A 115,343-nucleotide genomic window follows, 5' to 3' on the forward strand; every position below is an offset into this window, starting at 1 on the left:
GACACGCCGCGAAGCCGCGCTAAAATACCACGCACAACAACTCGGCGAATGGCAAGCCGACCTGCCCGGCCGGTCCATATCGCTGATCCTGCCGGTGGCCGAACTGACCGGGCATATCCATATTGGAGACAACAACGCATGAGATGCATCGCACTGATCCTCGCGGCCTGCGCAGCAAGCGCCAGCGCCGCCGAATGCGGCCCGGACAAGCTGGGCACCGAACGCACCATCGTCCTCCAGCGTGAAGGCGCACAGTACGGCGCACAGCAGCACACCGCCCTGCCGCTGGAAAAAGGCGAAGTGGTCCTGACCTTCGACGACGGCCCCTCCGCCGACAACACGCCGCTGGTACTGAAAGCCCTGTCCGATCAATGCGCCCGGGCCACCTTCTTCATGCTGGGCCAGGGGCTGCGCAAAGATCCCGACCTGGCGCGCGAGACGGTGCGCGAAGGCCACTCGGCCGGCATCCACAGCGACACCCATCCGCACATGGCCACGCTCACGCCGGCGCAGCAACTGGACGATCTGGCCCTCAGCCGCGCCGCCTAGCAAGCCACCTTCGGCGTCGAAACGCCGGCCTACCGCTTTCCCTATCTCGAAGAGACGCCAACGCTGCTCGACGCCCTCAAGCGCGACAACATCACCGTCGCCTCGATCGACATGGGCATCAACGACTGGATACCTGAAGACACCAACGAAGTCCTGGCCGGCCGCCTGACCGAAAGCCTGGACAAAAGCGGCAAAGGCATCATCCTGATGCACGACGCCAACGGCCCGACCGCCAAAGCGCTGCCGACGCTGCTCAAGGTGTTGAAGGACAAAGGCTACAAAATCGTCCACCTGGAGTGGGAGGCCGCGAAATGAGCGCGAAATGGCGGGAGGAATTCGACGCCCTGCGCGCCATCATTGACGGCAGCGGCCTGAAGGAAGAAGTCAAATGGGGTCAGCCCTGCTTCACGCTGGACGGCCGCAACGTCGTGCTGATACACGGCTTCAAGGAATACTGCGCGCTGCTGTTCTTCAAGGGCGCGTTGATGAAAGATCCGAAGAAGCTGCTGATCCAGCAAACCGAAAACGTCCAGGCCGCGCGCCAGATCCGCTTTACCGGACTAGCGGAAATCAGCCGCCAGGAAAAGACGCTGAAAGCCTACATCAAGGACGCCATCGCGCTCGAACAATCCGGCGCCAAGGTCGAAAAGAAAACCACCGCCGAATTTCCCTTTCCCGAGGAACTGGAACGCAGGATGGACGACCTGCCCGCCCTGCGCAGCGCCTTCGAATCATTGACGCCAGGCCGCCAGCGCGCCTACCTGCTGCACTTCTCCAGCGCCAAGCAGGCCAGGACGCGCGAATCACGCATCGAAAAAGTCGTCCAGCGCATCCTTGACGGCAAAGGGCTGGACGACTGATTTAAAACGTCACCCACTCCTCGGCCGGCTGCGACTTGCCGCCGGCCGCCGGCACCAGGGTCAACGCCGGCCGTCGGGCGGGCGGTGCGGCAGGCGCGCGTGGCGCGGCTTTCGCCAGCCGCGCCGGCGGCAAGGATGGCGACGGCGGCAGCGCATCGAGCTTGAACACGTTCACCACCTCATTCAGCTTCACCGTCTGATCCTGCAAGGCCTTGGCCGCAGCGGCGGCTTCCTCGACCAGGGCGGCGTTCTGCTGCGTCGCCGTGTCCATCGCCACCACCGCCTCGTTGACCTGCCCGATGCCGGCCAGCTGTTCATTGCTGGCGGAGCTGATCTCGGCCACGATGTCATGCACGCGGTTGATGCCGACCACGACTTCGCTCATGGTGGCTCCCGCCTCGTCCACCAGCCGGCTGCCGGCCGCCACCTTGCTGACCGAATCGTCGATCAGCAGCTTGATCTCCTTGGCCGCAGCCGCCGAGCGATGCGCCAGATTGCGCACCTCGGTGGCAACCACGGCGAAACCACGTCCCTGCTCGCCGGCCCGCGCCGCCTCCACCGCGGCATTCAGCGCCAGGATATTGGTCTGGAACGCGATACTGTCGATGGTGCCGATAATCCTGGCGATCTCCCGCGACGAGGCGTTGATGCCGCTCATGGTCTCCACCACCTGCGACACCACCTCGCCGCCCTTGATGGCCAGCGCGGAAGCCGACTGCGCCAGCTGGTTGGCCTGGCGGGCGTTGTCGTTGCTGTGCTTGACGGTCGAATACAGCTCCTCCATCGACGCCGCCGTTTCTTCCAGCGAGCTGGCCTGCGATTCGGTGCGCGCCGACAGATCCATATTGCCTTCCGCGATTTCGGCCGTGGCGCTGGTGATGGTCTCCGTGCCCTGGCGCACCTGGCCAACGATGCGCACCAGGCCATCATTCATGTTCTTCAGCGCTTGCAGCAGCTTGCCGATTTCGTCGCGCGAGGTGACCTCGATGTGCACGCGCAGATCGCCCGCCGCCACCGTTTCCGCAATCGTCCCCGCTTCCAGCAGCGACTTGACCAGGCGGCGCGTGGTCAGCAGGCCTTGCGCGGCCACCACCACGATCACCAGCAGCGCGATGAACATGGCCTCCCAGCGGGCGCGCGCCAGCAGGCGGGTGGCTTCGTCCGCGCTGCGGCTGGCGATATCGACGTTGTACTGGTTGTGGGACTGTAGCGCCGCCACCAGGTCGACCACAACCTGGCGGCTGGCCAGCATGGAGGCCCCGGCTTCCTCCTCCTTGCCCTGCAGCGCCAGCCCGACGATCTTGTCGCTCAAGACCTTGTAGGCATCGACCGCGCGGCGGTCAGCCTGCAATTGCTGGCGATCCTTGTCGTCGCTGACGTATTTCGTTTCGTAGCGCTGCATCTCGTCGACAGCCTTGCGGTAGCTTGCTTCCCTGGCCTTGTCCAGATCATTGCGGACGGCGGGGTCGCGCACCGCCAGCAGCTGCCAGGTCGCGGCGCGCACATTGCCGAAGTCCGTGATCACTTTATTGAGCGAGATAATACTGGGCACCACATTGACGCTGACATAGTCGGCGGCGGTGAATACCCGCTGCATCTGGAAGGCGGCGAGCAGCGCCAGCCCCACCAATCCCACGAAGGCGGAAAAGATCAGGGCATACATGCGTTGAGCGATCGTCATTTATGCCACCTCTGCGTCAGGAACAATATCTTCGCCCAGCATCAGCCGGGCGACATCGAGCAGCACCAGCAGGCGATTCCCGGTGGCGCCGATGCCGGAGATATAGGCGTCGGCCTGCGTCGAGGCGATCTCCGGCGGCGGCCGGATGTCCGCCGGCGCCAGCGCCACCACATCCAGCACGCTGTCGACCACCATGCCGACCACGTGCCCGTCGTGATTGACCACGATCACAGAGGTGAACTGGTCGTAAATCGGCGTGCCTGTACCCAGCTTGATGCGCAGGTCGACGACCGGCACGATCACGCCGCGCAGATTGATGACACCCTTGACGTAGTCCGGCAGATTGAGCAACTGCGTCACGCGCTCATAGCTGCGCAGCTCCTGGATACTGGTCAGGCTCAGTCCATATTGTTCGCTGCCCAAGGTGAAGGTCAGGAATTCTTCAGTGGTGGTTGATAACGTAGTCATGTTGTCATCCTTTGTAATTAAGTGCTGGGATAACAATCAGCATAAAACCGCCGACAGGCCGCGCACGGGCACAGTTCATGAGAAATGCGGAGAGCACAGCGCGCACGCCAAGTGTGCTCCGGCAGAAACCGCAAAACTGTGCTGCAAGCCGTGCGGTCCCTGGCGATATGCTCTGGCTATTCAAGCCGATCAACCGCACCAATATTCAATCGAGGTGGCAACGTGAAAAACCTGACCGTCAAAGCGAGCCTGCTGGGCGTGCTCCTGCTGTTCACCGCCATGCTGCTGCTCGGCGCGGGACTGGGAACGTTTGAGCTGCGCCACTCCAACCAGACGCTGGCCGATGTGTACCAGATCACGTCGCAGGTCATCACCGTCAACGACGCCTACAAGGACACAACGCGTACCCGCTCCGCGCTCACCCGCGCCTACGCCACGCTCAAGGAGGGCCAGGGCAGGACGGACAACAGCGCGGCGCTGGCCAGCGCGGGAAAATCCCACCAGCGCACGCTGGACACACTGGTCAAGTTCGAGCGGGCGCCGGCTTATCCCGGCGAAGACGTGGAACTGAAACGCAATCTGATCGACTCCGGACGCACGCTGTCCAAAGCGCTGGAACGGGCCATCGCAGCGCTGACGCGCAATGACACCGCCGCCTACATCGCCATCAACGCCGGCGACGTGACCTCCGGCGGCGCCGCCTTCTCCACCCAGCTGGAGAAATTCCAGCAGTTGAGCGACACGCGGATCAATGACATGATGGCCCAGGGCGCCAGCAACTACAGCATGATCATGTGGATGGTCGCCGTCGGTGTGGCGGTGGCGCTATGCCTGGTGCTGCTGGCCTACAAGACGCTGAAGCTGGTGGTGTTGCGCCCCCTGGAAGGCGCGGTGTCGCTGCTGGACCAGGTGGCGCGCGGCGACCTGACCGCCGCCATCCGCCACGCCGGCGACAACGAAATCCAGCGCTTGCTGGCGGCCATCCAGCGCATGCAGCAGGAATTGCTGGCCATCGTGGCGCAGGTGCGGCGTGGTGCGGAACTGATCCACACCGGCTCGCAGGAACTGGCCACCGGCAATATGGAACTGTCGTCGCGCACCGAGACCCAGGCCAGTTCGCTGGAAGAAACCGCCGCGTCGATCGAGGAACTCACCACCACCGTCAAGCAGAATTCGGACAACGCCCAGCATGCGCGCGAGCTGGCGCAAGGCGCCTCGGCCACCGCGCTGGAAGGCGGCGAGGTGATGGAGCAGGTGGTGTCGACGATGACGGGCCTGAATGCGTCGTCGCACAAGATTGTCGACATCACCGGCGTCATCGACGGCATCGCCTTCCAGACCAACCTGCTCGCGCTGAACGCCGCAGTGGAAGCCGCACGCGCCGGCGAACAGGGGCGCGGCTTTGCCGTGGTGGCGTCCGAAGTACGCAACCTGGCGCAGCGCTCGGCGGCCGCAGCCAAGGAAATCAAGCTGCTGATCGACGATTCGGTGGACAAGATCCACCTCGGCACCGACCTGGTGGAGCGCGCCGGCACGACCATGCGCACCCTGGTGGGCAATGTGCAGGGCGTGACGCAGCTGGTGGCCGATATCGCCACCGCCGGCCGCGAGCAAAGCCATGGCATCGAGCAGGTAAACCAGGCGATTGCGCAGATGGACCACGTGACCCAGCAGAATGCGGCGCTGGTGGAAGAAGCGGCGGCGGCCACGCAGTCGCTGCAGGATCAGGCCGGCGAGCTGACGCGGGCCGTCAACGTGTTCAAGATCGCCTGACCGATACCAGCTCCATTTTCTGCAGGCGGATGTGCGGATGGCTTTCCAGCGTTTCCCACTCCGGCAGGAAGGTGAAGCCCAGCCTCCGGTAAAAAGCCGCCGCGCGCCGGTTGTCGGGATCGACGTCGAGCAGAATGCGCGCGTATCCGTGTGCGGTGGCGTGCTGTTTTACAGCGTCGACCAGGCGGCTGGCGGTCGGCGTGCCGCGCTGCGCCGGCGTCACCCACATGGCGATCAGCTCCAGCTCCCGCGCCAGGTTCGGCACATGGGCGACGATGCCGATGGCGGCGTCGCCGTCGAAGGCCAGCAGATAACGCGCCGGTCCGCACCCTGCCGCGCGGTCGCGCCATGCCTGCTCGCTGTAGGCCGCCGCGCTGGCGTGGCTGACGCCAAAGGCCAGCGGCGCGTCCAGCAAGGCGGCGAGCCGTATCCGTTTCAGCTCCGGCCAGTCGTCTTCCGCGGTATATCTGACGGCGATCACCGGCTGTATCCCATTTGCGCGTAGCGTACCTCGATGCCGCTGTATTGCCGGGTCACTTCGCCGGTGATGGCGAAGCCGTTCTGCTCATAGAAGCGGATGGCGCCCAGATTGGAGCGGGCCACATTCAATGCCAGGGCAACGGACGACTTGATCAACACCGCGTCCAGCAACGCCTTGCCTACGCCCCGTCCACGCGCGCTGGCTTGCACGAACAGCGCCCGCAGCTGGCCTTCGAACAGCGCCGCGAAGCCCTGCACGCCGTCGGCGTCGTAAACCAGCACCTTGGATTCCCTGAACGCCCCATCAGGATGCCGTCCTCCTCCAGCGGGGTAAACGTGAACGGTCCTGCTTCAAACTTCAGTTCATCCGGCTTGGCCTCCAGGTAGATGCGGCAAACCGCCGGCAAGTCCTCCTCCCGGAAATCGCGGATGGACTCGTGGCGGGCTGCAAGCTCGCGGAAGATCGTCCCGGATTCGGCCAGCTCACGCGGCGGCAGCAATGGCCGTACTTGTGCCATGTCGTTCAGCTCCGGCAGCTTGTACAGCGGGTCGCGGGTATAAGGCTGCGCGAGCGTGTAGTCGCCGGCCGCCACGATGGCCGGCAAGGCGCGCCCCGCCTGTCGTTGCGCATGTTCCGGATCGACGTTCAGCAGCTGCACAAACAACTCATACGTCGCGCGGATCTCACCCAGCATCTCGTTCATGTTGACGATGATGTCGAAACGGGAGCGCGGCCGCTCGGCGCCGACGACGTCGAACGTCAGCGAACCGCCAAGCAGCGCGCTGGCCTGGGCATTGCGCTCGCGCGCCAGCGCTTGGCGCGACGGCGGATGCTGCTCAATCAGCAGCCTCCAGATGAACATGGCCATGAAATGCGTGTTGTCCGCCCGCGCGAACAATTCCAGCACCAGCGACAGCGCCTCGTCGTAGCGTCCCTCGCGCTGCGCCTGCGCGGCCTGATCGACCAGGGCGTCGGGCGTGAACTGCGGCCCGCTCACCGGAACGCCTCGATCACCACCCTGGCGACTTCGCCATGGATCTCGGGCCGCAGCTTGTCGTCCTTGCCCGGCTGCGTCAGGTACACCGCCAGGATGATCGGCGCCCTTCCCGGCGGCCAGAGGACGGCGATGTCGTTGACGCTGCCGTAGTCGCCGGCGCCGGTCTTGTCGGCGACCGTCCAGCCGGACGGCACGCCGGCGCGGATGCGGGTCGCGCCGGTGGTGTTCCCGATCATCCAGTCCTTCAGCAGGCGGCGATGCGGCGCCGGCAGCGCATCGCCCAGCACCAGCTTTTGCAGCGAGCGCGCCATCGACAGCGGCGTGGTGGTGTCGCGCGCATCGCCGGGAAGCGCCGAGTTCAGCTCCGTCTCCCAGCGGTCCAGGCGGAATTCGTTGTCGCCGATGGAGCGCGCATAGGCCGTGACGGCCGCCGGACCGCCGAGCTGCTTCATCAGCAAATTGGCCGCCGCGTTATCGCTGTACTGCAGCGTCGCCTCGCACAGCTCGGCCACCGTCATGCCCTCCGCCACGTGCTTGCCGGTAACCGGCGAATGCGATACCAGGTCGCTCTTCTCGTACTGGATGTGTTTTTTCAGCAGGGACGGATCGCGCGACAGGATCGCGGCGGCCGCCATCATCTTGAAGGTGCTGCACATGGGGAAGCGCTCGTCGGCGCGATGCGCCAACTGCCGCCCATCCGCCGTGTTCAGCGCCGCCACGCCCAGCCGCCCGCCGGACTCCTTCTCCAGCCGCGCCAGCAGCCCGGGCGGCGACATGGGCGTGGTGGTCGGCGCCTGGTCCAGCAGATCGGCGGCGCGCGCCAGCGGCGTGCACGCCAGCGCCAGCAGCAGCGCACGACGGGTTGTGAAATCGCTCATCGGCCCAAGAATAAGAGTTAAATAAAAATAAACATATCACACCCTTGGCAAAAAAGCCAAGCCCAATTGCGCGCACCGCAATTGGCAGCGGCGGTAAACTCCCCGCATGGCTACTCAGGTACTCATCGTCGGCGCCGGTCCCACCGGCTTGGTGCTTGCCATCGCACTGGCAAGGCGCGGCGTTGCTGTCCGCATCATCGACAAGAACAGCGGGCCGGGCCAGGCCTCGCGCGCCATGGCCGTCCATGCGCGCACGCTGGAGTTCTACCGCCAGCTGGGCTTTGCCGACGCGGTGCTCAGCCAGGGCATCAAGATCGACGCCATCCACCTGCGCGAACACGGCGAGGACATCGCGGCGCTGCCGCTCAACGACATCGGCGCCGGCCTCAGTCCCTATCCTTTCGTGCTGGCCTTTCCGCAGGACGACCACGAGCGCTTCCTGGTCGCGCAATTGCAGGCCGAAGGCGTGGCGGTCGAATGGAACACCGAACTGGAGTCCGTCACACAGGACGAATGGGGCGTGCGCGCGGTGCTGGAGTACAACGGCGACCGCATCGCCTGCAGCAGCACCTACCTGTGCGGCTGCGACGGCGCCCGCAGCCGCGTGCGCGAATCGCTGCGGCTGACCTTCAGCGGCGGCACCTACGACCATCTCTACTACGTGGCGGACGTGCAGACCGCCGGCCCGCCGAATCCGGACCTGCTGGCCCACCTCGGCGCCCACACCTTTGCGCTGATGCTGCCGGTGCGTTCGCGCGGCATGCAGCGGCTGATCGGCATCATGCCGCCGGGCGCGCCGGCGGAACCGGACTTCGAATCCGTGCGGCCGGTGCTGGAGCCGCTGCTGGGCATCAAGGTGGACCAGGTGAACTGGTTCTCGACCTACCACGTGCACCACCGCGTGGCCGCGCGCTTCCGCGTCGAGCGCTGCTTCATCGCTGGCGACGCCGCCCACATCCACAGCCCGGCCGGCGGCCAGGGCATGAACACCGGCATCGGCGACGCCATCAACCTCGCGTGGAAACTGGCCCACGTGCTGCAAGGCCGCGCCGATGCGAAACTGCTCGACACCTACGAGGCCGAGCGCATCATCTTCGCGCGCAAGCTGGTCGTCACCACCGACCGCGCCTTCCAGCTCATCGTGTCGCAAGGCGCGGGCGGGCAACTGCTGCGCAGCTGGCTGCTGCCGCACGTGTTCCCGGTGCTGACCGGCTTTGCCGCCGCACGGCGCACGCTGTTCAAGACCCTGTCGCAGGTGCTGATCCATTATCCCGACAGTCCGCTGAGCGGCGGCCGCGCCGGCGATGTCATCGGCGGCGACCGGCTGCCGTGGGTGCCGGATAATTTCGCACCGCTGCAAACCCTGGACTGGCAGCTGCACGTCTACGGCCAAACCGATCCGCTGCTCGCCGCCGCCGCGCAGGCGCTGCGCCTGCCGCTGCACGCCTGGCCATGGAGCGACGCCGCCGCCCACGCCGGCCTGCTGGAGAACGCGGCCTACCTGGTGCGGCCCGACATGCACGTGGCGCTGGCCCTGCCGCGCCAGGAGGTGGACGTGCTGCAGGAACTGGCCGCGCGCTTCGCGCTGCGATTCGCCGGCGATAGCTAAAAGCCATTGACATCCCGCCGGAGGGCAAGCTAAGGTCGGCGTCGCGCTGATTCTTTACCTTACCCAATCAAAGGATGCCATGAGTCTTCAAAACCCTTCCCGCCGCGACCTGCTGCTGGCCGCCCTTTCCGCCACCGCCGTCACCGCCGTTCCTGGTTTCGCCTGGGCCGCCGCCTCGCCGGCCGACGCCAGCTTCGCCAGGCTGCTGGACGATATCGCGGATGAAGTGCTGCGCCTGTCGCCGACCGGCGCCACCGGCCTTGGCCTCGACAAGGACGCGCGCGCCGCGCTGAAATCGCAGCTGGAAGACATCTCCGCCGCCGGCGACGAAGCCTGGGCCAAGGAAGTGAAATCGATCCAGACCCGCCTGCGCGGCGTCAACCGCGCGAACCTGAGCGCCGATGCGCAAACCCGCTACGACACCGTGGCCTACGCCGCCGAATCCGGCGTGCAGGGCCTGCGCTTCCCGTTCGGCGGCGCCGCCAGCGGCTTCAATGGCGGCACCGCACCCTTCCCTGTCACGCAGCAGGACGGCGCGCTGACACGCATTCCGGAATTCCTCGACTCGCAGCACCAGATCGCCAACGCCGCCGATGCGGAAGCCTACCTGGCCCGCCTGGCCGCCATGGCCAGGATGCTGGACCAGGAAACCGCCCGCATCGCCGAGCAGTCGGCCAAAGGCATCGCGCCGCCGGACTTCATCTGCAAGACCGCGCTGGGCCAGTTGCAGGACTTCCGCAAGACCGCGCCGGCCGAGCAAAAGCTGGTGACCTCGATCACCGAGCGCACGCAGAAGCAGAACATCGCCGGCGACTGGCACGCGCGCGCCCTGAAACTGGTGGAAGGTTCGGTCTACCCGGCGCTGGAACGCCAGATCGCCACCTTCAGCAAGGCCGCCGCCAAGGCCACCAACGTCGCCGGCGTGCACCGCCTGCCGGACGGCGCGGCCTATTATGAATGGGCGCTGCGCCTGGGCACCTCGGCCACCCACGGCGCCAGGGAAATCCACGCCATCGGCCTGGAACAGAACAAGCAGCTGCAGGCGCGCATCGACGCCATCCTGAAAAAGCAAGGCATCACCCAGGGCACGGTCGGCCAGCGTTTGCTCGGCCTGTCGAAAGACCCGAGCCGCTTCTACGCCGACGACGACAAGGGCCGCGAACAGCTGATCGCCTACTGCAACGAGCGCGTGGCAGCGGTGCGCAAGCTGATGCCGCAGATCTCGCACCTGGACCTGAAAGTGCCGCTGCAAATCAAGCGCGTGCCGGTCGACATCGAAGCCGGCGCGCCGCTCGGCTACATGAACTTCGCCTCGCTGGACGGTTCGCGTCCGGCCATCTACTACATCAACCTGAAGTCGACCACGCTGTGGCCGAAGTCGGAAATCTCGACGCTGACGGCGCACGAAGGCATTCCGGGCCACGCCTGGCAAGGCGCCTACCTGGCCGAGCACCACGACGAGCTGCCACTGATCTCCTCGCTGATCGGCTTCAACGCCTTTGTCGAAGGCTGGGCGCTGTACGCGGAGCAGCTGGTCGACGAATTCGGCCTGTACGCCAACGATCCGTTCAGCCAGATCGGCTACCTGCAGGCGCAGCAGTTCCGCGCCTGCCGCCTGGTGGTCGACACCGGCATGCACGCGATGAAGTGGACGCGCGAACAGGCGATCCGCTTCCTGGTCGAAAACACCGGCCGTGGCCAGCAGGCCATGACCAGCGAGATCGACCGCTACACGGTATCGCCGGGCCAGGCCTGCGGCTACAAGATGGGCCACAACGAAATCCTGCGCCAGCGCGACCGCGCCAAGCAGGCGCTGGGTGGCAAATTCGACCTGGCCGGCTTCAACGACGCGCTGGTGCAAAGCTGCGGCGTGCCGCTGACGGTGCTGCCGACGGTGATCGATCGTTACATCACGAAACAACAGAAGGCATAAAAAGTCGTTTATAGGCCGATGGTTTTCTTGTAAGCTTGTTATGAAATCATGAAAACCATCGCCATCATCGGCGGCGGCGTCACCGGCGTGACGACCGCCTATGCCCTCGCCAAGCGCGGCTTTGCCGTCACCCTGCTGGAACGTCATCGCTATGCGGCGATGGAAACCTCGTATGCCAACGGCGGCCAGCTGTCCGCCTCCAACGCCGAGGTATGGAACCACCGCGCCAACATCGGCAAGGCGCTGCAATGGATGCTGCGCAGCGATGCACCGCTGCTGGTGCATCCGCATCCCACCTGGCACAAGCTGTCCTGGTTCGCCGAATTCGTCTCGGCCATGCCCAACTACCACCGCAACACCATCGCCCTCGCGCGCATGGCGGTGGCGGCGCGCGACCACCTGTTCCAGTGGGCCGACGACGAAGGCATCGAATTCGACCTGCAACGGCGCGGCATCCTGCACATCCACCGCGACCGCGCCGAGTTCGAGCACGCGGTGGCCGTCACCAAACTGCTGGAACGCGGCGGCGTGCCGCGCCGCGCCGTCACGCCGGAAGAGATGCGCGCCATCGAGCCGGCGCTGCGCGGCGCCTGCTACGCCGGCCATTACACCGAAAGCGACAGCAGCGGCGACATCCACAAATTCACCACCGGCCTGGCGCTGGCCGCGCAGCGCCACGGCGCGCAGCTGCGCTACCAGCAGCAGGTGGTGCAGCTGAACGCCGGCGCCGGCGGCGTCGACGTCACCGTTCTGCACGGCGACAGCGCCGACACCAGCCGCTACGACGCCGTGGTGGTCTGCGCCGGCACCGCCAGTCGCGACCTCGCCGCGCAGCTGGGCGACAGCGTCAACGTCTATCCGGTCAAGGGCTATTCGGTCACCGTGCACCTGGAGGACGCGGCCAGCCGCGCCGCCGCGCCCAGCGTCAGCCTGGTCGACGACACGGTCAAGCTGGTGTGCAGCCGGCTGGGCCAGGACCGCCTGCGCGTGGCCGGCACCGCTGAATTCCACGGCCATAACCGCGACATCCGCGCCGACCGCATCGCGCCGCTGACTGATTGGGTGCAACACAACTTCCCGGACGTCAGCACGCGCAGCATCACGCCATGGGCCGGACTGCGGCCGATGATGCCGGATCTGCTGCCGCGCGTCGGTCCCGGCAAGGCGCCGGGCGTGTTCTACAACACCGGTCACGGCCACCTGGGCTGGACTTTATCGGCCGCCACGGCGGACATGGTGGCCAGCGCGATATCTTCCTCTTGGGAGGCGGTGCGGCAACGCACCGCCAACCCCTTGAAAATGGCGTAAACTGCCATCATCTTAGGCCTGTCTTCACTAGGAGGTATGACATGACGGCGAAATCCATTGCACGTATTACTTTACTGGCCGGCGCCCTGGCGCTGGCCGCCCCCGTATTTGCCGCCGAACCGACCATCCAGGAGGTGTACGCGGCCGCCAACGCCGGCAAGTACGCCGAGGCGCAATCCATGATGGACCAGGTGCTGGCGGCGCATCCGAAAAGCGCCAACGCCCACTTCGTGGAAGCGGAGCTGCTGGCCAAGCAAGGCAAGTTCGCGGCCGCGCAAACGTCGCTGGCCAAGGCCGAGGAGTTGGCGCCCGGCCTGCCCAAGGTCAAGCCCGAAGCCGTGGCCAAACTGCGCGCGCTGCTGGCGGAAGGCCAGAAGGTCGATTATTCGCAGAAACGCAGCAGCACCAACGGCGGCGGCGCGGCCAACTACGGCAGCGGCGGTTATGCCAACGCGCCGCAGAGTAGCGGCATCGGCTGGGGCGGCATCCTGATCATCGGCCTGGGCCTGGCGGGTTTCATCTGGCTGGCGACGCGCTTCATGCAGCGCCGCCAGCAGCAGGGAGCTGCTAACGACGGCTACAGCCCCGGCGCCTACAACCCGGGCGCCGCGCCGGGCTACCCTCCGGGCGCCAACTATCCGCAGCAAGGCGGTTACCCGCCACCGGGGTATGGTCAGCCTGGCTACGGCCAGCCGGCGCAGCCTGGCATGGGTTCGCGCATCATGGGCGGCCTGGCCACCGGCGCGGCGGTGGGCGCGGGGATCGTGGCGGGCGAAGCGATCGCACGCCAGTTCACCGGCGGCCATGATTCGGGCAACGCCAACGCCGCGCCGCGCAACGACATCGTCTACGATGATCCGGCCGCGCGCGACGACCTGCTGCGCCGCGACGACATGGGCGGCAACGACTTCGGCGTCAGCGGCGGCTGGGATGACGGCGGTTCCGGCGGCGGCGACAGCGGCGGCGGTGGCGGCGACTGGGATTAATCCGCCACCGTCACACCGATAGCATCACCTCACGGGGCGCGGCGTTCGCCCGCCCCGGCTGCCTCCATCGCCAGGTCCCAATACGGCGGACTGCCGAAATACTCCTTCAAATGACGTATCAACAGCTGTGCCTTGGCCTGGTTCGAGCGCCCCGGCATGTGCACCGCATGGATCGCCGATTCGCCGGGATCGCGGCGCGGCTCGATCGCGCTGCGTTCGATCGGGTCCATCGGGAACACCGGCACCAGCTGGCCGGCCACGATGGCGTCGCTGGTCAGCCAGTTGGCCAGGTGGACGATGCCGGCGCCGCCGATGGCCGCATGCAGCAGCGAATCGGTATCGTCGCAGCGCAGCTTGCCCTTGACCGCCAGCGGCTGGCCGCCGTTGACGCCGTCGAAACGCCACCAGCCGCGCGGCGGCACGCGCCCGTTGACCGTCAGGCATTGATGATGAAGCAGGTCTTCCGGCCTGGCCGGCCAGCCGTGACGTTGCAGATACGCCGGGCTGGCGCTGACCACCCGGTTCTGTCCCGCGATCCGCGTCGCCACCAGATCGTTGGCCTTCAACACGCCGGCGCGCACCGCCACATCCACGCGCTGCGCCGCCAGGTCCACCACGTCGTCGCTGACGTGCAGATCGACCTCGATCAGCGGGTGGCGCTGCAGAAAGGCGGCGATGGCCGGCGCCACGTGCAGGCGGCCGAAGGCGGCCGGCGCGGTCACCGTCAGCAGGCCGCGCGGTTCGCTGTCCAGCTCCTGCACCGCGCTCTTGCCCTCGGCCAGCTCGGCCAGGATATTGCGGGCGCGCGGCAGGAAACGTTCGCCCGCATCGGTTACAATCACCTGCCGCGAGCTGCGCAACAGCAGTCGCGCGCCCAGTTCCGCTTCCAGCGCATCGATCTTGCGCGAGACCGACGACACCGCCATTTCCAGCTGTACGGCGGCCTTGGACAGGCTCCGCAGTTCGACCACGGTCACAAAGCATTGCAATGCATCGATCATCTACGCTCCATGTTTGCGGATTTCGCAAAGACTATTTGCTTTTTTCCATATTGTGCCATTTTTTGCAAAGATGCATACTTCGTTCATCACTGAACTGTTAAGGATATACATCATGAAATTCACCCCTGTCTTTGCAGCACTGGCCTTTGTCGCCGCACCTGTCTTCGCCGCCGCGCCGCTGGCCGGCACCAACGCACCCGGCTTCCACCGCGTGATGCTGGGCGACTTTGAAGTGACCGCCGTCAGCGACGGCACCGTCGATCTGCCGATGGACAAGCTGCTGCAGGAGCCGGCCGCCGCCACCGTCAAGGCGCTGGCCCGCAATTTCCAATCGGTGCCGACCGAAACCTCGGTCAACGGCTTCCTGATCAACACCGGCGGCAAGCTGATCCTGGTGGACGCCGGCGCCGGCAGCCTGTTCGGCCCGACGCTGGGCAAGCTGGTGGCCAACATCAAGGCCTCCGGCTACCAGCCGGAGCAGATCGATGAAATCTACCTGACCCACCTGCACCCCGACCACGTGGGCGGCCTGGCGGCCAACAGCCAGCTGGTGTTCCCGAACGCCGTGGTGCGCGCCGACAAGCACGACACCGATTTCTGGCTGAGCCAGGCCAACCTGGACAAGGCCCCGACCGACAGCAAGGGCTTCTTCCAGGGCGCGATGGCTTCGCTGTCGCCCTACGCCGCCGCCCAGCACCTCAAGCCGTTCAGCGGCGACACCGAGCTGGCGCCAGGCGTGCACGCCACCGCCAGCTACGGCCACACGCCGGGCCACACCATCTACACCTTCGAAAGCAAGGGCAAAAAACTGGTGCTGGTGGGCGACCTGATCCACGTAGCCGCGGTGCAGCTGGACCATCCGGAAGTGACCATCGGCTTCGACAGCGACGCCAAGTCGGCCGCCGCCTCGCGCGCCAAGGTGTTCCAGGCCTTGTCCAAGGAAGGCGCGCTGGTCGGCGCAGCCCACCTGTCCTTCCCCGGCCTGGGCCATCTGCGCATCGACGGCAAGGGCTACGACTGGTTGCCGGTCAGCTATAGCCAGCTGCGATAATAATTAACGCCGCGTCAGCAGCCCGTCAGTAAATTCTGTAAAATTGGTCTCATGGATATGCGTACTACACCTCACCCGATTTCCGTGCTCGTCGTCGACGATCACCCGCTGCTGCGCGCCGGCCTGGGTGAGGCCATTTCCAGCCAGGAAGATATGCGCGTGGTCGGCGAGGCCTGCAACGGCCGCGAGGCGGTGGATGCCTACACCCAGCTGCGCCCCGACGTCACCATCATGGACATCGCCATGCCGGAGCTGGACGGGGTGGCGGCGCTGCATGAAATCCGCCGCGAGCACAACAACGCCCGCGTCGTCATGCTGACCACCTACAAGGGCGATGCGCAGATCCTGCGCGCGGTCCAGGGCGGCGCCGCCGGTTTCCTGCTGAAGAGCACCCTGCGCAAGGATTTGCTTGATACGGTGCGCGGCGTCCACATGGGACAGCGCCGCATTCCGCCGGAGATCGCGATGGAGCTGGCCCAGCACATGGGCCAGGGTCCGTTAAGCTCGCGGGAAATGGAAGTATTGAATCATGCGGCGAGTGGACATTCCAATCGCCGCATCGCGGAGCGTCTGTCGATTTCCGAGGAAACCGTCAAGGCCCACATGAAGAACGTGCTGGCCAAGCTGGCCGCGAACGATCGCACCCATGCGGTGACGATCGCCCTCAAGCGCGGCATTATTACAATTTAGTCCTTGGCCACGGCGGCCAGCCACACCAGCATCACGCACGGCAGCAACAGGCCGTGGAAGCCGAAGGTCACAAACGCCACGCCGCCGCTCATGCAGCCGGCGGCAAACGCCAGCACCGGCCAGGTCAGCTTCTTGCAGCGGCCGATGGCCTCGGGATCGCCGCGCAGCGAATCGACCAGTTCGATCACCAGCCCGGTCACATTGCCCGTCATCACCGTGGTGGCCGAGGTCTTGCCCAATAGCAGCTTGCCGTAGGCATTCTGGATCGCCATCGCGCCGGCGCACAGCGAGCCGGTCAGCAGCGTCAGCGGCGCCGACGCTTCCACGATCGGCGCCGCCTGCCAGGCGCAGATCACGGTCGCCGCCATCATCGCCAGCTGGAACAGGAAACTGTTGCGCAGCGTTTTGCCGCCGGTGCGGTCCCAGTGCACCGTCGCCAGCCGTGTCAGGGCGACGAACAGGATAAACACCGGGAACACCAGCAGCTTGATGAAGATGCTCTGCGACGGCTCGATCAGCGCGCGGCCGATCAGCACGAAGTTGCCCGTCACGTGGGCCGTGAACAGGCCGAACAGGCCGACGAAGCCCAGCGTGTCGACGTAGCCGGCCAGGAAGCCCAGCGCTGCGCCTTGTTTGATATCACCGCGTTCCATTACTACCTTTCTGAAGATCGAGCCAGGCCACCAGCAGGAAAGCGCCGGTCAGCCCGAGGTGCTCGAAAAAACTATTGGCCGCCATGAAGCGTTCCTGACCGCCCATGTCCCAGAAGCGGTTGGCGACAAAGGTGGCCATCAGCGTGAACACGCCGAGGAAACCCGCGCCCAGCCAGCGGTAATAGCCGGTCAGGATGGCCACCGAGGCGCCCAGCTCCAGCGCGATCACCAGCGCGGCCAGCGGCCCCGCCGGCGACAGGCCGAAATGCTGCATCTCGCCGATGGCCGAGCCGAAATCGGTCAGCTTGTTGATGCCGCCCTGCAGATACGCAGCGCACAGCAGCAACAGGCAGACCCAGCGCACCCACGGCGCGGTTAAAAACAGTCGATTCATTGATGCTCCAGTTGTCGCGTCGCTCCCGCGCAGGCGGGAGCGACGGCCATTTACACTGCCCAGCAGGCGCAGCCCAGCGCGCCCCAGAAGCTCTTCAGGTCCGAGACCGGCGCCTTGCTGCCCCACGAACTGGCGTGCTGGTGACCGTGCACATTGCAGTTGTTGGCGCAGCCGCAGGCGGCGGCCTGCTGCGCGCGTTCCCGCTTCTGCTGCAGCTGGCGCTGCTCCAGTTCCTTCAGCGCGGCGCGGCTGGTGCCCTGCTTCTCGCCCCAGCCGGCGTAGCCGCCGAAACGGCGCACCGGCGACCAGTCCGGCATGGCCGGCGGCGGCGGCGTGTCGTGGCTGGCAAAGGCGCCGGCCGCGTACACGATCTTGCCGCCGACGATGGTCAGGTCCGAGCTCATGTCCCAGATCTCGCTTTCGGCGCAGGCGTAGAAGTCCTTGTCCGGCACGATCATGTCGGCCAGCTGGCCCACTTCGATGCGGCCCTTCTTGCCTTCCTCGTTGGAGAACCAGGTGGTGTTCTCGGTCCACATGCGCAGCGCCGCTTCGCGGTCCAGGCAGTTGGCGCGCGGGTAGAGCTGCGCGCCGCTGACGGTTTTGCCGGTGATCATCCAGGCCAGCGACACCCACGGGTTGTAGGAGGCGACGCGGGTGGCGTCGGTGCCGGCCGAGGTTTTCACGCCGGCGTCGATAATCTTCTTGATCGGCGGCGTGGCTTCGGCGGCGCCGTGGCCATAACGCTCGATGAAGTATTCGCCTTGGTACGCCATGCGGTGCTGCACGGCGATGCCGCCGCCCAGCGCGGCGATGCGGTCGATCGACTGGTCCGAAATGGTTTCGGCGTGGTCGAAGAACCAGTTCAGGCCTTCCAGCGGAATGTCCTGGTTGACGCGCTCGAACACATCCAGCGCGCGGCTGATGGTTTCGTCGTAGGTGGCGTGCATGCGCCATGGCCAGCGGTTCTGCGCCAGCACGCGCACCACGCCTTCCAGGTCGTCCTCCATATTGTCCGGCATGTCCGGACGCGGCTGGCGGAAGTCCTCGAAATCGGCCGCCGAGAAGGTCAGCATCTCGCCGGCGCCGTTGTGGCGGAAGTAGTCGTCGCCTTGCTGGTACTTGACGCTCTGCGTCCAGTTCAGGAAGTCTTCCTTCTCCTGCTTCGGTTTTTGCGTGAACAGGTTGTAGGCCAGGCGCACGGTCAGCTGCTTTTCGTCCGACAGCTGCTGGATCACTTGGTAGTCTTCCGGATAGTTCTGGAAGCCGCCGCCGGCGTCGATCACGCCGGTGACGCCCAAGCGATTCAGTTCGCGCATGAAGTGGCGGGTCGAGTTGACCTGGTATTCCAGCGGCAGTTTCGGGCCCTTGGCCAGCGTCGAATACAGGATGGCCGCATTCGGCTTGGCCAGCAGCAGGCCGTTCGGATTGCCGTTGGCGTCGCGCAGGATCTGGCCGCCCGGCGGTTCCGGCGTGTCCTTGGTGTAGCCGACGGCGCGCAGCGCGGCGCCGTTCAGCAGGGCGCGGTCGTACAGGTGCAGGATGAACACCGGCGTGTCCGGCGCCACCGCATTGAGTTCCTCGATGGTCGGCAGGCGCTTCTCGGCGAACTGGTGTTCGGTGAAGCCGCCCACCACGCGCACCCACTGCGGCGCCGGCGTGATCGCCACTTGCGCCCTCAGCATGGCCATGGCGTCGGCCAGCGAGCGCACGCCGTCCCAGCGCAGCTCCAGGTTGAAATTCAGGCCGCCGCGGATGATGTGGCAGTGGTTGTCGATCAGGCCCGGCAGCACGCGCTTGCCGTGCAGGTCGATGATCCTGGTGGTCGGTCCGGCCAGCGCCATGATCTCGTTGGCGCGGCCGACGTGGGTGAACTTGCCGTCCTTGATGGCGACGGCTTCAGCGTGCGGGTTGCTGCGGTCCAGCGTGGTGAACAGGCCGCGATGCAGGATCAGATCGGGGGTTGGGGATGCTTGCGACATTAAGAGCTCCTGGTTTCATCGGACTTCTGCGCGGATGGCAGCTGGCCGAAACAATGCGGCTTGACGTGGTCTTCGATCCACGACACTTTCGGTGCTTCCTTCTGCCACACCTGGCGCAGCAGCGGCGGCAGCTGTTCGCCGACCAGGATGCCCAGCAGGCCGACCAGCGCGATCACCGGCGGCGCCGGCGAGCGCACGTTGAGGAAACCATAGATGAGGCCGACCAGCAGGCCGACCGCCAACGATACGATATACATTTTCATGATTGAGCGACACTCCGGGTAAGTAAATCGTGTGCATAGTGTAGTGGCGCTTCCTCACTCTGGCATCACCGGTATTGATCGAACTATCCCCCCTCCTTTGGGGGAGCCTGGCTTGCGCATGAATAGGTGCTAAAATATTCGGATTCCCCCTTTCATCCGGATCATGACGACTGCACGCGCTTCCCTGCTCCTGCATGCCGCCGTTGCCGCCTTGTCCGGCCTGCTCTGGTGCACCCCGCCCATGGCGCTGGCCCAGCAACCGTCGCCGCGCCTGCTCGAACAATTCACCCACACCGCCTGGGGCGCGCTGGACAACGCCCCGGTCGACATCCTCAATGTCGCGCAAACCAGCGACGGCTGGCTGTGGCTGGCCGCCGGCACCGGCCTGTACCGCTTCGACGGCAAGCGCTACGAGCGGGTCGACAATGTCGAAGGCCACCCGCTGCTGTCGTCCAGCGTGCGCACGCTGTATGCGCCGCCGGAAGGCGGCCTGTGGGTCGGCTACCGCGTCGGCGGCGGCATCAGCCACTTCCAGCGCGGCCAGGCGCGCCATTTCGCCGCCGGCCAGGGCCTGCCGGGCGGCGCCATCACCAGCATCGCGCGCGGCCCGGACGGCGTGCTGTGGGTGGCGGCGCGCGACGGCCTGGCGCGCCTGGACGGCGACCATTTCGTCACCGTCGGCGCCGCCCAGGGCCTGCCGGCGCGGCGCGCGCGCCAGGTGCTGTTCGACCATGCGGGCCGCCAGTGGGTCGCCATGCAGGGCGGCATCTACAGCCGCGCCGACAGCAGCGCCGCCTTCCGCCAGGCCTGGCCGCACGGCGACCTGAGCGCCATGGCGCTGGCGCCGGACGGCACGCTGTGGGCCTCCGACGTCGACAGCTATTACCGCGTGCTGCCGGCGGCGCCGTCCGGCGAGGCGGCGGCCGGCGCCGTGCTCCAGGGCGCCAATATGTACTTCGACCGCGACGGCAACCAGTGGCTGTTCCACGCCGGCGGCCTGGAACGGCGCAACGCCGGCAGCAGCGACGCCCCGCAGCAGCAGGACCTGAACGGCGGCATGCCGCAGAGCTTTTTCCAGGACCGCGAAGGCAATGTGTGGATCGGCACCTCGGCCGGCCTGAACCGCTTCCGCCGCAACCGCCTGCTGACGTTGCCGCTGCAGACCATCTTCAACCATCCGGCCATCGCGCCGCTGACCGGCGGCGGCATCTGGGCCGGCGACCGCATCGGCGCGCTGCACGCGCTGGGGCCGGAGGGCGAGCGGCGCAATGTGCTGTCGGCCCGCATCTCGGCGCTGTACCGCGATCCGGACGGCGTGCTGTGGGCCGGCAACGACGAGGAGGTGTGGAGCGTGGACGGCGGCCGCATGGAACGCTATCCACTGCCGCCGGAAGCCAGCAGCTACGAAGTGCAGGCGCTGTGCCGCGCCGAGGGCGGCGGCCTGTGGGTGTCGGTCGTGCGCGCCGGCCTGTACCTGCTGAAGGACGGCCGCTGGCGGCGCCAGCCAGCGCCGCCGCTGGCGACGGCGGCCGGCGTGGCCGACCTCGATCTGTTCCCGACCACGCTGACGGCCGGCGCCGACGGCGCGCTGTGGGCCGGCTACGTGCGCAACACCATCGCGCGCATGGCCGGCGGCAAGACCGTCCTGTATGGCGCGGAACAGGGTCTGGAGCTGGGCCAGGTGCTGACCCTCTACCGCCACGGCACGCAGCTGTGGGCCGGCGGCGAGCGCGGCGTGGCCTGGTTCGACGGCCAGCGCTTCAACACCCTGCACGGCCAGCGCGGCGAGGCGTTCCGCGGCGTCTCCGGCATCGTCCGCACGCCGCAGGGCGACCTGTGGCTGTTCGGCACCGAGGGCCTGAGCCGCATCGGCGCGGAACAGGTGACGCTGGCCATGCGCACGCCAGGCCATGAAGTCGACTACGAACGCTTCGACGCCCACGACGGCCTGCTCGGCGCCGCCTCGCAGCTGCGGCCGATGCCGTCGCTGCTGCTGGGCGACGACGGCCTGCTGTGGATGGCCACCGCCAACCGCATCAACTGGATCAATCCGGCGCACATCGCGCGCAATCCGGTGACGCCGCCGGTGATGGTGCAGGACGTGGTGATCGGCGAGCAGCGCTACAGCCCCCTGCCCGGCCTGCAACTGCCGCAGTCCACCAGCAACCTGCGCATCGACTACACGGCGTTGAGCCTGAGCGTGCCGGAGCGGGTGCGCTTCCGCTACCGCCTCGACGGCGTCGACGACGACTGGCAGGACCCCGGCGCGCGCCGCCAGGCGTTCTACACCAACCTCGATCCGGGCCAGTACCGCTTCCGCGTGATGGCGGCCAACGAGGACGGCGTGTGGAATCCGCAGGAAGCGCAGCTGGCGTTCTCGATTCCGCCGACCTTCGCGGAAACCATCTGGTTCAAGCTGGTGTGCTTCATCGGCGTGGCGGCGACGCTGGCGCTGATGTACCGCCTGCGCCTGCGCCACGTGACCCAGCAACTGCGCACACGGCTGGAAGACCGCGCCGACGAGCGCGAACGCATCGCCCGCACCCTGCACGACACCTTCCTGCAAAGCGTGCAGGGCCTGATGCTGCGCGTGCAGACGCTGCTCAAGCGCCTGCCGCCGGACGGCGACGCCTACCAGCTGGTGGAAAAAATCCTCAACCAGGCCGACCAGGTGCTGGCCGAGGGCCGCAACCAGGTCAGCGGCCTGCGCGGCGTGCAGCCGCACCACGACGACCTGCCGCATATGTTCAGTGAGCTGGGCCAGCAGCTGCGCGAGGAGCACGCGGCCGACTTCGCGCTGATCGTCACCGGCCAGCAAACCTCGCTCAACGAGGAAGGCCGCGAGCACCTGTACCACATCGGCCGCGAAGCGCTGCTGAACGCCTTCCGTCACGCGGGCGCCAGCCGGATCGAGCTGGAACTGGGCTACGCCACCGACCACTTCACGCTGCAGGTGCGCGACGACGGCCGCGGCATCGATGAACAGGTGCTGGCGGCCGGCGAGCGGCCCGGCCACTGGGGCCTGATCGGCATGCGCGAACGGGCGGTGAAGATCGATGCGGCGCTGGATTTGTGGTGCCGTCCCGGCATGGGCACGGTGGCGCAGGTGACGGCGCCGGGAAGCGCCGTCTACCAGCGCAAGCCGGGCACGCTGCGGCGCTGGCTGATGCGGGAAGCGGCCTGACGCTTACTGCACCAGGCCGCAGGCGTGCAGGTCAAGGATGCCGCGCTCGATGGCCAGCGTGACCGCGTGGGTGCGGTCGCTGGCGTTCAACTTGGCCAGGATGCTCTTCATGTGCACCTTGACGGTTTCCTCCGAAATCACCAGGTGCATGCCGATGCGCTTGTTGCTCTGGCCACCGGCGACCAGCTGCAGCACTTCCACTTCGCGCTTGCTCAACGCGCCCTCGTGCCAATGCTCGGCGATGCCGCTGGCCACCGCCGCCGGAATGCTGCGGCGGCCTTCGTGCACGCAGCGGATGGTCGCCAGCAGCTCCTTGCGCAGCATGCTCTTCAGCAGATAGCCGGCGGCGCCGGCGGAAATCGCCCGTTGCGCCAGCACGTCGCCCTCGTAGGTGGTCAGGACCACGATGCGGGCGTTGGGGAATTCCTTGCGGATGGCGATGGTGGCGTCGATGCCGTTCATGTCCGGCATCTGGATGTCCATCAGGGTGACGTCGGGACGCAGGCGGCGATACGCCTCGACCGCCTGGACGCCGTTGGTGGCCTCCTCCAGCAGCAGCATGTCGGCCTCGTCGGCGATCACGCTGGCGATGCCCTCGCGGAACATCGGATGGTCGTCCACGCTCAGGATCTTGATAGGCGGCGGAGTCATAGGCATCTCGTGATTAAAGTTCTGGCATCTGGCGCCCAGCATGACACATGCGCAAGTATTTGCCTATACCTCCATATGGGTAGGACCCTCCTCCCGGATTGGGGCGTGGCAAGCGGCCCTGGAAAGTTTATTCTTCTACATTCCAGCTTAACAACTTAGGAGAGTGACATGCGAATGGATACCCGATCCTGGCCACAGTCCGCCGTCGGCGGCGCCGGCAACACCACCGCGATCGCCGCGCAAGGCGATCAGGTCAGCGTACTGATCGCCCATGCCGATCCGATCATCCGCGCCGGCCTCGCCGCGCTGCTGGGCAGCCATGGCGACATGCAGATCGCCGTGACCGACGCCGAAGCGCCGCTGGACAGCCACGCGGGCGCCGACGTCATCATCCTCGATCACCGCAGCGGCCTGGAACACATGCGCCGCGCCGCCAATGCGCACCATGGCGACACCCAGCCACGGGTCTTGATTGTCACGCAGCTGGAACGCGAATGGGAAGTGCGCACCGCCATGATGGCCGGCGTGCACGGCTACCTGCTGCAAAACGCCGACTCGGAACAGCTGCTGACCGCCGTGCGCACGCTGAGCCGCGGCATGCGCTACCTGAGCGCGGAACTGAGCCGCTGCGTAGCCGACAGCTTCACCCGCATCGGCCTGACCAGCCGCGAGACCGACGTGCTGCAACTGCTGGCGCAGGGCCAGTGCAACAAATCGATCGCGCGCGAGCTGGGCATCGGCGTCGGCACGGTCAAGACCCACGTCAAAGGTCTTTTTGACAAGCTTGGCGCAACGGCACGCACGCATGCGGTGGTGCTGGCCACGCGGCGCGGCCTGGTGGGTGAGCCATATGGCAATCAACAACACTAAGCACCTGATTCCGTTGTAGAATCTCGGGCATGCACGCCCCGACCATCAACCTGAGCACACCACATCGCCAGACGCGTTATCAACGCGTCATGATGTTCTTCGTGCTCATGTTCCTGGCGTTGCAACTGATCGGCGCCAGTTCGCACACCCACGCCTACACCGATCATGAACCGGATTGCGCCGCTTGCGCGGTGGTCCACCTGCCTGCCGGCGGCGTGCCGCCGGCCACCCTGCTGGTGGCGCCGACCGGACTGCAGAGCAGCCTGCCGGTGCTGGCGCCGCATACCGTGGTGCGCGCCGCGCAAACCAGCTACCTGACCCCGCCTTCCCACGCGCCGCCCGGCGTTGCTGTTTTCTCCATCTGAATATTAATCGCTGCATCTCCCGCGAGGGAACGATGCATCGTCACGTCTCACCATTCAAGGATTTAACATGCAACACAAGCCACAACTCCGTACCCTGCCCCTGCTGATCGCCGCCGCTTTCTACGCCCAACACGCTTATGCGGAGGATGGCGCTGCCGACGCGGCGCCGGACGCCGCGCCGATGCAGCAGGTGGAAGTGACCGCCGCGCACCTGAAGAGCGCGCGCATCGACCTGTCGCCGAACGTCGGCACCACCATCTACAGCATCGACAAGCACATGGTCGATCAATTGGGCCAGGGCGACAACACGCCGTTCAATGAAGTGCTGCTGCGCCTGCCAGGCGTGAGCCAGGACTCGAAAGGCTCCGGTTCGATCCACGTGCGCGACGACCACGCCAACGTGCAGTACCGCGTCAACGGCGTGCAGCTGCCGGAATCGATCAGCGGCTTCGGCCAGTCGATCGACACCCGTTTCGTCGAATCGACCGACTTCATCACCGGCGCGCTGCCGGCGCAATTCGGCCTGCGCACGGCCGGCATCATCGACATCCAGACCAAGGAAGGCCAGCCGAAATCGGGCGGCCGCATCGGCGTGCTGGCGGGCAGCCATGGCTACGTCGAACCGAGCACGGAATTCTTCGGCACCCAGGGCGCCTTCAATTACTACCTGTCCGGCAGCTATCTGACCAATAAACTGGGCATCGAAAATCCGCTGCCGACCAGCAGCGCGCTGCACGACAAGACCAACCAGACCAAGTCCTTCGGCGCCCTGTCCTACTTCCTGGACGATAACACCCGCCTGGGCCTGATGTTCGGCACCTACAACGGCCGCTTCCAGATTCCGAACAACCCCAACCAGGATGCGGCGTTCACCGTGGCCGGCGCCGCCACGCCCGATTCGGCGCAGCTCGATGAAAACCAGCGCGAGAAGAACCGCTTTGTGGTGCTGTCGCTGCAAAAAAGCGTGGGCGACCTGAATTACCAGGTGTCCGGCTTCCACCAGTATTCGGAACTGCACTACACGCCGGACGCGATCGGCGACCTGGCCTACAACGGCGTGGCCTCCGACACGCTGCGCTCGAACACCTCCAACGGCATGCAGTTCGACGCCAGCTACAAACTGAACGACACGCACACCCTCCGCGCCGGCCTCGCCTATACCCGCCAGACCACGCACAGCGACAACAGCGTCGGCGTCTTCGATATGAACGACGACGGCACGCAAGCCAGCACCACGCCGCGCACCATCATCGACAACAGCAGCAAGACCGGCAAGCAGTCCAGCGTCTACCTGCAGGATGAATGGCACATCAGCGCGCCGCTGACCGTCAACTACGGCGTGCGCTTCGACAAGGTGCAGGCCTTCGTCAGCGAACAGCAATGGAGCCCGCGCATCAACGTGGCCTACCAGCTGGCCAAGGGCACGGCGCTGCACGCCGGCTACTCGCGCTACTTCACGCCGCCGCCACAGGAACTGGCGGCGCAGTCCAGCATCGACAAATACGCCGGCACCTCGAACGCGCCGGAAGTGGGTGTGTCGGACAACGTCAAGTCCGAGCGCACCAACTACTACGATGTCGGCCTCAGCCACCAGTTCAGCGAGGAGCTGACCTTTACCGCCGACGCCTACTACAAGAAGATCCGCAACATGCTGGATGAAGGCCAGTTCGGCCAGGCGCTGATCCTGTCGCCGTTCAACTACGACCGCGGCTATGCCAAGGGCCTGGAACTGTCCGGCGTCTACAGCCGCAAGAACTGGGGCGGCTTCCTCAACGTGACCACGCAGAAGGCCGAAGGCAGCAACATCATCTCCGGCCAGTCGCTGTTCGGCCCGGACGAACTGGCCTACATCGCCAACCACTACATCCACGTGGACCATGACCAGACGGTGTCGGTGTCGGGCGGCGCCCACTACCACTTCGGCGATTCGCAGATCAGCAGCGATGTCCTGTACGGCAGCGGCCTGCGTCTGACGCCGGACAACGGCGCGCCGAACTCCGGCCACCTGCCGCACTACACCACGGTCAACTTCGCGCTGACCCACACCTGGAAGGCCACGCCGGTCGGCACCGTGGAAGGCCGCCTGGCGCTGATCAACGCCTTCGACAAGGTCTACCTGCTGCGCGACGGCTCGGGCGTCGGCGTCGGCGCGCCGCAGTACGGCGAGCGCCGCTCGTTCTACGCCGGCCTGTCGACCAGCTTTTAAGTAGCCCTGGTGGTCATGGCCGGCATCAGTTGCGGCCGGCCATGACGCCACCATCCACATCCCAGTTGGCGCCGGTCACCCAGCCTGCCCTGTCCGACAACAGGAAGGTGACCACCTCGGCGACATCGCGCGGCGTGCCCACGCGGCCGATCGGGTGGAAGCTGTTGAAGCCTTGCAGCGCGTCGTGCACCTCCGCTTTCGGAATGAAGCCTTCGTAGATCGGCGTTTGCACCACCGCCGGCGACACCGTATTGACGCGGATACGCCTGGCCGCCAATTCCATCGCCAGGTGCTGCGTCAGCGCATGCAGTCCCGCCTTGGCCATCGAGTAAGCCGACGACGGCGTCGCCGCAATCGCCTGCTTGCCCCACATTGAACCGATGTTGACGATCGCGCCCGGACGATCCTGCGCGGCCAGATTGGCCGCAACGCGCTGGCTGATGAAGAACAGCGCCTTGTTCAGCTTCATGTACTGGTCATAGTCAGCCTCCTGGTGCTCCAGGAATGGCTTGGGGAAGAACACGCCGGCAGCGTTGACCAGCAGATCGATGTCCGAATGCTGTTCATCCAGCGCCTTGAGCAATGTCGCGAGATCCGACTCGTTCGACAGATCGGCCGTCAACGCCCACGCCTGTCCCAGCGCGGCCAGCTCCTTGCGCGCTTCCTCGGCCTTCCCGGCGCGATTGCCGACAATGACCGCGCTACCGCCCTCCGCCATCACCATGCGCGCGGTTTCCAGACCGATGCCGCTGGTGCCGCCGACGACCAGCAGCTTTTTGCCTTTGAATTGACTGTTCATTTTCAAACCTTTCGATGTTTTAGAAAAACTATGGATACAGCCGTCATGCTCCAGCTTTCCACTCTCGCTGACAAACCAGATAAACTCTCTCGCATCAATAGAAAATCTTTACTGCCATGAAGACTCCCGTACACCTGAACGCCCTGCGCGCCTTCGAAGCCAGCGCCCGCCATCAGAGTTTTTCCGCCGCCGCCGCCGAACTGAATGTCACTCCGGCAGCGGTCGGGCAACTGGTGCGCACGCTGGAAGACTGGCTCGGCGCGCCGCTGTTCCTGCGCGGGACCAGCGGCCGCGCGCGACTGGTCGCCACCGAGGCGGCCCAGCGCGCACTGCCGGAAATCCGCGCCGGCTTCGACCGGCTGGCGCTGGGCGTGGAGCGTCTCAAGGAAGGATCGGTCAGCGGCGTGCTGACGGTCACGGTCAGTCCCGCTTTCGCCGCCAAGTGGCTGCTGCCGCGCATCGACAGATTCCAGAACATCTGCCCGGACACCGACGTGCGCCTGGACACCAGCCTCAAGCCGGTGGACTTCGTCGCCCAGCGCATTGACATCGGCGTCCGCTATGGCACAGGGCACTGGCCCGGACTCGCCGCAGAAAAACTGATGGACGAAGAGGTGTACCCGGTCTGCTCGCCGGAACTGCTGCGCAAGCACGGCGCGTTGCAGCATCCTGACCAGCTGACGAGCTTGACGCTGATCCACGACCTGTCGATGGACGAGCACCAGGGCTTCCCGACCTGGGACGCGTGGATGCGCAAGGCCGACGCCAGCGCCGGCACCGGCGCCAGGCAGCGCGGTTTGAGAATCAACAATTCCGCAGCCGTGCTGCAAGCGGCGATCGAAGGACACGGCGTGGCCCTGGCCCGCAGCGTCATGGCGCGCGACGATCTTGCGGCAGGCCGCCTGGTACGCTTATTCCCCGCCATCAGCTTCATTTCTCCACTGGCCTACTACATCATCTACCGCCCGGAATGCGCCAACCTGCCACGCCTGACCGCATTCCGCGACTGGCTGTCGAGCGAAGCAAAGGGAGTTTGATTAGCGCTTCCAGATTGATTATTTCGTAACGTATAATCAATCGTTATCCTTTATTTAAGGTGGCCGCTCCATGACCGATCTCGCGCTGGCGTTTTATCTGGTTCTTGTCCTCCCTGTCATGCAGCTATGGCGCAGCACGCGCAAGCACGGCAAGATCACGCGCTCCCGCACCCAGCGCTACCTGGGGACCATCCGCACCGTCGCCCTCACACTGATTGCCTTGGTGGCGGTCTGCTGGTGGAACGGGCACACGCCGTCCGACCTGGGCCTGGCTCCGCCGGCCTCCGGCGCCGCCATCTGGTGCCTGCTGCTCCCCCTGGCCGGCCTGCCCTTGATGTACTACGCCAGCAAGTCGCGCGAAGTGAAAATGGCTGCCGACAAGCGCGCCGCCATGCACGCCCAGGTGCGCGCCAGCGACGCCCTACCGCGCACGCCCGCCGAATTCAAACTGTTCCTGATTACCACGCTGTTTATCGGCGCCGGCTGGGAGCTGCTGTACCGCGGCTACCTGACACTGGTGCTGACGCCATGGCTCGGCACCTGGGGCGCGGTGCTGCTGGGCGGCCTGGCCTATGGCGCTGGCCACGGCTACGCCAATCCCAGACAACTCACCACCAGCATCGTCACCGCCATACTTTTCAGTGTCGCGTATGTGGTGACCGGCAACCTGTGGTGGCTGATCCTGGTCCATATCGGTATTCCGCTGTTGAGCGTCATCAGCTGCTACAAAATCCTGAAGCCGCAACCGGCGTGACGCCAGGCCAAGCGGTAGCGCTTGAGTATTTGCCAAGGTTGTTGGCATAATCCCTCCGATGAAAACCCAACGCACCCTCATCGCCGCCGGACTCGCCGCCCTTGTGGCGCCACCGGCATTGGCCGCAGACGATGTTCCGTCGGTGGTCGTCACCGCCCAGTCGCGCAAGCAGTTGCTGCAGGACGTGCCGATGACGATGCAAGTCCTCACCTCGCGCGATATCGACGCCGTCGGCGCCAGGGATCTGGCGGACCTGAACGGCTACATCCCGGGCCTGACGGTGGACGCCATCGAACCGACGCAGCCCTCGGTGGGCATACGCGGCGTGCAGACGGGCGACTTCGGCATCGCCACCGATTCGCCGGTCGGCATTTACGTGGACGGCGTCTACACCGGCAAGACCGGCGGCGCGCTGATGAACTTTGTCGACGTCCAGCGCATCGAAGTGGTCAAGGGACCGCAAGGCACGCTGTTCGGCCGCAACAGCGCGGCCGGCGCCATCGCCATCACCAGCAATGAACCGGGCAAGGAGCTCGATGCGGCCGGCCGCGTCAAGCTGGGCAAGTTCGGCCGCGCCAATGCGGACGTGATGATGAACCTCCCCATCTCCGACACCATGGCCGCCCGCATCGTCGCCGTGCGCGCCGGCAGCGAAGGCTGGGCCGACAACACCGCCACCGGCAAGAAGTCCGGCGGCGACAAGGACTGGGCCACCCGTATCTCGCTGCGCAAGGACTTCGACGCGGCCAAGGTGGTGTTCGCGTGGGAGCACGAGAACATGGAGCAGTACGGCCGCCCCGCGTTCGGCGTGGTCAAGAATCCGGCGCTGCCGCTGGGCGGATACCGTGGCGTCTACGATGCGGCGTACACCGCCAACTTCGTCAATCCGCTTGACGCGCCACTGGCCAACGACCAGCAAGGCAGCGAAGGCCGCCGGTTCGATGGCGCCACGCTGCGTATCGAAGCGCCGCTGACCGGCATGACCTTTAACTCGACCACCGCGTGGCGGCGCTTCCAGACCCACAACCTGACCGACAACGACGGCGGCGCACGCAGCGACCTGAATCTGACCACGCAGGACGCCAAGGGTGCGCGCAGCTTCCAGCAGGAGTTCAAACTGTCCGGCAAGACCGCGCAGCTGGACTGGGTGGGAGGCCTGAGCTTCTACCGCAATAACGAACATCAGGTTGCCGGCGCCTATGTCACCACCGGCACGCTGGATATGCTCAGCAGGTTCGCCGGCGGCGCGCCCAACTTCGCCCGGCTGTTCGGCGGCCTGGCGGCGGCCGGCCTGTCCGGCATTAGCGCGTCCAGCGTATTCCCGTGGGACGAAACGCATTACAGCGACGTGCGCACCAATTCCGCCTCCGCCTACGGCGACACCATCTGGCACCTGGCGCCGCAGACCAACGCCACCTTCGGCCTGCGCTACACCAGGGACGAAAAGCGCATGACCTGGTATGTGCCGGGCCGCGTGTCGCCGCAGCTGGACGACTTCCTGAACCGATTCGGCCCGCTGGCCGGCCTCAATGCGTCGAGCTTCCCGTCGAATGTCATCTTCGCCACCGCCGGCCGGCTGGCGTCGTCGCCGGTGACGCGCGAGAAAGCCTGGACCGACTGGAGTCCGCGCCTGGTGCTGGACCATAAGCTGAACCGGGACACGCTGCTATTCGGCTCCCTGTCGCGCGGCTACCAGGCCGGCGGCTTCAATGTCTTCACGCCGCCGAATCCGGCCTCGCCCACCGCCACCGGCCGCGATCCCAGCTTCGCGCCGGAGCGGATGACCAACGTCGAAGCCGGCGCGAAAATGGCGCTGCCGGCATTGAACGCGACGCTGAACGCATCGCTGTTCGCCTACAAGTTCAGGAACCTGCAGGATATCCAGTTGTACAGCGTGGGCACGCTGCCGACCTATAACGTGGTGTCCAGCGACCAGAAGGCGCACGGCCTGGATGTGGATGGCCGCATCCGCGTCTCGCCGCGTGTGACGCTGTTCGGCGGTTTCGAATATATCGACCAGACCTATACCCGCTACCAGCGGCTGGACGCCGGCGGCACCGTGACGCTGGATCTCGGCGGCCAGCCGGTCGGCACGCCGCGCCTGACCGCCATGGCGGGCGTGAACATGAACTGGGAAGCTGCGTCCGGCCGCGCCAGCGTCAACCTGCAGGGCACGCACGCGACCGCCCAGCGCTGCAACAGCGATACGGCGGCCCTGAGCTGTCTGCGCACCGCCACGCTGAAAACCGGCACCGCTACCAGCAAGTTCGATTTGCGTGTAGGCTGGGACAGTCCCGACGCGCGCTATGGCGTGGCGCTAATCGTCAATAATCTGTTCGACCAGCGATACGTCTTATCGTTGGCGGGTCAAACCGAACAATACGGCGCGCCGTATTCCAACATTACGCCGCCACGCACGATAGGCATCGAATTCAGGGCAAGCATGTAAATGGCATCGAAAATCCTACTGGCTGCTGCGGCAGTGTTGGTGATTGCGGCAGGCGGTGTGGCGACGCTGGCGGTGAAGCCGCCGGACCTGCTGCGGCTCGGCGCCAGCTACGGCGCCAAGATCGTCTGTTCGAATGTATTCATCGCCGGGCGTGACGGCCAGGCGGTGCTGGCCGACGACGTGCAGGCGCCCGGCCATCCGCTGCTGAAGTATCTGAAGGTGGCGGTGGACCAGCAGCGCAAGACGGTGCGCGCGCAGTTCCTCGGTTTTGTCGGCGACGGCATGGCGGTGTACCGTCCCGGCACCGGCTGCGCGGTGGCGCCGGACGGCGATGTGGCGCTGGCCTCGCAATATCAGTTCAATCCGATCAGGATATGGTCGCCCTCGCCCAACGTGCCCTGGCCTACCGGCTCGCAGGCCGAAGCCAACCCCGCGGTGCAGGCCTTGCTGGACCAGGATGCGCTGGCCGGACCGGGCATGCGCGGCATGGCGGTGATTTATCGCGGCCGGCTGATCGCCCAGCGTTATGGCACTGGCTTCAGCGCGGCTTCGCCGTTGCTCGGATGGTCGATGACCAAGACGGTCAATGCGGCGCTGGTGGGCATGCAGATCGCGGACGGCAAGCTGTCCTTGCAGCAGAGCGGTTTCTGGCCGGCCGGCGACGGCCGCGCGCAGATTACGCTGGCGCAGTTGATGTCGATGAGCAGCGGCTTGCGCTGGAACGAAGGCTATGGCGAGGTCTCCGATGCGACGCGCATGCTGTATCTGGAGCCGGACATGGCGGCGTTTTCGGCGGCGCAACCGCTGGAACAGGCGGCGGGCGGCAAATGGAATTATTCGAGCGGCACGGCGGTGCAGTTGTCGCGCATCTGGCAGCGTGCTGCGGCTGGCGGCGATGCGAAGGCCGCCACCTCGGCCGACGTGCTGTCGCTGCCGCATAACCGTTTGTTTGCGCCACTGGGCATGAACAGCGCGGTCATCGAGGCCGACGCGCGCGGCAATCTGGTCGGCTCCAGCTATATGTACGCCACCACGCAGGACTGGGCGCGCTTCGGCCAGTTCCTTCTGCAGGATGGCATCTGGCAGGGCAAGCGCATACTGCCGGAAGGTTTTGTCGGCGGCATGCAGCAGGCGGCGCCGGCATCGGGTGGTCAGTATGGCCAAGGCCAGGTGTGGCGCTGGGGACCGTCCGGCGATACGCCCGAGGGCCAGAATCCTGATACACGCTTCCAGCTCCCGGCCGATACCTACTGGATGGAGGGGCATGATGGACAAAGCATCGCCATCGTGCCATCGCAGCAACTGGTGGTGGTGCGGCTTGGCTTGACGCCGCATCGGCTGTTGTATCAGCCGCAGGCGCTGCTGGCGGCGGTGGTGAAAGCGGTTCAGCAATGACGGGCGTGCCGTATGGCCTGCTGCGTCATCAGGGGCCGATGCTGCTGACCGGCGCGCGGGTGGTCGGCCACACGCTGTTGAACGCGTTGGCGCCTGCGTCGAAGCCGGGTGTCGCGCCGGCGCCGCAGCGTATCGCACCGGTTTCGCGCGTCATCGCTGCGCCGCCGGACGATCTGGTCGCGCAGTATGTCGCCTGGTCCGGCGCAGCGAGTGGCCATGAAGGCGCGCTGCCGCCGCACATGGTGTCGCAATGGAGCCTGCCGCTGGTCGGCGAACTGCTGCTGCGCATGCCCTACAACCTGACCCGCGTCATCAACCAGGGCGTGGGCCTGCGCGTGAACGGTCCGCTGCCGCGCAACACGTCGCTGCTGGTCAGCGCCGCCGTGGAGCAGATCGAGGAAGTATCGGGCCGTATCAAGGTCGTGGTGGCCGTGACGACTGGCACCGCGCAGCAGCCATCGCTGGTGGAAGCCCGCCTGCATATGAGTTTCCTGCTGCCCGGCCCTCGTCCGGCAAGGCGCACGCAGGAGCGCCCGCCGGAGCCGCAATGGACCACCGCCGGCATATGGCATGCCGACCTGCGCGACGGCCTGCGCTTCGCGCTGCTGACCGGCGACTTCAATCCCATCCACTGGTGCGCGCCGCTGGCGCGCCGCTCGGTCTTCCGTGGCATGGTGCTGCACGGCTTCGGCAGCTTTGTGCGCAGCTATGAAGTCCTCCTGCAGCGGGGCATCGCTTTCAGCAAGATCGACGTCCGCTTCGTCAAACCGGTGCCGCTGCCCTGCTCCACGTTGGCGGTACAAGTGGCCCCGGCGGACGACGCGGGCTGGCGCGCCGTCCGCCTTGCCGGCGCCGCTGGCGACATTCATTTGGCGGGAAACTTGCGCTAGCGGCGTTGCGTGCCGCCGCATCCGGGTGTATCGTCACGCCACCACTCAACACAGGAACACGCAATGATTACACTCGTATCGGGCCTGATCATTTTTCTCGGACTGCACTCGATCCGCATTTTCGCCGAAGACTGGCGCAACGCCATGCGCGCGCGTATCGGACTGCTGCCATGGCGGGCGTTTTACTCCATCGTCTCCATCACCGGCCTGCTGCTGATCATCTGGGGCTACAGCCTGGCGCGCCAGCAACCGGTTGTGATCTGGACGCCGCCGCCGTTCACCCGCCATATCGCCGCGCTGCTGGCGGTGATCGCCTTCATCTTCATCACCGCGGCCTACATCCCGCGCAACGGCATCAAGGCCCGGCTGCACCATCCGATGACGCTGGGGATCAAGACCTGGGCGCTGGCGCACCTGATCGCCAACGGCACGCTGCACGACATTCTCTTGTTCGGCAGCTTCCTGGCCTGGGCCATCCTGCTGTTCCGCGCCTCGCGCAAGCGCGACGCGGCGCTGGGCGTGACCTACCCGGCCGGCAGCGGCGGCGCGACCGCACTGACCATCGTCGCCGGTATCGCCAGCGCCATGATCTTCGCCCTGTGGCTGCATGCGCCGCTGATCGGCGTGCGTCCGTTCTAACGCGACTCAACGTGGCGTCGCAACGCCTCATATCCTGCCCTCGGCAGTTTCCGGATTCACCGTCACGAGTGTATAACCACTGAAATACGTGGCATCCGATCGCGGCGCAGAGCGCGTCGCAAACGAAATCTCGCCGCTGTATCTTATGTTTGCGCGCCCCGGCCATAATCGTCGTCGACGTTGATCGTCTCGCGGCTGGGCGACCAGAGGGAATAATCGCATTCCTGGGCGTGGGCGAGCAACGGCAGGGATATGGCAACGACCGCCAGCAGCAGCCTCTCAGCGCTTGCCGAAGGTACGGGTTGCCAGCAAGGTAGCGAGGTTCATCTGCATGGTTTCTCAGGACGGTTCGGCGACACGGACGGCGTTACGGCCGCCCTGCTTGGCAGCATATAGCAATTTATCGGCCTGGGCCAACCACTCGTCCGGGGTGCGCGTCTTGTCCATGAAGGCGAGGCCAATGGAGATCGTGATCGGATGCTGTTCCAGCAGCGGGGCCGACGCCACCGCCGCGCGCAGACCTTCCGCCAGGCTGCCGGCCGCGCTCAATCCCGCGCCGCTGGCGATGATGGCGAATTCCTCGCCGCCGTAGCGGAAGATGCGGTCGGTCGACCGCGTATGCCGCCGCATCACCTCGGCCAGCCGCACCAGCACCTTGTCGCCGGCCGCGTGGCCGTATTCGTCGTTGACCTGCTTGAAGTGATCCAGGTCCAGCAACAGCAGGCACGATTCCGGCTGCGGCCTGCGCTCCTGCGCGTATTCGGCCAGCCGCCGGTCCAGCGCGCGGCGGTTGCCCACGCCGGTGAGAAAATCCAGCTCGGACGCCGTGTGCAGGCGCTGGTTCTGCAAGCCGGTGCGATACGAGAAAATGTAGGCGAACAGGTTGACCAGGCCAATCGTCACGATGATGGTGGCCAGGTTGACCACCTCCACCCGTCCGCTCAAGATCGTCACCAGTACCACCAGCGCCACGCTGTTGATCCCCAGCGCCAGCGACGGCCGCAGCACGAAGTAGGCGGCGATCATGGTCGGATAGACCCAGTACACCAGTCCCACGCCGCGCAGGTAGACGGTGGCCAGCATGCCGGCCGAATAGAAAATCGTGACGCACAAGCCGGCGACCTTGTAGCGGCCGGTGCGCCACACATGGACGATCACCGCCGCCATGGCCGCCACCAGCGCCATGTCGACGGCGGCGGAGGCCCAGTTGCCCTGCAACAGACGGTAGACGCCAAACGGAAGAATGCTCGGGATGCTGAGGGCGCACAGCAGCATCAGGATCACTTCTTCCTGACGCCGCTGGCGCCCTCCCGACAACCAGCGCCAGCGGCCTGCGCCGGCTTTGTCGGTGCTGCTCATGACGAAGCTCAGTGCGCGGGCTGAGGGGCCGGCTCGCCCGGTTCGGCCGGCGGCGCGTCGGCCGGCTTGGTGTGGGCCTTGTGCTCACCGGCCAGCCACATATACATCGCCGGCACCACGAACAGCGTAAACAGCGTGCCGATCGACAGGCCGGTAAAGATCACCAGTCCCATGGCGTGGCGCCCCGCCGCACCGGCGCCCGAGGCGATCACCAGCGGCACCACGCCAAACACCATCGCCGCCGTGGTCATCAGGATCGGACGCAGACGGGTGCCCGCCGCTTCCTCGATCGCCTCGCGCTTGGACTTGCCGGCTTCACGCAGGTGATTGGCCACCTCCACGATCAGAATACCGTGCTTGGAGATGAGACCCATCAGCGTCACCAGGCCCACCTGCGTGTAAATGTTGATCGAGGCGAAGCCGAGGAAGATGAACGTCATCGCCCCGAACAGCGCCATCGGCACCGAGAACAGAATCACGACCGGGTCGCGGAAGCTTTCGAACTGCGCCGCCAGCGCCAGGAACACGATGATGATCGCGAACAGCATGGTCACCAGGAAGCCGCCCGATTCCGCCGCATACTGGCGCGATTCGCCGGAGAAGTCCGCCGTGTAGCCCGATGGCGCCACTTCCTTGAGCGTGTCGCGCAGGTACTGCTGAATCTCGCCCTGCGACGAACCGGTCACGCCCGAGATGGTCGCGGAGTTCAGCTGCTGGAAGCGGGTGATCGATTCCGGCTGCACGCTGTACTTGATGCTGGCCACGGTGCTGGCCGGGATCATGTCGCCGGTTGGCGTCTTGATGTAGAAGTTCAGCACATCATCAGGATTCAGGCGATCGACCTGCTGCACCTGCGGGATCACCTTGTACGAACGGCCGGAGATCGAGAAGTAGTTGACGTAGCCGCCGCCCAGCGCCGCCGCCATGGCGTTGCCGAAGTCCTGCTGCGTCAGGCCCAGCGTGGCCAGCTTGTCGCGGTCCACATCGACGCGCGCCTGCGGCGTGTCGATTTTCAGGTCGACGTCGACGAAGTAGAACTTGTTGTCCTTGTGGGCCTTGTCCAGCACCGCCTGCGCCACCGTGTTCAGGTTCTCGAACGGTTCCGTCGTGGTGATCACGAACTGCACCGGCAAGCCGGAGCTGCCCGGCAACGCCGGGAACTGGAACGCCGCCACGCGGCCGCCGGCGATGTGGTTCCACTTGGCCTGCAACTCCTGCTGGATCTCGTGCGCCGAGCGCGAACGCTTGTCCCACGACTTGAACAGCACACCGCCGATACCGGCGTTGGTGGTCGGTACGCCGGTGATCTGGAACATCTGGTCGTATTCAGGCAGCGACCTGGCGACGTCGAAGATCTGCTTGGCGTAGGTCTGCATCTGGTCCGAGGTGGCGGTAGGCGCGCCCACCACCTGCGACAGCACGATGCCCTGGTCCTCTTCCGGCGCCAGCTCGGACTGCGACATCTTGAACTGGATGATCAGCAGGCCGAACACGATGACGCCGAACACGATCAGCACCACCCAGGTATTGAGCAGGCTATGCAGCACGCGCAGGTAGCCGCCGTGGACCTTGTCGAACACCTTGTCGATGGCCTTGACGAACTTGCCCTCGTCCTGCTTGGGATCGAAGAAGTGACCGCACATCATCGGCGACAGGGTCAGCGCGACGATGCCCGACACCGCCACCGCACCGGCCAGCGTAAACGCGAACTCGGTGAACAGCGCGCCGGTCAGGCCGCCCTGGAAGCCGATCGGCACGTACACCGCGATCAGCACCACGGTCATCGCCAGAATCGGGCTGCCCAATTCGCGCGCGGCCTGGATCGCCGCATCCATCGGCGTCATGCCCTCCTTCATATGGCGGTCGACGTTCTCCACCACGATGATCGCGTCATCGACCACCAGGCCGATGGCCAGCACGATCGCCAGCAGCGTCAGCAGGTTGATCGAGTAGCCGAACATCAGCATCACGAAGAAGGTGCCGACCAGCGACAGCGGCATCGCCACCACCGGCACGATCACCGCGCGCAAGCTGCCGAGGAACAGGTAGATCACGATGGTCACGATGATCAGCGCCTCGATCAGCGTCTTGACCACTTCGTCGATCGAGGTGTTGATGAACTCCGTGGAATCGTAGACGATTTCGCCGGTCAGGCCGGTCGGCAGCTGCGATTTGATGCCGGGGAAGGCTTCGCGCACGCGCTTGGCCACGTCCAGGATGTTGGCGTCCGGCGCCACCTTGATACCGATGAACACCGAGCGCACGCCGCTGAAGGCGACGTTGAAGTCATAGTTCTCGGAACCCAGCGTGACGGTGGCGATGTCCTCCAGGCGGACGATGGCGCCGTCCTGCTGCTTGACCGACAGCGCCTTGAACTCCTCCACCGTGTGCAGGTCGGTGCCGGCGGTCAGCGGCACGGTCACCGCCTGGCCCTTGGTTGAACCGAGGCCGGCCAGGTAGTTGTTGGACGCCAGCGCGGCGCTGACTTCCGCTGCGGTGACGCCGTGCGCCGCCATCTTGCCGGCGTCCAGCCATGCGCGCAGCGCGAACTGGCGCGCGCCGAGCAGCTCGGCGGTCTGCACGCCCTGGATCGAATCCAGCTTCGGCTTGACCACGCGCGCCAGGAAGTCGGTCACGTTATTGGTCGGCAGCGTGTCGCTGTAGAAGCCCATGTACATGGCGTCGGTGGTCTGGCCGGTCTGCACCGTCAGCACCGGTTGCTGCGCCTGTTGCGGCAACTGGTTCTTCACCGAGTTGACCTGGGTGGTGATCTCGGTCAGCGCGCGGTTGGAATCGTAGTTCAGGCGCAGCGTGGCGGTAATGGTCGACACGCCGCTGTTCGACGACGACGACAGGTAGTCGATGCCCTGCGCCTGCGCGATGGCCGATTCCAGCGGCTGGGTGATGAAGCCCGCCACCGTGGCGGCATCCGCGCCGTAGTAGGTGGTGGAGATGGTGACCACCGCGTTCTGCGTCTTCGGATACTGGTTGATCGGAAGACTGAACAGCGAGCGCAGGCCCAGCACCACGATCAGTAAACTGATCACGCTGGCCAGCACCGGCCGTTTGATGAAGATATCGGTAAAGTTCATGGCGCGTTATCCTCAGTGTTCCTGCGGCGTCGGATTCGGGCTGTTGGCCGGTTGCACCTTGTTGTCGATCACGACCGGCGTGCCGTTCTTCAGTTTCAGCTGGCCGCTGGTGACCACGGTCTGGCCTTCCTTCAGGCCGGTGAGGATGGCCACCTGGTCGCCACGGGTCGGCCCGGTGGTGACGAACACCTGCTGCGCCACCAGGTAAGCCTGGCCTTTTTCATCCTTGAGCGCGTCCTTGGAATCGGCCGGCGGCGGCGCCAGCAGGAAGATGGTCGAGCCATACGGGTTGTAGGTAATGGCGGTCTGCGGCAGGGTCAGGTATTTTTTCAGCTCGCCCTGATCCAGGCTGACGTTGGCGAACATGCCCGGCAACAGCTGGCGCTTGGCGTTCGGCACGGTGGCCTGTACCTGCACGTTGCGCGTGGCAGGATCGATTTTCGGGCTGATCGACGTCACCTTGGCGGCAAAGCCGGCGCCTGGATACGCATCGCTGGTCAGGTTCAGCTTCTGGCCGATGGACAGGCTGGCCAGCTGCTTCTGCGGCACGTAGAAGTCCACATAGACGGTATCGATGGTTTGCAGCGTCACCAGCTTGTCGCCAGGGTTCAGGTACTGGCCCGGATTGACGGCGGTGATACCCAGCTTGCCGGCGAACGGCGCGCGGATGGTCTTCTTGTCGACCAGCGCTTTCTGCTGCGCGGTCAGCGCCTGTTTCGATTTCAGGTCCGCCTCGTCGGCATCGACCTGCGCCTGGCTGATGGCCTGCGCCGACAACTGCAGCTTGTCGCGCTTGAGCGTGGTGGCCGCCAGGTCGGCGTTGGCCTGCAAGGCGCGCAACTGGGCGATGTCGGAATCGGCGTTCATCTCGAACAGCACCTGGCCGGCCTTCACTTCGTCGCCAGACTTGAAGCGCACTTCGCGCACCAGGCCGGCGATCTCGGTGGTGACATCGACGCCGCGCACCGGCGACAGCGTGCCCACGGAGGTCAGCTGCGGTTGCCATTCGGCCGTCGCGGCCTTGACCGCGGTGACCACTTGCGCGGCCGGTTTCGGCGCGCTGGCGATCAGCTTTTTAATCTGCAAAAACTTCCCGAAGGCGAGGACGGCGATCAGTAAGATGACACACCCTACCATGATGAGCATGCGCTTGGTCATGTAACAATCTCCTGCAGTATTTGATTATTGATTTTTACCGTAAGGCGCTGCGGCGGAAACCGCCGTGGCGGCCGGAACGCCATTCGCGCGATTCCACCAGCCGCCGCCCAATGCCTGGAACAATGCCGCCGTATCCGCGTACCGCGCCGCCTGCGCCTGCACCAGGCTGACGTGGGTCTGCTGATAGCTGCGCTGCGCATCCAGCAGCACCAGGTAGCTGATGCCACCGAGCTTGTACTGCTGCTGCGCCAGGTCCAGCGTTTCCTTGGCCAGCGCTTCGGCTTCCGCCTGTGATTGCAGCGCGGCGGCATCGGCGTCCAATGCGCGCAGCGTGTCGGCCACGTTCTGGAATGCGTTCAGCACCGTGGCGCGGTACTGCGCGGACGCCGCATCGTAGGCCGCTTCGGCCGCGCGACGCTGGGCGCGCAAGGCGCCGCCGTTGAAGATGGGCTGGGTCAGGCCGGCCGCCAGGTTCCAGGCGGTGGTCTGGGCGTCGAACAGCTTGCCGAAGGTGTCGGCCGACGAGCCGTAGGCGCCGCTCAACGTGATCTGCGGATACTGCGCCGCCGTCGCCACGCCGATGTTGGCGCTGGCCTGGTGCAGCGCCTCTTCGCTGGCGCGGATGTCGGGCCGCTGGCGCACCAGCGCCGACGGCAGCGACACCGGCAGCTGCTCCGGCAAGGTGAGCGTCTCCAGCGAGAACTCCGGCATACCCGCCTCGCCCGGCAGCTTGCCGGCCAGGACCGACAACTGGTGCCGCGCCGAGGCCAGCGCTTTTTCCAGCGGCGCGATGGTGGCGTTGATCTGCGCCACCTGGTTGCGCTGGCTGAGCACCGTGGTGCGCGGTATGGCGCCGTACTCGAACTGCTTCTCGATGACGTTCTGCTGCTGGGTCAGCGCCGCCAGCACTTCGCGCGTGGCCTGCAACTGCGCCCGCAGCGAGGCTTCCTGGATCGCCGTGGTGACCACGTTGGCGCTCAGCGTCAGGTAAGTCGCCTCGACCTGGAAGCGCTGGTAATCGATGGCGGCCTGCGCGCCCTCCAGCGTGCGGCGCGTGGCGCCGAAGACGTCCGGCGTGTAGGCCACGGCGACCGAGGCGTTGTACACGTTGTAGACGCCGGCGGCCGCACCGGCGGTGGCCACGCTGGTCTTCTGCCGCGACACGCCCAGCTGCCCGTTCACCGACGGGTAAAGCAGATTGCCGGCCTGCGCGTTGTAGTTCTCCTGCGCCTGCCGCAGCACCGCTTCGGCCGCCGCCATGTTCGGATTCTGCTCCAGCGCGCTGCGGATCAGCTGATCCAGCGCGGGCGAGCGGAACAGCGACCACCACTGCGCCGGGATCTCCTGCCCGAACGCGAACTGCTGCGGTGCGCCGCCAAGGCCGGGCGCCGAAGCGGTCTGGCTGGGCAACGGTGTGGGCGTGTAGCTGGTGCCGGCGTTGGCCGGGGCGTCTGGTTGTTTGAAGTTCGGCCCGAGCGCACAGCCGCCCAGACCAGCGGCGATCAACGCCGCAACACCGGCCCGCAAGGCCAGTGTATTGAACTGCCTGAAGATTCTTCTTTTCACTACAATCTCCCGCACTTGTTACAGATATTTAAAGATTGCTGCTCACCAAAGGTTAAATGAAAATACATTAAATCTCATGTTCGCATTTTTTACCGCTCAGGTGTATTAAATTGCCGCGCGGAGAATGAAAAAAAACGGGCTTTGCCATCTCTGGCAAAGCCCGTTTCTGATTCGGGAAAAATAAAATAATCAGGCCGCTACCGTGGAACCGGCGGCGCCGTATGCGCTGTTCACTTCCGTCAGCGAGAACGCGGTCGGACCGTTGGTCTGGGCGTCGACCGCATCGGCGTGGGCCAGGCTGCGGTAGGTCAGCGGCGCTTCGTAGCGGATGCGTTCTTCTTCGCTGATCTTGCCGTCGTGATTGGTGTCGGCAGCCATTTCCGATGCGGGCGGTGGCACGCCGAGCACGCCGTCTTCGCCCACGCCTGGCAGCGGCTCAGGCGTCAGCAGAGGGTCCTGCTGCGCTTTCTGGGCGCCGCTCACGCCGACGTCGGCGCCGCCGGCATTGGCGTCAGCGCCAAAGCGGGCCTGGAAGATTTGCGTTTCCGGACGCGAGACCAGTTTTTTCAGGCCTTCGTCGAATTGCTCCAGTGCGCCTTTCAGCGAGTCGTCTTCCGACACGGCCTTGACCAGCGCATTGGCCTGGTCACCGTTGCTGGAGGTATTGGTCGTATCAGTCTGCAGGGAACTGGTGGCATTAAAGCCAGGCAACGACAAATACGCGGCAACCGATGCACTCAGGTCCGCGTTCGTACCACTGTCTGTGGCGCTCTGAACTTTTACAGGCGCGAGTGCCTTGTCAGCAACCAGAGCTGCGGAAAGGGTAGCACCACCAATGTTGTTCACCGTAATCATAATTGACTCCTGCAAGAAGATTCCTCACGACTACATTCTAGCAGCGTTTTGGCAACAGTTACCATTTCGTGCCGGCATCTACTGCAAAAAAGTCCTCTTTTACTTCAAAACAGTTGCTTCCGGGCACTCATCCAATTAAAAAAATCAATGATTGGGAAATTTTGATAGTTTTGCATGCATTTTCATGCAAGAGACACAACAAACCGGCAGCGCATCGCTTTGTAACAGGATCGCTACAATTTATATCCCCATAGATGGTAGCGCACCTCACAGGGTTTGAATACCATGAGGCGACAACATACAACAATGGAGTCGTCGTGCGCTATCTGCTTGCCCTGCCCTTCATCGGCCTTCTGTGGCTGCCTTTCTACAATCAGGAACTCCCCGCGCTGTTTGGCTTCCCCTTCTTCTACTGGTATCAGTTCGCCTGGGTGCCGCTGACGGCGCTGATTATCTGGCTCGTCTACCAGAGCGACAAGAAGAAGGGAGTTGAATAATGCCCGATCAAATCAACTGGACGGCGCTTGGCGTCTTCATCTTCTTCTTTGTACTGGTGACGGTGCTGGGCTTCGGCGCATCGCGCTGGCAGAGCGCCAAGCAGAAAGGCGACCATCTTGAGGAATGGGGTTTGGGCGGCCGCAACTTCGGCGCCTGGATCACCTGGTTCCTGGTCGGCGGCGACTTCTACACCGCGTACACCGTCATCGCCGTGCCGGCGCTGGTGTACGCGGTGGGCGCCTACGGCTTCTTCGCGCTGCCGTACACCATCCTGGTCTACCCGATCGTCTACACCATCATGCCCAAGCTGTGGCACGCGGCGCAAAAGGCCGGCCACGTGACCGCCGCCGATGTGGTGTTCGGCCGCTATCGTTCGCGCCCGCTGGAATTCGCCATCGCGCTGACCGGCGTGGTCGCCACCATGCCTTACATCGCGCTGCAACTGGTGGGCATGGAAGTGGTCATCAAGGCGCTCGGCCTGACCGGCGAACTGCCGCTGGCCGCCGCCTTCGTGATCCTGGCGCTGTACACCTACGCGGCCGGCCTGCGCGCGCCGGCGCTGATCGCCTTCGTCAAGGACCTGATGATCTACATCGTGGTGCTGGTCGCCGTGGTGCTGGTGCCGATGAAGCTGGGCGGTTACAGCGCCGTGTTCTCGGCCGCCGGCGACGCCTTCGCGGCCAAGGGCGGCGCCACCGGCCTGACGCTGAAGTCGGCGCAGATCCTGCCGTTCGCCACGCTGGCGCTGGGTTCGGCCATGGCGGCCTTCATGTATCCGCACACGCTGACCGGCATCTTCGCCGCCAACAGCGCCGACACCATCCGCAAGAACGCCGTGTTCCTGCCGGCCTACACCATCCTGCTTGGCCTGATCGCGCTGCTGGGCTTCATGGCGTATGCGGCGCACATCACCGTCGCCAGCAACAACGACGTGGTGCCGGCGCTGTTCAACGCCCTGTTCCCGAGCTGGTTCAGCGGCTTCGCCTTCGCCGCCATCGCCATCGGCGCGCTGGTGCCGGCGGCCGTGATGTCGATCGGCGCGGCCAATCTGTTCACCCGCAATTTCTGGAAGCCGTATGTGAATCCGTCGGTCACGCCGGCCGGCGAAGCCAAGGTGGCCAAGCTGGTGTCGCTGGTGGTCAAGGTGGGTGCGCTGGTGTTCATCCTGTTCCTGCCGACCAAGTTCGCGCTGGACCTGCAACTGCTGGGCGGCGTCTGGATTTTGCAGACCTTCCCGTCGGTGGTGTTCGGCCTGTTCTTCGGCTGGTTTGGCGCCCGCGCGCTGCTTAGCGGCTGGGCGGTCGGCATCGTCGCCGGCAGCCTGCTGGCGTTCAGCGACGGCATCAAGCCGGTGCACACCTTCATCATCGGCGGCGACGGCTACACCGCCTACACCGGCCTGACGGCGCTGCTGCTGAACATCGTCATCGCCGTCATCGTGCAGGTGGTTGCGGGAGAAAAGCGCAAGGCCTGATCTTGTCATAAAACTGTCACAGGAATAGGATAGTATCCGGCTCGCCCCAGCTATCCTATCCAACCTGACGACACCCTATGACCAAGAATCTGTCCCTGCGTGCGATCACCATCGCAGCATCCTGCCTCGCCCTGTCCCTCGCCCACGCCGCGCCTGCGGCGCCAACCACCGCCTCCACCCTGCCCAAGCTGGTCGTCGTGCTGGTGGTGGACGGCCTGCCGAACGAACAGGTGCAGCGCTACCGCGACCAGTTCGGCCAGGGCGGCCTGCGCCGCATGCTGGACCAGGGTGCGTCGTTCAGCAACGCGCACCAGGCGCACGGCGTGACCGTCACCGCCATCGGCCACAGCGCCGTGCTGACCGGCGCCTATCCCTATGTGCACGGCATCATCGGCAATAACTGGATCGATCCGGTCACCAAGAAATCGGTCTACTGCACCGAAGACACCAACTACACCTACATCGGCGAAGAGACCAAGCCCAGCGACGGCACCGCGCCGACCAAGCTGAAAGTCGACACGCTGGGCGATGAACTGCGCTACGCCACCGGCAGCCGCAGCAAAGTGATCACCGTGTCCGGCAAGGACCGCGGCGCGATCCTGCTGGCGGGTAAAACCGGCACCGCCTATATGTACATGGAAAAGACCGGCAACTTCGCCAGCAGCACCTACTATATGAAGCAGCACCCGGAGTGGGCGCAGAAATACCTGGCCACCAAGCCGCAGGACCGCTACTACGGCAAGACCTGGGCGCCGCTGCTGCCGGAAGCCGCCTACGCCGGCGACGCGCCGGAAGAACTGAATACGCCGAAGCCAGGCTCGCACAACCGCCTGCCCTACACCTACTACAGCGAAAGCGGCGAGATCGACGCCGGCTACTACGCCAGCCTGCGCGTCGGCCCGTTCCTGGACCAGCTGACGCTGGACTTCGCGCGCGCCGCCGTGGAAGGCGAAAACCTCGGCCGCAATCCGGCCGGCGTGCCGGACCTGCTGGGCGTCAGCCTGTCCGCCCACGACTACGTCAACCACGCCTTCGGCCCGGAGAGCAAGCTGTCGCACGACCACCTGCAACGCCTGGACCGCATGGTGGCGGACTTCTTCAGCTACCTCGACAAGCGCATCGGCATGGACAACGTGCTGGTGGTGCTGACCGCCGATCACGGTTTCCCGAACACGCCGGAATTCGCGCAGACGCAGCACCTGGACGCGCAGCGCCTGGACGGCGACAAGCTGATGGCCGCGCTGGACAAGCATCTGGCTGAAAAATTCGGCGTCGCCAAACTGGTGCAAGCCTGGTCGCTGCCGAACATCCACCTGGACTACGCGCTGGCCGACCAGAACAAGCTGAAACACGAAGACGTGGAGAATGCCGCCGCGCGCTACCTGCTGGCGCAGAACGGCATCGTCGACGCCTACACCCGCACCCAGTTCGAAAGCGGCGCGGTGCAAGGCACGCATATCAACACCCTGATGCGCCGCGCCTGGAACCGTGAATCGTCGGGCGACCTGATGGTGATCACCAAGCCGTTCTGGTACTTCGGCACGGGCACCAGCGGCACCTCGCACGGCTCGCCATACGCCTACGACACCAACGTGCCGTTGATGATCATGGGTAAACGCTGGATCAAGCCGGGCGCCTATGGCCAGTATGCGGAAGTGGTCGACATCGCGCCGACGCTGGCCAACCTGCTGCACGTGCGTCCGCCGGCAGGCGCGGAAGGCCGCGTGCTGACCGAGACACTGCGCTGATTTTTCGCCGGGCTTCTGCAAAAAATCCGGAACTCCACTATAGTTGACCTCTTTTGGTTAACTGAAAGTACACAGTGACGGACACGAACAAGAAGCCCACCTGGGCCCTGCTGGCACTGGCCGTCGGGGCCTTCGGCATCGGCACCACCGAGTTTTCGCCCATGGGACTGCTGCCGGTCATCGCCGAAGGCGTCCACGTCTCCATCCCCAGCGCCGGCCTGCTGATCAGCGCCTACGCGCTGGGCGTGATGATCGGCGCCCCCATCATGACGCTGCTGCTGTCACGCCTGCGCGCCAAGCATGCGCTGATGGTGCTGCTCTCCATTTTCGTCGTCGGCAACCTGCTGTCGGCCATGGCGCCCGGCTACTGGACGCTGCTCGCTTCGCGCCTGGTCACCAGCCTGAATCACGGCGCCTTCTTCGGCATCGGTTCGGTGGTCGCGGCCAACCTGGTCGCGCCGGACAAGCGCGCCAGCGCGGTGGCCACCATGTTCATGGGACTGACGATCGCCAATATCGGCGGCGTGCCGGCGGCGACCTGGGTCGGCCAGCAGATCGGCTGGCGCATGGCGTTTGCCGGCACGGCGGGCCTGGGCCTGCTGGCGATGGCGGCGCTGGTGGTCGCGCTGCCGCGCGGCGAAATGGGCGCGATGCCGGACATCCGCAAGGAACTGCGCGTGCTGACCCGCCCTGTGGTGCTGATGGCGATGGCCACCACGGTCATGGGTTCGGCCGCGATGTTCACGCTGTACACCTATATCGCGCCGGTGCTGACCACCCTGACCGGTGCTTCGTCGACCTTCATTACCGTGGCGCTGGTGCTGATCGGCGTCGGCTTCACGATCGGTAACGGCATCGGCGGCAAGCTGGCCGATTGGTCGCTGGATGGCGCCACCAAGATCTTCCTGGCTTCGCTGGCCGTGATCATGCTGGTGCTGCCGCTGCTGTTCGGCAGCCATGCGGGTGCGCTGATTGGCGTCGTGTTGTGGGGTGCGGCGGCGTTTGCGCTGGTGCCGCCGGTGCAGATCCGCGTGATGCACGCGGCAGCCGAGGCGCCGGGTCTGGCGTCGTCGGTCAATGTCGGCGCATTCAACCTGGGGAATGCGCTGGGCGCCGCGGTGGGAAGTTACGTGATTTCCGCCGGCATGGGCTACGCGGCCGTGCCGGTCGCCGGCGCCGTACTGGCGGCGGCCGGATTGTTGCTGGTGTTCGCCGGCCGCGCGGTTGGCGCGCAACCGGCGGCCGCTTAACCGAGGTTATTCAGATACTGGTTCAGATGTTCGAAGTTCAGCGGCTTTGAAAAATGCTGGGTAAAGCCGGCGGCGACAGCCTTCTTGGCCGAGTCGCTGTCGGCGGAACCGGTCAGCGCGATGATCGGCAGCGTCTCCGCGCCAGGCATGCGGCGGATGGCGCGCACGGCGCCAAAGCCGTCCATCCAGGGCATGCCCAAGTCCATGATGATCGCCTTCGGCATCGCATCGCGCACCCAGTCGCAGGCTTCGTAGCCGTTGTGGGCGGACGCGGTCTCATAGCCCTGGCATTGCAGTAGCGCCGACAGCGACTCCACCACATCCACATTATCATCCACCACCAAAACCTGTTTTGCGCTAGCCATTTTTGCCTCGCCTTTTATTTAATCGGTAAGGCATCGTAGCAAGCAGGCCGCAAAACGAATGTTCGCTAGCGCACCCTGCCCGCCAAGACACTCATCAGTGCCCCAGTACCGGCGCACAGCGCGTTCGCCACGGCGTCTGGTTGCATCGCGGGCCGGCCAGCAATCCAGGCGTCGATCAGGGCCAGCTGCATTTCGGCGATCTGGCGGGCGATGACGTCGGCGGGAATCAGCGGCGCCGCCAGCGCTACGGCCCGCAACCGCGCCGCAATCAGCTGCGTCAGCGCCGACGCCAGCACGGGCCGGGTCGGCCATCCAAGCAGCACGCGCGCCACCTGCTGGTTTTCGCGGAAATGCAGCAACAGACTGACAAGCGCAGCGCCGGCCGCCGGCTTATCCACCAGGTCCGCCAACGTCGCAAACGGGCCTTGAACGCTTTCCCGGAGCAGATCGTCCATGGTCCGGTAATGCTCATAGAAAGTGGAACGGCCAACGTTAGCTGTATCCGCCAACGCTCCCACCGTCAGCGCCTCGTAGCCCTGCCCCAGCAGCAGCGAGCGAAATGCGTTATGCAGTGCGGCGCGGGTTTTGGTCTGTCGCCTGTCAGGTGCCGCCGTCATGCCTTCCCCTAATGGACAATTGCGCGCGTTTGTCCGCTAACGGACTTCAGGCGCCAACATGCCGCCAACTGCGGCGCTGCCACTGATATTAATGTCACTTCCAACAACATGTAAAGGAAGAGCATGAAATTGTTATCGCGCGTAGCCGCTTTCGCCATTGTCGGCGTGGTCCTGTTGATCATGCTGGCCTTGTTTCATCATCCCATCGCCACCTCGAAAGTGGAGCTGGCGCAGCAAGCCGTCAGGGACAATCAGGTACACGGCATCCTGATCGCATTGCTGGCGATACTGGCAAGCGCCCTTGCGGTATTAAGTGAAGCGCTGAAGGAGCGCTCCGGCGCGCTCTACGTCTATCGACTCGGCTGTGTGCTGCTTGGCGTGGCGATGCTGCTGGATGGCTTTGTGACGCCGCTGCTTGCGGATACCGATGTGGCTACGGTGCTGCGCCCGATCGGCGTGACGATCCAGGTATTCAGCAAGGCGGGATTTGTCGCGCAAAGTGCGGCCATCCTGCTGTGGTCATGCACGGCATGGCGGCGTGTGCGCTGGTTTGCGGTGTTGGGAGTACTGGCCGCCATCGTGCCGGCGGCGTGGATCTTGTTCGGCGACCTGCTGCTGACGCCGCGCAGCCTGATGGCGGTGTTCGGCGCCCACGCCGCCTGGTATCTGTCGGCGGCGTGGGTGCTGCACCGGTTTAGCCGACCATCAGCTTGACCGACTTCAGGTTCGCGCTATCCGCACCGGCGTGGATGGTGAAGCTGCCCGGCTCCACCACACGCTGCATCTCGGTGTTGTAGAACCACAGGTCGGACGGCTTGATGTCGAAGCTCAGCGTGCGCTTTTCGCCTGGCTGCAGCGTGACGCGCTTGAAGGCTTTCAGCTCAAGAACGGGACGCGTGACCGAACTGACGTCGTCGCGGATGTAGATCTGCACCACTTCGTCGCCTGCGCGCGTGCCGGTGTTGGTGACGTCCACTTCCACCTTGGTCGAGTCGCCCACGCCCATGCTGGCTTTGGTCAGGCGCGGCTCGGAAATCGCAAACGTGGTGTAGCTCAAACCAAAGCCGAATGGATACAGCGGCTTGGTCGAACCATCGATGTAGCCACGACGCGCCGAAGGCTTGTGATTGTAGAAGATCGGCAGCTGACCGACGCTGCGCGCGATCGATACCGGCAGCTTGCCGCCAGGGTTGGCGCGGCCGAACAGCAGGTCCGCCGCCGCATAGCCGGTTTCCTGGCCCATGTACCAGCCCTCGATGATCGCGTCGGCCTTCTCTGCCAGCAGGTTGATCGACAGCGGACGGCCGTTCAGCAGAAACACCACGGTCGGCTTGCCGAGTGCGAAAATCGCGCGCGCCAGATCGTTCTGCTGGCCCATCAGGTCCAGGCTTTCACGGTCACCCAGGTGGTTGTCGGCCCATGCCTCGCGGCTGGTCTGCTCGTTATCGCCCAGGACCATGATGATGGTGTCGGCCGATTTGGCGGCTTCCACGGCGGCGGCGATCAGCTTGGCGTTCACTTCCGGCGGCGTGAACTTGATTTCGTCGGCGCCCCACACATGGCTTTCGGTGATGCGCACGCCTTCGGAATACGACAGCGAGAAGCCCTGCGCCTTGGCCTCGGCCTGCAAGCCGTCGTGAATCGACACGATGTGGCGCGGATGGTCGGAGTAGCCGCCAATCGGCGTGTCCTTGGCGTGGGTGCCGATCAACAGCACCTTGCCGACCTTCTTGCCGTCCAGCGGCAGCAGGCCCTTGTCGTTCTTCAGCAGCACCGGCGTGCGCGTCGCGGCAAGGCGCGCCAGCGCCACGGCGTCCGGCGTCGCGGTCAGGCTGTCGGCGGCCTTGGCGTCCACATACGGCTGTTCGAACAGGCCGGTCTGGAACTTCAACGCCAGGATGCGGCGCACCACCACGTCGATCTCCGCTTCGGAGACGCGCTTTTCCGCCACCAGTTCGCCGAGCGTCTTGTACGCCAGACCGTCCGGCGTTTCAACGTCAACGCCGGCCTTGACGGCGCGCAGCGCGGCTTCCTTCGGCGTGGCGGCCAGCTTGTGGCGCGTGATCAGTTCATTGATGCCGAAATAGTCCGACACCGTGATGCCTTTGAAGCCCCACTCCTCGCGCAGCACCTTGTGCAGTAGCCAGTGGTTGGCGTGCGACGGCACGCCGCCGATCTCGTTATAAGACGGCATGACGCAGCCGACGTTGGTTTCCTTGATCGCTTTTTCAAACGGCGGGAAGAACTCTTCGCGCAAGGTGCGCTCGCTGACTTCCGCCGGGCCGATGTTGGTGCCGCTTTCAGGCTGGCCGTGGCCGGTCATGTGCTTCAGCGTGACGAGGACTTTATCTTTCGCCAGCTTGGGATCGGTGCCGGCGAAGCCGATGATGGCCGCCTTGCCGATTTCGCCGCAGAGATAAGGATCTTCGCCGTAGGTTTCCTCGATACGTCCCCAGCGTGGCTCGCGCGCCACGTCCACCACCGGCGCCAGCGCCAGGTTGGCGCCACGAACCCGCATCTCGCGCGCCGCCACGCTGAAAATCTTCGTCGTCAGTTCGGGATCGAACGACGAGGCGATGCCGATCGCCTGCGGGAACGACGTCGCGTCGCGCGCCACGTAACCGTGCAGCGCTTCTTCATGCATGAACAGCGGGATGCCGAGGCGGGTCTGTTCCACCGCCCACTTCTGCACCGCGTTGGTGTAGGTGGCCGTTTCCAGCGCATTGCGGTTGGCGTGTCCGCCGGTGTCGCCCGCGCCTGCGGCCTGGCCCAACTGGCGGTCCGACGGACGGCCGATCATGCCCAGGCCATGCGGCCACGCCTTCTGCGCCTTGGCCGCCGAGAACTCGCCCTTGGCGTCCTGGATCTCGGTCTTGGCCTGCCAGGTGCACTGCATCTGCGCGATCTTCTCTTCCAGCGTCATGCGGCCCAGCAGGTCGTCGACGCGCTTGTCGACCGGCAGCGACGCGTCCTTGTACGGCGCCGAAGCGGCGGCCAACGCCATCGGCGGCAGCACGGAGAGTCCGGCCAGGCCGGTCATGGAAGTGAGGAACTGCCTACGGTTATTGCTCATGCATTTGTCTCCTGTTGGATTTTTTATAGTTACCGCTTACCTGCACGGGTGCTGACATCCACCCAAACCGCCAGCGTCAGAATCGCGCCTTTGACGATCATCTGCCAATACGTGTCCACGTCCAGCATCGACATGCCGTTGTCCAGCGACGCCATGACCAGCGCGCCGATCAGCGCGCCGTGCACGGTGCCCGAACCGCCGCGCATCGAGGTGCCGCCGATGAAGCAGGCCGCAATCGCATCCAGCTCGCCCGAGGTGCCTGCCGACGGCGAGCCCGCCGCCAGACGCGCCGTGTTGACGATGCCGGCCAGCGCGCACATCAAACCCATGATGCCGAAGATCCAGAGCTTGATCGACTTGACGTTGATGCCCGACAGGCGCGTCGCCTCCATGTTCGAACCGACCGAGTACACGCGGCGGCCGAACACCGTCTGCGTGGTGACATAGCTGAAGATGCCCAGCAGCGCCAGGAGCAGCAGCACCGGCAGCGGAATGCCCTCATACGAATTGAAGGTGATGACAAACGCCGCCAGCACCACGCCCAGCACCGCCAGCTTGGCCGCGTCGCGCCATACCGGCGCCACTTCCAGCGCGTGCGCAGCCTTGCTGCGGCGCTGTTGCAGGATCAGGTAGATGGCGACCACGAACAGCAGCACGCCCAGCGCGATGCCCAGCGTCGGCGACAGATAGGCCTGGCCGATGTAGACCATGTCATCCGATACCGGCGCGATGGTGGTGCCGCCGGTGACGCCCAGCACAATGCCGCGATACGCGAGCATGCCGCCCAGGCCGACGATGAACGACGGGATGCCCAGATAAGCTGTCAGGTAGCCGTTGAACAGGCCAATCAGCAGGCCGACCACCAGCACCGCGGCCAGCGTGGCCGGCAGCGGCAGATGGTGCGTGACATCCAGCACCGCCGCGATCCCGCCCAGCAGGCCAAGCAGCGAACCGACCGACAGGTCGATCTCGCCGGCGATGATCACCAGCGACATGCCGCAGGCGACGATGCCGGTGATCGCCATCTGGCGCATCAGGTTGGACAGATTGCGCGGTGTGACGAAGCCGCCCTCGGTGTGATAGCTGAAGAACGCCCAGATCAGCGCGACCGCGATCAACAGGGCCAGCATCTTGTACTGCGTGAACAGCTGCTTGATATTCATACTCTTCATTTTCATTCCTAGTTCAATGCGCATCCAGCGCCGCTGCCAGCACGGTTTCCTGGCTCAGGTTATCGTTGACGAAATCGCCACGCAGTTTTCCTTCACCGATCACCAGCACGCGGTCCGAAATGCCAAGCACTTCAGCCAGTTCGGACGACACCATGATGATCGACATGCCCTGCTTGGCCAGATCGAACATCAGCTGGTAAATCTCGAACTTGGCGCCGACATCGACGCCGCGCGTCGGCTCGTCGAGGATCAGGATTTTCGGTTTGGTCAGCAGCATCTTGGACAACACCGCCTTCTGCTGGTTACCGCCGGACAGGCCTGTAATCGGCAGGAACGGGCTGGAAGTCTTCAGCTTGACGCTCTTGATCTCCTGGCGGATGGTCGCCAGCTCGGCTTCCTGGTCGATGCGGGTGGCGCGCGCGAAGTCGTTCAGCACCGCCAGCGTCATGTTGTGACCGACGCCGAGGTCTGGCACGATGCCGTGGTGCTTGCGATCTTCCGGCACCATGGCCAGGCCGTTGCGGATCGCCTTGACCGGCGTGCTGGTGTCCAGCTTCGCGCCGTTCAGCCAGACTTCCGCCTCGCTCGGTCCCGGATACGCGCCGAAGATGGCGGACACCAGCTCCGTGCGTCCGGCGCCCACCAGGCCAGCGATGCCGAGGATTTCGCCCTGGCGCAGCTTGAAGGAGATGTTATCCACCCGCTTGCGTTCGGGATTATCAGCGTCGTAGCAGGTGACGTTGCGCGCCTCGAAAATCACTTCGCCCGGCTGGTGCTCGCGCTGCGGATACAGTTGCGTCATCTCGCGCCCCACCATCTGCGCGATGATGCGGTCGATATTCATCTCCGACATCGGCGTGGTGGCGATGTGCTGGCCGTCGCGGATGGTGACGATGGTGTCGCAGATATCCGCCACTTCATCCAGCTTGTGCGAAATGTAGACGCAGGTGACGCCCTTCGCCTTCAGCGAATGGATGATATTCAGCAGCACCTTGATCTCGGACGCCGTCAGCGACGACGAAGGCTCGTCCAGGATCAGCAGGCGCGCGTTCTTGTTCAGCGCCTTGGCGATCTCGATCAGCTGCTGGTGGCCGCCGCCGTACTGCTTCACCGGCAGCACCACGTTCACATCGTTGATGTTCAGCTCTTTCAGCAGCTGCTCGGCGCGGCGGTTCATGGCCGCATAGTCCATGCGGCCGCCGGGCAGCGTGATCTCGTTGCCGAGGAAGATGTTCTCCGCCACCGACAGCTCAGGCACCAGCATCAGTTCCTGGTGGATGATGACGATGCCGGCCGCCTCGGTGTCGCGGATGGACTGCGCCTGCAATGGCTTGCCGTCCCACAGAATCTCGCCGTCCCAGGTGCCGTGCGGGTACACGGCGGACAGCACTTTCATTAACGTCGACTTGCCGGCGCCGTTCTCGCCGCACAAACCGGCGCACTCGCCGGCCTTGAGCTTGATGTCGATGCCGTTCAACGCACGCACGCCGCCAAATTCCTTGACGATGTTGCGCATTTCCAGAAGATATTCGGCCATGCTGATTCCTTAGTTGGCGGTCAGCTGGGCCTTGGTGTAGAAGCCGTCGTCGGCCAACACGTTGACATTGGCCTTGGTCAGCGCGACAGGCGCCAGCAGCATGGTGCTGACGTTCTTCAAGCCGTTGTTATACGACGAGTTGAAGGCCGGCGCTTCGTTGCGCACCAGTTTCACCGACAGGCGCGCCGCTTCGGTGGCGATCACTTTCAACGGTTTGTAGACGGTCATCGCCTGCGTGCCGGCGATGACGCGCTTGACGGCCGCCAGGTCGGCGTCCTGGCCGGAGACCGGCACCTTACCCGCCAGCTTCTGCGCGGCCAGCGCCTGGATCGCACCGCCGGCGGTGGCGTCGTTCGAAGCCACGACTGCGTCGATCTTGTTGCCGTTGGCAGTCAGCGCGTTTTCCACGATGGACAGCGCTTCCGACGCGCTCCAGTCCTTGGTCCACTGCTTGCCCACCACCTTGATGTCGCCCTTGTCGATCAGCGGCTGCAGCACCTTCATCTGTCCTTCGCGCAGGATCTTGGCGTTGTTGTCGGTTGGCGCGCCGCCCAGCAGGTAGTAGTTACCCTTTGGTTTGATGCCCACCAGCGTACTGGCTTGCAGCTCGCCGACCTTGGCGTTGTCGAACGAGATGTAAGCGTCGATATCGGCGTTGAGGATCAGGCGGTCGTAGGACACGACCTTGATCTTGGCCTTCTTCGCTTCACGCACGGCATTGTTCAGCACCGTGGCGTTGTAGGGAACGATGACCAGCACGTCCACGCCGCGCGAGATCAGGTTCTCGATCTGCGCGATCTGGCGCTGTTCGCTGGCGTCGGCCGACTGCACGTAGACCTTGGCGCCCAGCTTCTCCGCTTCGGCGGTGAAGTAGTCACGGTCGCGCGCCCAGCGTTCCAGGCGCAGGTCGTCGATGGAAAAACCGATCTTCGGGTTCTTGGCGTCGGCCATCGCGGCGCCGCCGCTCAGGGCCAGCATGGCGCCGATGATGGCGCTAACTACAGTCTTCTTCATATTGTCTCCGTTATTGGTATTTTGCTGAAGAGTTAGTGGTTGTGACGCGCCAGCGTCTGCCCCACTCCCCGGTATTCGAGCGCCAGCTCCATGCAGGCGCCGGTTTCCATCTGGCCGACGGTGGAGCGGTACAACTGCTGCCACGGCGTCTGGCTGGCCGGCACGGGCGGGATGCCTTCGGCCTTGCGCCTGGCCAGTTCCTCATCGCTGATCAGCATATTGCAGGAGCCTTCGTTCAGGTCCACGCGCACGGTGTCGCCGGTGCGGATGTACGCCAGGCCGCCGCCCACCGCGCTTTCCGGCGAAGCGTTCAGGATCGACGGGCTGTCCGAGGTGCCGGACTGGCGGCCGTCGCCCAGCGTCGGCAGCCAGTTGATGCCGCGTTTGATCAGCGCATCCGGCGGTTGCATGTTGACGACTTCCGCCGAACCAGGCCAGCCGATCGGACCCGCACCGCGAATCACCAGCATGCAGTTCTCGTCGATGTTCAGCGCCGGATCGTTGATGCGGTCGTGGTAATCGCCCGAACCGTCAAACACGATGGCGCGCGATTCGAAGATGTTTTCCTTGCCCGGCGCGCTCAGGTAGCGCTGGCGGAATTCCGGCGAAATCACGCTGGTCTTCATGATGGCGAAGTCGAACAGGTTGCCCTTCAGGACGAAGAAGCCTGCGTCTTCCTTCAGCGGCGCGTTGAACGGGTAGATCACTTCGCGGTCGTTGGTCTCGCGGTTGACCAGGTTTTCCGCCATGGTCTTGCCGGTGACGGTCAGGCGTTTCGAACGCAGCTTGCCCTGCTGTTCCAGCTCCCACATCACGGCCGGCACGCCGCCTGCGCGGTGGAAGCGCTCGCCGAGGAATTTACCGGACGGCTGCATGTTCAGCAGCAGCGGCACCTTGTGGCCGAACTCCATCCAGTCGCTCGATTTCAGCTCCACGCCGGCGTGACGCGCCATGGCGACGATGTGCTGCTGCGCGTTGGTGGAACCGCCGATGGCGGCATTGACCACGATCGCGTCCAGGAACGCGTCGCGGTTCAGGATCTGCGACGGACGCAGGTCCAGCTTGGCCATTTCGACGATACGCTTGCCGGTTTCATAGGCCATCTGGCCGCGTTCGCGGTATGGCGCAGGAATCGCCGAGCAGCCGGTGAGCGACATGCCCAGCGCTTCGGCGATGGCGTTCATGGTCGATGCGGTGCCCATGGTGTTGCAGTGGCCCGCGGACGGCGCCGAGGCGGCGGCGATCTCCAGGAACTTCTCGTTGTCGATTTTGCCGGCGGCCAGCTGCTTGCGGCCTTTCCAGATCGCCGAGCCGGAACCCACCAGTTCACCATCGAGCCAGCCGTCCAGCATCGGACCGCCGGACAGCACGATGGCCGGGATATCGACGGTGGCGGCAGCCATCAGCTGCGACGGCGTGGTCTTGTCGCAGCCGGTGGTCAGCACCACGGCGTCGATCGGGTAGCCGTGCAGGATTTCGACCAGGCCCATATACGCCAGGTTGCGGTCGATGGCGGCGGTCGGACGGCGGCAGTTTTCAAAAATCGGGTGCAGCGGGAACTCCATCGCGATACCGCCGGCGTCACGGATGCCGTCGCGCACGCGCTTGGCCAGTTCCAGGTGGATGCGGTTGCAAGGGCTGATGTCGCTGCCCGATTGCGCGATGCCGATGATGGGACGGCCGGAACGCAGTTCTTCCGGCGTGATCCCGTAGTTCATGAAGCGCTCAAGATACAGCGCGGTCATATCGATATGGTCCGGATTATCAAACCAGTCTTGCGAACGGTAGCGACGCGATTGGGTGCTCATAGAGTGCCTATTCAGGTAAGTACAGATGTTGCAGTTGTCCCGGCGAGGCCACGCGGAAGCTGAAGATGCCTCCTGCCAGCGGCTCCCGGCTCAATTCTTCAGCCGACAGGCCCTTGCGGGCGGTGGTCACAAACACGGTGCGCAAATCCTCGCCGCCGAAGGTGACCTTGGTGATATTCGAACACGGCATGTTGACGGTGTCCAGCAGCTGGCCAGACGCCGCATAGCGCTCGATGCGCGCACCGCCGAACAGGCCTACCCACAAGGCGCCGTCGGCATCCACCGCCGTGCCGTCCGGGTAGCCGCTGCCCTCGATGCGCACGAATACGCGCTTGTTCGACAGGCCGCCCTGCTCGTCCAGGTCGAAGGCGTAGATGGTCTTCTCCAGCGTGTCGGTGTGGTAGAAGGTGCGGCCATCCGGACTGACGCACGGGCCGTTGGTGATGACGTAGCCGCCGTCCTTGTGCTCCGCCGCCGCGCCGGCGCTCAGGCGATACAGCGCGCCGCTCGCCGCCTCTTCGGCGTTGTCCATGGAGCCGAACCACAGCGCGCCATGGCGGTCCACATAGCCGTCGTTGAGGCGATTGCCCGGCAGGTGCTGTTCCAGTTCGTGCAGCGTGGTCAGCGCGCCGGTCTCGAACGAAAAGCGATCGATGCGGCCCGGCAGGCCGCAGACGAAGTCGCCGCCATGCATCGGCAAGGCGAAGCCCACTTCATCCGGCACCGTCCAGCTCTGGCGGCGGCCGCCGTCTTCGGCACAGCGGTGAATCGCGCGCTGCTTGATGTCGACGAAGTACAACGCCTTGTCTTCCGGATGCCATACCGGTCCTTCGGCCAGCGTCGCGCCGAGGGCCCAGATGCACTCAGGCTGATAGAGGTTCATGCTCCATACCATCCGGCGTCGACGAAGTAATCGCGGCCGGAGCAGCGTCGTGCATTGTCCGAGGACAGGAACAGCGCCATGGCGGCGATGTCTTCCGGCTCCACGCGCTCGTGCAGGCACTGCGCGTTGAGGATATCCTGCTCGCCTTCCGGCGTATGCCACATGGCCATCTGGCGCGGCGTGCGCACCGAGCCTGGAATCACGCAGTTGACGCGGATGCCGTCCTTGCCCAGGTCGCGCGCCAGGCCGCGGGTCAGTCCCTCGATGGCCGCCTTGGCGGTCATGTACAGCGTCAGGTCCGGCAGCGCCAGGTGCCACGAGATCGAACCGAAGTTCAGGATCACGCCGCCGCCCTTGGCCTTCATGCCAGGCGCCACGGCCTGCGCGCAGAAGAACTGGTGGCGCAGATTGACGGCCAGGCTATCGTCCCAATACTTGGCGCTGACTTCCTGCACCTGGTGGCGGTTGTCGTTGGCCGCGTTGTTGATCAGGATTTCAATCGCGCCGTGGTCCGCTTCGATCTGCGCCAGCACCTTTGACAAGGCATCCAGGTCGGTCAGGTCGCAGTGGAAGAACACTGGCGCGTACTTGGCGCCTTTCAGGCTGTCCGCCAGTTCGCGCGAGGCGTCGACCGCGATATCGATGAAGAATACCTGCGCGCCCTGCTTGACAAAGGCATCCACGATACCGGCGCCGATGCCCGTACCGCCGCCGGTGATCAGGACTCGCTTGTCGGCCAGGTCCGGGTAGGTGGCGTACACCATGGGTTGCACCATCTTTTTCTCCTCCAGAGATTATGTTTGTTTTAGTTGAGCAGGCCGCGTTGGGCCAGATTGCGATACAGCGCGCGCACGCCAAAGGTCCATGGCGCCACGGTGGTGCTGAGTTGTACGTGATTCACCAGCATGCCCAGCGACGGGCTGCTGATGCTGACGCGGTCGCCCAGCTTGTGGGTGAAGCCCGCGCCCGGCGCGCCACGGTCTTTGATCGGCGAGAACATGGTGCCGAGGAAGAGCATGAAGCCGTCCGGATATTGGTGGTGCGCGCCGCTGGTCTGCGACACCAGGTCCAGCGGATCGCGGCTGATTTCGCGCATGCGGCTCTCGCCATCGAGGCGGAAGCCGTCTTCCGAACCTTCGATCAGCAGACGCAGCTCCGCGTTGCGCACGGTGTCGATGGTGAAGTGTTCGTCGAACAGGCGGATGAACGGGCCGATGCCGCAGGACGCATTGTTGTCCTTGGCTTTACCCAGCAGCAGCGCGCTGCGGCCTTCGATGTCGCGCAGGTTGACGTCGTTGCCCAGCGTGGCGCCCACGGTCTGTGCGCGGCTGTTCACCGCCAGCACGATCTCCGGCTCCGGGTTGTTCCATTTCGACTCGGGGTGCAGGCCGACGTCCGCGCCGAAACCGACCGCCGACATGGGCTGCGATTTGGAGAACACTTCGGCGTATGGGCCGATGCCCACTTCCATATACTGCGACCAGGCGCCGCGCGCGATGAATTGCTGCTTCAGCTTTTCCGCTTCCGGCGAACCTGGCTTGATGGCCGACAGGTCGGCGCCGATGTCTTTCAGCAGCGAGCTACGCAGCTCGTCGGCGCGCGCAGGATTGCCGCCGGCCTGTTCTTCGATCACGCGTTCCAGCAGGCTGACGGCGAAAGTCACGCCGCAGGCCTTGATAGCCTGCACGTCGCATGGCGCCAGCAGGCGCATCGGCGCGTCGGCGCCGCTCAATGCGCCGTCGATCAGCGCTTCCACGCGGCCCAGCGACTCGCCCTGCGCGGCGTGCGCGAAGGCCACCACGTCGTCGCGGTCCAGCAGATCGGATACCGTCGCCACTTGCGCGGTGATGTCGAATACTTCGCCTTTGCGCACGACCACCACGCTTGGGCCGTTGACGTCGCTGCGCCACACGCGGCCTACCAGCAGCGCGTCGGACAGGTCGGCGGGGAGGTGCGCCGATGCCGGCGCATGCTTCAAATGATTGTTCACAAAATGTCCTTGTCTCGTTATGGCTCTTCCGGCGTTTTTGTTGCACCTACCATCCGATTACCCTAAAATGAATAGCGCTAACATTTTATGAGTGTGAAGGATTTATGCAACCAAGTCAACACGCTTTACCCCGTTATTTGGGCGCCGCCATAGCGGTTTTTCTGATGCATGCCGCAGCGGCCGCACCAGCGCCGCAACCGTCGCCGCACTGGGTGGCCAGTTGGGGTGCGGCGCAGCAAATTCCCGACACGGCAAATGAACTGGCGGCCGAAAACTGGCGTGACGCCAGCCTGCGCCAGATCGTCCATCTCTCTCTGGGCGGCAAGCAGTTCAGGGTCCGCATCAGCAACGCATATGGCACCGCACCATTAATGCTCGATGGCGCCAGCGTGGCGCTGGCGCAAGCGCCCGGCCAGGCCGGCATTCAGGCCCCTACCCTGCATCCGCTGACCTTCGACGGCCGCGCTTCGGTGATGATTCCGGCTGGCGCGGAATACTACAGCGACGCCGTCGCCATGGAAGTCAAACCGGCCGCCGACCTGGCGATTTCGCTGTATTTCAAGGCCGAGCCGGCGCGCCAGACCAGCCATAACGGCGCCCGCGCCCATACTTTTCTCGCCAAGGGCAACCGCGTAATGGATGCATCGTGGACCGATGCCGCCAGCGTCACGCGCTGGTATGCATTGAGCGATGTCGACGTGCTGGCGCCGCGCGACGCCGGCGCGCTGGTGGCCATCGGCGACTCCATCACCGACGGTTACGGCATTCCACCCGACACCAACACCCGCTGGACCGATGTGCTGGCCGCGCGGCTGCGCGACAACAAACAGCCGCTGGCCGTGGTCAACGCCGGCATCGGCGGCGGGCGCCTGCTGCGCGAAGGACTGGGCACGCCGCTGATTGCGCGCTTCGACCGGGATGTGCTGTCGCGTTCAGGCGTCACGCACGCGCTGGTGCTGATCGGGGTGAACGATTTCGGCGTCCAGCACCGCAACGGTCCGGATACGCCGGCCGACCGCCAACAGCTGCTGGCGGACCTGAAGCTAGCGCACCGCCAACTGGCGGAACGCGCGCATGCACACGGCATCTGCGTCATCGGCGGCACCATCACGCCGTATTCGGGCAGCGACTATTACCATCCGGACGCCGGTAACGAGGCCGACCGCCTGGAACTGAATCAGTGGATGCGAACCTCGGGCGTGTTCGACGCCGTCGCCGACTTCGATGCGGCGCTGCGCGATCCGGAACAGCCCTCGAAGCTGAAGAAGATATACGACTCCGGCGACGGCCTGCATCCATCGCTGGCAGGCTATCGCGCGCTGGCGGATACCGTGCCGTTGGCGGCGCTGCGCCAGCAATGCGGAAGCAGGAAATGATGATCGCCGCGCGCGCCGCGCTGACCGCACTGCTGGCCACGACCACCCTGACCTCGCAGGCCGCCACCTACACCAATCCGGTACTCGGCGGTTTCCACGCCGATCCCAGTGTCTGCCGCGTTGGCGGCGACTACTATCTGGCGACAAGCAGTTTTGAATACTTCCCAGGTGTGCCGATTTACCACAGCAAGGATCTGGTCCACTGGCGCCAGATCGGCCATGCGCTGACGCGCGCCAGCCAGCTGAATCTGGCCCACACGCGCAGCTCTCAGGGCATCTACGCGCCGACGCTGCGCTGCCACGACGGCGAGTTCTATATGGTCACCACCAATATGGAGGGCGGCGGCGCCTTTTACGTTCACACCAAAGACCCCGCCGGCGAATGGTCGGAACCGGTATGGCTGAACGACCCAAGCTTCGCCATGGACCCGTCGTTGTTCTTTGACGACGACGGCAAGGTCTATTACACACGGCACGGTGGCGGAGAGCACGGCGGCGTCTATCAGGCGGAAATCGACCTGAAGGCCGGCAAGCTGCTGGAGCCACCGCGCCTGATCTGGTCCGGCACAGGCGGCGTATGGCCCGAAGGTCCGCACCTGTACAAGCACGATGGCCTGTACTACCTGATGATCTCCGAGGGCGGCACATCCTACAACCACAGCCTGACGATGGCCCGTTCGTCGTCGCCGTTCGGCCCATACACCGCCAACCCGGCCAATCCCATCCTCACGCACCGCAGCCACCCGGAACTGCCGTTGCAGGCTACCGGCCATGGAGACCTGGTGCAAACGCCTGAAGGCAAGTGGTGGATGCCGCTGCTGGGCATCCGCCCTGTCGACAACCGCCACCACCTTGGCCGCGAGACGCTGTTGACGCCTGTGGCGTGGAACGATCAGGGCTGGCTCACCGTCAATGGCGGCAAGCCGCTCGCGGTCGAAATGTCCGCCGACGGGCTGCCAGCTTCCTCGCCTTGGCCTGCGGCGCCAGTGCGCGACGACTTCAACGTGCCGAAACTGGGACTGCAATGGTCGCAACTGCGCGGTCCGGGCGACGGACTGTGGTCGCTGAGCGAGCGTTCCGGCTACCTGCGCCTGAAAGGCAGCACCATCACCATGAACGACATCGCGCAGCCTGCATTCGTGGCGCGCAGGCAGGAGCACATGCGCATGCGCGCGACCACCCAGCTGGAATTCCTGCCAGCCGCCGCGACGCAATCGGCGGGTCTGGTACTGCGCCAGAATGAGAAGAACTACTACGAGCTGCGCGTGACCGGAATGCCGGAACGCCGCCTCGAACTGCTGATACGCACCGGCGGCGTCACGTCGCTTCAGGCCTCGGCGGCGCTGCCGCCCGGCCCCGTGACGCTGCAGGTGGAATCGTGGCCCGACCATTACGCGTTCAGCTTTGGCAGCGGCGACGCGCCGCTCAAGCTGATCGGCACCGCACCAACCGCACCGCTGTCATCAGAATCAGCGGGCGGTTTTACCGGCGTCTTCATCGGCATGTTTGCCGAAGGCGCGGGCAAGCAGCAGGCCATGCCGGCTGCGGATTTCGCATGGTTCGACTACACACCACTGGAAAAATAACGACATGAGACAACGTATTTTTGCCGCAGGGGCCATGTTAATGGCCCTGCTTTGTCACGCCCTGCCCGCGCAGGCGCTGGGCCAGAAAAAACTGGCCTGGTTCGATCAACCGCCCATCGATGCCGTGGCGATGGCCCACAACGGCCAGGCCGCCAGGCTGTACGTCGATGCGGCCGATTATGCCGGCGTGCTGCGTGCGGCCGGCGATCTGCAAGGCGATATCGCCCGCGTCAGCGCCGCCAAGCCGGTGCTGTCCAAGGACGGCAAGCCGGCCGGCGCGGATGTGATCATTATCGGCACCATCGGCAAAAGCGCGTTGATCGATCAACTGGTGGCCGCCGGCAAGCTCGATGTGTCGGCCATCAAGGGCAAGTGGGAAGGCTGGCAGGTGCAGACGCTGCGCAAGCCTCTGCCCGGCGTGGAACGTGCGCTGGTGATCACAGGCAGCGACAAGCGCGGCACCATCTTCGGCATCTACGAGATGTCCGAACAGATCGGCGTCTCGCCGTGGAACTGGTGGGCGGATGTCCCGGCGGCGAAGCATGCGAATGTGTACGCGTCGGCCGCCGCCGCGGTCAGCGATGCGCCGGTGGTGCAGTATCGCGGCATCTTCCTGAATGACGAAGCGCCGGCGCTGACCGGCTGGGTCCAGCAACGCTATGGCGGCTTCAATCATCAGTTCTACGAAAAGGTGTTTGAGCTGATCCTGCGCATGCGCGGCAATTACCTGTGGCCGGCCATGTGGGGCGAGGCCTTCTACGATGACGACAAGTTGAACGGCAAGACCGCCGACGAATACGGCGTCGTCATCGGCACGTCGCACCACGAGCCGATGATGCGCGCGCATGATGAATGGCGGCGCTATGGCGAAGGCAAGCCGTGGGACTATAACCGCAGCGGCGACAAACTGCGCGAGTTCTGGACCCAGGGCCTGCGCGCATCGCAGGGCCAGGAAAAGCTGATCACGCTGGGGATGCGCGGCGACGGCGATGAGCCGATGTCGGAAGGCGCCAATGTATCGCTGCTGGAGCGCATCGTCGGCGACCAGCGCAGCATCATCGCCAAGGAGGTCAATCCGGATGTGACCAAGGTGCCGCAAGTGTGGGCGCTGTACAAGGAAGTGCAGGAGTACTACGAAAAAGGCATGCGCGTTCCGGACGATGTGACGCTGCTGTGGTGCGATGACAACTGGGGCAATATCCGCCGCCTGCCGACCGCAGAGGAACGCAAGCGCGCGGGCGGCGCCGGCATCTACTATCACTTCGATTATGTCGGCGGTCCGCGCTCGTACAAGTGGATCAACGTCACGCCGCTGCCTAAGGTGTGGGAGCAGATGCATCTGGCATGGCAGTACCAGGCCAACAAGCTTTGGATCGTGAATGTGGGAGACCTGAAGCCGATGGAGGTGCCGATTGAGTTCTTCCTGACCTACGCCTGGAATCCGGAGGCATGGCCGGCCGAGCGTCTGCCGGACTATCTGAAGCTGTGGGCGGCGCGCGAGTTCGGGCCGGAGCATGCGGACGATATCGCGGATATCGTGGCCAAATACGCCAAGTACAACGGCCGCCGCAAGCCGGAGCAGCTGGAGCCTACCACCTACAGTCTGGTGAACTACAACGAGGCCGCGCGCATCGTCGATGAGTACAAGTCGATTGCGGCGCGGGCGGAGAAGATTTCAGCCGCGCTGCCGGCCAACAAGCGCGATGCGTTCTTCCAGCTGGTGCTGTATCCGGTGAAGGCGGCGGCTGTGGTCAATGAGCTGTATGTCACGGCCGGCCAGAATCAGCTGTATGGCCTGCAGGGCCGTGCGTCCACCAACGACTTGGCGGCGCGGGCGCGGGCTTTGTTTACAGAGGATGCGGAACTGGTGCGCCAGTATCACGAGGACATCAGCGGCGGCAAGTGGAACCACATGATGTCGCAGACGCACCTGGGTTACACCTACTGGAACCAGCCGCCGCGCAATGTGATGCCGCCGGTGACGGAGATGCAGGTGCCGAAAGCGGCCGACATGGGCGTCGCGGTGGAAGGCAGCGAGCAGGTTTGGCCGGGGCCAGGCGGTGACGCACTCGCGCTGCCGGCGCTGGATGTGTTTGAGAAGCAGGCACGCTTTATTGATATCTTCAATCGCGGCCAGCAGGCGTTTGATTACACGGTGAGCGCCAGCGAACCCTGGATTACGCTCGACAAGCCGTCCGGCAAAGTCGCGCGCCAGCAGCGCGTGCTGGTGAATGTGCGCTGGGCCGAGGTGCCGGATGGTGTGCGGACCGCTACGCTGACCATCGCCGGCGCGGGCGGCAAGACGACGATCAAAGTCCCGTTGCGCAAGCCGGCCGGTGCAGCGGCGTTGAAGGGCTTTATCGAAACCGGCGGCGTGGTGGTGATGGAGGCGGAGCATTACACGCATGCGGTGGCGGTCGACCAGCGCGCGTGGCAGCTGATTCCGGATCATGGCCGTACCTTATCCGGCATGACGGCGTTGCCGGTGGATGCGCCAGCCGATGACAAGCCGCGCATGCGGCTGGAGTATGAGGTGCAGCTATTCAGCGCGGGCAAGGTGGAGGTGCAGACCACGCTGGCGCCGACGCAGAAGTTCCAGCCGGGTGCGGGATTGCGCTATGCGATTTCGTTTGATGACGAGGCGCCGCAGGTCATCAACGTGCATGCGGATGGCAGCGAGAAGGCATGGGAGCGGACGGTGTCTGATGGTGCGACGGTGCTGATTTCTCACCATAACATTGACAAACCTGGCCCCCATACCCTGAAGTTCTGGGTGGTTGATTCGGGGCTGGTAGTGCAAAAGTTGGTGGTCAACACAGGCGGTCAGCAGCCGAGTTACCTTGGTCCGCCCGAAAGTCCGCGCCAGTAAAACCCGCAACCTTTAGTGATACGCATGCCGTACCACTTAGGGGTCGGACCCGCAGGGTCCGACCCCACCTGGCCGTGCGGGTCTAGGAGCGCGCAGGCATTGCGTTGATAGCAGCGGCGATGGCGTCGCGCAAAGGCTTCGCGCGCATCTGCTCATCAAACGGCGTAGGCCGCATCGCCAGACCATCGGTGCGCGGCGCTTCCTTCCATCCCTGCAGCCAGCTGACGTTGTCCGCCATCCCCCACATCAGGAAATCCCGGCACTGCGGGTAGCTGAACGTCACATCCAGATAATCCTTCGCCAGCGCCGCCACGCCCGCATCGCGCACGGCCTCATCGCCCGGCAGCTTGCGGTCGTTGACATCAAACTCGGTCACCAGCAGATCCAGCCCCATGCCCGTCACCTCATCCAGGAACTTGCGCCACACCTGCTGCTGCTTCGCGCCCCCCAGGTCATCCCACGAACCGATATGGCTCTGCAGGCCGAGCGCCTGCACCGGCGTGCCGCGCGACTTCAGGTCATGCAGCAGCTTCAACACGCCCTCGCGATGCTTCTTGCTCCCCTCGTCCGGCCGCATGTAATCGTTATAGACCAGCTGCGCCTTGGGCGCATGCTCCCGCGCCACGCGGAACGCCAGGTCGATCTGCTCCACCGCCCCCAGACGCTCGGTGAACACATTGGTGCGCAGCGCGCCCGTCTTCGGATCCACCGCCTCATTGACCACATCATAGCTATGGATCGCTCCGCCAAAGTGATCGCACACCGTCACGATATGCTTGCGCAGCAGCGCCTCCGCCGCCTGCACCGGCTGCGCGCCGAAATCGTATTCGTTCACCCACGTCGGCAGCCACTTGGCGTCCTGCCAGATCAGGTTGTGGCCGCGCACCAGCATGCCCTGCGACTTCGCCCAGGCATACATCTCATCCGCCGGCTCGAAGTGATATTCGCCTGGACGCGGCTCCAGCGCCTTCCATTTGCCCTCGTTCTCCGCCACCAGCATGTCGCACTCGCGCGCCATCAGCGCCTTGTACCCGGGATCGCGGAAATAGCGGCCGCCAATCGCATTACCGACATGGAGGCCCTTGCGTTTGCCCAGTACTTTCAAGGGTTCCGGCATGTCTGCCGCATGCAGCGGCAGCAAACCGCCTGCCGCCATCATCGCCAGAACACCGCGTCGGGATATCTTCATTTTTGTCTCACTCCTCGTTGGAATTGTTTGCTAACATCGTGGCATAATGAAATGGTTACGCTATCATAAAAACGGAGACAAGATGCGATTTACCTTTTCCGCCGCGCTGGCCGCGCTGCTTTTATCGCTCGTTGCGACAGCATCGGCGGCCGACGAAGACGGCTACGACCTGTGGCTGCGCCACCGCCCACTGGACCGGGCCGCCCAAGCCGGCGTGCAGGCGCAGGCCCGCAGCATCGTGATTCCCGGTGCGCCTTCGCCGACCACGCAAGCCGCCCTGACGGAACTGAACCGGGGTCTGGCCGGCATGCTGGGCCACGCATCCGCACCAGCCTCGCGCATCGCCGATGGCGCCCTGCTGCTCGCCACGCCGGCGCGCCTGCCGGAGCTTGGCGCCGCATCGCCACTGCACGCCGAACTGGCGGCGCTTGGCAACGAAGGCTACCTGCTGCGCCAGACGCGCGTACAAGGCCACAATGTGACGCTGATCGCCGCCAACAGCGACATCGGCCTGCTCTACGGCGCCTACGCCTGGCTGCGCGACGCAGCCACAGGCGCCAGGCTGGAAGCATCGTCCGCGCCCAAGCTGCAACTGCGCATGCTGAACCACTGGGATAATCTCGACCGCACGGTGGAACGCGGCTATTCCGGCCAGTCGATCTGGGACTGGTGGGCGCTGCCGGACATCAAGGACCAGCGCTACACCGACTACGCCCGCGCCAACGCATCGCTGGGCATCAACGGCACGGTGCTCAACAACGTCAACTCCAAACCGGAGGTGCTGACGGCGCCCTTCATCGCCAAGGCCGCCGCCGTGGCGGACATTCTGCGCCCTTACGGCATCAAGGTCTATCTGTCGGCGCGCTTCTCGACGCCGCTGGAGCTGAAGGAAACCAGCACCGCCGATCCGCTGTCGCCGGAAGTGCGCGCCTGGTGGGCGCGCAAGGCCGATGAAATCTACAAGGTCATTCCCGACTTCGGCGGCTTCCTGGTCAAGGCCAACTCCGAAGGCCAGCCAGGTCCGCAGGACTATCACCGCACCCACGCCGACGGCGCCAACATGCTGGCCGCCGCCGTGGCGCCGCACAAGGGCATCGTCATGTGGCGCGCCTTTGTCTACGCGCCGAAAGGCGCACACCTGGCCGACGACCGCGCCAAACAGGCCTACGACGAGTTCAAGCCGCTGGACGGCAGCTTCGCCGCCAACGTGCTTGTACAGGTGAAAAACGGCGCCATCGACTTCCAGCCGCGCGAGCCGTTCCACCCGCTGTTCGGCGCGATGCCGAAAACGCCGCTGGTGATGGAATTCCAGATCACCAAGGAGTACCTCGGCTACTCGACCGACATGGCCTATCTGGGCACGCTGTTTGAAGAGACGCTGGAAACCGACACCAAAACCTCTACCGGCGCCGTCGCGCAAACCTTGAGCGGCATGGCCGGCGTGGCGAATATCGGCAGCGACCGTAACTGGACCGGTTCGCATTTCGACCAGGCCAACTGGTACGCCTTTGGCCGCATGGCCTGGAATCCGCAAGCCAGGGCACGCGACGTCGCCGCCGAATGGGCCGCCCTCACCTTCGGCAAGCGCGCCGAAGCGCCAGTGGTCGACATGATGATGATGTCGCGCGAAACGGTGGTGAACTACATGACGCCACTGGGCCTGCACCACATCATGGGCACCGGCCACCACTTCGGCCCTGCGCCATGGGTCGACAACCTGGAACGCCCGGACTGGAATCCGGTCTATTACCACCGCGCCAGCCGCGACGGCATCGGCTTCGACCGCACCGCCAAGGGCAGCAACGCGCTGGAACAGTATGCTCCGGAGATCGCACGCCAGTATGCCGATCCGAAGACCACGCCGGAACAGTTCCTGCTGTGGTTCCACCATCTGCCGTGGGATTACACCATGCCGTCCGCCCGCACGCTGTGGGCCGAACTGTTGGTCCGATACGACAAGGGCGTGGCTGACGCGCGTTCGCTGCAGGCACGCTGGGTGGCGCTGAAGCCGCTGATCGACGCGCGCCGCTATGCCGAGGAAGAGCAGCGCCTGAACCGCCAGGTCAACAACGCTGTCCTGTGGCGCGATGCGTGCATCGCCTACTTCCAGTCGGTGTCCGGACTGGCGCTGCCGCCCGGTGTTAAAGCCCCCGCGCACCCGCTGGATTACTACAAATCGCTAAGTTATCCCTATGCGCCGGGGCGTGGCTAGGGAAGAAAACCTGCCCGCTTGTGGTAAAGTCCGGGACTGAACATAGCTTTATTTTATTTGAGGACAGATGACAAAAACTAAGGTGAAACCGGCGCCGGTACCGGCCGTGCAGAGCCGCTCGCAGGCGCCGACCATGGCCGACGTGGCCGAACTGGCAGGCGTGTCCCCGATGACGGTGTCGCGCGTGATGAACGGCGACACCAACGTCCGCGAAAAAACCCGCAACCGCGTCGATGCGGCTGTCGCTGCCCTTAACTACGTCCCCAACCAGGCGGCGCGCCGCCTGGCCGGATCACGCCCTATCCGCGTCGGCTTCCTGTACTCGAATCCTTCCGCCGGCTACCTGAGCGAATTCCTGGTCGGCCTGCTGAACCAGGCCAGCCCGAACAACGTGCAGCTGGTGGTGGAAAAATGCGAAGCCGATGAGCATGGCGTCGAACAGGCGCGTCGCCTGATCGCCAATGGCGTCGACGGCATCATCCTGCCGCCGCCGCTGTGCGACACGCGCAACCTGATCGACCTGATCGCCGCTTCCGGCACGCCGGCCATCACCGTGGCCTGCGGCCAGCCGGATTCGCGCGTGGGCGGCGTCAGTATCGACGACTACCAGGCTGCGTATGCGATGACCTGTCACCTGATCGCGCTGGGCCACCAGCGCATCGGCTTCGTCATCGGCCATCCGAACCAGAGCGCCAGTGCGCGCCGCCTGGCCGGCTTCAAGGCCGCCATCGCGGAGAAGCATGTGCAAAGCGCGCCGGAGCTGATCGTGCAAGGCCAGTTCACCTACCGTTCCGGCCTGGATGCGGCGGAATCGCTGCTGGGCCTCGCCCAGCGCCCGACCGCCATCTTCGCCAGCAACGACGACATGGCCGCCGCCGTGGTGGCGATCGCCCACCGTCTCGGCCTGGACGTGCCGGGCGACCTGACCGTCGCCGGCTTCGATGATACCGCGCTGGCCACCACCATCTGGCCCGAGCTGACCACCGTGCGCCAGCCGATTACCGATATGGCGGAGGAAGCCGTGCAGTCATTGGTGCGCCTGATCCGCGCCGAACGCAATGGCACGCCCGAAGAGCCACGTCACGTGGTGACCAAGCACACGCTGATCCGCCGCCAGTCCGACGCCGCGCCGCGCCTGCGGCCATCCGCCAAGATCGCCGGCAAGGCTAAATAAGCAGGCTCCCGGCGCATGGTGTTTTGCGATATAGTTAATCTCCCCGTTTAACCCATATCGCCTACGCCATGAAAAAAGCCGGTCTGCTGCTCCTGTCTTCCAGCCTGTTTGCCCTCTCCGCTCAAGCGGCGCCACGCGCCACCACCGCCACCGGCGTGGCGGAAGGCGTCACCGAAGCGTCTGGCGTCACCTCGTACAAGGGCATTCCATATGCGGCGGCGCCGGTCGGCAAACTGCGCTGGGCGGAACCCAAGCCGGCGGCAAAATGGAAAGGCGTGCGCAAGGCCGATCATTTCGGCGCGCGCTGCATGCAGCTGCCGCTGTTCGGCGACATGGTGTTCCGCTCCGACGGCGTCAGCGAGGACTGCCTGTTCCTCAATGTCTGGACGCCAGCCAAATCCAAAAAGGAAAAGCTGCCGGTGCTGGTCTACTTCTACGGCGGCGGCTTTGCGGCGGGCGACGGTTCCGAGCCTCGCTACGACGGTGAAAGCATGGCCGCCAAGGGCATCGTCACGCTCACCGTCAACTACCGCCTGAACGTGTTCGGTTTCCTGGCGCACCCGGAACTGAGCAAGGAATCGAAGCACCACGCCTCCGGCAACTACGGCCTGATGGATCAGGCGGCGGCGCTGGCGTGGGTGAAGAAAAATATCGCGGCCTTCGGCGGCGATCCCTCGCGCGTGACCATCGCCGGCGAATCGGCCGGCTCGTTCTCGGTCAGCGCACAGATGATCAATCCGCAGTCGAGAGGCCTGTTCGCCGGCGCCATCGGCGAAAGCGGTTCGCTGCTTGGCCTGATGCCTCCTGCACCGCTGGCCGCCGGAGAACAAGGCGGCGCCGGCTTCGCCCAGGCCATCGGCGCGCCGACGCTGGCCGAACTGCGCGCCATGCCCGCCCAGCAGCTGCTGGACGAAACCAAAAAACCTGGCAAATGGTTCTCGGCGGTGCAGGACGGTTATGTGATTCCGCGTGCGCCGGTCGACGTCTACGCCGCCGGCGAACAGGCCAAGGTGCCGCTGCTGGCCGGCTGGAACGCCTACGAAGGCCACTACAGGCAAATCCTCGGCGAGTCCGAGCCGACCACCGAGAACTTCGCCGCCGCGCTGCAAAAACTGTACGGCGAACACGCCGCCGCCGCGCAACAAGCCTACAGCGGCGACGTCAAACAGGCCGCGACGGAACTGGCCAGCGACCGCTTCATCGCCTACGGCACCTGGAAGTGGATCGACAGCCATGCCCGCACCAGCGGCAAGCCGACGTATCGTTATTACTACACCCGCCCGCGTCCAGGCCAGGAAGGCGCCGGCCATTCGGTGGAAATCGAATACGCGCTGGGTAACTTGCCAGGCAATAAAGTCTATGCTTGGACGGCCGACGATTATGCGCTGTCCGCCCAGATGCAGGCCTACTTCGCCAACTTCATCAAGACCGGCAACCCCAATGGCGCCGGCCTGCCGGAATGGCCGCAAGCCAGCGCCGGCGCGGGTTCGCGCCTGATGGAGCTGGGCGTCCCCTCCAGGGCCATCACCGCCACCGACGACGCGCATTACCAGTTCCAGGAGTCCCAGGCAAGGCCATAAAAACAAGTTTGTATTTTATTGTATCAGCGGGTAATTGATTGAAAACCTGCTATACAATTTATCCTCTTATCTTGAGGAAACATACCCAATGCACAAGAAACTTGGCTTCATGGCGTTATGCCTGACAGTTTCCGCCTACGCGGCGGAACCTTTCGACGACAAATTCCGTCAACTCGAAGAAATCCTGCCGACTCCTACGGCCTACCGCACCGCATCCGGCGCACCAGGCCACGCCTACTGGCAACAGCGCGCTGACTACACCATCAGCGCCTCGCTGGACGAAGCCAAGCGCGCCCTGACCGGCAGCGAACAGATCACCTATCACAATAATTCGCCGGATACGCTGAATTACCTGTGGGTGCAGCTGGACCAGAACATCTACAAAAAGGACTCCGACGCCCGCATGATGCTCACGCAGCCATCGCGCGAAGCATGGGCCAAACCGGCCGGCCCGGAAGACGGCTACAAGTTCGAAGGCATGCGCGGCATCCTGGCCGGCCGTGAATTCGACGGCGGCTTCAAGATCAAAACCGTGGCGGCCGGCGGCCAGCCGCTGAAGTACGTCATCAACCGCACCATGATGCGCATCGACCTGCCGAAGCCCCTGAAGTCCGGCGAGCAGTTCGTGTTCAACATCGACTGGTCCTACAACATCAACGAACAGCAAGTGCTGGGCGGCCGTTCCGGCTACGAGCACTTTGACGAAGACAAGAACGACCTGTTCGAAATCGCCCAGTGGTTCCCGCGCATGGCGGCCTACTACGACGTCTACGGCTGGCAGCACAAGCAGTTCCTGGGCACCGGCGAATTCACGCTGGAATTCGGCGACTACGATGTGCAGCTGACCGTTCCTGCGGACCACGTGGTGGCGTCCACCGGCGAACTGCAAAATCCGAACGATGTGCTGACCGCCACCCAGCGCGACCGCCTGGCCAAGGCCCGCACCGCCACCGCACCGGTGGTCATCGTCACCCAGGAAGAAGCCACCGCCGCCGAGAAATCGCACAGCACCGCGTCCAAAACCTGGCACTTCAAGGCCAGCAACGTGCGTGACTTTGCCTGGGCGTCGAGCCGCAAATTCATCTGGGATGCGCAAGGCTTCAAGAAGGATTCGACCAACGTGATGGCGATGTCCTACTATCCGAAGGAAGGCAATCCGCTGTGGGGCAAGTACAGCACCCAGGCCATCATCCACACCATCGACAAGTACAACAAGTACAGCTTCGATTTCCCGTATCCGACCGCGATCTCGGTCAACGGTCCGGTGGGTGGCATGGAATACCCGATGATCTCGTTCAACGGTCCGCGTCCGACCAAGGACAAGAAGACCGGCCAGGTCACCTGGTCGCAGCAGACCAAGTATGGCCTGATCGGCGTCGTGATCCACGAAGTGGGCCACAACTACTTCCCGATGATCGTCAACTCGGACGAGCGCCAGTGGACCTGGATGGATGAAGGCCTGAACACCTTCGTACAGTATCTGGCCGAGCAGGAATGGGAAGACGGCTATCCGTCGCGCCGCGGCGAGCCACGCAACATCGTCGACTACATGAAGAGCCGCAACCAGGTGCCGATCATGACCAACTCGGAGTCGATCGCTGCGCTGGGCAATAACGCCTACGCCAAGCCGGCCACCGGCCTGAACATCCTGCGCGAGACCATCCTCGGCCGCGAGCTGTTCGACTACGCATTCCGCGAATACGCACAACGCTGGAAGTTCAAGCGCCCTACGCCGGCTGACTTCTTCCGCACCATGGAAGACGCTTCGGGCACGGACCTCGACTGGTTCTGGCGCGGCTGGTTCTACACCACCGATCCGGTGGACATCAGCATCGACGGCATCACCGAGTACGGCGTGAGCACCAAGAATCCGGAAACCGAAAAGGCCTGGAAAAAAGCGCAGAAGGACGCGCAGCCGATCTCCATTTCGGAACAGCGCAACAAGGCGCTGCCTAAACGCCTGGCCGAGCATCCGGAGCTGAAGGACTTCTACAACGAGCACGACGAGTTCACCGTCACCAACAAGGACCGCAACAGCTACAACGAGGCGATCGACAAGCTGGAGCCGTGGGAGAAAAAACTGCTGGATCAGGGCAAACACCTGTACCTGGTGGACTTCTCCAACCTGGGCGGCATGGTGATGCCGCTGATCCTGGAGATTGAACTCAAGAGCGGCAAGAAGTACATCGAGCGCATTCCGGCCGAAGTATGGCGCTACTCGCCGAAGAAGATCACCAAGTTGATCGTCGCCGACGAAACGATCGTGGGCATTACCCAGGACCCGTACTGGGAAACCGCCGACATCGACACCTCGAACAACTCCTGGCCACGCAAGGTATCGCAATCGCGCCTGGAACTGTTCAAGACCGAGCGTGACAAAAACAATCTGATGCGCGACTTTAATACGCCGCTCAAAGGCAAGGACGACAAGAAGTAATGATCTTCCGACGCCTGCATCTGATTGCAGCAACCGTGCTGGCCCTGGCCGGCACGGTGTCCCATGCCCATAACTTCCACATGGGCATGGCCGACATCAGCTACAACCAAAGCACCGGCAACACCGAGATCGTGCACACCTACACGGGTCACGATCTCGCTGCCTTGCTGGCCAACCTGTACGGCCAACAGTTCGACCTTGGCCGCCCGGACAGCGAACCGCCGCTGCGCCGCTATATGGAAAAACAGTTCACCCTCTCCGACGCGGACGGCAAGCGCCTGCCGCTGCAATGGGTCGGCGCCAAAATCGATGCCGACACCGTGGTCGTGTTCCAGGAGATCAAAGGCGTAAAACTGAAAAAAGGTAGCCGCATCCACAATGCTTTGCTGGTAGACTTCCTGCCGTCGCAAAGAAACACCGTGAATGTGGAAACCGATGGCACCGTTAAAACGCTCTTCTTCGATCAAGACAGCATCGATCAAATCGCCCCTTAAGTACGCACTGCTGCTGGCACTGGGTTCCGCCCACGCCGACGACCAGATCCTGCAACGGGTCTTGGTGGATGGCTCGCGCACCAACCAGCTGGGCGTGGCCGATGCGGCCAGCGCCGGCAGCGTGACGCAGGAAGAGCTGGCGGCACGCACCGTCTACCGTCCCGGCGAGATGCTGGAGGCGGTGCCCGGACTGGTGGTGAGCCAGCATAGTGGCGAAGGCAAGGCCAATCAATTCTATCTGCGCGGTTTCAACCTCGATCACGGCACCGACCTGCGCACCACTGTCGACGGCATGCCGGTCAACCAGCGCAGCCACGCGCATGGCCAGGGCTGGACCGACCTGAATTTCCTGATCCCCGAACTGGCGGTGCGCCTCGATTACAAGAAAGGCCCCTACTCCGCCGAGGAAGGCGACTTCGCCTCGGCCGGCACCGCGTCGGTGGTGTACGCCAACCGCCTGCTGCAAGGCGTGGCCAGCGTGTCGGCGGGCCAGAACGGCTACGGCCGCGCGCTGGTCGCCGATTCGCTGGAGACGCAGCGCGGCAGCCTGCTGTACGCCATCGAGGCGCTGCACAACGACGGCCCGTTCACCAATCCGGATGAATACAGGAAGCTGAACGCCGTGCTGCGCTACAGCGAAGGCTACGCCAACAACGGCTTCAACGTCAGCCTGATGGCCTACAAGGCCGACTGGAACTCGACCGACCAGATTCCGCTGCGCGCGGTGCAGGACGGCCAGATCGGCCGCAACGACGCCATCGACAACACGGACGGCGGCAAGTCCCACCGTTACAGCCTGTCCGGCGCCTGGCGCCGCACCAACGACGACAGCGCCAGCAAGGTCAACGCCTACATCATCGCCAACCAGCTGGACCTGTGGTCCAACTTCACCTACTTCATGGATGACCCGGTGCATGGCGACCAGTTCGCGCAGCCGGACAAGCGCGTCACCAGCGGCGTGAACGCGTCGCACAGCTGGCACCAGCACACCGACACCGGCAACACCGAAACCACCATCGGCGTGCAGCTCCAGAACGACAACATCTTCAACGGCTTGTACAGCACGCAGGCGCGCCGCACATTGTCGGTCACGCGCCAGGATCACATCGTGGAATCCAGCGCCGGCCTGTATGTCGAGAACAACACGCGCTGGAGCGAAGCTTTGCGCACCGTGGCCGGCGCGCGCTTGGACAGCTACCGCTTCGACGTGCGGAGCGACCTTGCCGCCAACTCGGGCAAGGCCAACGACCATCTGGTCAGCCCGAGCGTGAGCGTGATCTACGGCCCGTGGCAGAGCGCCGAGGTGTACGCCAACTTCGGCAGCGGCTTCCATAGCAACGACGCGCGCGGCTCCACCATCACCATCGATCCGAAGACGGGTCTGGCGGCGGACAAGGTGCAACCGCTGGTGCGTTCGCGCGGCATCGAATTCGGCGCGCGCACGGCGTGGCTGCCTGGCCTGCAAACCTCGCTGTCGGTGTACCGCCTGGATTTCGATTCGGAGCTGACCTACGCCGGCGATGCCGGCACCACCGAGGCCGGACCGCCCAGCCGCCGTTACGGCGTGGAGTTCTCCAACTACTACAAGCCGCTGAAATGGCTGTCGGTGGACCTGGACCTTGCGTATGCGCGCGCGCGTTCGCGCGGCGATCTGGAGGAAGGAAGCTACATTCCCGGCGCGATTGAAGGCACCGGCCAGCTGGCGGTGACGGTGGATGACGGCGGCCCGTATTCGGGATCGCTGAAGCTGCGCTATTTCGGACCGCGGCCGCTGATCGAGGATAACAGCGTGCGCTCCAGTTCCAGCATGACGCTGAACGGCCGCCTGGGCTGGAAGATCCGCAAGGATCTGCGGCTGGAGCTGGAAGCCTTCAACATCACCAACCGCCGCGATTCGGCCATCGATTATTACTACGCATCGCAGTTGAAGGGCGAAGCGGAGCCGGTATCCGACATCCACTTCCACCCGATCGAATCGCGCTCGCTGCGGGCGACGCTGATCAAGAACTTCTAGCCGCCACGCTCATTGAGCATGGTGAAGCCGCGCTGGTGCCATACCGGGTAAGCCGGCGCCACATCGCTGGCCGCTTCCAGCAGCGCGTTCTGCTCGGCCGTCAGCGACCAGCCGGTGGCGCCGATGTTTTCGATCAGCTGCTTCTCGTCGCGTGCGCCGATGATGACGTTGGAGACGGTGCGCTTACCCAGCAGCCAGTTCAGCGCAATCTGCGGAATCGACTTGCCGGTCTGCCCGGCCACCACATCCAGCGCATCGATGATGCGGAACAGGCGCTCTTCCTCGAAGTGCGGACCGGTGCCGGCGATGTCGTGCGCGCGGGTGCCCGGCTTGGCCGGCTGGCCGCGACGGATTTTCCCGGTCAGCTTGCCCCAGCCCAGCGGACTCCAGATCACCGCGCCGACGCCCTGGTCATCCGCCAGCGGCGCCAGTTCCCATTCGTAGTCGCGGTTCAGCAGCGAGTAATAGATCTGGTGCGCCACGTGGCGCGGGTAGCCGTAGCGGTCCGACGTCGCCAGGGATTTCATCAGGTGCCAGCCGGAGAAGTTGGAGGCGCCGATGTAGCGCACCTTGCCGTCGCGGACCAGTTGGTCCAGCGTGGACAGCGTTTCTTCCACGGGCGTGTTGTAGTCCTGGCCGTGCAACTGCAACAGATCGATGTGATCGACCTGCAGGCGCTTCAGCGATTTATCGACAGCGTCGATGATGTGCTGGCGCGAGGAACCGTAGTCGTTGGCGCCGTCGCCGGTGGGAAACGTGACCTTGGTCGAGATCAGCAGGCGATTACGCTTGCCCTTGATGGCCTCACCGAGGATTTGTTCGGCCAGGCCGTCGGAATAGACGTCGGCGGTGTCGAACATCGACACGCCGTGTTCGAGGCACACATCGATCAGGCGCGAAGCGGCGCCACTGTCGGTGCTGCCCCAGGCTTTGAAGAAGTCGTTACCGCCGCCGAAGGTGGCGGTGCCAAAACTGAGTTCCGGCACGCGCAAGCCGGACTTTCCAAGACGCTTGTGATTCATCGCAATCCTCTCAAGTAAAGCGCGACTCTGCGCGCTGAATCCTGATTGTAGCGCGCACACGAAAATCACGTTGGTCCGCGTCAGTTCCCTTGCATCGGCCTGGACTCGGCGGCCAGTGTCTGGGCCAGGAAGGTGCGCGCCTTGGCCACATAGTTGCGGCAGGCGCCGGTATCGATGAAGGCAGCATGCCCAAAGGAGTACAAGGGTGAGGCAGCCGCCGCGAAGATGGTCACCGTTCGGGATTGCCTGTCAGTACCGAAAAGCGTTGCCTTCCCCGGCTGTGATAACGTCGTTTCACATTCTTAGCTGAGGAAAATCATGAAACGTTTCGACGAAAAAACCGTGCTGGTCACAGGCGCAGCTTCCGGCATGGGCCTGGCCGCGGTCCGCCGCTTCCTCGACGAAGGCGCCCGCGTCGTCATGCTCGATATCGATGAGGCCAACCTCAAGGAAGCCGCTGCTCAATTGCCGCAAGACCGCGTTCTGGTGCAGGTGGGCGACACCGCCGACAAGGAAACCGCCGCTGCCGCCGTCAAAGCGGCGGTCGCGCGCTTTGGAGGGCTGAATATCCTGATCAACAACGCCGGCATCGCAAGCGAAGGCGACATCATGAAGACGAGCGAAGCAGACTTCGAACGCGTCATGGCAGTGAATGTCACCGGTTACTTCAACATGGCCAAAGCCGCGCTGCCCGAACTCGTGAAAACACGCGGTTCGATCGTGATGACGTCTTCCGTTTCAGGACTAGGCGGCGACTGGGAGATGTTCGCCTATAACACGTCCAAGGGCGCGGTCAGTAACATGGTGCGCGCGATGGCGCTGGATGCGGCCAAGGACGGCGTGCGGGTCAATGCGGTAAATCCGAGCCTGACCAAAACCGGCATGACCACGGAGATGCTCAAGGATGCCGGGCTGGTCGCCAAGTTCAAGGAGCGCATGCCACTCGGCACGCCTGAAGACCCGGATGGCATTGCCGCCGCAATGGCGTTCCTGGCGAGCGACGACGCCCGCCTCATCACCGGCGTCAACCTGCCGGTGGACGCCGGCCTGCGCGCCTCCAACGGCCAGCCGCGCCAATAGCCATCCATCCGCCCGGGCAAAGTCCCGGGCAAGAAAACATCTTGACATCATTTAGATGTTTAGCTAATCTTGAAAGCATGAACAAAGTATTCAAGGCGCTTGCCGATCCGACCCGCCGCCAGGTGCTGGCTCTCCTGAAGGATGGCCCTCTCACGGCAGGCGAGCTGGCGGACCATTTTGACGTTTCAAAGCCGACGATGTCAGCCCACTTTACCGTTCTGCGCGAAGCCGACTTGATCGAGTCGTCGAAGAACGGCAAGTCCGTGGTGTATTGCCTGAAGCTTTCGGTGCTGGAAGAGGCTTTGGCCGGATTCGCCGAATTGCTGGGCATTCAAGCCAAGGCGCCTAAGGGTGCGCACCATGCGGCAACAATACTTTCCAACCAAAAGGCGAAGCGATGAAAACAACGTTTAACGCACCACCATTCTTTGCGCTGGCGATAACGCTTTCCGTGGCTGTCGTAGGTGCCTACGGCTATTTATATCTGGTTAATCCGGAGCATCCGCCACAATATCTGATGGCGGTCGGATTGATCTGCTTTGCCTGGACCATGCGCCGCTTCGTTGGCGGCTGTGCCGGAAAAAATCCCGCCAGCAGCGCGGCACGGCGCGACGTGACGCTGGGTATTGTGTTTGCCTGCCTGCTGTTGGGCGTCGGGGTGATCGGGCGTCTGGGATGGATCGACGAAGCATTCCGTCTCCGCAGTATCGGCCTGTTCGCCGGCTCGTTTGTCATGTTGCTTGCCAACGTCATTCCAAAGCAGACCGGCTCCGCATGTTCTCTCGCGGTACGTCGTGCAGGCGCCTGGGCGCTGGTACTGGGCGGCCTGGGTTACGCCTTGGCCTGGTTGACGCTGCCTTTGGCCTACGCCAGCGCAACGGCCATATCGATCATGGGGTTTGCAATGGCCTATGGGTTGGTCCGCGTGGTCGGGATTATCCGCAAATTCAATTCACAACCGCCGCGCGGTTCGGAATAGTCTGCATCCCCGGCATCGCTCTCAACAACTCGTTATTCTGCTGATCCGCAAGGTGTCGAACCGTTTTCCAGCGGCTTGCAGCATCAGGGAACTGGTCAGGTCGAAACCCGCACCGGCGCAGCTTCCCGGCACTTTGCCCTGGTAGTCGTAGGACTCCCAATTCCCACTGTGGAACGACGCCGCGCCGAGTATTTTGCGCGCTGTCTCCGGTGGCGTATCCAGCCATATTCCGCTTTCAAGCTTCATCGGCGCAAGCGTGGCCGGCATTGCAGGACAATCGGCTGACGCATGCGCGCCAGCCGAACGCTGCGCGATCACGCTGGTTACGCTATGCTCACGACCGCCCATTTCACCGTCTGAAACAAGCCAAATCCTCTCGGCGGGCGTCGCATTCAAATTCGTGTAACAGAGCCAGTAGATACTTGCGCCGGCATCGCCCTGGTGCGCGATGGCGCCGGACGACGCGGCGGTGCGCACTTCATCAAGTGAGGTTTTTTCAAGCCGCACGTTCAGCCCGCCCATCGCCACTTCAGCGAAGGGCGACGGTTGCAGCCGCGCTTTTTGCGGTGCCGGCAGAATTGGAATGTCCGGTGGCGGCGTCGCGGCAAACGACGAAGCAAAGCAGGAGGATAAGCAAACAAGGCAGACGGCACGTCGTAAAGAATTATCCATCGAGGCTCCAGGTTTCATCAAAGTCCAATACCCCACTGCTGCACGCTTATCGCCGCCACATGCTGGTCCGGCGTTATCTCGACAAGAATGGCGACGTCATAGCGCATCAAAAACGAATGCTCCACTTCACGCTCCAGGGCGTAGTGCTTGGGCGGCGTCCCGTTCAATTGATTCATGCAACAAACAAGCTTCAGGCCGCGCTGTTCGAAGAAAGCCCGGGCGGCCTCCAGCGACGACCCCACCGGTAATGACTGCGCGGTCTCCGAACGCCAATAGTCGGTGCGTTCGGCCACCGTGCGGTGAGCGCACGCGGTCAACGATAGCAGCACTGCCAGGGCGAATAGTTTATTCAGCATGTGGCAGGATACCATCTTGCTTAAATAAAAAGCTCACAGATTCCCACGCCGGAACCTGTGATATCGGTGTGCAAACGGGATGTGCGGACTACTTCGGCCTCGTCGCCAGCGCCACAATGGCGGCGCCTGCGGCGACGATCAGCGCGTCTTCGATCAAGCCGCTGCGGGTCTGGCCGATGCGCGCCATGGCCTGCTTGCGGCCGGCCAGCGTCAGGTAGGCCAGCGGCACGGCGGTGGCAACCGCGATGGCGGCGCCGGCCTTCTCCCTGCCCTCCGGCGCCAGCGCGGCGCCGGCAATCCCGGCGCTCGCCACGCGCGCCAGCAGGCCGAGAAAGACTGTACGGTCCGGCGCCGTCTTCATCTTGTCGCCGAATAGTTCGCCGACGCCCATCGCCAGCGCGCCGTATTTGAACAAAGGCCGATCCAGCAGCACCAGTTCGCCCGGCGTGCTGCGATCGGCCAGACGCGCGGTCGCGATGGTTGCCATGGGAGTCATCGAGCGGGCGCTGGCAACGGCGCCAATCAGAGCGGAGGAAAGCAGGCTGCGTATGGTCATCTTGAGGCCCTCTTGAAGTGGATGAGCCAAGATACGCCGCCAGCGCCAACCGCACGATAGGGATTCACATCCCTATGTGAGGTGTTAAACCAACGCCGTCAATTTCTGCTTAGAACTCTTCCCACTCGTTGCTGGCGGGCGCAGCGGCCTTCAGCTTCTGCGGCGCCGGCTTGGCGGCTGGCGCCTTCGGCAAGGCTGCCGGCTTCACAGCGGCGGGACGCGGCGCCGGCGGCGCAGACGCAGCGCGGGTGGAAGCGCGTGCTGCGTTGATCGTGAACGCGCTGACCACCTGCTCCAGCGTGTCCGCCTGATCGCGCAGCGTCGCCGCTGCCGCCGCGGTCTGCTCCACCAGCGACGAGTTCTGCTGCGTGGTCTGATCCATCTCGGTCACCGCGCGATGCACTTGCGAGATGCCCTCGTTCTGTTCCTGGGTTGCCGCGCTGATTTCGCCGACGATGTCGGTCACCTGCTTGATGCTGGCCACCACCTCGTGCATCGTGGTGCCGGCCTGCTCCACCAGACGCGTGCCCGAGCCGACCTTGTCCACCGAATCATCAATCAGCGCCTTGATCTCCTTGGCCGCCGCCGCCGAGCGCTGCGCCAGCGTGCGCACTTCCGACGCCACCACCGCAAAACCACGGCCCTGCTCACCGGCGCGCGCCGCTTCCACCGCCGCATTCAGCGCCAGGATGTTGGTCTGGAACGCGATACCGTCGATGACCGAAATAATATCCACGATCTTGCGCGACGATTCATTGATCGAACCCATGGTAACCACCACCTGCTCCACCACCGAGCCGCCCTGCGTCGCCACTTCCGACGCCGACCGCGCCAGCTGATTCGCCTGGCGTGCGTTGTCCGCGTTCTGGCCCACGGTGGCGGTCAGCTGCTCCATGCTGGCCGCCGTCTCTTCCAGCGCGGCCGCCTGCGACGAGGTGCGCTGCGACAGGTCGCCCGTACCGGCCGCGATCTGCTGCGATGCCGCGCCCACCGCGCTGGTGGACGAACGCACGGTCTCGATCACACCCGCAATCTGCTCCAGCAGCTTGTTGAACGCCACCGCCGTGTGGCCGATTTCGTCCATGCGCTCGACCTTGATCTGTTTGGTCAGGTCCAGCGACTGGCTCACGTCCTCCAGCGTGCCGCGGATCGAAGCCAGGCTGTTCTTGATGGTGCTGAACAGCTGCCACGCCAGCACGCCGGTCACCAGCACCGCCAATACGATCACCGTCACCAGCATGCGGAAAGCGAAGTTATACGCCGCCACGCTTTCGGTGCGCACGTCGTCAATCAGCTTGTTGTTGTAGGCGATATGGTCGTCGAAGGCTTTTTTCAGGGCGCCGGCCGATGTGGCCAGCGGCGTGCCGGCTTGCAGCGTGGCGCGCACCGCATCCATGTCGCCGGCGTGGGCGCCGGCCAGGAACGGCACCAGCGTCTGGCGATAGGCCGCCATCGCCGCCTTGTCCGCTTCCAGCATCTTGCGGTCGGTGTCGTCGAAGATGCGTTCTTTTTCATAGGTCGCCATGACCTCGTCGAACTTGGTGTGGGCGTCGTTGTAGGCTTTATCCAACGCCGTCTTGTCGGCCAGGTTGGAAAACACCGACAGCCGATAGCCCGCCAGGCGGGAATCGGCCATGTAACCCTTGGCCATGTTCAGGCTGGCGATACTGGGAATGAGCCGGGTCTGCACCATGTCCAGCCGCTGCTGCGCGCGCGACAGCTGGGTCAGGCCGGAGACGCCGACAAAAATCAGCGCCGCCAGCGCCAACGACAAGGTAAGGATCAAACGCTTTGTAATCGTCATTGCCATTTTCCCAAGTAAACTGAATGAGTAACACTCGAAATTATGCTGCAATGCAACTAAACTTGCAATGAGACAAGTCAAATTAGATTACTTTAAAGCCGTGTGTCCCATCCTTGTCCAATTGCGCCACCAGTCCAAATTCCCAGTCGAGATACGCCTGCATCGCCTCGGCGCGGTTGTCCGTGCCCTCGTAAGGACGGCGGTAGCGGTCGATCAGCGGCGACGCCAGCCGCGTTGCGCCCGATTCAACCGGCTTGCCGGCTGCAAGCCACGCGGCCGTGCCGCCCGTCAGCACCAGCACGGGCAGCCTGGTCAGCACGCGCAGGTCTGCGGCCACATAGCGCGTCAGCAGGCTGGTGCCGCAGGTCAGCACATAACGCTGCACACCATCCGGCAGTTGCGTCAGCGCCGTTGCTAATTGCGAGCGTAACGTGAACCAGGCACCGGGGATATGGCGCTTCTGATAGTTGACGCCGGAGGTGAAGTCCAGTACCGCAATCTGCTGCGGTGCAGTATCCAGCCACTCCGCCAGCGTGTCGACGCTGATTTCGTCCACTGCCGGATGCGGCGGCAGTTCGTCCTGCCAGGCGCCGGTGACGCTGAAATCGGCGGCTTGCAAGCCATCGACAACGTAGACATCGTTGTTCATCTGCTTGAGCCAGTGCGCGGTGAGATTGGCGCGCACGCCGTCACTGTCGGCCAGCACGATGCGTGCGCCGCGCACCGGCGCGAACTGTTCGGTTTCCTGCACCAGCTGGCCGCCCGGCGCGGAACGGAAGTGTAGCAGCCTGCCGTCGCCGTACTCATTCGGGCTGCGGATATCAAAAAAGTAGTTGGTGCGCACGCGGTCCGCATGCAGTTTGCTCAACTGCGCACGGTCCAGCCGCTTCACGCCGGCGCGGTCGGCCAGCGCGCGCGCATCGTGCGCCGCCGTCTGCCGGTTGGCTTCCGAGGCAGCCGGATAGCTGCGCGACTGGCCATGTTCCAGCTGCTGTTGCGCCAGCGTCCAGCCAATGGTGCCGTTGCGCAGCGCCGACACCGGATTCGGCACGCCGGCATTGATCAGCGACTGCGTGCCGATGATGCTGCGCGTGCGTCCGGCGCAATTGACGATGATGCGGGTGGTCGGATCAGGCGCCAGCTCGCGCGCGCGCAAGGCCAGCTCCGCGCCCGGCACGCTGATGCTGCCGGGGATGCTCATGGTCTGGTATTCGTCGTAGCGGCGCGCATCGAGAATGACGATGTTCTCGCCCTGGTCGATCAGCGCCTTCACCTCGGGTGCGGACAGGGATGGCGTATGACGCTCATGCTCCACCAGTTCGCCGAACGATTTGCTCGGCACATTCACGTCGCGGAACAACTCGCCGCCGGCGTCGCGCCAGCCTTGCAGGCCGCCTTCGAGCAGCGCCACATTGGTGTAGCCCAGTTGGTGCAGCCGCAGCGCCGACGGCAGCGCCAGCCCCTCGCCGTCGTCCAGCACCACGATGGGCGCGTCGCGGCGCGGCAGCTTGGTGTAGGCATCGACCTCGATGCGGCCATACGGGAAGTTGGCGGCGAACAGCGGGTGCGACTGCGCGTGCGGATCTTCTTCGCGCACGTCCAGCAGCGCGACTTCGCGGCCGGCCAGCAGGTCCGCCCTCACCTGCCCGTAGCTGCGGAACGGGATCTGCGGCGCATAGCCGGAGCGGAACGGCTTGACCTGGCCGTCCAGCGTGAACACGTGGCGGTCCACCTCGCCGATGTCCGCGCCATACACGTGGATGCCGATCGACACGCGGTCGCTGTAGGCGTTGTAGACCTGGTGAATATCGCCGAGCGTCGGCGACACCGCCACCACGGTGCCGGTCTCCAGCCGCTGCGGTTCGCCGTGACGCGCCAGCGTGCCATCCGCATTGCGGCGGAAGTCATGCGACACCTCGGCGCCGCGCAGCAGTCCGATCAGGCCCCAGACGGTGTGGTCGTGAATCGGCGTCGACTGGCCCGGTCCCCAGACAAAGCTGACCACCGAAAAGCGCGCCGCCGGATCGCGGTACAGCAGATACTGGCGGTAGAACTGCGGATGCGGCGCGGCCGCTTCCGGCGGCAACCAGTCGTCATGCGCCACCAGCTCGCGCAGCGCGGCCGAGCCCTGCTCGACGATCTGTGACTCGTCCTTGCCGATCACGGCGTCCAGCTGGTTGACAAAATGCCGCAGGCGCGGCGGCAGATCGTGTTGTTGTGCTTCACTCATCGTACTTTCCTCCTTACGCAGCCTGGCGGCGTGCTGCGGTGTTGCGGTTTTCCGGCACATCCAGTCCCAGATTACCACGTAAGGTATGGTGTTCATACTCCTTGCGGAACAGGCCGCGCTGCTGCAGGACCGGCACCACTTCGGACACGAAAGCGTCCAGCTGGCGTGGCAGCGATTCGAACAGGATGAAGCCGTCGGCAGCGCCGCCGTTGAACCAGTGCTCGATGGCGTCGGCCACCTGCACGCCGGTGCCGACGAATTCGCGGCGCGGGCTGGCGTAGCGCAGCGCGGTTTCGCGCAGGGTCAGGTTCTCTTCGCGCGCGGTGCGGATGATGCGTTCGGAAGAGCTGCGGTTGCTCTCGGCGCCGAAGTGACCGATGTCCGGGAACGGGCCGTCCAGCGGATACTGGCTCAGGTCATGTTCGTTGAAGGAACGGGCCAGCGCCACCAGCGCATCTTCCACGCGGATCAGGCTCACGGCTTCCCTGTACAAGCGCTCGGCGTCTTCCTCGGTGCGGCCGACGATGGCGCGCAATGCCGGCAGCACGTTCAGGCGCTCCGGCGCGCGGCCAAAGGCGGCGGCGCGACGCTTGATATCGGCGTAGTAGGCCTGCGATGCTTCAAACGACGAGTTCTCGGTGAAGAAAGCATCCGCATAACGGGCCGAGAAATTGCGGCCGTCTTCGGAGGCGCCGGCCTGGAAGATCACCGGCTGGCCTTGCGGCGAGCGGCTGATGTTCAGCGGGCCGCGCACCGAGAAGAATTCGCCCTTGTGGTTCAGCGTATGCAGCTTGGACGGTTCGAAGAACTCGCCGCTGGCCTTGTCGCGCGTGAGCGCATCGTCTTCCCACGAGTCCCACAGGCCCTGCACCGTTTCAAGATGCTCGGCGGCGATGCGGTAGCGGACTTCATGTGGCGGGTGCGTCGGCTTGCCATAGTTTTCGGCGCTGCCCGACAGCCAGGAAGTGACCACGTTCCAGCCGGCTCGGCCCTTGCTGATATGGTCCAGCGACGCGAACTGGCGCGCCACCGTGTATGGCTCGCTGTAGCTGACGGTCAGCGTGCCCACCAGGCCGATGTTCCGCGTTGCTGTCGCCAGCGCCGACAGGATGGTCAGCGGCTCGAAGCGGTTCAGGTAATGCGGGCTGGATTTTTCGGTGATGTGCACGCTGTCGGCCACGAACAGGAAGTCGAACTTGGCCTGCTCCGCCAGTTTGGCCTGGCGCAGATAGAAGTCGATATTGGTGCTGGCCGTCGGATCGGCGTCCGGATGCCGCCAGTCGCCCCAGCCGGGACCAACGCCGTGCAGGATGAAGCCGAGTTTCAGTTGTCGAGTGCTCATAGTGATGCTCCTTTATTGGGTATAGTCAGGCGGGCTGGAACAGGCTGGGGTCGACCAGCTTGCTCGCGTCGACCCGGCGCGGGAATAATTTGGCTTCGTAAAAGGTGTCTGCGACTTCCTGCAACTGGCGGACGATTTCGCCATCGACAGCGCGCAGTTGTGGCCTGTCACGACTGACCGCCAGCTTGGCCACGTCGGGCGGCAGTCCGGTCAGGCGTTGGAACACGGCGTAATACTCCTCAGGGTGGGCATTGGCCCAGACGTTGGATTGCGCCAGGCGGCGCAGCACGTCGGCCAGGGCGGCGCGCTTGCCCGCATCGGCCAGCGCGGCGTCCGATGCGGCGATCACGCCGATGCCGGAATTGATGCCGACGCCGTCGCGCAGCACGCGCGCGCCGCGTATCTCGGCCGCTGCCTGATAGGTGCCGAAAGTGGCCCAGGCTTCGATCTTCCCGCTGGAGAAGGCGACAGCGGCGTCGCTGGGCAGCAGGAAGCCGGTGTTGACATCCTGCGGTTTCAGGCCCGCTTCACGCAAGGCGCCAAACAGCAGGAAGTGCGCCACGCTGCCGCGCGCGGACGAGACGATGACGTTGCGGCCCTTCAGGTCCGCCACCGTCTTGATCGGTGAATCCGGCGGCACCAGAATGGCCACGCCGGTCGGCGACGACACGCTGGCCACCACCACCTTGACGCGTGCGCCGCCTGCCGCTGCCGCCAGCGCCGGGGTGTCGGCCGCCATGGCGGTGTCCACGTCGCCGGAGACGACCGCTTCAAACAGCGGCGCCGCGCCCTGGAAGCTGGCCCACTGGATTTTGTATGGCACGTCTTTCAGCACGCCGGCCGCTTCGGCCTTGGTCTGCAACAGCTTGACCTGGTCGCCCAGCACCAGCGTGACCTTGGACAGGTCGGGCGTCGCCCCAGCTGCGCCGGCGCCCACGCCGGGTACGCCGGACTTGCCGCAGGCGCCAAGCAACACGGCCGCCGGCAGCATCGCCAGCAACCGCCGACGGACGTGATCCGGATCAGAAGACATACGTCACCTTGCCGTAGTAGTAAGCACCGCTTGGCGCAAACGGCGCAGGACCGTACACAAAGCTGTTACCGCCAGAATTGGCATCGCCCGGACCGTTCTTGTCAGGCGTGGTGTTGAACAGATTCGCCGCTCCGACCACCAGCTTGACCTTCTTGGTCACCGCATAGCTCAGGTCCAGATCCGTCAGCCATTTCGCGCCAAAGTGATAATCCTGCGCGCGGTTGGCGGTGGTCTGCCACAGATAGGAATCGTAACGCGTCGTTTGCACATTGGCTTCCAGATCGCCGAAGAACCAGCGCGCCGACAATATCAGCTTGGTCTTGGGCGTCGCGCTCAAGTCACCGATGCCGCCGCCGGCCGAGTAGCCGAACCACACCGAACTACCGCCAGGATTGGCGCCCAGCGCGGTAATCTGCGACGGCGTGGCGTTGATGCGCGTGACGTCGGTCTTGTTCCAGTTCAGCGCCGCGCCCCAGCGCACCAGCCCATAGCTGCCGTAGTCGCTGGTGATATCGGCCACCAGATCGGCGCCGCGCGTGCGCGTGTCGATCGCGTTGGCGAAATACTGGACCCATTCAGTACCGGTCAATCCCGCCGCGATCAAGGTCGGCGCAAACGCCGGACCAAACATATAACCAGTGCGGACGATGCGGTCCTTCACCTTCACCTGATAGCCATCCAGCGTCACATTGATATTGTCCGCCGGCTTGAGCACCAGGCCGATGCCGAAGTTGACCGACTTCTCGGGATCGAGATCGCGCGCGCCGAACTTGTGCGCCAGCTCCGAATCGTTGCGCAGCAGTTTGGACAAGCTCGGCCCCACCTCGCCCGTCACCGGATTGATGTTGGTACGGTTGTCGGTCTGTGAATAGCCAGTCTGCGTCAGCGACGGCGCACGGAAGCCGCTGCCCACCGTGCCGCGTATCGCCACCTTCGGCGTAAAGTCGTAACGGCTGTTGATCTTGCCGCTGGCCGTGTTGCCGGCGCTGTCGTCGTAGTGCTCAAAGCGCACCGCGCCATCGACAAACCAGTCGTCCACCGGATAAAAGCCAAGATCGTTGTACACCGCCAGCACCGTGCGGCGGATACTGGTCGCATCGGCAGGCGACAACGCCACACCGGCCTGCGCACCCACCGCCGCCGGCTTGCCGACGTTAGGATTGCCTTCCTGGTCGCCAGTCTTGAAGATGTAGCCGCCGTTGATGTAGCCCAGCGGATCGCCGGCAAAGGTCGAGAAGCGCTCGACGCGCTGTTCCAGGCCCCACGACCATTGCAGCGGCTTTTTCCAGCCGATATCCACCGCGCGGGTGAAGTCCTCGTTGGTGGTCCATTGCTCGAACTGATAAGTCGCCAGGTTATCGAAGCTGGTCGGCGACGTTGGACCCAGCGAAGGATTCAGCGTCAGGTTGCTGTACTGGCGCGCGCGGTTCTTGCCGTAGCCGGTACTCAGATCCCAGTTCCAGCCCGCCGTTTTGCCGCGCGCGCCCACATTCAGCTGATAGTCATAGGCGCTCATGTTATTGATAGCGAAATAGCCATCCGGGTAAATCTGCGCGATGGTCGCCAGGCCGTTCGGGCGGCGGAAGTTATTCCCCGCCACCGTGTTGCGCGTGCCGGCAGTGCCGAAAGCGTACAGCGTGATGTCGGCGTTATACGGCTTCTCCGCATTGAAGGCCAGGTCATAGGCCTCGATGCCAGGGTCGCCATTGTGCGCACCGTCGCGGTTCCAGGTCGCGTTCTTCGGATTGGAAGCCGGCGAATACGCCACCAGATTCGTCGATGGGAAGTTGTACCACGCCTGCCCGCGCTTGCGCGCAGCGGCGCCGATGTGCAGGAAGCCATCGTCGCCCAGCGTGAAGCCGGCGTCGCCTTCCAGTTTTTTGCTCGACAGGTCACCGTCGCCGTCTTTCAGCTTGCCGTAGCTGGCCGAAATCTCGCCGCCATGGTTGCCGGTCTTGAGAATCACGTTGACCACGCCGGCCACCGCGTCCGAACCGTATTGGGCCGCCGCACTGTCCTTCAGCACCTCGATATGGCCGATGGCGCTCAGTGGAATGGTATCCAGGTCGATGGCGTTGACGCCGCTGGTGTCGCCGCCGCCGTTGGTCAGCAGCGCACCGTTGTGGCGACGCTTGCCGTTCACCAGTACCAGCGTGTAGGCCGGTCCCAGGCCGCGATTGCTCACCGGCCGCACCACGGAATTCACGCCGGCCTGATTGGTGCCGAAGTTAAACGACGGCAGCAGGCGCGCCAGCGCTTCGGCCAGTTCCGCGCGGCCGGTATGAATCAACTGCTCGCCGCTGATGACATCCACCGGCGCCGGGCTGTCCGTCACGGTACGCGCCTCGCCGCGCACGCCGGTCGTCACGACGACGTCCTGCACTTGTCCTACGCTGGTCTGCGCCAGTACCGGCGCACTGATGCCGCACAAGGCAAGCAACGCCAGGCTAATCGGGGTCAACGCCAACTTCTTCGAATAATGCTGCATGCCTTTTCTTCCTCTCTTGTTATCAGGTCAAATATTTTGCAAAGCTGTGATCCCAGATCGGCCGCACATCCACACGCCGGCCCAGCAGGCCGGCATCCGCGAACACGTCCGCCACTTTCTGTTGTGATTTGATGGCCGCGTCGTCGACCGGTATCAATTTGTATGGCTCGCTGCGGTTCTTCACCTGGTTCAGGAAGAACTGCGCCGGCACGCCGGCGATCTGGCCGCTTTTGGCAGCCCACTTCTCCGGATTGTTGTTCATCCAGTCGTAGACTTTCGATACACGTTGCAGGTAGTCGCCTACCGCCTGGTGCTTGAGCGGATCGGCAATCGCCTGCGTCGATGCGCTGATGACGTAGTTGCCGGACAGGTAGCCTTTGGCGGTGCGCAGCACGCGCGCGCCCTGGCTCTTGGCAAATTCCACCACAAGGCCGTAGATCACCCACGCGTCCACCTGTCCGCTCTTGAAGGCGGCCAGTCCGTCCTGCGGCGGCAAGGCCACCGGCTGGATGTCCTTGAAGGTCAGCCCGTTTTCCTTCAGCAGCTGGATCAGGAAGTAGTGCGACGTGGTGGAGCGCACATAGCCGATGCGCTTGCCCTTGAACTGCGCCGGATCGGTGATGGTGGAATTCTTCGGCACCAGCACCACCTGGTTGTTCACATCGCCGCGCAGCACAGCGATGACCTTCAGCGGCGCGGCGCTGGCCGCCGCGAAGATCGGCGGAATCTCGCTCATGCCGCCGAAATCCAGTGAGCCGGAAGACATGGCTTCCACGATCAGGTTCCCGCCCGAGAATTCCGCCACCGCCGTCTTGTACGGGATGTCTGCAACACCGGCCTCGTTGAAGTAGTAGCTGTCGCCGCCCTTGTAGGTGCCGACACGCAGCGTGGTATCGCGCAGTTGCGCCGCCGTGGCGCGGGTGGCGTTGCTCCAGCCTGCGAGCAGGACCGCCATCGCCGCGCCGTTTCTCAGAAATTGACGGCGAGCGCCGCCCTTCGAAGTCATCGAATCCATCATCCAACCTTGTTTGAGTGAGTTATTGTGCGGGTTGTTCCGACACCAGCGCGATGCGGGCGTAGCCGGCATCATTGAGCGTGCCCATGGTCTTGACGATACGGCCGTAAGCCAGCGCCTGGTCGCCGCGCAGATGGATGCGACGTTCCTTGTCGCCGTCCGCTTCCTTATCCATCAAGGGCAGCAGCGTTTCCGGCGTGGCGGCGGTCTGGTTGACGTAGACCGTGCCTTCGGCATTGATGCTGACCACGATCGGCGGCTTCGGTTCCTGCAAGGGCTTGGCGTTGGAGGTCGGCAGGTCGACCTTGACGCCGGCCGTCATCATCGGCGCCGCCACCATGAAGACGATCAGCAGCACCAGCATCACATCAACCAGCGGCGTGACGTTGATGTCGCTGACCGGCGTTGGACGGCTTGCGGGACCGGAGGAGAGACGCCCCCCCATGTCAGGCTCCCTGCGCCGCCAGCGGCGTCACGTTATGGCCGGAGCGGTCGGCCTTGGCCGGCGCCACTTCCACATTCTCCACTTGCGACTCACCTGCTTCCAGCTGGCGCGAAAGCTGCACTTCCACCAGGCCGACCAGCGTGGACAAGCGGCTGGCGTAGTTATTCAGGTCGCCGGAAGCGCGGTTGTAGGCCACCACCGCAGGAATCGCGGCCACCAGCCCAAGCGCCGTGGCGAACAACGCCTCCGCAATCCCCGGCGCTACCACGGCCAGGCTGGTGTTGTTACTGGCCGCGATACCCTGGAAGGCGTTCATGATGCCCCACACGGTGCCGAACAGGCCGACGAAGGGCGCGACCGAACCGACCGTCGCCAGCACCGACAGGCCGCGCTGCAACTGCTCCACTTCCACGTTGCTGGCGATCTGGCCGACGCGATTGATGCGCTCCTTCAGGCTGTCGCGTCCCGAGGCTTCTTTTTGCAGATGCTGGCGGTGCGTGGTGTGCCATTCATCGAGGATGGCGTGGTAGATGCGGGCGAACGGATCTTGCGTATGCTGCTTCAGTTCCTGCGCCAGCCGGCCCAGCGAACGCTGTCCGGCCAGTGCCGCCGTCCAGGTGATGGCGTTGCGGCGCAGCCGCGCAAAACGCAGCAGCTTGTCGATGATGACGCCCCAGCTGACCAGCGAGGCCAGTGCCAGCAGGACGAGGATGGATTTGACGATCACGTCGGCCTGCTCGAACAGCTCCAGCGGCGTCAGGTGGGCGGCGACTTGGGTAGCACTCATGGCGGTTCCTTGTTAGTTAATTTTAAAGACGATGTTCCCGGCCAGCAGATAGCTGCTGCCGCCCAGATCGGGCAGGCGAGGGAAAGGCGCGGCACGGCGGATGGCGTCGCGCGCCGCTTCGTCCAGCGCTTCCACGCCGGACGACTGGATATCGAAGGAAACCAGCGAACCATCGGGATTGAGCGTCAGGCGGTAGCTGACCTTGCCCTGCTGGCGGCGCATCTTCGCTTCGCGCGGATAGTCCGCGTTGCGGTTGATGCGGGCGTACACCTGGTTGACGTAGTCGGTCGGGATGCCTTCGGTGCTGATCTGTTTCGGCGCGGGCGCCGCCTGCGGTGCCGGCTGCGCTGGCGCCGGTGGCGCAGGCGTTACCGGACCGGGAGGCGCAACGTGCACCGGCGGCGCTGGCGGCGTGTACGTCTCCGCCTGTGCAGCCGAGGCTTCCACGGTTTTCGGCGCCGGCTGCGGCGGCGCTGCCGGTTTGGGCGGCGCCAGTGCAACCGGCTTTTCCTTCACCGGCTCCGGCTTCGGCGGCGTGATCTGCTTCGGCTCCGGCATGATGCGGATCAGCTCTATCACCGGCGGCGGCGCCGGTGGCCTCACAACGCCGCTGGACCAGCCCCAGATCGCCAACAGCGCCGCGCCGTGGATCGCCACCGTGGCGACGGCGCCCGGACGGCGCAGCCAGTGCTGCTTGCTGCCCAGGTCCAGGTAGGACGTGGCGAAACCGGCGCTGACGCTCGCGGCCAGGGCTGCCGGACCCACAGGTGCGGCGTTGACGGCCGCGCCATGCTGCTCATCGGCGGCGTAGGTGTCATTCAGTGATAGCGTTGCGCTGGTCATGGCGATTCTCCTCAGTCGAACAAATCCGGTTCTTCGCGCGTGATGACGTCCCACAGCGGCTGGAAGCTGAACCAGCCGCCGGCTTCGGAACCCATCTGCCTGGACGTATGCAACGCCACCTCATGCGGAATCGGCTTGGTCGGGCCGGCCGCTTCGGACAGCAACTGCGCCTGCGCCGCGTTTTCAAATGCGATGTAGCGCCACACCGCCGATTCCACCGACGCACCAACCGTCAACAGGCCATGGTTTTGCAGGATGACGCCCTTGCGCTGGCCCAGCGTCTCGGCGATACGCTCACCTTCGCTGGAATCCAGCACCACGCCGCTGAAGTCCTGGAAGATCGAGTGATCCTCGTAGAACGCGCAGGAATCCTGCGTCAGCGGATCGAGCAAACGGCCCTGCGCCGCAAACGCCTTGCCGTACAAGCCATGCGAATGCGCCGCCGCGATGACGTCCGGCCGCGCCTTGTGCAGCTCCGAGTGGATCGCAAACGCCGCGCGGTTCAGCAGGCCGTCACCCTCCACCACCTTGCCTTCGTGGCTGACCAGCAGCAGGTCCGACACGCGCACGTGGCCAAAGTAGACGCCGGCCGGATTGACCCAGAAGTGATCCGGGAACTCCGGATCGCGCGCCGTGATGTGTCCCGCGCCGCCCATGTCGAAGCCATAGCGGGCGAACAGGCGGAACGACACGGCCAGCCGCTCCTTGCGGTGGCGGCGGCGCTCCTCGATGCCTTCCGGCTCCGGCGGCTGCGCGAAAATGATGTTTCCCTTCTCGTCGCGCGGCGCGCTGTAAATCGAAGGACGCGGATGCTGCTTGCCGACCGCGCGCAGGTGTGGACGCGCCAGCGGCGCGGAATACAGTGGTGCAGAGCTGCTCATTGGGGAATCCTCATGTCAGTAACCGCGCGCGGTATCCACCACGTCGGTCAATGGTTGTCCGCTGCGGAAGCGGTCCAGGTTCAGCACGAACTTGTCGAGCAACGCAGGCACGATCTGGTCGGTGCTGGGCGAGATATGCGGCGACAGGCGCACGCGCGGATGGCCGTAGAACGCATGGCCGGCCGGCAGCGGCTCGGGATCGGTTACGTCCAGCGTCGCCAGCGCGATGCGGCCTTCGTTCACCGCATCCAGCAAAGCCTGGTGGTCAACCAGGTTGCCGCGTGCGATATTGATCAGGTGAAGACCGGGCTTGGCATGGGCCAGCGATGCCCGGTTGATCGCGTGGCGCGTGCCCGGCGTCGACGGCGCCGCCAGCACCAAATGGTCCGAGCGAGCGACCAACTGTTCCAGCGACTCCACGCGCTCCACGCCATCCACCTCGAACGGCGTATCGGAGCGGCGCAGCGCGATCACCTTGATGCCAAGCGCCAGCGCGCGTTGCGCCAGCGCCTGGCCGATGGAGCCGAAGCCGTACAAGCCCAGTGTCGTGCCCTGCACCAGTCCAAGCTGGATGCGGCGCCAGTCGCTGGCCTGCTCCAGCCAGATTTCCGGGACGCGCTTGGCGGCGGTGAAGATCGCCGCCAGCACGTATTCGGCGATGGCGATTGACGCCGTACCGCGCGCCGACGTCACCACCGGGCCGTCGAACAGCCACTCCGGGTAGTAGTCGATGCCGACGGACGCCAGCTGCACCCACTGCACATCGCTCCAGCCCTGCGGCGCCGGCGTATGCAGCAGCGACTGGCCCTTCGGCGCAGGCAATGCAAACAGCACGTCCGCTCCGGGCGGCAGTTCGGTCAACGGACCGGGCGCCACGTCGCGCACCGCCAGACCGGTGCGCTGGGCCAGCAGCGCGTTGACCTTGGGGTCGAACTGGCTGGCTACGATCAAATCATTCTTCACTGCGCTCATCGCCGTACTCCGTTATCAGGCTGCCAGACGTTGGTCCTGCGCTTCGCGTTCCGCGATGGCGGCACGCACCAGCGGGATCAGTTCGCGGCCGTATTGCAGCGCGTCCTGGATCGGATCGAAACCACGGATCAGGAAGGTGGTCACGCCGATTTCCCAGTACTTGACCAGTGCATCGCGCACCTGCTCCGGCGTGCCTACCAGGCCGGTCGAATTGCCGGAAGCCTTGGTCAGCGCGGCGATGCCGGTCCACAGGCGTTCGTCCACTACCTTGCCCTGTGCGGCCGTCTCCAGCAGGCGTTTCGAGCCGGCGTTCTGAGGGTCTTGCGGACGCTTGTTGAAGTGGACGTTCTGCTTTACGCGCTCGGTGGCGGTGGCCAGGATGGCGTCGGCCTTGGCCCATGCCTTCTCTTCGGTCTCCGCCAGCACCGGGCGCAGGGACAGGCTGAAACGGATCTTGTCGGCGCGGCCATGCTTGGCCGCTGCCGCGCGCACGCGGGCGATGGTATCCGCCACCTGCGCCAGGGATTCGCCCCACAGCGCGTAGACGTCGGCATGCTTGCCGGCGACTTCAATCGCCGCGTCGGACGAACCGCCGAAGTACACGGGAATGTGTTGATCCTTCACCGGGCGCACGCCGGCGTTCTGGCCTTTGAAGCGGTAAATCGGGCCTTCGTGGTCGAACGGGCCTTCGGAAGTCCAGGTCTTCTTCACCACGTCCAGATATTCGTCGGTACGCTGGTAGCGCTGGTCGTGGTCGAGGAAGTCGCCATCGCGCTGCTGTTCGGTGTCATCGCCGCCGCTGATGACGTGGACCGCCAGGCGGCCATCGGCAAAATGATCCAGCGTGGCGAACTGGCGCGCCGCCAGCGTCGGCGAGACGAAGCCCGGGCGATGCGCCAGCAGGATGCCCAGCCTGTCCGTCTGCGAGGCGATGTAGGACGCCACCTGGAAGCCGTCCACCGAAGCGCTGCTGTGCGCCACCAGCACGCGGTCGAAGCCCGCATATTCGTGGGCGCGTGCTACGGCGCCGAGGAAGCTCTTGTTCACGACCGGGCCTTGCGGCAGAACGGTTTCCGACGTTTCCTGGGTGGCGCTAAAGCCGATAAATTCGATACTCATGATGCGTCCTTTGCAGTGATGGTTGAAATGCCGGCGACGCCGGTGGGGGAAGCTTTTCTGGCGGCGGCGCGCGCGGCGAAGGCGGCGCGTCCGCTGTTGATCAGGATCGTGTCGTTCTGCGGCGTGTGGATGCGGCTGCACAGCACGTCGCGGTAATGGCGTTCGAGAGGATTGGCGCGCGACAGGCCAGGATTCCCGCTCAGTTCAATCGCCTTTTCCACCACCTGAATCGCGGTGTTGGTGACGAGGTATTTGATGCGGAAGGCGTCCGCCGGCTGCACCGCGCCATTGGCTGCGGCGTCCAGGATCACGCGGTTGGAGAACAGCCAGGCGTCCAGTTGGCCCAAGGCTTCCTGGAAGCGCGGCAGGCTGGATAGCGGTGCGCCGAGATTGGCCGGCACGCGCTCTTCCAGCCAGCCGGCCAGCCAGTCGCGCGCCGAGCGGGCCACAGCGTCATAGATCGCCGACAGCAGCACGGACATCCACAGCAGCAGCGACGCGTCCAGTTCCGGCGCGGCGCCGGCGGGATTGACATCCACCGCGTGATCCAGCGGCACCAGCACATCGTCAAACACCACTTCGTGGCTGCCGGTGGCGCGCATGCCCAGATGGTCCCAGGTTTCGATGACGGTGATGCCGGGCGTATCGCGGTGCACCAGCCAGCTGCCGACCAGCGGCTCGGCATCGTCGCTGCGCGCCCAGACGCCCAGCCAGGTCAGGCGCGGAATGCCGGTCGAGTAGATCTTGCGGCCGCTGATGCGCCAGCCTTCGGGCGTGCGGCGGGCGATGGTGCCCGGCAGGCCGCCGCGCGCAGGCGTACCGAGTTCGGGCTCCACGCGCAGCGCATTGATCAAGGCGCCGTCGCGCAGCGTGTCATCAACCACGCGTTGCAGCAGATGCTGCGGCCACTTGGCGCCACGCCCGGAAGCGTGGTGCAGATACTGCATGGTCAGCACCAGCGCGGTGGATGGCTCGCCGCGTGCGATGGCGGCGATCACGCGCGTCGTCTGCGCCAGGTTGGCGCCAAGGCCGCCCTGCGCGCGCGGCACGGTCAGGCCGAGCAGACCCAGTTCATGCAGGCGCTCGAAGTTCCGGTGCGGGAAGCTGCCGTCGCGGTCATGCTGCGCGGCGGTGGCGGCGAATTCCGCGGTCAGCGCTTCCAGCAGCGCGGCGAATTCCGGGCTGTCCAGCTGGTGACTGTGTTCTGCGGTCGGCAGGCGAAGGATGGCGGTCATGGTCAGATCGAGAAGTTACTGAAGTTGAATGGCGCGACAATTGGCGCGGGCGTTTCCGGCGCCGGCGCCACGGCCGGCGTGTCCAGCTCCACGCCCAGCAGTTGCAGCAGCTGCGCGCGCACTTTCTGGAACTGCGGCGCGTCGGCGCTGCGCGGGCGCTGCTGGGTAATGGCGATGTCGGCGGCGATGCGGCCCCTTTCCAGCACCAGCACACGGTCGGCCAGCAGCACGGCTTCGTCGACATCGTGCGTCACCAGCAGCACGGATGGACGGTGCTGGCGCCACAGCGACAGGATCAGCTGGTGCATGCGGATGCGGGTCAGCGCGTCCAGCGCGGCGAACGGTTCATCCAGCAGCAACAGCTGCGGCTCACGCACCAGAGCACGGGCCAGCGCCACCCGTTGCGCTTCACCGCCGGACAGCGTGGCCGGCCAGGCGTTTTCGCGGTGCGCCAGCCCTACTTCCTCCAGCGCGGCGCGGGCGCGTTCGCGCGGCTGATCGATCTTCAGGCCCAGCGTGACGTTGCGCCAGGCGCGCTTCCACGGCATCAAACGTGGCTCCTGGAACACGGCGGCGCGCGCCTGCGGCACGTCCAGCGTGCCGGAGCTGATGCGGTCCAGCCCCGCCAGTGCGCGCAGCAACGTGGTCTTGCCGGAGCCGCTGCGGCCCAGCAGCGCGACGAATTCGCCGGCGCGAATTTCGAGGTCCAGATTATCCAGAATGGTGTTGGCGCCGAAGCGTTTGCTCAGTTGGCGCGCCTGCACAGGGCTGCGCGGCAGCGCCGGCGCATCGTGGCGCACGTCGGCGCCCTCATTGCGCGCCTTCAGGCCGGACAGGTTCAGAGAAATCGATGGCATGCTCAATCCTTGATAAAAGTCGGACGCCAGGCCAGCGCGTAGTGTTCGATGCCGCGCACCAGCAGATCGGTGGCGAGCCCCAGCAGGCTGTAGACGATCAGGCAGACGACGATGACGTCGGTACGCATGAAATCGCGGGCGTTGTTGATCAGGTAGCCCAGGCCTGCCGTGGCGTTGATCTGCTCCACCACCACCAGGGACAGCCAGCTCACGCCCAGCGAGTAGCGCAGGCCGATCAGGAAGGATGGCAAGGCACCCGGCAGGATCACGTGGACGATCTGCTGTGGGTAGCTCAGGCCGAACAGGCGCGCCGCTTCCACCAGCTTGGAGTCGATGCCGCGGATGCCGCTGTACAGCGACAGATACATCGGGAAGGTGGTGGCATAGGCGATCAGCACGATCTTGGTGAACTCGCCGATGCCGAACCACAGGATGAACAACGGCACCAGGCCGAGAAACGGCACGGTGCGCGCCATCTGCATGCTGGAGTCGACCGCCACCTCGCCCTGGCGCGACAGGCCGGAGATCAGCGCCAGCGCGGTGCCCAGCGGCAGCGACACGGCCATGCCGATCAACACGCGCTGCAAGGACACCAGCACGTTGCCGCCCATTTCACCGGAGGCGATCAACTCGCCGAGCGTGGTGAAAATCTGCGACGGCGCCGCCAGGATGCGCTCCGGCAGAACGCCGCTGCGGGAAGCAGTCTCCCACAATGCCAGCAGCACCAGGGGGCCGATGGCGCGGCGGAAGATGGAGATCAGGACATTGCGCTGGATTCGCAGACGGCCCGCCGTTGCTGGCGCGGCGCCGTATGCTGTAGAGGAAACCGACATATTTGCATCCCTGTTAAGCTAGTGAAAGCTAGTATAGGGAGCAAATGATTATGATTAAACTAATCGTTTCGATTATTGATATATGATTTTCAGGAATAATCCTGAGCTATTATCTTGCGACAACTTTGAGCGGCGATTCGGCAAATGCCTGTTGCACGGCCTGCGCGAAAAAATCGATCGCGTGCTGCACCGGCCCCGGTTGCTGCGGTTGCACCAGCCAGATATCCAGCACCGGCTTGAAGTCCGACACATTGACGATATCCAGATGCGAACGATGGCGGCTGCGCTCCAGGATGGGACGCGGCATCAGTCCCAGGCCGATGCCGCTGGCGGCCAGCCCAAGCTGCAGATCGGTGCCGAAGGTCTCCAGGTTGATCTTGAACGACAGCCCCTGCTCCGCCAGCGCCCGCGCCAGGCCGGCGCGGAAGCCGCAACCGTCCGGATTGAGCACCCAGCCGGTGCCGAAGATTTCGCGCAGCTTGTAGCTGCGCTTCGGCATGGCGTCCTTCTTCGCCACCACCACCAGCTCGATGCGACCCAGCGCGCGGCCGGTCAGACCGTCCGGCAGCACTTTGGTGGCCGGGAACAGCGCCACCGCCGCGTCGATCTCCGCATTGGCGACCCGCTCCACCAGCTGCGATCCCCAGCCGGACGACACTTCCGTGTGCAGATCCTTGAAGGTCCGGTTCAGCTTTTGCAGCGTATCGAGCAGCACCACATCGCCGATGGTCTGGATCACGCCGATGCGGAACACGCCGGTAGGCGCGTGGTCAGCCTGCACCAGGCTGCGCAAGCGGTCGACTTCCTGCAGCACCTTGCCTGCCTGGTCAAACACCTGCCGCCCCATGGCGCTGGGCTTGGGTGGCTTGACGCTGCGGTCCAGCAGTTCCACGCCCAGCGCGTGCTCCAGGTTCTGCACGCGCCGGGTGATGGCGGACTGGGTCAGCCCCAGGGCCTCGGCCGCCGCGCTCACCGACTGGTTGCGCACCACGGCCACGAAGGCGCTGATGTCATCTATTTTCATGTCGTTGTCAAAGTAAGCCATACGAAAATCAGCCGCCATCTTAACAGCATCAGAACTTGTAGCTGGCGCGCAGGTAGTAATATCCGCCGTTGAACGGTATCTGCGCCGCAGCCGTATCGTACTGATACACGCCGAGGTAGCGGTTAATCGCCGGCACCTTGGTGGGATAGACGTTGAACAGATTGTTCGCGCCGCCGGCGATTTGCAGCTTTTTCGTCACAGCGTAGCGCACTTCCAGGTCGGTCAGCGTTTTCGGCGCGTTCTCGATATGGCCGAACACGGAAGTCGAATAGATATTCGGGCCGGAATAGAACGTCGATTCAGTGGCGGTTTTGCCGTAGCGCGTGGCGTGCAGGCTCACGCTCCACTGGTCCAGCGTCCAGGCGCCGCCGACAATCAGCTTGTTCTTCGGCGTGGCGGTGGTCAGGTAGCCGATCTGCTGGGCGTTGAGCAGCGTCTTGCCGTTGCCGTCGAAGCCGACCTTGGTCACCTTGCTGTTGTTGATGTTGGCGCTGACATCCCAGTCGATGCGACCCGCGTTCCCCAGATTGGTCGGGTAACCCAGCACCAGGTCCACGCCCTGCGTGCGCGTGTCAACGCCGTTGGCAAAGTAACTCGCGCTGACCGACGACAGGCCGGTCGGCAGGCTGATGCCGGCGCCGGTCAGGGCGTCGATCGCCACCTGGCCGCTGTAAGTGCCGCCCTGGACGATGCGGTCGCGGATATCGATACGGTAGGCATCCACCGTCACGTGCAAATTATCGACCGGCTCCGCCACCAGGCCCAGATTGTAGCTGCGCGATTTCTCCGGCTGCAGCGGCGCGGCGCCCAGCTTGCGCGCCGCATCCGAGTTGACGGCCAGCTGGCCGCCGGCGGTGGTCGGCGAGACGGCGAGGCTGGTGTAGTACTCCTGCGCCAGCGACGGTGCGCGGAAGCCGGTGCTGGCCGTGGCGCGCAAGGCCACGCGCGGCGTGAACTCGTAGCGCGTCGACAGCTTGGCGTTGCGGGTGCTACCCGCGTCGCTGTAATGCTCGTAACGGCCGGCCAGTTCGCCTTCCCATTCCTTGGTGAACTTGGTGGAGAAGTCGGCATACGCCGCGCCGATATTGCGCGAGTGCTTGCCGGCGCTGACCGGCGACAGGCCTGGCAAGGCCTGCGCGCCGCTGCCATAGTAGGAAGCGGTATCGCCAGCGCCGATTTCATAGGTCTCGCGGCGGAACTCCGTGCCCAGCGCCACGCTCAATGGCCCCGGCAGCGCGCCGGTGTCGAATGAACGCGCGATATCGCCGTTGACCGCTTCCTGCGTGTTCTGGAATTGCGACAGGCGGAAGCTGGTCGGCGTGGCGCCGGTGGCCGCATACAGGTCGGTATTGGCCGAGTCGGTCATGCCGATCTTGACGTTGTCGGTGCCGTAGTTGACGCTCAGATCCCAACGCCAGCCTGCCAGATCGCTGCCCTTGATGCCTGCGGTGACGCCGCCGTCGGTTTCATTGCTGGTCTCCACCGGCGTAAAACCGTTGGGGAAGATCTGCGGCAGCTTGGATGGCAGTCGATAGTTCTGGTAACTGCCGCCGGTGCGGTGCGCAACAGTAGCGAAGGCATAGGCTTCCACGTCCTTGCTGATGTTGATGCCGGCGTTGGCGCCGAAGGATTCGCGGCGGATGGTGGGATCGCCCAGGGTCTTGTTTGCATAGGTGCCGGTACGTTCATCCGGGCCGCTGCGGAAGCTGTGTTCATGGCGGCGATATTCCGCGCTCAGATGCAGGAAGCCGTCTTCGCCGAGCGCGATGCCGGCGTCGGTGGCGCCGCCCAGCGTGAAACCGTCATGCTTGTAGTATTCGCCGCTGGTCAGCGTCAGGCTGCCGCCGTTGCTGCCATTTTTCAGAATGATGTTGATCACGCCGGCGATGGCGTCCGAGCCGTATTGGGCGGCGGCGCCGTCGCGCAGCACTTCAATGTGGTCCACCGCGCTGACCGGAATCAGATCAATGTCGACCGGCGTTGCGCCTTGCTGCGAGCCGGCATCGGCGGTGATGTTGGCCGACGTGTGGCGGCGCTTGCCGTTCACCAGCAGCAGCACGTGGTTCGGACTGAGGCCGCGCAGCGTCAGCGCGCTGGTCAGGTTGGCGGCGTCGCCGGTCTGCGCCAGACGGTTCACGGATGGCAGCAGCTTGACCAGGGCGTCGCGCAGGTCGGTCTGGCCGGTGCGTTGCAGATCCTTGGCGCTGATCACGTCGATGGGGCTGAGGCTTTCGCCGGCCGAGCGCTGGGTGTCGCGGGTGCCGGTGACCACCACATCCTGTATCGCACCGGCTGCGGCCGGCGTGGCGGAGATGGCGTCATCGCCGTCGACCGCCCAGGCGGGCGACACGGCGTACAGCAGGGAGATGGCTAGCGCCAACGGCAGGCGGCGCGGTCGATTCGGTTGCGGTTGATTCATGCGGACTGACTCCAAAAAGGGGTTGTAGTTGCCAAGGGTTTGACTGCGAAGCGGACGGCACCGGCGAAACCCGCACACCGCTGCGGCCAGGGTCTGACCCCGAACGGGGTCAGACCCTTTTGTTCGGGGTACTCTTCAGGCGCGTTATTTTTTAACCCGGGCGGCGATCAGGTCGATTTCGACCAGCGCGCCAGGCAGCGGCAACGCGACGACCTGCAAGGCGGTGCGCGCAGGCTTGTTCGGCTGCTCGGCGGTGCCGAAGAACTGGCCGAAGGAAGCGTTGAGCCCTTTGAAATCGAGCTTGTTATCCAACTTGGGATCACCGATCAGGAACACGCGCAGCGACACCACGTCGGCAAAGGTCAGACCTTCGTTGGCCAGCGCGGCCTTCAGACGGTTGAGCACCGACTGGGTCTGCGCCTGCGTGTCGCCGTCGACGGTTTCCGGCAGCACGCCGCTGAAGTAAACGGTGTCCGCGCCGGCCGGCACGCTGACCGCAACCGAAATCGGGAAGTTCGAATTGGGAATCGGCGTGCGTTTGATCTGTTGTGCGTTGACGACAGGGATGGCGAGCAGCAGAGCGGCGAACAGCAAGGAGGTTTTCATGGTCTATCCTTTTCGAAGTGGTTAAGCAGCGACGCGGCGGGCAATGGCGGCGATGGCGTGGTGGGCGGACAAGGCGGCGCCCTCCTGCCATGCGCCGATCTGGCTCAGGTACTCGCCGGCGAAGTGCACACGGCCTTCCGGCTGGTTGAGGCGCGTGTATTCCTTCTCGGCCGGCGTGACCCAGTGCACCCAGGAGCCAAGGCTGTACGGCACCTTGTGCCACGCCACGCTGACGGGATTCTTCAGCTCCGCACCACGCCCGGGATGCACACGGTCGATCACGCCGCGCGACACGGCGAATTGGGCGCTCAATGGCTGCACGGTGAAATCGCGGGCGGCCTGGCCGATGTTGTAGCAGCCGACCACCACGCCAGTCTTCTTGTGGAAGCCGCCACTCGGATACCAGATCAGCGCCGTCTCGGCCTTCACCACCGAGATGCCGCCATAAATCTGCGCCTCCGTCTCCCAGAAGCGGCGCGACTGCCAGGCGATTTTGCTGGCGGTGTCGTAATGAACGCCGCTGATGGCCTGCTGCACATCCGGCGCGAAGTTGGTTTCCACCTGCGCCAGAACGGGCAGCGGGAAAGTGACGATGGCGTAATCCGCCGACAGCGTCTGCTGCTTGCCGCTGGCGCGGTCGCGCACCACCACGTCCACGCCCTTGTCCTTGTTGCGGATAGCTTTGACTTCCGTGTTCAGGCGCGCCACGTCTTTCAGGCGCTCGTGGAAGGCATGCGGGATGCGGTCCATGCCGCCCACCGGTTGCAGCATGGTCGGCTGGAAGATCAGCAGTTCGTCGAAGATCAATGCGGTCCACAGATCGGGATCGAGCAAGGCTTCCAGCGGCAGCGGCTCATTGCGCTCGCCCACCTTCTCGGCGGCGCCGGGGTACACCTTGTAGCCGGAACGCTCGCTGCCCTTGTACTCCGCATTCGCCGTCAGGTCGCCATAGACCTTGAGGAACTCCACCAGCCTGGCACGGTCGTCGGCGCTCAGTTCCTGGTCCAGCGCACCCTTGCTGGCGGCGCGCGCAAGCAGTTCGGACACGTGGCCGCGCGCATCGTTGACGGCGCGGCGCAGCTGGATCGGCTGGCCACCCTTGGCCGCATCCGGCAGGAAGTAGGCGCTGCGGCTGGTGTTCACTTCCGCCTCCAGCTCCACGCCGAATTCGCGGCAGTAGCCAAGTATCGTCTGATGATGGCTCGGCAGACGCGCCGGCCCGGCGTTGAAGTAGTGGCCCGGCTCAAAGTCCGCCACCTGCGTGGTGCCGTCGTTGAGTTCTATGCGGGTGCCGTTGCGAATGGTCCAGTTGCGGCCACCAACACGGTCGCGCGCCTCGATCAGCTGCACCTGATAGCCAGCCTTGCGCAGCTCATACGCCGACACCAGGCCGGCGATGCCGGCGCCCAGCACCAGCACCTTGACGCCTTTGCCGGAACCCGGCGCCAGTTGCAGCGGCGGCGTCTGGCCTGTGGCCGAAGCGATGGTTGGGGCGCCAAGGCCCAGCGTGGTCATGGCTGCCGCTGCTGCGGTGTAGCCGCTGGTGGCGGCCAGTTGCATCAAAAATGTTCTGCGCGTTACGGTCATTTACATCGCTCCAGTTGGTGAGGTTGAAGCGATCTTATGACGCACCAAGATTATGTATAAACTAATTATTTATCATATTGAAATATGAATTTTAAGAATAATGTATTTACATGGCGATATGTGCTGGCGCTATATTCAAAGTCGAAACCATTCGTTCCTGCGGCCCATGGCAGCGTCGTACCATCGGTAGATAACCATCTTCAGGAGTCACCATGCGCCGCCGTACCTTGTTGTCTTTGATTTCCCTTCTACCGTTTGCAGCGCTCGCGCAGAAGGCGCCGTCCACGCTGCGCATCGGCTATCAGAAGTCGTCCACGCTGCTGACGGTGCTCAAGGTGCGCGGGCAGCTGGAACAGGATCTGGCGCCGCTGGGCGTGAAGATCACCTGGCACGAATTCTCCAGCGGCCTGCCATTGCTGGAGGCGCTGAATGTCGGCGGCGTCGACCTGAGCGCCGATGTGGCGGATACCGTGCCGGTATTTGCGCAGGCGGCTGGCGCAAAACTCACCTACTTCGCACAGGAAGCGCCCTCGCCTTCCGCGCAAGCCATCGTGGTGCGCACGGATTCGCAGATCAACAGCGTGGCGGATTTGAAGGGCAAGAAGGTAGCGGTGGCCAAGGCCGCCGGCAGCCATTACCTGTTGATCGCGGCACTGGACAAGGCGGGACTCCGCTTCAAGGACATCGAGCCAGCCTACCTGACGCCGGCCGATGGACGCGCGGCGTTTGAACGCGGCAGCGTGGCGGCCTGGGTGACGTGGGATCCTTACCTGGCAGGCGTGCAAAAGCAGTCGCAGGTACGCATCCTGGCCGACGGCCGCAACATCGCCGACTACCAGCGCTACTACCTGGCGTCGACGGCGTATGCGGAAGCGCATCCGGAAGTGCTGTCGGTGGTATTCGAGGCCTTGCGCAAGGCCGGCAAGTGGGTCAAGCAGTCGCCGAAGGAAGCCGCCGAGTTGCTGGCGCCCGCATGGGGACTGGACGCAGCGACGGTGGAACTGGCCAACAGCCGCCGCAGCTATGAAGTGCGGCTTGTAGTGAAAGACGCCCTCGGCGAGCAGCAACGCATCGCCGACGCCTTCTATGGCGAAGGCCTGCTACCGCGCAAACTGGATGCCACCGCCGTGCCGCTGTGGCGCCTGCGCTGAGGCTAAGCCAGCACCGGATAGCCGACGGCCTGCGCCACGGCTTCCATCCGCAGGATGCGTTCGTAGTCGGCTTCCGTGCAATGCACGAATGACTTGATGTGCAATGCACGCATATGACTTTGCAGCACAGGTCCAGGCGACAGCAAAGCATTGCGAAGGCGGCCCACCAGCTCTTCCGGCACCGTGCGCGACGCCACCAGCGGCAGGCCTGGCGTCTGCGCCGAATACTGCAGAATCTTCGTTCCGCGCACGCTCTCCGGCTGTTCCTCCTTCAGATAGCCGTAGGTGACGCAATCGATGGCGGCGATATCCGCCTCGCCATCGCGCACCAGTCGCAGGCTGGCCGCATGGCTGCCGGTCCACTTCACCTGATCGAAAAATCGTCCGCCGCGCGCCAGCAGCGATACCGCATGCCGCAGCACGTTCATGCCGCTGTTGGACTGCGCGTCATTGGCGGCGGCGATCATCCCCTGAGCATCGGCCAGCGAATTGACGCCGCTGTCGGCGCGCGTGACGATCGCGCTTGAATAATCGCTGCCTTTGCAGCCGGGGAAATCGAAGCACGGCGTGGCCAGCAGCGTCATCGTGCCGCGCAGGGACTTCATGTAGGGATAGCCGCAGGTTTGCGTCAGCAGCACGTCGTCGCGCTGCCATAACGCTGGCAGATCCGGCGCCGGCAGCAGTTCAACCTCTTCGCGCACGTCTGCTTCCGTCAGCAAGCGTGCCAGGAACGCCTCGTACTCCCGCTGCACGCGCGGAGAGACGTTATACATCGGCAGAGCGACTTTCCATATCATGGCATGCGAGGGTGTACAGGTGCGTCGATGGGCCGGAATCCGTAGCGGCGCATCAGCTCTCCGTAGCCATTGATCTGGAAGCCGCCGCTGCGGGAATTATAAGCCTCGCGCCGCGCACTGTACACGCGCGGCAGCAGATACCACGGCAGCGAAGGCAGGTCGTGGTGCACCAGGTGCAGATTATTATTCAGGAACAGCAGGCGGAACACAAAGCCGGCGTTATTCAGCACGATGCGCTGCTTGTGGTCTTCCGCCGGGCGATGCTCGTAGTAGGACCGTATCATCGCCAGCGACTGCGCCGGATACGAAATCGCCAGCACATACCACAGCGCCGACACGCCGAACGCCGACTGCACCCACCACAACAGCCCGGCAAGCATCGCCAGATGGCGCAGCCAGACGCCCGCGTCGCACCAGTCGCCGTGCGCGATGCGGTGGACAGCGCCGCCCCAGGTGGAGACGATCGCCAGCGCCGGCCCCACCGCCAGCCGGCCCCAGAATGTCTTGTTCAGCCAACGCAAGGCACGCAGCGGCCGTGACATCGCAGCCCATTCGGCCGGCGATACATAGGTGCTCTCCGCGTCCAGCGCCGGCATGGTCAGGTTGAAGTCGTCGTGATGGCGCAGATGGCTTTCGCGGTAAATCTCATACGGATACCACACCGCCAACGGCACGAAGCCGAACAAGCGGTTCGCCCACGGCCAGCGTGTGGGATGACCGTGTATCAGCTCATGTTGCAGCGACATATACCAGGCGCACCACCAGATCATCAGCAAGGTCGCCGGTACGGTGCCGAGCAGCCGCCAGCAGGCCAGCGTGGCCAGCCAGCCGCCATGGATCATCGCGATCAGCAGCCAGGTCGGCCACTCGCCGCGCCACAGCGGGCGGCGGCGTTCGGAGCTGACCTCCTGCTGTTGCGTGGCGTCGATCCAGGCTTGCATCAGAAGCGAGCCTTCACGCGCAGACCCACGGTACGCGGACGAACCATGTACACCAGATTGCCCGGCTGGATGGGGATGGTATTGGCCGTCACGTCGCTGACCTTGGCGCCGTTGGTCAGGTTGGTGCCGAACAGGCCGAATTCATACGCGCCGCTCCGATAAGTCACGGTGGCGTTCAACGTATTCGACGACGGAATCTCCTCGTAACTGCCCTGCGCCGCCGCGAAGTTGGTGTAGGCGCTGCCGCGATGCGAATAGCTGGCCAGGAATCCCAGCTCATCGACACCGCGCACCGGCACGTAGTAGCTGGCGTTGACGGTGGCGGCCAGACGCGGCGCATACGGCACACGGCTGTCCTCCGGGATGTTCTGCGCGGCGATGCCGGTGACCACGGTGCGCGTGGCGTAGGCGTGGTTGTAGGCCGCGCTGACGCCGACCGATGCGCGGCGCGTGATCTTGAACGCCGTCTCCAGTTCCAGCCCTTCGCTGCGGATCTTGCCGGCGTTCTGCGTGAAGTAGTAGGTGCACGGCAGCTTGTTAAAGACCTGCACGTCCTTCCATTCGATCAGGTAGGCGCTGGCGTTGAAGGTCAGGCGATGGTCGAGCAGCGTGTTCTTGGAGCCGGCCTCGAAGTTCCACAGGCTGTCCGGCGCAAACGTCGACGGTGCGTTGATACCACAGAAGTTGAATGGCACCGGCTGATTATTGCCGCCATAGCGGAAACCCTTGCCCACCGAGGTATACAAGGTGTGGTCCGCATCGACATGATAGGCCGCCGCGAAGCGTGGATTGCCGCCGCGCGACGTCGCGCTGCTGGTGCTCAGTTCCGGCTGCCCCACCGGCGCGGCCGGCGTGGCGCCGACCAGATTGCCGAACAAGCCGGTAAAGCGCAGGTCGAAATCCTGCGTGCCACGGAACAGGCGCAGGCCGGCGGTCAGGTCCAGCTTATCCCACAGCGTGTAAGTGCCCTCGGCGAACAGCGCGGCCTGGCGCGACCTGGTGTTCTGCTGGCCGGAGAAGAAATCGTCCGGATTGAAAGCCAGTTCATTGGTCTGCGAGTTATAGCCGGGGAAGTTGTGGGTCGCCGCGAAGCGCGCGTCAAAGCCTTCGGTCGGTTCGTCCTGGCGCGTGTCGCGCTTGCCCGCTTCGAAGAAGGCGCCGGCGGTCCATTTGAACGGACCGTCGCCTTTGGAGCTCAATCGGAATTCCTGCGCAAAATCCTTGACTGCGTTGCCGATGGTGTAGGCGGCCTTCATCAGCGGGTCCTGGCCGCCAAAGATGAAGGCGGTGGCCGGATACTGCGCCGAGGTCACGTACAGCGTATCGCGGTGCACATAGGAGGTGGACGACACCAGCTGCGCGCCGCCGAGGTCATAGTTCACGCCCAGGTTGTAGAGTTGCAGGCTGTCGTTGCTGGTCTGCGGTATCAGCGCAAAGGTGGTGAACGGCGCCAGGCCGCCGTAGGCGTCGTTGATGCCGCCCTTGGTGTTGGATGCGGTCACGCTGGCGTCGATCACCAGGTCCGGCGACGCCTTGATGCGCAGCGCCACCCGGCCCTGATTGGTCGATACGGCGTTGGTGGTGGCGCCGTTGTACTGGTTGCGGATGTAGCCGGAGTCGTTGCCGGTGTAGGCTGTCAGGCGCAGCGCCGCCACATCATCCTTCAACGGCACGTTGACCATGCCGCGCAGGTTGTGGTTGGCGCCGCCGAATTTGGAGGTCTGCGAGCCGACCGCTTCCACGCTGCCGAAGAAATCGTTCAGCTCCGGCTTTTGCGTAATCTGACGCACCGCGCCGGCCATGGCGCCGGCGCCGAACAGCGTGCCCTGCGGCCCTTGCAGCACTTCCACGCGCTCCAGGTCCAGCACCTTCAGGTCCGGATTGCCGGATTTGAGCGTGACGGGCATGTCGTCCACATATACCGCCACCAGCGACGAATCCTGCACCTCGGACGGCACGATGCCGCGCACGACCAGCCCGCGCATGGTGATGTTGTTGACGCCCGGCCCCTGCTCCTGCACCGACATGGCCGGCACCAGGTTGGCGATGTCGGTCAGGTTGCCCTGGCCGTAGCGCGTCAGGCTGTCCGGCTTGAGCACCGTGATGGCGGCCGGCACCTGCTGCACGTCGACCGCCGTGGCGGCGCGCGTGGCGGTCACTTCAACCTTGTCTATTTTGTCCGAGTCCGGCTCGGCGGCGATGGCGACGCCGGCCGACAAGGCCGCGACGGCCAGATAAGTACGCTTACTCATCAATTCCCTTTTGATTTTCTCCCAAAAGTAAGTATATGGAGAGCCAACCCATCAGGAAACGAATTAAAACAAGCTTCTTTATGCAAAATTCGCGTAGTCGTGTAGGTGAGGCAGCGTACAGCCGCAGCCACACCGGGCGCGCAAAATAAAGTCTATGGATACGCACACCAACAACAGCAAACCACGCAAGTACCACCCGGCCGCTTACGCGATGCACAGGCAGATGGTGGCGGTACGCAGGACGATTTCAGCGCCGACGGTGGAGGAATCGCAGGCGGCGGCCCGCTGGGCGCAGGCGTGGTATCAACTGGTGCAGCGCAAGCTGGATCAACTTCAGCATGCGCCGCGCTATTTGCACTAGGACGTGCACTAGGACGGCGCCCGTCGTTCCCGCGCAGGCGGGACCCATATGGCGAGTGTCGTTCCCGCGCAGGCGGAAACGACGGGGGCAGGGTCAGGCTGGGGAGTAGCAGCTGCCGGCGCGACGCTCCATGCCGGCGCGGTCGATCACGGTGACGGTGCCGCGACGGTATTCGATCAAGCCTTCTTCCTGCAGCTTGCCGGCGCAGCAGGTGATGGATTCGCGGCGCACGCCCAGCATGTTGGCGATCATCTCCTGGGTCACTTTCAGTTCGTTCGACAGGGAGCGGTCCAGGCGCTCCAGCAGCCAGCGGCACAGGCGCTGCTCGATGCTGCCGTGACGGACACCGGCAACGGTTTGCGCCAGTTGGGCAAACAGCGCGCTGGTGTGACGCATCAGCTGCTGCGCCAGTGCACCGCCGCTGAAGAAGGCCTGGCGCAGCACCGACGATTTGATGCGGTAGCCGTAGCCGCTGGTCTGCACCACGGCGCAGCAGTTGGCGCGCTCGTTTTCATACATCGTGACGCCGACCACGCCTTCGCGGCCGACCACGGCCACTTCGGCGGCGCCGCCCTCTTCGGTCTCATACTGCAGCGAGACGATGGCGTTGGTCGGGAAGTAGGCGTATTCCATCAGTTCGCCCGAGTCGAACAGGCGTTTGCCGGCTTCCAGCGGCACCAGGTCCAGGTGCACGAACAGGTCGATCAGTTCCTCGCGCGACAGGCCGCGCAGCAGTTCGTTCTGCTGGGCGCCGGTCAGGCTGATGACCGGCGTGGCGGTTTGCTGCATCGCACGTGGGATGCTGGCGGAAACGGAAGTCTGATTAGCTGCGTACATGGCGTGCCTCATCTGTTTGTTTGTGTTCGATGGGTCACACTATATCCCCGCTATGTGCGCTCTATTATAGGAGCACATACGCGCCATATGTAGGCTGGGAACATAGCATCGTGTCAGCCTGATCCTACGAGGCGCTGGACATCGCTATCGTGATAGCGGTAGCCATAGCTGCTCAAGCGCAGGTACAGGTCGTTGAAAATCAGCCCGTGCAGGGGCGCGTTGGCCTGATTCAGCCGCCGCACCGCCTCCAGGATGTCGGTCTGGCCGTTGACGCCGGCCCGCGCCACCAGGTACACGGCGCCGGCCTGGGCGCCGATCACTAGCGCGTCGGCCAGGGCCAACACCGGCGGCGGATCGAGCAGAATCAGGTCATATTCGGCCCCGGCGCGCTCCAGCAAGGCGCCAAAGCTGGCATGCATCAGGAACTCGGCGCGGCCGGACGGCAGGCTGCCGGTGGCGATGAAATCCAGGTTGGCCAGCACATTGCGGTGAACGATCTGCGCCAGCGGCGCCTGCTCCACCAGCGCTTCGCTCAGTCCCGGCGCGTGCGCCAGCCCGAAATAGCGGTGCAGGCTGCCGTTGCGCCAATCGGCGTCGATCAGCAGCACGCGCTTGCCGCTGGCCGCCGTCACCGCCGCCAGGTTGGCCGTCAGGAAGGACTTGCCCTGCCCCGGCAAGGGACTGCTCAACATCACCGCCTTGTTCTTGAAGCCCGGCAGCGCATGCAGCAGCGCGGTGCGGAACACGCGTAGCGCTTCCACCGCCACATCGTCCGGCGCGTCGGTCGCCAGCAGCGGCAGCATGGGCTGGTCCTTTCGACGGCCGGCGCGCGCCAGCGCATCTTGCGCGCTGCTGTGCGGCACCACCGCGTGCACCACGCTGGCGCCCAGCAGCTGTTCGACGCGCTGCGGATCGCGGATGCCGCCGCGCCAGTAGTCGCGCGCCAATGCCGCCACGCAGCCCAGCAGCAGGCCGGCGCCGGCGCCGGCGGCGACGATCAGCGGCCGGTTGGGCCGCAGCGGCTTGTCCGGCGCCACCGGCGCATCCACCAGCCGAACATTGCTGACCTGCCCGGCCGACACCAGCCGCAGCTGCTGCGCCGTGTTGGACAGCGCCGTGTACAGCTCCGTGTTGACCTTGATCTCGCGCGCCATGCGTGCCGCGTCCTGTTCCAGCGCCGGCAGGCTTTCGATGCGGCGCGTCGCTTCGGCGATCTCGCGGTCCACGCCGCGCAACTGCGCCGCCACGCCCTGCACGATCGGATGCTCACTGGTGTAGCGCGCCAGCAGCTCGGTGCGTTTCTGTTCCAGATCGGCGCGGCGCTGCTGCGCGGCGGCCACGCGCTGCAGGCTGATGCGCGCTTCCTCCGCCAGATCGATGGTGCCGTGCGCCGTGCGGAAGCGGCTGTACTGGTCTTCCGACTGCTCCAGCCGCTGGCGCAGTTCCGGCAGCTGGCCGTTGAGGAAGGCCAGCGAGCGTTCCGCCTCCTCCACCTTGCGGGCGCGGTTCTGGCGCAGGTATTCGCGGCCGATCTCGCTCAACGTGTCGCGCGACAGCTGTGGCGCATCGCCGCGCAGCCGCACCGAGATCACGCCGGACTGGCGTCCCTGCTCGCTGACCGTCATGGCGCGCTGGACGCGCTCCACCGCCGCCTGCGGCGTGATGCGCATCAGCCGGAAGCGCGTGCCGGGCAGGGCTTGCAGCCGCTGCACCGTCAGCACCAGCGTGCCGTTCGGCGTGGCCACCGACAGCGGCCAGCCGACGCGGCCGGTGGCGGCGATGCCATCCTCCTCGCTGGACAGGTCGTAGCCATCGCCGGCACGCGCGGTGAGCGTGAAGCCGTGGCCCAGCAACGGCTCGGGCACGGCAAACTCGCCGACCACGATGCGCTCGCCGCCCCAGCCATAGCCGCCGTAGCCGAACACGCCGGGCGGCAGCAAGGGCGGGCCCGGCCAGTCACCGAGCCAGCGTTCCAGCAGCGGCAGGTAGTTGGGCGCGGCGTCCAGGTCCAGCCGCAGGCGCAGCACGGCCGGCTCGATCACGGCGCGCGAGCGCAGCAGTTCCATTTCCGCCACCGCCTCCTTCTTGGTGTCGAACAGCGATGACACGTCGTTGAGGATGTTGCGCGAGGCGTTGGGGCTGACCTCTTCCACATGAAACAGCATATTGGCCTCGTACACCGGGCGCGCCACCAGCGCGTACAGCGCGGCGGCCAGCAGGCACAGCGCCGCCACCGAGACGATCAGCCAGCGATGCGCGCGCAGCACGTCCAGGTGATGGCGCAGGTCGAGCGCTTCATCGACGGCGGCGCGCTGCGGAATCGGCGTGCCGGCGATGCGCAGCACTTCGCGCGGCTGGCGGGAGAGGACGGGTAGCGGCATGGCGCAGGCCTCCGTTCAGCGCGCGGCGCCCACCACCGACGACAGCGCGCCGGGGAAGATCTGGCTGATATTGCGGTGCCAGTTGGCCAGCCGCGTCGCCGCCACGTAGACCACGTCGCGCGGCTCCAGCTCGAAGGCCTCGGCCATCGCCAGCGCCCCCGGCGCGCGCGCGTCGAGCTGGAACACCTGCGGTTCGCCGCCGGCGCGTCGCACCACGTAGACTTGGCGGCCATCGCCCTGCGGCGTCAGGCCGCCGGCCTCGCCCATGGCTTCGTTCAGCGTCAGGCGGCCGTTGTGCATGGTCAGCGCGCGCGGCGCCACCACCTCGCCGGAGATGAACACCTTGCTTTCGTCGCGCGACGGCACCTGCAGCACATCGCCATGCCGCAGCAGGATGCGGGCGGGATTGACGCCCTGCTGCATCAGCTGCGGCAGATTGAGCAGGTAGCGCTGCTCGCCGCGCGCCAGCAGCAGCCGGCTCTGGTCGGCCGTCGGCAGCGGTCCGCCGGCGCGGTTCATCGCTTCCACCAGCGTCATCGGCAGGTCGTTGATGGCCTGCAGGCCGGGATTCCTGACCTCGCCGTCGATGTAGATGCGCTGGCTGCGGTAGGACTGCACGCGCAGCGTCACCACCGGGTTGCTGATGTAGCGCGCCAGCCGTTCCGCCAGCAGCGCGCGCGCCTGCTCCTCGGTCAGGCCGGCCAGCCGCAGCTCGCCGGCGTAGGGGAACTGCACCAGCCCGTCGTGATCGACCACAAAGCCGGCCGCCGGCACGCCGGCGCCATCGCCGGCCGGCGGCGCCGACTGCGCCTGCGCAGCCGGCGCGCCGGCGCCCAGCTCCGGGTGATCCCACACCACGATGGTCAGGATGTCGCCGTGGCCGATCTGGTACGGCGACGGCGTGTCGCCCAGCAGGCCGCCGATGTCCTGCCGGCTGCGCCGCGTGCGCCGCTGCTGCTCGGCCTGCAACCAGGGCGCATTGATCATTTGCACGGACACCGACGCCCCGGCGTCGGCCGGCGCCTCCTCGGCCATATAGCCCTGGCTGCCGGCGCACGCCGCCAACGCCGCAGCAAACAAGCACAGCCAATAGATTCTCATCCGGCCCTCCCCTTGATCCAGTCTAGGCTAGCCAGCCGTCCGCGCACGCAACTGCGCTGCATCAAGCGTGCAGCGGGAACTCATCGTGCCATGCAGACACAAGCAGTGACATTTTCCCTACGTAAAAATAATC

Annotated in this window: 99 protein-coding genes (1 of these 99 only partly in view); 40 read left to right on the forward strand and 59 right to left on the reverse strand. The window is 64.7% G+C overall.

Annotated elements, in window-relative coordinates; all coding sequences use genetic code 11:
* From GJ695_RS05560 to GJ695_RS05575, 4 genes are all read left to right on the forward strand, one after another.
* On the forward strand, positions 1–142 hold the end of the coding sequence (locus GJ695_RS05560) for a 4'-phosphopantetheinyl transferase superfamily protein (protein ID WP_154362707.1). The gene continues 524 nt to the left of window position 1, outside the view; 142 of the gene's 666 nt are visible here — the last part of the coding sequence; the start codon falls outside the window, past its left edge; its stop codon occupies positions 140–142.
* Positions 139–549, forward strand: a complete 411-nt coding sequence (locus tag GJ695_RS05565; RefSeq protein ID WP_166455164.1) for a polysaccharide deacetylase family protein — start codon at positions 139–141, stop codon at positions 547–549. Before GJ695_RS05560 ends, GJ695_RS05565 begins: the two co-directional genes overlap by 4 nt.
* 111 nt (positions 550–660) lie before the next feature.
* Positions 661–864 carry a polysaccharide deacetylase family protein gene (locus tag GJ695_RS05570; RefSeq protein WP_154362711.1) on the forward strand — a complete coding sequence of 68 codons (204 nt, stop codon included), beginning with the start codon at positions 661–663 and terminating at the stop codon, positions 862–864.
* A complete protein-coding gene (locus GJ695_RS05575; RefSeq protein WP_154362713.1) occupies positions 861–1,409 on the forward strand; it encodes a YdeI/OmpD-associated family protein in 549 nt (182 codons plus the stop codon). Before GJ695_RS05570 ends, GJ695_RS05575 begins: the two co-directional genes overlap by 4 nt.
* 1 nt (position 1,410) lies before the next feature.
* On the opposite strand, the gene GJ695_RS30450 is transcribed toward GJ695_RS05575, so the two are convergent.
* The gene (locus tag GJ695_RS30450; protein ID WP_154362715.1) at positions 1,411–3,090 is read right to left on the reverse strand and encodes a methyl-accepting chemotaxis protein; all 1,680 of its coding nucleotides are present in this window, start codon (positions 3,088–3,090) and stop codon (positions 1,411–1,413) included.
* The gene (locus tag GJ695_RS05585) at positions 3,091–3,558 is read right to left on the reverse strand and encodes a chemotaxis protein CheW (RefSeq protein ID WP_154362717.1); all 468 of its coding nucleotides are present in this window, start codon (positions 3,556–3,558) and stop codon (positions 3,091–3,093) included.
* 222 nt (positions 3,559–3,780) lie between these two features.
* On the opposite strand from GJ695_RS05585, the gene GJ695_RS30455 reads away from it, so the two are divergent.
* Positions 3,781–5,331, forward strand: a complete 1,551-nt coding sequence (locus tag GJ695_RS30455) for a methyl-accepting chemotaxis protein (protein ID WP_166455163.1) — start codon at positions 3,781–3,783, stop codon at positions 5,329–5,331.
* Here the strand turns inward: GJ695_RS30455 and GJ695_RS05595 are convergent.
* From GJ695_RS05595 to bla, 4 genes are read right to left on the reverse strand one after another with little or no spacing between them, the layout of a single operon-like run.
* The gene (locus GJ695_RS05595; protein ID WP_371866492.1) at positions 5,318–5,812 is read right to left on the reverse strand and encodes a GNAT family N-acetyltransferase; all 495 of its coding nucleotides are present in this window, start codon (positions 5,810–5,812) and stop codon (positions 5,318–5,320) included. The genes GJ695_RS30455 and GJ695_RS05595 overlap by 14 nt on opposite strands.
* Complete coding sequence (locus tag GJ695_RS05600) at positions 5,809–6,093, reverse strand: GNAT family N-acetyltransferase (RefSeq protein WP_154362721.1); 285 nt, start codon at positions 6,091–6,093, stop codon at positions 5,809–5,811. The genes GJ695_RS05595 and GJ695_RS05600 overlap by 4 nt, the downstream gene beginning before the upstream one ends.
* On the reverse strand, positions 5,991–6,809 hold the full coding sequence (locus GJ695_RS05605) for a hypothetical protein (RefSeq protein ID WP_154362723.1): 819 nt from the start codon (positions 6,807–6,809) through the stop codon (positions 5,991–5,993). Before GJ695_RS05605 ends, GJ695_RS05600 begins: the two co-directional genes overlap by 103 nt.
* Positions 6,806–7,687, reverse strand: coding sequence for a class A beta-lactamase (gene bla / locus GJ695_RS05610; RefSeq protein WP_154362725.1), 882 nt, complete (start codon positions 7,685–7,687; stop codon positions 6,806–6,808). Before bla ends, GJ695_RS05605 begins: the two co-directional genes overlap by 4 nt.
* Before the next feature lie 106 nt (positions 7,688–7,793).
* On the opposite strand from bla, the gene GJ695_RS05615 reads away from it, so the two are divergent.
* The 4 genes from GJ695_RS05615 to GJ695_RS05630 all read left to right on the forward strand — a co-directional run bounded on the left by GJ695_RS05615 (position 7,794) and on the right by GJ695_RS05630 (position 13,523).
* Positions 7,794–9,296, forward strand: coding sequence for an FAD-dependent monooxygenase (locus tag GJ695_RS05615; protein ID WP_154362727.1), 1,503 nt, complete (start codon positions 7,794–7,796; stop codon positions 9,294–9,296).
* A gap of 79 nt (positions 9,297–9,375) precedes the next feature.
* The gene (locus GJ695_RS05620) at positions 9,376–11,229 is read left to right on the forward strand and encodes a DUF885 domain-containing protein (protein ID WP_154362729.1); all 1,854 of its coding nucleotides are present in this window, start codon (positions 9,376–9,378) and stop codon (positions 11,227–11,229) included.
* Positions 11,230–11,277: 48 nt separating this feature from the next.
* A complete protein-coding gene (locus GJ695_RS05625; RefSeq protein ID WP_154362731.1) occupies positions 11,278–12,537 on the forward strand; it encodes a D-amino acid dehydrogenase in 1,260 nt (419 codons plus the stop codon).
* Positions 12,538–12,578: 41 nt separating this feature from the next.
* Positions 12,579–13,523, forward strand: a complete 945-nt coding sequence (locus tag GJ695_RS05630) for a tetratricopeptide repeat protein (RefSeq protein ID WP_154362733.1) — start codon at positions 12,579–12,581, stop codon at positions 13,521–13,523.
* Positions 13,524–13,552: 29 nt separating this feature from the next.
* On the opposite strand, the gene GJ695_RS05635 is transcribed toward GJ695_RS05630, so the two are convergent.
* Positions 13,553–14,524 carry a LysR family transcriptional regulator gene (locus GJ695_RS05635; RefSeq protein ID WP_154362735.1) on the reverse strand — a complete coding sequence of 324 codons (972 nt, stop codon included), beginning with the start codon at positions 14,522–14,524 and terminating at the stop codon, positions 13,553–13,555.
* Positions 14,525–14,636: 112 nt separating this feature from the next.
* On the opposite strand from GJ695_RS05635, the gene GJ695_RS05640 reads away from it, so the two are divergent.
* A complete protein-coding gene (locus tag GJ695_RS05640; protein ID WP_229260467.1) occupies positions 14,637–15,575 on the forward strand; it encodes an MBL fold metallo-hydrolase in 939 nt (312 codons plus the stop codon).
* Positions 15,576–15,632: 57 nt separating this feature from the next.
* Positions 15,633–16,265, forward strand: coding sequence for a response regulator (locus GJ695_RS05645; RefSeq protein ID WP_308492215.1), 633 nt, complete (start codon positions 15,633–15,635; stop codon positions 16,263–16,265).
* On the opposite strand, the gene GJ695_RS05650 is transcribed toward GJ695_RS05645, so the two are convergent.
* Genes GJ695_RS05650 through GJ695_RS05665 form a run of 4 tightly spaced genes read right to left on the reverse strand, consistent with a single transcriptional unit; the run spans position 16,262 to position 19,554 of the window.
* Positions 16,262–16,918: a YoaK family protein gene (locus GJ695_RS05650; protein WP_154362741.1), complete on the reverse strand. Its 657-nt coding sequence runs from the start codon at positions 16,916–16,918 to the stop codon at positions 16,262–16,264. The two genes, GJ695_RS05645 and GJ695_RS05650, sit on opposite strands and share 4 nt — an antisense overlap.
* On the reverse strand, positions 16,905–17,312 hold the full coding sequence (locus tag GJ695_RS05655; RefSeq protein WP_154362743.1) for a DoxX family protein: 408 nt from the start codon (positions 17,310–17,312) through the stop codon (positions 16,905–16,907). Before GJ695_RS05655 ends, GJ695_RS05650 begins: the two co-directional genes overlap by 14 nt.
* A 50-nt stretch (positions 17,313–17,362) precedes the next feature.
* Entirely contained in the window at positions 17,363–19,291 is a 1,929-nt protein-coding gene (locus GJ695_RS05660) for an amidohydrolase (protein ID WP_154362745.1), read from the reverse strand.
* Positions 19,291–19,554, reverse strand: a complete 264-nt coding sequence (locus tag GJ695_RS05665) for a XapX domain-containing protein (RefSeq protein ID WP_154359283.1) — start codon at positions 19,552–19,554, stop codon at positions 19,291–19,293. Before GJ695_RS05665 ends, GJ695_RS05660 begins: the two co-directional genes overlap by 1 nt.
* Before the next feature lie 163 nt (positions 19,555–19,717).
* Between GJ695_RS05665 and GJ695_RS05670 the strand changes: the two genes are divergently transcribed.
* Positions 19,718–22,738 carry a ligand-binding sensor domain-containing protein gene (locus tag GJ695_RS05670; protein WP_154362747.1) on the forward strand — a complete coding sequence of 1,007 codons (3,021 nt, stop codon included), beginning with the start codon at positions 19,718–19,720 and terminating at the stop codon, positions 22,736–22,738.
* A gap of 3 nt (positions 22,739–22,741) precedes the next feature.
* Here GJ695_RS05670 and GJ695_RS05675 read toward each other — a convergent pair whose 3' ends face one another.
* Positions 22,742–23,389: a response regulator gene (locus tag GJ695_RS05675; RefSeq protein ID WP_229260594.1), complete on the reverse strand. Its 648-nt coding sequence runs from the start codon at positions 23,387–23,389 to the stop codon at positions 22,742–22,744.
* 174 nt (positions 23,390–23,563) lie between these two features.
* On the opposite strand from GJ695_RS05675, the gene GJ695_RS05680 reads away from it, so the two are divergent.
* The 3 genes from GJ695_RS05680 (at position 23,564) to GJ695_RS05690 (ending at position 26,830) form a co-directional block, all read left to right on the forward strand.
* Positions 23,564–24,259, forward strand: a complete 696-nt coding sequence (locus tag GJ695_RS05680) for a LuxR C-terminal-related transcriptional regulator (protein WP_308492218.1) — start codon at positions 23,564–23,566, stop codon at positions 24,257–24,259.
* A 29-nt stretch (positions 24,260–24,288) separates the two neighbouring features.
* Positions 24,289–24,624 carry a hypothetical protein gene (locus tag GJ695_RS05685; protein ID WP_229259886.1) on the forward strand — a complete coding sequence of 112 codons (336 nt, stop codon included), beginning with the start codon at positions 24,289–24,291 and terminating at the stop codon, positions 24,622–24,624.
* A gap of 67 nt (positions 24,625–24,691) precedes the next feature.
* A complete protein-coding gene (locus GJ695_RS05690) occupies positions 24,692–26,830 on the forward strand; it encodes a TonB-dependent receptor (protein WP_154362753.1) in 2,139 nt (712 codons plus the stop codon).
* Positions 26,831–26,855: 25 nt separating this feature from the next.
* On the opposite strand, the gene GJ695_RS05695 is transcribed toward GJ695_RS05690, so the two are convergent.
* Positions 26,856–27,629: an SDR family NAD(P)-dependent oxidoreductase gene (locus GJ695_RS05695; RefSeq protein ID WP_154362755.1), complete on the reverse strand. Its 774-nt coding sequence runs from the start codon at positions 27,627–27,629 to the stop codon at positions 26,856–26,858.
* A gap of 116 nt (positions 27,630–27,745) precedes the next feature.
* On the opposite strand from GJ695_RS05695, the gene gcvA reads away from it, so the two are divergent.
* The 6 genes from gcvA (at position 27,746) to GJ695_RS05725 (ending at position 34,793) form a co-directional block, all read left to right on the forward strand.
* Positions 27,746–28,666 carry a transcriptional regulator GcvA gene (gene gcvA, locus GJ695_RS05700; protein ID WP_154362757.1) on the forward strand — a complete coding sequence of 307 codons (921 nt, stop codon included), beginning with the start codon at positions 27,746–27,748 and terminating at the stop codon, positions 28,664–28,666.
* A 70-nt stretch (positions 28,667–28,736) separates the two neighbouring features.
* Entirely contained in the window at positions 28,737–29,420 is a 684-nt protein-coding gene (locus GJ695_RS05705) for a CPBP family intramembrane glutamic endopeptidase (RefSeq protein ID WP_154362759.1), read from the forward strand.
* A 58-nt stretch (positions 29,421–29,478) separates the two neighbouring features.
* Entirely contained in the window at positions 29,479–31,869 is a 2,391-nt protein-coding gene (locus GJ695_RS05710) for a TonB-dependent receptor (protein ID WP_154362761.1), read from the forward strand.
* Positions 31,870–33,264, forward strand: coding sequence for a serine hydrolase domain-containing protein (locus tag GJ695_RS05715; RefSeq protein ID WP_154362763.1), 1,395 nt, complete (start codon positions 31,870–31,872; stop codon positions 33,262–33,264).
* The gene (locus tag GJ695_RS05720; protein ID WP_154362765.1) at positions 33,261–34,154 is read left to right on the forward strand and encodes a MaoC/PaaZ C-terminal domain-containing protein; all 894 of its coding nucleotides are present in this window, start codon (positions 33,261–33,263) and stop codon (positions 34,152–34,154) included. The genes GJ695_RS05715 and GJ695_RS05720 overlap by 4 nt, the downstream gene beginning before the upstream one ends.
* A 63-nt stretch (positions 34,155–34,217) precedes the next feature.
* Positions 34,218–34,793 (forward strand): NnrU family protein, encoded by a 576-nt coding sequence (locus GJ695_RS05725; RefSeq protein WP_154362767.1) that lies wholly within the window; start codon positions 34,218–34,220, stop codon positions 34,791–34,793.
* Between the two features lie 339 nt (positions 34,794–35,132).
* Here GJ695_RS05725 and GJ695_RS05730 read toward each other — a convergent pair whose 3' ends face one another.
* The 5 genes from GJ695_RS05730 to GJ695_RS05750 all read right to left on the reverse strand — a co-directional run bounded on the left by GJ695_RS05730 (position 35,133) and on the right by GJ695_RS05750 (position 42,679).
* Positions 35,133–36,152 (reverse strand): GGDEF domain-containing protein, encoded by a 1,020-nt coding sequence (locus GJ695_RS05730; RefSeq protein ID WP_154362769.1) that lies wholly within the window; start codon positions 36,150–36,152, stop codon positions 35,133–35,135.
* An 8-nt stretch (positions 36,153–36,160) separates the two neighbouring features.
* Positions 36,161–39,244, reverse strand: coding sequence for an efflux RND transporter permease subunit (locus tag GJ695_RS05735; protein WP_154362772.1), 3,084 nt, complete (start codon positions 39,242–39,244; stop codon positions 36,161–36,163).
* Between the two features lie 12 nt (positions 39,245–39,256).
* The gene (locus GJ695_RS05740) at positions 39,257–40,402 is read right to left on the reverse strand and encodes an efflux RND transporter periplasmic adaptor subunit (RefSeq protein WP_154362773.1); all 1,146 of its coding nucleotides are present in this window, start codon (positions 40,400–40,402) and stop codon (positions 39,257–39,259) included.
* A gap of 24 nt (positions 40,403–40,426) precedes the next feature.
* A complete protein-coding gene (locus GJ695_RS05745; RefSeq protein ID WP_371866493.1) occupies positions 40,427–41,968 on the reverse strand; it encodes an efflux transporter outer membrane subunit in 1,542 nt (513 codons plus the stop codon).
* A 189-nt stretch (positions 41,969–42,157) separates the two neighbouring features.
* Positions 42,158–42,679: a hypothetical protein gene (locus tag GJ695_RS05750; protein WP_229260593.1), complete on the reverse strand. Its 522-nt coding sequence runs from the start codon at positions 42,677–42,679 to the stop codon at positions 42,158–42,160.
* A gap of 461 nt (positions 42,680–43,140) precedes the next feature.
* Between GJ695_RS05750 and GJ695_RS05755 the strand changes: the two genes are divergently transcribed.
* The 4 genes from GJ695_RS05755 (at position 43,141) to GJ695_RS05770 (ending at position 47,793) form a co-directional block, all read left to right on the forward strand.
* Positions 43,141–43,320, forward strand: a complete 180-nt coding sequence (locus GJ695_RS05755) for a DUF3311 domain-containing protein (protein ID WP_166455288.1) — start codon at positions 43,141–43,143, stop codon at positions 43,318–43,320.
* The gene (gene mctP / locus GJ695_RS05760; RefSeq protein ID WP_154362779.1) at positions 43,320–44,795 is read left to right on the forward strand and encodes a monocarboxylate uptake permease MctP; all 1,476 of its coding nucleotides are present in this window, start codon (positions 43,320–43,322) and stop codon (positions 44,793–44,795) included. Before GJ695_RS05755 ends, mctP begins: the two co-directional genes overlap by 1 nt.
* 77 nt (positions 44,796–44,872) lie before the next feature.
* Complete coding sequence (locus tag GJ695_RS05765; protein WP_154362781.1) at positions 44,873–46,543, forward strand: alkaline phosphatase family protein; 1,671 nt, start codon at positions 44,873–44,875, stop codon at positions 46,541–46,543.
* A 74-nt stretch (positions 46,544–46,617) separates the two neighbouring features.
* Positions 46,618–47,793 (forward strand): MFS transporter, encoded by a 1,176-nt coding sequence (locus GJ695_RS05770; protein ID WP_166455287.1) that lies wholly within the window; start codon positions 46,618–46,620, stop codon positions 47,791–47,793.
* Here GJ695_RS05770 and GJ695_RS05775 read toward each other — a convergent pair.
* Both GJ695_RS05775 and GJ695_RS05780 read right to left on the reverse strand, forming a co-directional pair.
* Positions 47,790–48,158 carry a response regulator gene (locus GJ695_RS05775; protein ID WP_154362784.1) on the reverse strand — a complete coding sequence of 123 codons (369 nt, stop codon included), beginning with the start codon at positions 48,156–48,158 and terminating at the stop codon, positions 47,790–47,792. The two genes, GJ695_RS05770 and GJ695_RS05775, sit on opposite strands and share 4 nt — an antisense overlap.
* 65 nt (positions 48,159–48,223) lie before the next feature.
* Complete coding sequence (locus GJ695_RS05780; protein WP_154362786.1) at positions 48,224–48,775, reverse strand: TetR/AcrR family transcriptional regulator; 552 nt, start codon at positions 48,773–48,775, stop codon at positions 48,224–48,226.
* 123 nt (positions 48,776–48,898) lie between these two features.
* On the opposite strand from GJ695_RS05780, the gene GJ695_RS05785 reads away from it, so the two are divergent.
* Positions 48,899–49,489, forward strand: coding sequence for a hypothetical protein (locus tag GJ695_RS05785; protein WP_154362788.1), 591 nt, complete (start codon positions 48,899–48,901; stop codon positions 49,487–49,489).
* Here the strand turns inward: GJ695_RS05785 and GJ695_RS05790 are convergent.
* Genes GJ695_RS05790 through GJ695_RS05825 form a run of 8 tightly spaced genes read right to left on the reverse strand, consistent with a single transcriptional unit; the run spans position 49,470 to position 60,252 of the window.
* Complete coding sequence (locus tag GJ695_RS05790) at positions 49,470–51,848, reverse strand: glycoside hydrolase family 3 N-terminal domain-containing protein (protein ID WP_154362790.1); 2,379 nt, start codon at positions 51,846–51,848, stop codon at positions 49,470–49,472. The two genes, GJ695_RS05785 and GJ695_RS05790, sit on opposite strands and share 20 nt — an antisense overlap.
* A gap of 29 nt (positions 51,849–51,877) precedes the next feature.
* On the reverse strand, positions 51,878–53,020 hold the full coding sequence (locus GJ695_RS05795) for a sugar ABC transporter permease (RefSeq protein ID WP_154362792.1): 1,143 nt from the start codon (positions 53,018–53,020) through the stop codon (positions 51,878–51,880).
* Between the two features lie 13 nt (positions 53,021–53,033).
* Positions 53,034–54,557: a D-xylose ABC transporter ATP-binding protein gene (xylG, locus tag GJ695_RS05800; protein WP_154362794.1), complete on the reverse strand. Its 1,524-nt coding sequence runs from the start codon at positions 54,555–54,557 to the stop codon at positions 53,034–53,036.
* A gap of 9 nt (positions 54,558–54,566) precedes the next feature.
* The gene (xylF, locus tag GJ695_RS05805; protein ID WP_154362795.1) at positions 54,567–55,571 is read right to left on the reverse strand and encodes a D-xylose ABC transporter substrate-binding protein; all 1,005 of its coding nucleotides are present in this window, start codon (positions 55,569–55,571) and stop codon (positions 54,567–54,569) included.
* Between the two features lie 32 nt (positions 55,572–55,603).
* Entirely contained in the window at positions 55,604–57,379 is a 1,776-nt protein-coding gene (locus GJ695_RS05810) for an IlvD/Edd family dehydratase (protein WP_229260592.1), read from the reverse strand.
* A gap of 7 nt (positions 57,380–57,386) precedes the next feature.
* Positions 57,387–58,262 (reverse strand): SMP-30/gluconolactonase/LRE family protein, encoded by an 876-nt coding sequence (locus GJ695_RS05815; protein ID WP_154362797.1) that lies wholly within the window; start codon positions 58,260–58,262, stop codon positions 57,387–57,389.
* Positions 58,259–59,026, reverse strand: coding sequence for a D-xylose 1-dehydrogenase (gene xylB, locus GJ695_RS05820; RefSeq protein WP_154357331.1), 768 nt, complete (start codon positions 59,024–59,026; stop codon positions 58,259–58,261). Before xylB ends, GJ695_RS05815 begins: the two co-directional genes overlap by 4 nt.
* Before the next feature lie 41 nt (positions 59,027–59,067).
* Positions 59,068–60,252: a fumarylacetoacetate hydrolase family protein gene (locus tag GJ695_RS05825; RefSeq protein ID WP_371866494.1), complete on the reverse strand. Its 1,185-nt coding sequence runs from the start codon at positions 60,250–60,252 to the stop codon at positions 59,068–59,070.
* Between the two features lie 164 nt (positions 60,253–60,416).
* Between GJ695_RS05825 and GJ695_RS05830 the strand changes: the two genes are divergently transcribed.
* The 3 genes from GJ695_RS05830 to GJ695_RS05840 are packed head-to-tail and all read left to right on the forward strand — an operon-like array spanning position 60,417 to position 66,083.
* Positions 60,417–61,628: an SGNH/GDSL hydrolase family protein gene (locus GJ695_RS05830; protein WP_208023440.1), complete on the forward strand. Its 1,212-nt coding sequence runs from the start codon at positions 60,417–60,419 to the stop codon at positions 61,626–61,628.
* Entirely contained in the window at positions 61,625–63,214 is a 1,590-nt protein-coding gene (locus tag GJ695_RS05835) for a glycoside hydrolase family 43 protein (RefSeq protein ID WP_208023439.1), read from the forward strand. Before GJ695_RS05830 ends, GJ695_RS05835 begins: the two co-directional genes overlap by 4 nt.
* Before the next feature lie 34 nt (positions 63,215–63,248).
* On the forward strand, positions 63,249–66,083 hold the full coding sequence (locus GJ695_RS05840) for a glycosyl hydrolase 115 family protein (protein ID WP_229260591.1): 2,835 nt from the start codon (positions 63,249–63,251) through the stop codon (positions 66,081–66,083).
* An 82-nt stretch (positions 66,084–66,165) separates the two neighbouring features.
* On the opposite strand, the gene GJ695_RS05845 is transcribed toward GJ695_RS05840, so the two are convergent.
* Positions 66,166–67,272 carry an endo-1,4-beta-xylanase gene (locus GJ695_RS05845; RefSeq protein ID WP_154362801.1) on the reverse strand — a complete coding sequence of 369 codons (1,107 nt, stop codon included), beginning with the start codon at positions 67,270–67,272 and terminating at the stop codon, positions 66,166–66,168.
* 82 nt (positions 67,273–67,354) lie between these two features.
* Here GJ695_RS05845 and GJ695_RS05850 point away from each other — a divergent pair, with 82 nt between their 5' ends.
* The 6 genes from GJ695_RS05850 (at position 67,355) to GJ695_RS05875 (ending at position 77,183) form a co-directional block, all read left to right on the forward strand.
* Entirely contained in the window at positions 67,355–69,484 is a 2,130-nt protein-coding gene (locus GJ695_RS05850; protein ID WP_154362803.1) for an alpha-glucuronidase family glycosyl hydrolase, read from the forward strand.
* Between the two features lie 67 nt (positions 69,485–69,551).
* A complete protein-coding gene (locus GJ695_RS05855; RefSeq protein ID WP_154362805.1) occupies positions 69,552–70,658 on the forward strand; it encodes a LacI family DNA-binding transcriptional regulator in 1,107 nt (368 codons plus the stop codon).
* Positions 70,659–70,726: 68 nt separating this feature from the next.
* Positions 70,727–72,238: a carboxylesterase/lipase family protein gene (locus GJ695_RS05860; protein ID WP_154362806.1), complete on the forward strand. Its 1,512-nt coding sequence runs from the start codon at positions 70,727–70,729 to the stop codon at positions 72,236–72,238.
* 88 nt (positions 72,239–72,326) lie between these two features.
* A complete protein-coding gene (locus GJ695_RS05865; RefSeq protein WP_154362808.1) occupies positions 72,327–74,675 on the forward strand; it encodes a M1 family metallopeptidase in 2,349 nt (782 codons plus the stop codon).
* The gene (locus GJ695_RS05870; protein ID WP_154362810.1) at positions 74,675–75,169 is read left to right on the forward strand and encodes a DUF6702 family protein; all 495 of its coding nucleotides are present in this window, start codon (positions 74,675–74,677) and stop codon (positions 75,167–75,169) included. Before GJ695_RS05865 ends, GJ695_RS05870 begins: the two co-directional genes overlap by 1 nt.
* Positions 75,111–77,183 (forward strand): TonB-dependent receptor, encoded by a 2,073-nt coding sequence (locus GJ695_RS05875; RefSeq protein ID WP_154362812.1) that lies wholly within the window; start codon positions 75,111–75,113, stop codon positions 77,181–77,183. The genes GJ695_RS05870 and GJ695_RS05875 overlap by 59 nt, the downstream gene beginning before the upstream one ends.
* On the opposite strand, the gene GJ695_RS05880 is transcribed toward GJ695_RS05875, so the two are convergent.
* Both GJ695_RS05880 and GJ695_RS30365 read right to left on the reverse strand, forming a co-directional pair.
* On the reverse strand, positions 77,180–78,205 hold the full coding sequence (locus GJ695_RS05880) for an aldo/keto reductase (RefSeq protein ID WP_154362814.1): 1,026 nt from the start codon (positions 78,203–78,205) through the stop codon (positions 77,180–77,182). The genes GJ695_RS05875 and GJ695_RS05880 overlap by 4 nt on opposite strands.
* 80 nt (positions 78,206–78,285) lie before the next feature.
* Positions 78,286–78,408, reverse strand: a complete 123-nt coding sequence (locus tag GJ695_RS30365) for a hypothetical protein (RefSeq protein ID WP_267874242.1) — start codon at positions 78,406–78,408, stop codon at positions 78,286–78,288.
* A 115-nt stretch (positions 78,409–78,523) separates the two neighbouring features.
* Here GJ695_RS30365 and budC point away from each other — a divergent pair, with 115 nt between their 5' ends.
* The 3 genes from budC to GJ695_RS05895 all read left to right on the forward strand — a co-directional run bounded on the left by budC (position 78,524) and on the right by GJ695_RS05895 (position 80,264).
* Positions 78,524–79,285 carry a meso-2,3-butanediol dehydrogenase gene (gene budC / locus GJ695_RS05885; protein WP_154362816.1) on the forward strand — a complete coding sequence of 254 codons (762 nt, stop codon included), beginning with the start codon at positions 78,524–78,526 and terminating at the stop codon, positions 79,283–79,285.
* A 77-nt stretch (positions 79,286–79,362) separates the two neighbouring features.
* Positions 79,363–79,686 (forward strand): autorepressor SdpR family transcription factor, encoded by a 324-nt coding sequence (locus tag GJ695_RS05890; RefSeq protein WP_154362818.1) that lies wholly within the window; start codon positions 79,363–79,365, stop codon positions 79,684–79,686.
* A complete protein-coding gene (locus GJ695_RS05895) occupies positions 79,683–80,264 on the forward strand; it encodes a hypothetical protein (RefSeq protein WP_154362820.1) in 582 nt (193 codons plus the stop codon). The genes GJ695_RS05890 and GJ695_RS05895 overlap by 4 nt, the downstream gene beginning before the upstream one ends.
* Positions 80,265–80,285: 21 nt before the next feature.
* Here the strand turns inward: GJ695_RS05895 and GJ695_RS05900 are convergent, their stop codons facing one another.
* From GJ695_RS05900 to GJ695_RS06005, 22 genes are all read right to left on the reverse strand, one after another.
* Positions 80,286–80,936, reverse strand: a complete 651-nt coding sequence (locus GJ695_RS05900; RefSeq protein WP_154362822.1) for a hypothetical protein — start codon at positions 80,934–80,936, stop codon at positions 80,286–80,288.
* 17 nt (positions 80,937–80,953) lie between these two features.
* A complete protein-coding gene (locus GJ695_RS05905) occupies positions 80,954–81,292 on the reverse strand; it encodes a hypothetical protein (protein WP_154362824.1) in 339 nt (112 codons plus the stop codon).
* An 88-nt stretch (positions 81,293–81,380) separates the two neighbouring features.
* Complete coding sequence (locus GJ695_RS05910; RefSeq protein ID WP_229260590.1) at positions 81,381–81,779, reverse strand: hypothetical protein; 399 nt, start codon at positions 81,777–81,779, stop codon at positions 81,381–81,383.
* A 178-nt stretch (positions 81,780–81,957) separates the two neighbouring features.
* Positions 81,958–83,652, reverse strand: a complete 1,695-nt coding sequence (locus tag GJ695_RS05915) for a methyl-accepting chemotaxis protein (protein WP_154362828.1) — start codon at positions 83,650–83,652, stop codon at positions 81,958–81,960.
* 82 nt (positions 83,653–83,734) lie between these two features.
* Positions 83,735–85,318: a rhodanese-related sulfurtransferase gene (locus tag GJ695_RS05920; RefSeq protein ID WP_371866496.1), complete on the reverse strand. Its 1,584-nt coding sequence runs from the start codon at positions 85,316–85,318 to the stop codon at positions 83,735–83,737.
* Between the two features lie 577 nt (positions 85,319–85,895).
* Positions 85,896–87,224: an LLM class flavin-dependent oxidoreductase gene (locus GJ695_RS05925; RefSeq protein ID WP_154362832.1), complete on the reverse strand. Its 1,329-nt coding sequence runs from the start codon at positions 87,222–87,224 to the stop codon at positions 85,896–85,898.
* Between the two features lie 25 nt (positions 87,225–87,249).
* Complete coding sequence (locus GJ695_RS05930; protein ID WP_154362834.1) at positions 87,250–88,257, reverse strand: ABC transporter substrate-binding protein; 1,008 nt, start codon at positions 88,255–88,257, stop codon at positions 87,250–87,252.
* A complete protein-coding gene (locus GJ695_RS05935) occupies positions 88,247–90,718 on the reverse strand; it encodes a TonB-dependent receptor plug domain-containing protein (RefSeq protein WP_229261281.1) in 2,472 nt (823 codons plus the stop codon). The genes GJ695_RS05930 and GJ695_RS05935 overlap by 11 nt, the downstream gene beginning before the upstream one ends.
* Before the next feature lie 49 nt (positions 90,719–90,767).
* Positions 90,768–91,700, reverse strand: a complete 933-nt coding sequence (locus GJ695_RS05940; protein WP_229260589.1) for an ABC transporter substrate-binding protein — start codon at positions 91,698–91,700, stop codon at positions 90,768–90,770.
* A gap of 82 nt (positions 91,701–91,782) precedes the next feature.
* A complete protein-coding gene (locus tag GJ695_RS05945; protein WP_154362838.1) occupies positions 91,783–92,205 on the reverse strand; it encodes an ExbD/TolR family protein in 423 nt (140 codons plus the stop codon).
* A gap of 1 nt (position 92,206) precedes the next feature.
* Positions 92,207–92,992, reverse strand: a complete 786-nt coding sequence (gene tolQ / locus GJ695_RS05950; RefSeq protein ID WP_154362841.1) for a protein TolQ — start codon at positions 92,990–92,992, stop codon at positions 92,207–92,209.
* Between the two features lie 12 nt (positions 92,993–93,004).
* Positions 93,005–93,835 carry a TonB family protein gene (locus GJ695_RS05955; RefSeq protein ID WP_154362843.1) on the reverse strand — a complete coding sequence of 277 codons (831 nt, stop codon included), beginning with the start codon at positions 93,833–93,835 and terminating at the stop codon, positions 93,005–93,007.
* 11 nt (positions 93,836–93,846) lie between these two features.
* Positions 93,847–94,716 carry a class II aldolase/adducin family protein gene (locus GJ695_RS05960; RefSeq protein ID WP_154362845.1) on the reverse strand — a complete coding sequence of 290 codons (870 nt, stop codon included), beginning with the start codon at positions 94,714–94,716 and terminating at the stop codon, positions 93,847–93,849.
* 15 nt (positions 94,717–94,731) lie between these two features.
* Positions 94,732–95,688 carry a D-isomer specific 2-hydroxyacid dehydrogenase family protein gene (locus GJ695_RS05965; protein WP_154362847.1) on the reverse strand — a complete coding sequence of 319 codons (957 nt, stop codon included), beginning with the start codon at positions 95,686–95,688 and terminating at the stop codon, positions 94,732–94,734.
* Positions 95,689–95,703: 15 nt separating this feature from the next.
* The gene (locus GJ695_RS05970; RefSeq protein WP_154362850.1) at positions 95,704–96,807 is read right to left on the reverse strand and encodes an LLM class flavin-dependent oxidoreductase; all 1,104 of its coding nucleotides are present in this window, start codon (positions 96,805–96,807) and stop codon (positions 95,704–95,706) included.
* On the reverse strand, positions 96,804–98,042 hold the full coding sequence (locus tag GJ695_RS05975) for an acyl-CoA dehydrogenase family protein (protein WP_154362852.1): 1,239 nt from the start codon (positions 98,040–98,042) through the stop codon (positions 96,804–96,806). Before GJ695_RS05975 ends, GJ695_RS05970 begins: the two co-directional genes overlap by 4 nt.
* Positions 98,043–98,044: 2 nt before the next feature.
* Positions 98,045–98,899, reverse strand: coding sequence for an ABC transporter ATP-binding protein (locus tag GJ695_RS05980; RefSeq protein WP_154362854.1), 855 nt, complete (start codon positions 98,897–98,899; stop codon positions 98,045–98,047).
* A 2-nt stretch (positions 98,900–98,901) separates the two neighbouring features.
* Positions 98,902–99,732 (reverse strand): ABC transporter permease, encoded by an 831-nt coding sequence (locus tag GJ695_RS05985; protein WP_154362856.1) that lies wholly within the window; start codon positions 99,730–99,732, stop codon positions 98,902–98,904.
* A 109-nt stretch (positions 99,733–99,841) separates the two neighbouring features.
* Positions 99,842–100,756, reverse strand: a complete 915-nt coding sequence (locus GJ695_RS05990) for a LysR family transcriptional regulator (RefSeq protein ID WP_154362858.1) — start codon at positions 100,754–100,756, stop codon at positions 99,842–99,844.
* A gap of 49 nt (positions 100,757–100,805) precedes the next feature.
* Entirely contained in the window at positions 100,806–103,196 is a 2,391-nt protein-coding gene (locus tag GJ695_RS05995; protein ID WP_154362860.1) for a TonB-dependent receptor plug domain-containing protein, read from the reverse strand.
* 144 nt (positions 103,197–103,340) lie between these two features.
* Positions 103,341–103,802: a Rid family hydrolase gene (locus GJ695_RS06000; RefSeq protein ID WP_154362862.1), complete on the reverse strand. Its 462-nt coding sequence runs from the start codon at positions 103,800–103,802 to the stop codon at positions 103,341–103,343.
* Positions 103,803–103,823: 21 nt separating this feature from the next.
* Positions 103,824–105,362 (reverse strand): flavin monoamine oxidase family protein, encoded by a 1,539-nt coding sequence (locus GJ695_RS06005; protein ID WP_229260588.1) that lies wholly within the window; start codon positions 105,360–105,362, stop codon positions 103,824–103,826.
* 239 nt (positions 105,363–105,601) lie between these two features.
* Here GJ695_RS06005 and GJ695_RS06010 point away from each other — a divergent pair, with 239 nt between their 5' ends.
* The gene (locus GJ695_RS06010; RefSeq protein ID WP_154362866.1) at positions 105,602–106,540 is read left to right on the forward strand and encodes an aliphatic sulfonate ABC transporter substrate-binding protein; all 939 of its coding nucleotides are present in this window, start codon (positions 105,602–105,604) and stop codon (positions 106,538–106,540) included.
* A 2-nt stretch (positions 106,541–106,542) separates the two neighbouring features.
* Here the strand turns inward: GJ695_RS06010 and GJ695_RS06015 are convergent, their stop codons facing one another.
* From GJ695_RS06015 to GJ695_RS06025, 3 genes are read right to left on the reverse strand one after another with little or no spacing between them, the layout of a single operon-like run.
* Positions 106,543–107,313: a phosphate/phosphite/phosphonate ABC transporter substrate-binding protein gene (locus GJ695_RS06015; RefSeq protein WP_229260587.1), complete on the reverse strand. Its 771-nt coding sequence runs from the start codon at positions 107,311–107,313 to the stop codon at positions 106,543–106,545.
* A gap of 20 nt (positions 107,314–107,333) precedes the next feature.
* Entirely contained in the window at positions 107,334–108,278 is a 945-nt protein-coding gene (locus tag GJ695_RS06020; RefSeq protein WP_154362870.1) for a fatty acid desaturase, read from the reverse strand.
* Positions 108,278–110,530 (reverse strand): TonB-dependent receptor, encoded by a 2,253-nt coding sequence (locus GJ695_RS06025; RefSeq protein WP_154362872.1) that lies wholly within the window; start codon positions 110,528–110,530, stop codon positions 108,278–108,280. Before GJ695_RS06025 ends, GJ695_RS06020 begins: the two co-directional genes overlap by 1 nt.
* 154 nt (positions 110,531–110,684) lie before the next feature.
* On the opposite strand from GJ695_RS06025, the gene GJ695_RS06030 reads away from it, so the two are divergent.
* Positions 110,685–110,891, forward strand: coding sequence for a hypothetical protein (locus tag GJ695_RS06030; protein ID WP_154362878.1), 207 nt, complete (start codon positions 110,685–110,687; stop codon positions 110,889–110,891).
* Between the two features lie 93 nt (positions 110,892–110,984).
* Here the strand turns inward: GJ695_RS06030 and GJ695_RS06035 are convergent, their stop codons facing one another.
* From GJ695_RS06035 to GJ695_RS06045, 3 genes are all read right to left on the reverse strand, one after another.
* A complete protein-coding gene (locus tag GJ695_RS06035) occupies positions 110,985–111,728 on the reverse strand; it encodes a Crp/Fnr family transcriptional regulator (protein ID WP_154362880.1) in 744 nt (247 codons plus the stop codon).
* Between the two features lie 113 nt (positions 111,729–111,841).
* Positions 111,842–114,109, reverse strand: a complete 2,268-nt coding sequence (locus GJ695_RS06040; protein WP_154362882.1) for a polysaccharide biosynthesis tyrosine autokinase — start codon at positions 114,107–114,109, stop codon at positions 111,842–111,844.
* 15 nt (positions 114,110–114,124) lie between these two features.
* Entirely contained in the window at positions 114,125–115,210 is a 1,086-nt protein-coding gene (locus GJ695_RS06045) for a polysaccharide biosynthesis/export family protein (RefSeq protein ID WP_154362884.1), read from the reverse strand.
* Positions 115,211–115,343: the final 133 nt, after the last annotated feature.

It is taken from the genome of Duganella alba (assembly GCF_009674495.1).
Classification (GTDB): Bacteria; Pseudomonadota; Gammaproteobacteria; order Burkholderiales; family Burkholderiaceae_D; genus Rugamonas; species Rugamonas alba.

What these genes read in the sequence shown, in the direction of transcription:
- mctP (WP_154362779.1), top strand. Translation starts at nt 43,320, where the DNA reads ATGCCCGATCAAATCAACTGGACGGCGCTTGGCGTCTTCATCTTCTTC.
- GJ695_RS05860 (WP_154362806.1), top strand. Translation starts at nt 70,727, where the DNA reads ATGAAAAAAGCCGGTCTGCTGCTCCTGTCTTCCAGCCTGTTTGCCCTC.
- GJ695_RS05780 (WP_154362786.1), bottom strand. Translation starts at nt 48,775, where the DNA reads ATGACGGCGGCACCTGACAGGCGACAGACCAAAACCCGCGCCGCACTG.
- GJ695_RS05930 (WP_154362834.1), bottom strand. Translation starts at nt 88,257, where the DNA reads ATGTCTTCTGATCCGGATCACGTCCGTCGGCGGTTGCTGGCGATGCTG.
- GJ695_RS05990 (WP_154362858.1), bottom strand. Translation starts at nt 100,756, where the DNA reads ATGAAAATAGATGACATCAGCGCCTTCGTGGCCGTGGTGCGCAACCAG.
- GJ695_RS05565 (WP_166455164.1), top strand. Translation starts at nt 139, where the DNA reads ATGAGATGCATCGCACTGATCCTCGCGGCCTGCGCAGCAAGCGCCAGC.
- GJ695_RS06025 (WP_154362872.1), bottom strand. Translation starts at nt 110,530, where the DNA reads ATGAGTAAGCGTACTTATCTGGCCGTCGCGGCCTTGTCGGCCGGCGTC.
- GJ695_RS05790 (WP_154362790.1), bottom strand. Translation starts at nt 51,848, where the DNA reads ATGAGCAATAACCGTAGGCAGTTCCTCACTTCCATGACCGGCCTGGCC.
- GJ695_RS05940 (WP_229260589.1), bottom strand. Translation starts at nt 91,700, where the DNA reads ATGGCGGTCCTGCTCGCAGGCTGGAGCAACGCCACCCGCGCCACGGCG.
- GJ695_RS05775 (WP_154362784.1), bottom strand. Translation starts at nt 48,158, where the DNA reads ATGGCTAGCGCAAAACAGGTTTTGGTGGTGGATGATAATGTGGATGTG.
- GJ695_RS05865 (WP_154362808.1), top strand. Translation starts at nt 72,327, where the DNA reads ATGCACAAGAAACTTGGCTTCATGGCGTTATGCCTGACAGTTTCCGCC.
- GJ695_RS05765 (WP_154362781.1), top strand. Translation starts at nt 44,873, where the DNA reads ATGACCAAGAATCTGTCCCTGCGTGCGATCACCATCGCAGCATCCTGC.
- GJ695_RS05650 (WP_154362741.1), bottom strand. Translation starts at nt 16,918, where the DNA reads ATGGAACGCGGTGATATCAAACAAGGCGCAGCGCTGGGCTTCCTGGCC.
- GJ695_RS05645 (WP_308492215.1), top strand. Translation starts at nt 15,633, where the DNA reads ATGCGTACTACACCTCACCCGATTTCCGTGCTCGTCGTCGACGATCAC.
- GJ695_RS05635 (WP_154362735.1), bottom strand. Translation starts at nt 14,524, where the DNA reads ATGATCGATGCATTGCAATGCTTTGTGACCGTGGTCGAACTGCGGAGC.
- xylB (WP_154357331.1), bottom strand. Translation starts at nt 59,026, where the DNA reads ATGGTGTACGCCACCTACCCGGACCTGGCCGACAAGCGAGTCCTGATC.
- GJ695_RS06015 (WP_229260587.1), bottom strand. Translation starts at nt 107,313, where the DNA reads ATGTATAACGTCTCTCCGCGCGTGCAGCGGGAGTACGAGGCGTTCCTG.
- GJ695_RS05985 (WP_154362856.1), bottom strand. Translation starts at nt 99,732, where the DNA reads ATGTCGGTTTCCTCTACAGCATACGGCGCCGCGCCAGCAACGGCGGGC.
- GJ695_RS05815 (WP_154362797.1), bottom strand. Translation starts at nt 58,262, where the DNA reads ATGAACCTCTATCAGCCTGAGTGCATCTGGGCCCTCGGCGCGACGCTG.
- GJ695_RS05895 (WP_154362820.1), top strand. Translation starts at nt 79,683, where the DNA reads ATGAAAACAACGTTTAACGCACCACCATTCTTTGCGCTGGCGATAACG.
- GJ695_RS05960 (WP_154362845.1), bottom strand. Translation starts at nt 94,716, where the DNA reads ATGAGCAGCTCTGCACCACTGTATTCCGCGCCGCTGGCGCGTCCACAC.
- GJ695_RS05850 (WP_154362803.1), top strand. Translation starts at nt 67,355, where the DNA reads ATGCGATTTACCTTTTCCGCCGCGCTGGCCGCGCTGCTTTTATCGCTC.
- GJ695_RS05705 (WP_154362759.1), top strand. Translation starts at nt 28,737, where the DNA reads ATGACCGATCTCGCGCTGGCGTTTTATCTGGTTCTTGTCCTCCCTGTC.
- GJ695_RS05685 (WP_229259886.1), top strand. Translation starts at nt 24,289, where the DNA reads ATGCACGCCCCGACCATCAACCTGAGCACACCACATCGCCAGACGCGT.
- tolQ (WP_154362841.1), bottom strand. Translation starts at nt 92,992, where the DNA reads ATGAGTGCTACCCAAGTCGCCGCCCACCTGACGCCGCTGGAGCTGTTC.
- GJ695_RS05900 (WP_154362822.1), bottom strand. Translation starts at nt 80,936, where the DNA reads ATGGATAATTCTTTACGACGTGCCGTCTGCCTTGTTTGCTTATCCTCC.
- GJ695_RS05660 (WP_154362745.1), bottom strand. Translation starts at nt 19,291, where the DNA reads ATGTCGCAAGCATCCCCAACCCCCGATCTGATCCTGCATCGCGGCCTG.
- GJ695_RS05870 (WP_154362810.1), top strand. Translation starts at nt 74,675, where the DNA reads ATGATCTTCCGACGCCTGCATCTGATTGCAGCAACCGTGCTGGCCCTG.
- GJ695_RS05575 (WP_154362713.1), top strand. Translation starts at nt 861, where the DNA reads ATGAGCGCGAAATGGCGGGAGGAATTCGACGCCCTGCGCGCCATCATT.
- GJ695_RS05615 (WP_154362727.1), top strand. Translation starts at nt 7,794, where the DNA reads ATGGCTACTCAGGTACTCATCGTCGGCGCCGGTCCCACCGGCTTGGTG.
- GJ695_RS05695 (WP_154362755.1), bottom strand. Translation starts at nt 27,629, where the DNA reads ATGAACAGTCAATTCAAAGGCAAAAAGCTGCTGGTCGTCGGCGGCACC.
- bla (WP_154362725.1), bottom strand. Translation starts at nt 7,687, where the DNA reads ATGAGCGATTTCACAACCCGTCGTGCGCTGCTGCTGGCGCTGGCGTGC.
- GJ695_RS05980 (WP_154362854.1), bottom strand. Translation starts at nt 98,899, where the DNA reads ATGCCATCGATTTCTCTGAACCTGTCCGGCCTGAAGGCGCGCAATGAG.
- budC (WP_154362816.1), top strand. Translation starts at nt 78,524, where the DNA reads ATGAAACGTTTCGACGAAAAAACCGTGCTGGTCACAGGCGCAGCTTCC.
- GJ695_RS06020 (WP_154362870.1), bottom strand. Translation starts at nt 108,278, where the DNA reads ATGCAAGCCTGGATCGACGCCACGCAACAGCAGGAGGTCAGCTCCGAA.
- GJ695_RS05970 (WP_154362850.1), bottom strand. Translation starts at nt 96,807, where the DNA reads ATGAGTATCGAATTTATCGGCTTTAGCGCCACCCAGGAAACGTCGGAA.
- GJ695_RS05720 (WP_154362765.1), top strand. Translation starts at nt 33,261, where the DNA reads ATGACGGGCGTGCCGTATGGCCTGCTGCGTCATCAGGGGCCGATGCTG.
- GJ695_RS05855 (WP_154362805.1), top strand. Translation starts at nt 69,552, where the DNA reads ATGACAAAAACTAAGGTGAAACCGGCGCCGGTACCGGCCGTGCAGAGC.
- GJ695_RS05890 (WP_154362818.1), top strand. Translation starts at nt 79,363, where the DNA reads ATGAACAAAGTATTCAAGGCGCTTGCCGATCCGACCCGCCGCCAGGTG.
- GJ695_RS05845 (WP_154362801.1), bottom strand. Translation starts at nt 67,272, where the DNA reads ATGAAGATATCCCGACGCGGTGTTCTGGCGATGATGGCGGCAGGCGGT.
- GJ695_RS05955 (WP_154362843.1), bottom strand. Translation starts at nt 93,835, where the DNA reads ATGACCAGCGCAACGCTATCACTGAATGACACCTACGCCGCCGATGAG.
- GJ695_RS05875 (WP_154362812.1), top strand. Translation starts at nt 75,111, where the DNA reads ATGGCACCGTTAAAACGCTCTTCTTCGATCAAGACAGCATCGATCAAA.
- GJ695_RS05640 (WP_229260467.1), top strand. Translation starts at nt 14,637, where the DNA reads ATGAAATTCACCCCTGTCTTTGCAGCACTGGCCTTTGTCGCCGCACCT.
- xylF (WP_154362795.1), bottom strand. Translation starts at nt 55,571, where the DNA reads ATGAAGAAGACTGTAGTTAGCGCCATCATCGGCGCCATGCTGGCCCTG.
- GJ695_RS05915 (WP_154362828.1), bottom strand. Translation starts at nt 83,652, where the DNA reads ATGACGATTACAAAGCGTTTGATCCTTACCTTGTCGTTGGCGCTGGCG.
- GJ695_RS05945 (WP_154362838.1), bottom strand. Translation starts at nt 92,205, where the DNA reads ATGGGGGGGCGTCTCTCCTCCGGTCCCGCAAGCCGTCCAACGCCGGTC.
- xylG (WP_154362794.1), bottom strand. Translation starts at nt 54,557, where the DNA reads ATGGCCGAATATCTTCTGGAAATGCGCAACATCGTCAAGGAATTTGGC.
- GJ695_RS05735 (WP_154362772.1), bottom strand. Translation starts at nt 39,244, where the DNA reads ATGAACTTTACCGATATCTTCATCAAACGGCCGGTGCTGGCCAGCGTG.
- GJ695_RS05795 (WP_154362792.1), bottom strand. Translation starts at nt 53,020, where the DNA reads ATGAAGAGTATGAATATCAAGCAGCTGTTCACGCAGTACAAGATGCTG.
- GJ695_RS05835 (WP_208023439.1), top strand. Translation starts at nt 61,625, where the DNA reads ATGATGATCGCCGCGCGCGCCGCGCTGACCGCACTGCTGGCCACGACC.
- GJ695_RS05910 (WP_229260590.1), bottom strand. Translation starts at nt 81,779, where the DNA reads ATGGCAACCATCGCGACCGCGCGTCTGGCCGATCGCAGCACGCCGGGC.
- GJ695_RS05710 (WP_154362761.1), top strand. Translation starts at nt 29,479, where the DNA reads ATGAAAACCCAACGCACCCTCATCGCCGCCGGACTCGCCGCCCTTGTG.
- GJ695_RS05675 (WP_229260594.1), bottom strand. Translation starts at nt 23,389, where the DNA reads ATGACTCCGCCGCCTATCAAGATCCTGAGCGTGGACGACCATCCGATG.
- GJ695_RS06045 (WP_154362884.1), bottom strand. Translation starts at nt 115,210, where the DNA reads ATGAGAATCTATTGGCTGTGCTTGTTTGCTGCGGCGTTGGCGGCGTGC.
- GJ695_RS06000 (WP_154362862.1), bottom strand. Translation starts at nt 103,802, where the DNA reads ATGAAAACCTCCTTGCTGTTCGCCGCTCTGCTGCTCGCCATCCCTGTC.
- GJ695_RS05840 (WP_229260591.1), top strand. Translation starts at nt 63,249, where the DNA reads ATGTTAATGGCCCTGCTTTGTCACGCCCTGCCCGCGCAGGCGCTGGGC.
- GJ695_RS05570 (WP_154362711.1), top strand. Translation starts at nt 661, where the DNA reads ATGGGCATCAACGACTGGATACCTGAAGACACCAACGAAGTCCTGGCC.
- GJ695_RS05625 (WP_154362731.1), top strand. Translation starts at nt 11,278, where the DNA reads ATGAAAACCATCGCCATCATCGGCGGCGGCGTCACCGGCGTGACGACC.
- GJ695_RS06010 (WP_154362866.1), top strand. Translation starts at nt 105,602, where the DNA reads ATGCGCCGCCGTACCTTGTTGTCTTTGATTTCCCTTCTACCGTTTGCA.
- GJ695_RS05785 (WP_154362788.1), top strand. Translation starts at nt 48,899, where the DNA reads ATGAAATTGTTATCGCGCGTAGCCGCTTTCGCCATTGTCGGCGTGGTC.
- GJ695_RS05830 (WP_208023440.1), top strand. Translation starts at nt 60,417, where the DNA reads ATGCATGCCGCAGCGGCCGCACCAGCGCCGCAACCGTCGCCGCACTGG.
- GJ695_RS05975 (WP_154362852.1), bottom strand. Translation starts at nt 98,042, where the DNA reads ATGACCGCCATCCTTCGCCTGCCGACCGCAGAACACAGTCACCAGCTG.
- GJ695_RS06030 (WP_154362878.1), top strand. Translation starts at nt 110,685, where the DNA reads ATGGATACGCACACCAACAACAGCAAACCACGCAAGTACCACCCGGCC.
- GJ695_RS05620 (WP_154362729.1), top strand. Translation starts at nt 9,376, where the DNA reads ATGAGTCTTCAAAACCCTTCCCGCCGCGACCTGCTGCTGGCCGCCCTT.
- GJ695_RS05810 (WP_229260592.1), bottom strand. Translation starts at nt 57,379, where the DNA reads ATGAGCACCCAATCGCGTCGCTACCGTTCGCAAGACTGGTTTGATAAT.
- GJ695_RS05665 (WP_154359283.1), bottom strand. Translation starts at nt 19,554, where the DNA reads ATGAAAATGTATATCGTATCGTTGGCGGTCGGCCTGCTGGTCGGCCTC.
- GJ695_RS05740 (WP_154362773.1), bottom strand. Translation starts at nt 40,402, where the DNA reads ATGACCAAGCGCATGCTCATCATGGTAGGGTGTGTCATCTTACTGATC.
- GJ695_RS05730 (WP_154362769.1), bottom strand. Translation starts at nt 36,152, where the DNA reads ATGAGCAGCACCGACAAAGCCGGCGCAGGCCGCTGGCGCTGGTTGTCG.
- GJ695_RS05905 (WP_154362824.1), bottom strand. Translation starts at nt 81,292, where the DNA reads ATGCTGAATAAACTATTCGCCCTGGCAGTGCTGCTATCGTTGACCGCG.
- GJ695_RS05680 (WP_308492218.1), top strand. Translation starts at nt 23,564, where the DNA reads ATGGATACCCGATCCTGGCCACAGTCCGCCGTCGGCGGCGCCGGCAAC.
- GJ695_RS05925 (WP_154362832.1), bottom strand. Translation starts at nt 87,224, where the DNA reads ATGAGCACTCGACAACTGAAACTCGGCTTCATCCTGCACGGCGTTGGT.
- GJ695_RS05670 (WP_154362747.1), top strand. Translation starts at nt 19,718, where the DNA reads ATGACGACTGCACGCGCTTCCCTGCTCCTGCATGCCGCCGTTGCCGCC.
- GJ695_RS30450 (WP_154362715.1), bottom strand. Translation starts at nt 3,090, where the DNA reads ATGACGATCGCTCAACGCATGTATGCCCTGATCTTTTCCGCCTTCGTG.
- GJ695_RS05630 (WP_154362733.1), top strand. Translation starts at nt 12,579, where the DNA reads ATGACGGCGAAATCCATTGCACGTATTACTTTACTGGCCGGCGCCCTG.
- GJ695_RS05995 (WP_154362860.1), bottom strand. Translation starts at nt 103,196, where the DNA reads ATGAATCAACCGCAACCGAATCGACCGCGCCGCCTGCCGTTGGCGCTA.
- GJ695_RS05965 (WP_154362847.1), bottom strand. Translation starts at nt 95,688, where the DNA reads ATGAGCGCAGTGAAGAATGATTTGATCGTAGCCAGCCAGTTCGACCCC.
- GJ695_RS06035 (WP_154362880.1), bottom strand. Translation starts at nt 111,728, where the DNA reads ATGTACGCAGCTAATCAGACTTCCGTTTCCGCCAGCATCCCACGTGCG.
- GJ695_RS05655 (WP_154362743.1), bottom strand. Translation starts at nt 17,312, where the DNA reads ATGAATCGACTGTTTTTAACCGCGCCGTGGGTGCGCTGGGTCTGCCTG.
- GJ695_RS06040 (WP_154362882.1), bottom strand. Translation starts at nt 114,109, where the DNA reads ATGCCGCTACCCGTCCTCTCCCGCCAGCCGCGCGAAGTGCTGCGCATC.
- GJ695_RS05690 (WP_154362753.1), top strand. Translation starts at nt 24,692, where the DNA reads ATGCAACACAAGCCACAACTCCGTACCCTGCCCCTGCTGATCGCCGCC.
- GJ695_RS05725 (WP_154362767.1), top strand. Translation starts at nt 34,218, where the DNA reads ATGATTACACTCGTATCGGGCCTGATCATTTTTCTCGGACTGCACTCG.
- GJ695_RS05715 (WP_154362763.1), top strand. Translation starts at nt 31,870, where the DNA reads ATGGCATCGAAAATCCTACTGGCTGCTGCGGCAGTGTTGGTGATTGCG.
- GJ695_RS05880 (WP_154362814.1), bottom strand. Translation starts at nt 78,205, where the DNA reads ATGAATCACAAGCGTCTTGGAAAGTCCGGCTTGCGCGTGCCGGAACTC.
- GJ695_RS06005 (WP_229260588.1), bottom strand. Translation starts at nt 105,362, where the DNA reads ATGCAACTGGCCGCCACCAGCGGCTACACCGCAGCAGCGGCAGCCATG.
- gcvA (WP_154362757.1), top strand. Translation starts at nt 27,746, where the DNA reads ATGAAGACTCCCGTACACCTGAACGCCCTGCGCGCCTTCGAAGCCAGC.
- GJ695_RS05585 (WP_154362717.1), bottom strand. Translation starts at nt 3,558, where the DNA reads ATGACTACGTTATCAACCACCACTGAAGAATTCCTGACCTTCACCTTG.